This window comes from Maribacter zhoushanensis (assembly GCF_029350975.1).
GTDB classification, from domain to species: Bacteria; Bacteroidota; Bacteroidia; order Flavobacteriales; family Flavobacteriaceae; genus Maribacter; species Maribacter zhoushanensis.
Genome location: NZ_JARKMR010000009.1, coordinates 1 through 89,207, shown reverse-complemented (window position 1 = coordinate 89,207; position 89,207 = coordinate 1). Strand labels below are relative to the sequence as shown.

Sequence of the window (89,207 nt, the reverse complement as noted above, 5' to 3'; positions counted from 1 at the left end):
GGCATCCAAGGAGAAAAAGGAGATCAGGGCGATCAAGGTATCCAGGGCATCCAAGGAGAGAAAGGTGACCAGGGCGACCAGGGTATCCAAGGAGAAAAAGGAGATCAGGGTGACCAAGGTATTCAGGGTATCCAAGGAGAAAAAGGAGATCAGGGTGACCAAGGTATTCAGGGCATCCAAGGAGAAAAAGGAGACCAGGGCGACCAAGGTATCCAGGGCATCCAAGGAGATCAAGGTGACCAAGGTATCCAGGGCATCCAAGGAGAAAAAGGAGATCAGGGCGATCAAGGTATCCAGGGCATCCAAGGAGAGAAAGGTGACCAGGGCGATCAAGGTATCCAAGGTCCTGCAGGTCAAGATGGTCAACCAGGCCAAGATGGTCAAGATGGTCAGAATGGGGCAACCGGTCCACAAGGTCCGGCAGGTGATCCAGCAACAGATGATCAAACATTGGCAACAACAGGTGCTGCTGGTCAAATATCGATTTCAGGTGGTAACGCTATTACATTAAATGTAAATGATGCCGATTCAAACGCAACTAATGAGATTCAAACCTTAACATCATCTGATGGTTCTGTAACATTGACAACGTCTGGTAATGATTATGATCTTGAAGTAAATTTCCCTGCGAGTAGTGATAACCAAAATATAGAGAATCTTGCTATAAATACCAGTTCTAATGTACTTACGGTTGGTATAGAAGATGGTAATAGTCAAACTGTTAATCTATCTCATTTAGATAATTCAGGTACTGATAACCAAAGTATAAGAAATCTAACATTTTCAGGTAATACCTTAACGGTAGGTATTGAAGACGGTAGTTCAGATACGGTAAGTTTAGCTGCATTGGCGGATAATCAAAGTATACAGGGTTCTGGTTTATCAGGTACTACGTTAACTATTGGTATAGAGGATGGTAGTTCTGAGACTGTAAATCTTTCTAGCTTGGCCAATACAGATAACCAGCGAATTAGCCTTTCAGGCAACGTGATTACATTAGATAATGGAACTGGAACAGATTCAACAGTAGATCTATCTAATTTATCAGACCATGATTGGTATGAAGTAGGTGGAACATCTGCTCCAGATGCTATTACGGATAATATTTTTACACAAGGAAATGTTGGGATTGGTAAAACAACCATCACAAATAACAGAGCATTAGATGTTGAGGGTAATGTTGAAATAAATGATTACTTGTACATGAACGGGAAGGAGACTTTGCGTGCGACTGATAATTGGTTGAGAATAAACACTAACGGTAGTGGTTTTACTACCGGAAATTTATTGAATAAATATACCCGAATAGATAATAGGGTAACCATTAACGAAACAGGAGGTAACTATGATTTTAGAGTTGAAGGTGATACGGATACTCATCTATTGTTTACGGATGCTTCTGCTGATGAAGTTGGTATAGGGACCAATACACCAGATGCTAAATTAGATGTAGAAGGTGGTACCGTAAGATTCTCGGATTACGGATCAAATGCAGTGTCAGGCACACCAACAACATTATTAGGTGTTGAAGCTGATGGAGATATAGTAGAAGTAAACACAATGAAATCTTCTAAGATTTTCTACCCACCTTCAATTGAAGTTGACGTAGCTACAACAGGTACGGGAAGAACAATAGATTTACATGATGAATACATTAGTCAGTATGGTACTCCAGCAGTAGCTAGTGCTGGTGCACCAGCAGCAATACCAACATATATAAATACCGAGTTGTACTATTATGTTACTTATTATGATCCTACTGTATTCGCAAACGTAAGTGTTAGCGCAACAGGTGTAATGACCTACGATGTTATAGCTGCACCAACTGATTACAATACATTGATCAACGTAGTTTTTGTTGTTAAATAATTAGCGAATTAAAGCTTAGATCCCAAATCGATTTGAAAAAAACGCATATATATAAAACCATATTTCTTAGTATCGTTACTACGATATTGGGGGTATTGGTATCTAACGCCCAATTCTTACTTCAGGCACCTACGGATAGTGATCAAAATAACTTTCGTTGGTATGAAGCTTCAGACACGGCAACGGTCCTCGGTACCGATTCTTTTTACGAAGTCACCCAACCTGGTATTTACTTTGCTACTTATGACGGTACTTTATGTGGTTCTAATGCCACGGGTTATTTTATTGTAACAGATTGTAATAATCCAGATAATGAAGTAACTATGGACATTACTTCTAACGTGCCAAGCACAGCTTCGGTAAGTTGGAGTCCACCATTACCAGGTGATCAATTAAGTCCCATGGTAATTGCTACAGATGCCGTTGTAAGATATACTGCACTAGTAACAAAAGCAGGGAATACTTTTAGCTTGCCAAATTTCACAGTGGTATGTTTGCCTGAGGCGGCAGATTTAGAAGATGATTTGGTAACTACAGATGAAGAAGTACCGGTAATTATAGATATTTATGGTAATGATGCCGATTTACCGGATGTAGGATCCTTAACAACAACTGACCCGGCAAATGGTTCGGTAACCATTGATGATGGTGGTACACCAAACAATCCTATGGATGATATAGTAACCTATACTCCAGATGTAGATTTCAATGGTACGGACACTTTTGATTATACAATTTGTAATGCTTACGGAGATTGTAGTACGGCAACCGTAACTATAGAAGTATTACCAATATTAGATACTAATGATGATTCTATTGCAATTGATATCAATGCAATCACTGCAATAGATACATGGCAATTGAACGATAATGATTTACCTACAGATGGTACATTTAGTGTAACGCAACCAACTAATGGTTCAGTAACTGTTGACGATAATGGTACACCAAATGACCCATCCGATGATATTTCAACCTATTTCCCGAATAACAATTATTTAGGTACAGATGCTTTTGATTATACCGTTTGTGATGAAGTAGGTAACTGTAGTACATCTACCATTACAATTCTAATCAATCCTTTAGGTGTTGATATGGATAGTGATGATGATGGTATTGTTGATAGTTTTGAAGATTTGAATTTAGATGGTGATAATGATCCGTCTACCGATCCAACAGATTCTGATGGCGACGGTTTCCCAGATTATTTGGATATCGATGCAGATGGCGATGGTATACCGGATAATGTTGAAGCGCAAACAACTGCAGAATACATTCCGCCATCAGGGATCGATGCGAATACCAATGGTTTAGATGATGCTTATGAAGCTAATGGTTTAACTGGAATATTCCCAGTTGATACTGACGGAGATAACTTACCTGATTATTTAGATGAGGATAGTGATAACGATAATGTACTAGATGCTATTGAAGCTCATGATCATGATCACGATGGTATTGCAGATGTTGTTATGATTGGTTCAGATAAAGATAATGATGGTCTAGATGATGGTTATGAAGGTGCAATTTCGGTTGATACGGATGTCAATGATGAAATTGATGACCCGTATACGCAGCTTCCTAATACAGATGGTGATGAAGAATCTGATTATAGGGATACCGATGATGACGATGATGGTATAGAAACCCGTGATGAAGATATCAATCTTAATGGAAATTATGTTGATGATGATTCTGATTCTGATCGTATACCAAACTACTTGGATTCAGATTTAGGACAACTAGAAGAAGAAATTGAAGTTTTCAACGTTATTACACCTAACGGTGACGGTATTCATGATGTTTTAAGAATTAACGGGTTAGAAAATTACCCTAACAATACATTGAAAATCTATAACAGATGGGGTGTAGCCGTATACATGACTAAAGCATATAACACGGAAGGAAATGTTTTTGATGGAACATCAGAAGGTAGAGTAACCGTTGATATGGATAGTAAATTACCAGTAGGTACATATTTCTACATACTGGATTATGAAATGCCTAACGGAGATTCAGAAACACTGTCAGGTTACATTTATATAAATAGATAATTAGAATGTTTAACACATATATAACCATACTTAAAAAGAAAATACTAAGGCAGGTTGTCGCTATCGTGGCAATTTGTTTTGGTGTGTTTTCTTATGGTCAACAAGATGCACAGTATACACAGTATATGTACAATACTATTAGTGTAAACCCTGCGTATGCCGGATCTAGAGGTCATATAAGCATAGGGGCTTTGCATAGGTCCCAGTGGGTAGGGTTAGATGGTGCGCCTACTACCCAGACATTTAATGCTCATTCTCCAATTGGTTATAGAGGAGTTGGTTTAGGACTTTCAATCGTTAATGATGAAATAGGTCCTACTTCAGAAACAAATTTTGATATTGATTTTTCATATACGGTTTGGACTTCAACGGAAGGGCGATTAAGTTTTGGTTTAAAAGCTAGCGCGAATTTGTTGGATGTTAGGTTTTCAGAACTAAATCAATATACCACTGACCCTACATTACAGCAAGATATTGATAATAGACTTTCCCCGAATATAGGTGCTGGAGTGTATTACCATACCAATAAATTCTATGTAGGCTTATCGGTTCCAAGGTTTTTAGAAACAACACACTTTCAAGAGACCAACCTATCTACTGCTAAAGAACAAATGAATCTTTACTTGATAACAGGTTATGTTTGGGATTTAAATGAGTCTGTAAAATTCAAGCCGGCATTACTTACTAAGGTTGTACAAGGGGCACCGTTGCAGGTAGATTTATCAGCTAATTTTATGCTTAATGAAAAATTTATTTTAGGAGCTGCCTACAGGTGGGATGCTGCATTTAGTGGTATGGCAGGTTTCAATGTCTCTAATAAGTTTTTAATTGGAATAGCGTATGACAAAGAAACTACTGATCTAGGTAATACCGCTTTTAATGATGGATCGTTCGAAGTAATTTTTAGATACGATTTCATTATGACCAAGAACAATTTAAAATCGCCACGTTTCTTCTAGAATTTTCTTTTTATATATTCTTGATTACGTAAAATACCTAAAACGCCTTATTTTTACCTTATGAAGGAAGAACAGGTAATTCTCGTAAACGAAAATAATGAGCAAATAGGCACTATGGCTAAAATGGAAGCCCATGAAAAGGCAGTTTTACATAGAGCATTTTCCGTTTTTATTACGAATGACAATGGTGATATTATGTTGCAGCAACGTGCGGCATCTAAATATCATTCTCCATTATTATGGACAAATACATGTTGTAGTCATCAACGTGTTGGCGAATCTAATATTGAAGCAGGTAAGCGTAGACTTCAAGAAGAAATGGGCTTTCAAGCAGAGTTAAAAGAACTGTTCTCTTTCATTTATAAGGCTCCTTTTGATAACGGTTTAACAGAGCATGAATTAGATCATGTAATGATCGGTAGTTTTAATGCTGAACCAAATATAAACCCAGAAGAGGTAGAGGCTTGGAAATGGATGTCTCCTGAATCAATAAAAGAAGATATCTCTAATAACCCTAATGAATATACGGCTTGGTTTAAGATTATTTTTGATAAGTTTTACGAACATTTATTTAACACGCCAGCGTAAAGATGAAAGTAAAAGTAAGTAGAAAGGCACATTTTAATGCCGCTCATAGGTTATATAGAAAAGATTGGGAAGACAGCAAGAACGATGAAATTTTCGGTAAGTGCAATAACCCTAATTTTCACGGTCACAATTATGAAATGGTTGTTAGCGTAACAGGAGAAATAGATCCAGAAACTGGTTTTGTAATGGATATGAAGGTGTTAAAAGATTTGATCAAAGTAGAGATTGAAGATTATTTAGACCATAAAAATTTGAATGTACAAGTTGAAGAATTTAAAACCTTAAATCCTACTGCTGAAAATATAGCTGTTGTAATCTGGAAAAGGTTAAGACCATTTGTTCAAAAAACACATGACTTAGAAGTTGTACTTTATGAAACACCTAGAAATTACGTTACTTTTTCTGGATAGTTTTAAAAGAAAAGTGTAAGATTTTTTTCAATTGAACGTTATAGTAGTTATTAATAGACCAACTTAAAAAAATAGAATGATACATCCTTTGAAATTTAAACCCATTTTAAAAGAAAGACTTTGGGGCGGTACCAAGCTAAAAGAGGTTTTTGGAAAACCTATTGAAAGTGATATTACTGGCGAAAGTTGGGAGCTATCTACTGTAAAAGGTGATATTTCCGTTGTTGCGAACGGTAGTTTGGAAGGTAAGTCTCTTCAAGACTTAATTGATTCTAATGCAGAAGAATTGTTGGGTAAAAGTGTTGTTGAACGTTTTGGAAAAGAATTTCCAATTTTAATTAAATTTATTGATGCCAAACAAGATTTATCTATTCAATTACATCCAAATGATGCATTAGCAAAAGAACGTCATAATTCTTTTGGTAAAACAGAGATGTGGTATATAATGGATGCTGACCCAAAGGCAGAACTTATAGTAGGTTTCAATAAAGATGTAACCAAAGAAGAATATGCTGAAAGTGTTGCTAATGATACCCTACTTGATCTTCTTAATTATGAGGAAGTTAAAGAGGGCGATACTTTCTTTATTAATACCGGAAAAATACATGCTATTGGAGCAGGGGTGATGTTGGCAGAAATACAACAAACATCTGATGTTACATATCGTGTTTTTGACTTCAATAGAAAAGACAAGGAAGGAAATCTTCGTGAATTACATACAGAGTTAGCTTTAGATGCTGTAGATTATGAAAAGAAAGATGATTTCAAAGTCTATTACAGTCATGATAAGAATGAAGTAAATACAATGGTAGACTGTCCTTATTTTAAAACAAACTTCATTGAACTTACAGAAAATTTAGACTTGGATACTGCACAACGAGATTCTTTTACAATTTATATGTGCGTTGGGGGTGAGGCTAAGATTAGTACAGCAGAAGGGGACGTCTCTATAAAAAGTGGAGAAACAGCTTTATTACCAGCTTCAACTCAAAAGATTTCTTTACAATCTACTGGAGCTAAACTGTTAGAAGTTACTATTTAAGTTCTAATTAACTATACGCGAGTTCAAAAATTGTATTTTTGCAAAAAATAATTAGAGATGGCAAGTATTAAAAATTTAAAAAAAGATATTAATAATGTTCTTGGTGACATTATAGAAGGAGTTGATATAGTTGAGGCAACAAAAGGTCATACAACGTACTCTAAGGAGGGAAATGCTATTATAAATGAGGCTTTTGCAACTTTTGACGAATTGGTTGCTAAAATCAATAAAAATGATGTTGAGAACAAGAAAGCACATTTTAAAGAAGTAAGAAAAGACTTGGAAACTAAGGCCACTAAATTGGTTGATGACCTTAATAAATTAGTGTAGTTTACTACTATCTTTCAAATAACTAAAAAAGCATCCTAGTAATAGGATGCTTTTTTAGTTGGTACAAATTTTAGTTGTACTTATTATTTCTTTAAAAGTACAGCCAGCTCTTTACCATATTTAGATTCAGCTACCTCTGGAGATAGTACACTGTAGATTGAATCTAAGTATTTGACGTTGGCATCAGGTATTTCTTTTAAAGCGATGTATGGCGCTATAAATGACGATTTGTTATTTAGCGCAAAGTTAATAGCAAATGCATAACCTCTTTGTGTATTTCTATTGCTGATATTTGCTAATGAATCTACACTTATTTGGCTTAATTCTCCATCAACTTGTGCGGCATTCATCATTATTTCAACATTTCTTTTGTTGATACCGCTCATGGTCTGTTTGTATTCTTTTAATTTTTCTTGAGATTCAGAACCTGTAATTTTTGCAGTAGTATCAAAAGTGTTCCAATCTGTATTGATGGTTATGGTTCCTGGTTCGGCAAAAAATGTAATACGATCATTAATATCGTTATTATCTTTTTTATCCAAGTATAGATAGAATATCTCTGGACTCGTTAATTTAGTCTCAAAAGAAAAATTTCCATCTCCGTTGATAGTAAGGGAATCGACAGTAATTAAAACCGAATCGGGTACGTGTTGTAAATAAAGGGTTCCTTTTTTAAGTCCTTTGATTTTACCGTTTACAATCATTGTCTCTTCTGTGTTATCGCCACATGAGCTTAATGCCAATAGCGCGGCAACAAAAAATAGTATTTTCTTCATTCTTATGATTTAGGGAGCAAATATCTATAAAATTTGATAATAAAGAACGCCAAGCCTTTATTTTGTTAGTAACTATGAATATTATAAACTCGATGCAACTTCCATCAAATAGGCGCAAAGTAAAGCGCCACCAGTACCTACTACATAGCCAAGAACAGCTAATAGCACACCGACCGATGTTAATGAGGGGTGAAATTCTGCAGCAACAACAGGTGCGGAAGCCGCGCCACCAACATTTGCTTGACTACCCACTGCTAGAAAGAAATATGGTGCCTTAATTAGTTTAGCGACCAATATCATCAATCCTGCATGAATGGCAATCCAGATAAAGCCAACAGCAATCAATCCAGGGTTTTCCAGTACTTTGTTCAGGTCCATTTTCATACCAATGGTAGCAACCAGAATATAAATGAACATACCGCCAATTTTACTGGCACCTACACCTTCATAATTCTTTGCTTTAGTGAAGGATAACGCTATGCCCAAACCTGTAGCGATAACTACCATCCAAAAGAAGGCAGAGCCTAAGAAAGATAGAAAACTCTTTTTATCGCTTACAGCGTCAAAATTACCTTCTAAATAAGTACTTATATGGTCGCCAAAAAAATGAGCTATACCAACAGCGGTAAAAGCTAGGGCTAGCATAATCATATAATCGTTCAAGGTGGGTACACGAGTAATTCTCTCGGTAAACTCAGTCACTTTTACTTTTAAAGTTTCAATGGCAGAAGTATCTGCTTTTAACCAAGCGTCAATTTTTTTGGTTCTGCCAACTCCTAAAAGTACTATGGCCATCCATACATTGGCAACTACTATATCGATCAATACCATGCCTCCATATTTTTCAGGATTGTATTGAAAAATTTCTAACATAGCAGCTTGGTTGGCACCGCCACCGATCCAACTACCTGCAATAGTAGAAAGCCCTCTCCATATGGCATCAAAATCATTTCCGCCAACGGTATCAGGAGAGAAAATAGAGACAATAAGAATAGCAATTGGTCCGCCGATAATAATACCTGCACTACCAGTTAAAAACATGATAAGGGCTTTTGATCCTAAGTTTGAAATGGCCTTCATGTCAATACTCAACGTCATAAGTACAAGTGCTGCAGGTAGTAAGTACCTACTTGCCATAAAGTATAAATTGGAAATCTCATCAGAAACAATTCCGGTACTGGTCAAAATAGCCGGTAATAAATAGCACATAAGTACTGCAGGAACAATGGAATAGAATTTCCTCCAAAATCCTGTTTTCAGACTAGAGGTATAAAAGATGAAACCAAGACAAAGAGCTAAAAGTCCGAAGACTACGGTGTCATTTGTAATTAGGGTTTGAGCAAAAAGGTGTGGCATAGAAGATGTGCTAAGTTGGTATTATCAAATATAGTTAATTAACCAAGTTTTTGGCAATGTAATGCGCTACACCATCTGCTGTATTTTCCAATGTAATATGATTTGAAATCGCTTTTACCTCTTCTCTTGCATTGGCAACGGCAACACCATTGCCTACGTTTTCAAGCATTTCAATATCATTGTAGTTATCGCCAAAGGCTACGATATCTGTTAAGGCTTCATCCTCTTCTAACAGTAATTTAATTGCAGAAAGTTTTGATACCGTTTTTGAGGCAATTTCAATAAGTGTGTCATTAGAACGATATAAGTTAAGGACATCGCCTAATTTTTCTTGAAGTACTGGCATCAATGTATCTGCACTGTTTTTGGTACACATAAGCATAATTTTGTGCGCGCCAACATTTCGTTGCTTCCAATCATTCAAGGTGCTTTGGGTATCTTGAAAAGTAGGAGAAGTTTTTGTGTATTTGGTCTCTTTCTCTACCCGTAAAGAGGTTTTTGGTACGTACCATTCATTGTTATAATATAAGCCTAAATCCGCTTCTAAATCTTCACATAGCTTATAAATATCTATTAGAATGTTTATAGGGATAAATACGGATGTAAGAGCCGTGTTGCCTGCCAATACTAAGGCACCATTGTAACAAATAATTGGCTGATCTGATATACCTAAGTTCTCTTGAATGTAGTGCATACCACTTGGCATTCTTGCAGAAACTAAAATGATTTTAGTATCGTTTTTGATCTTGCCAATTTGTTCAATAGCAAATTCAGAAACATCACTTTTAGAAGAAAGCAATGTACCGTCTAAATCTGAACATAGAATTTTATACTTCATTTTAGATATTTAACCAGTAGGTGAGTTTTAGATTTATAGAACGATATTTAGGTTCAAAAGAATTTACAAAGTAGTTGTCGTTATAAACGATAAATAAATCTGACAATGGTGCAAAACGCCATTGTAACCTAGAGTTAAAACCTAAATTATCTCTCTGATTACTGTATTGTACAAGTGTTGACCAAAATATTGATTTGCTAAAGGTAACATCTATTTTAGGGCTAATTAACCAAATGTCAGTGCTAGAATATGGTTTTGGCAAGGTTATTTTGTCATAGTTCATTGCAAGGGATAAAAATACTTTTGGTTGAAATCTTAATGACATTTGTGCCTCTAATGAAAATCTATCACCATTGAAAAAGCTACCAATAGTAGGTTCTAGAGAATAGGCAAAACGTTTTCTTCTATCTGATCTATATTCTAACGAAACAAAATTATAGTGATAACCAACTTCGTTAGGTAGCGGTATGGCATCGTCTAAATCTGTTGGATCAAATTCATCAAATAGATAAGTATATGTATGCGTGTATGCAAAATTTATTTCAGATTGATCATTGAATTTAGATTCCCATGCACCATTCAGGTTATAATCGGTATGAAGAAAATCATTTTCAGGACTCCAAGTCAAAACCGGAAAAAAGCGAAAGCTATGACTCTGTATTGAGCTGTCTTCTGGCCAGAAAACACGCTCTACCATTGTTGCAGATTTAAAAATATCGGTTCTGCGAATAAACCCTAGGTCTGATCTAAAATCTTCACCTACATAGACAATATCTTCAAAAATGTTCCAATTTCTTGAATTGTACTGCATGAATGCGCCTGATGACAAATTTGCTTTGCCGGCATTATGCGCAAAAGATTTATGTAGATAGAATTTACCGTTCCAAATGTTGTTATCAGAAATAAGGTTGTAATCTATACCGGCAACCCTATTGTAACGGTCTTCAGGATCTTGAAATTCATAATCTTCAAATGATTGTCTATTTATAAAAAACATGCCAATATTAGAGCGCCCAAAAACGTTTTGCTGCAGCGCTAACATTGTATTGTTATTAGATGCTATTTGTTCGTCAAGGTCCTCTGCGGTCTGTAAATTTAAAAAACCTAATCTCAACCCTTTATTTAATTTGCCACTTAAACGAACACCGCCAATTATTTTATTTTCAATAGTGTTATCTGCTGTATCCTTAGCAATACCTATTCGTCTAGAAAAGAACGGATTTGCATCTCTTCCGCCACCAAAGCTGCCAAATAAATCACTGTTATCTATAAAAAATTGTCTCTTTTCCGGGAGCGAAACTTCAAAGCGTGTTAAGTTGGTTACTTGATCGTCTACTTCAACCTGAGAAAAATCTGGGTTTACGGTTACATCTAAATTCATACTATTGCCAATAGCTATTTTGGCATCACCACCGAAATTTATCTTTGTTTCTGACTCGTTAAGTTCAAAATCTTTTTGAGAGCCAAAATTTACGTAAGGTATGACTGCGAGTGGAGTACGGTATTTACCCAAGGGTTTTTCAAAGATCATATCGCCCATAAACGTAAGACCGTATATATTTTGATTTTGTGGAATGTTCATCCACGTACTATTTTCGTTAGATTGAGTATCAAAACGATAGCTGTTAAATCGCCATTTAGTTTCACCTTCTTTGAATTTAAAAGCCGTTAAAGGGATAACCATTTCAGAAGTATAGTACCCGTCATAGATTTTAGAATCTCCACGCCATTTCACATCCCATGAAATAGTAAATCCATTGAGGTTTAATCCACCACCAGAAACTAAGCCTTCGCGACGAACTCCGTACGGATTGATACCAAATAAAAAAGCATTGTTACCGTCATTGAACGTATCAAAAAGTAAGGTGATATTATCACTGTTACCAGCCCTAAAATCTCTTTTTAATGATTGAATAGAATAATCTGAACCTGCGGTATATACAGTAATACCAACATAAAGGTTGGTGTCATCGTATAACATCTTAATTTCTGTCTGCTTTTTAGATTGTATAGTATCTAAGGGAAAGAATTGCCAAAATTTATCTGCTTGATCTGCTTCTGACCAAATAGGTTCATCAAGAGCACCGTCAGGAATAATTTCTGAGGTAATCTGCTTTACATTAAAGCTTTTTTTATCTATTTGAGCAGTTAGCGAATAGCAAGAAAGTATAAGTACAAGAGTACTTAAATATTTGGTCATTTGTTTATGGTTTGGTAGTTGACCAAATTTAAGATAATGTTTTGTTAAATAAATGCTAAAGTAGAATAGCTGTCTACTTCAGCACAGATATTTAAAATAATTAACCATCAAATTTTTTATTCTTCTTCTTGTTAGGATTTTTAAAAAGACGCTTAAAGAATCCGTCACGTTTTATGGGGTCACAATTTAATACTTCTAGCACTGTAGCAGATGGTTTTGGAAAATTAGTTTTGGTATAGGTATCAAAATCTTTGTCTTTGTTCAATTCTTTCATCCATAGTGCAAATAGGGGTAGAGCGGCATTTGCACCTTGCCCAATACTAGTATTGCTAAACCCTATTTCATGTTGATCAAGCCCTACCCAAGTTATATGTACAAGTTTTGGGGTCAAGGCAACAAACCAAGCATCTTTATTATTTTGCGTAGTACCGGTTTTACCTGCAATGTCATTTTTTAGTCCGTATGTATTTCTAAGTCTGGCAGCTGTACCAGAATTGATGGTCGATTTCATCATTTCAATCATAATTTGACCGGTTTCTTTAGAAAAAGCCGCTTTTTTGTTCAATTCAGACTTAAATTCAACTAAAACAGAGTCTTTATAATTAGAAATACGTTTAATCAAATTAGGTTTTATATGTTTGCCGTTATTTGCATAGCTGGTATAAGCTTGAGCTAAATCTAAAATCTTTATTTCACCGGTACCTAGTGCAATAGATGCTTCTTTGGGTAATTTATCTTCAATTCCCATATTTTTTGCCATTGCTATAGTATTGTCAATACCTGCTTTTTCTAAAACTTTTACAGCAATGGTATTAATGGAATTACTAAGGCCTTCTTCCATAGAATAGTTGAGGTATGCCTCATTTTTATCTCCAGAATTAGATGGCGACCAACCTTTTAAATTATCGTATTCTATTTCCTCGGCAGAGAAATAAGTACATGGCGATATACCTTGTTCCACTGCAGTAGTATATACAATGGGTTTAAAGGTTGAACCCACTTGACGTTTGCTTTGAGAAATATGGTCATACTTGTACTGTTCAAAATTAATACCACCGATCCAAACCAATATATCACCATTGGTAGGGTCCACAGCTAAAGAACCGGTATTTAAGAATTTGGTATAATGTTGAATGCTGTCCATAGTGCTGGCAGTTAACTCTTCGTCTTTTTGCCAAGATTTGAAAGTTCGCTGTTGTTTGTTCTTAGATAAACTATCTATAATTTTTGCATGTGATAAGCCCGCTTTCTCTAGCTTTTTATAAGTAGGAGTTCGCTTTGCTATTTTTTCCATCAACTTTTTATCCTTTAACCAAGGCGCATTGGTACCATAACTTTTTTCAAAACTATTTTGCAATTTGGTCATATGTTCAACCATAGCTTCTTCCGCCAATTTTTGCATTTTATAGTTTAGGGTAGTGTAAATTTTTAGTCCAGAAGTATATATGTTATAATCGGTCTCGGTTTGGTCTTGTTCGGCAATCCAATTCAGCATCTCTTTACGAACTTCCTCTCTAAAATAAGGTGCAATACCGGCATTGTAGTCAAACTCCCTATAGTCAAGATTAAGTCCTTCTTGTGAAAAAGTAGATACCTGTTCTTCAGAAATGAAATCGTTATTATACATTGCTCGTAATACCAAATTACGTCTGCCAAGACTTTTTTCAGGGAATATTCTGGGGTTGTACCCATATGTAGCTTTTAACATGCCTACTAAAGTAGCTGCTTGGGTAGCGCTGATATCTTTGGTTCTTGTATTAAAAAATTTAAGTGCGGCACTTTCTATACCAAACGTATTATCACCAAAAGAAACCGTGTTTAGATAATTGGTGATGATTTCATCTTTCGTAAAAATCTTCTCCAGTCTTTTGGCAATGATCATTTCTTTGACCTTGTTTACGACAATATTTGTTTTATTTCTTTCTTTTCTAGGATATAAATTTTTTGCCAATTGTTGGGTAAGGGTACTACCGCCACCAGAAGAATTATCACCTAAAAGAACAGTTTTGAAACCTACTCTAATTAAACTTCTAATGTCAACGCCAGAGTGCTCGTAAAAACGCTCATCTTCAATGGCAACCAATGCTTGTACCAAGTGCTCAGGGAAATCCTGAAAGGCAACAGGTTGTCTATCGTATAAATAATACTTACCGATCAATACACTATCTGCTGTATAAACCTCAGAAGCCATTTGATATTGAAAATTTGAAAGTTCTTTTTTAGAAGGAATTTTTCCCCATAAACCAATATTGACACTGGTAATAAATAGAATAAAGAGGGCGAAGAGACCCAAAATACCTAAGCCGATTATTTTACGGATACTAAATTTTCGTTTAGATGGTTTTCTCGTTTTCTTCTTCATGTCCGCAAGTTCAGATATAAATTTAATCTTACCAAGTTTTAACAATGCCTTAAACTTTGTTGTACTATTTTTGGGCAAAATTTTAGTGATGAAGAATTATATTATTTTACTGCTTTTAGTATCTAATTTCACTTTTGCAAATGATATGTATTGGTCAAAAACCGGTCATAGGGTTGTTGGTGAAGTTGCAGAACAGCATTTAAGCAAAAAAGCAAAACGCGCTATTGAAGATTTGTTGGATGGGGAGAGCTTGGCTGCCGTTGCTAATTTTGCTGATGAAATAAAATCTGATAGATCATACCGTAAATTCAGTGCGTGGCATTATGTAAATATTCCTTTTGGTAAGACTTACGCTGAAATAGAGAAGAACGAGTATGGAGATTTGGTACAAGGTGTCAATACCTGTATAGAAGTTATAAAAGACGAAAATAGCAGCAAAGAAGACAAAGCTTTCTACCTAAAATTCTTAGTTCATTTAATTGGTGATCTACACCAACCTATGCACGTAGGTAGGGCAGAAGATAAAGGCGGTAATGATATACAATTGCAATGGTTTGGTAGTGGTACTAATTTACATAGGGTGTGGGATTCAAATCTTATTAACGAAAACGGAATGAGCTTTACAGAGCTTGCAATTGAATACCCTGAAATGTCAAAGCAACAAATAAAATTTCTACAAAGCGGTAGCTTATTAGATTGGGTAGAAGAATCTCATTTATTGGCAGAGAAAGTTTACGCCTCTGTTGATCCAGGTGAAAAACTAAGCTACCGTTATAGTTATGATTGGTGGCATACCGTTGAAGATCAGTTGCAAAAAGGCGGAGTTAGATTAGCAGCCGTTCTAAACGAGACCTTTAAATAAGATTATAAACTATCGTTTAGATATTTTATTTCCGGAAATATTTCTTTGTCGGGAACATCTAAATCTATCAGTATCATCTGAGCGCAATTTGGCATGTTTTGTAGCACGGCCTTGTACACGTTTACGCCACATTCTAAAACTACTTGGTTTCATTTCGCGACGCATGACCTCAATAGTCTCTTGTTCGCAAATGCCAAATTGAAAAGTTATGGCTTCAAATGGCGTACGGTCTTCCCATGCCATTTCAATAATACGGTCTAATTCTCTTTCTGTAAATTCTTTTATCATAGCGATATAAAGGTACTACATGAAAATATATTGTGAAGAATGCGTATCCATTTTTTTATAACTCAATAAGAAATGGATAAAAAAAGCTTCCAGATGGTGTAAAAAATCACCATTCGGAAGCTTTAAAAATATAGTACTATATATAAGGTATAAGAATTACACTAAAACATTCTTTAATTCATTTCTGTACTCCGACGGATTTTGACCTGTAAATGCTTTAAAAGATTTGTTGAAGTGAGAAAAGTTATTGAATCCACATTCAAAACAAACCTCAGTAATACTCATAGGCTTTTCAGCAAGAAGTTTAGAAGCATGCACTAATCTATATTCATTAACGAATTGCACAAAGGTCTTATTTGTAATTTTTTTAAAGTACCTACAGAAAGAGGGTATGGTCATACTTACCATAGAAGATATCTCTTCTAGCGTCAACTCTTCTTTAAAATTATTTTTAACGTGATTGAATACAATATTAATACGGTCATTATCTTTAACATCGGTGGTAAAAGAAAATCCTTCAGCATTCAATAATCGCATATCATCAGAATTGCCCAGTTCATTTAATATATTAAGGATAGATAGTAATCTTTGAAAATCTGTCTGATATTCTAGAACTTCCATCTTATCGCCAATCTTTCTTTTAGTTTTTCCAGAAAAAGCAATTCCGCCACTAGCACTGTTGAACAAGCTTTGAATTTTTTTCATCTCAGGAAGCGCAAAGAAATCTGGTCCTAAAAAATCTAATTTCATTTGTACCACAGTTTCACTGGTATTACCGGTTAGTGCATCCGTAAAACCACAATGAGGTAGATTGCTTCCTATTAATATAAGGTCGCCGTTTGTGTAGTAAGATACATGACTACCAATTTGTCTTTTACCAGACCCGCCGTTTACATATACCAATTCAAGTTCTGGATGGTAGTGCCAAAGGTTATTTTTGTTCAGTTTATGCTCATCAAACTTTTGATAAGTAAAAGAATGACCAAAATCTGGCTTAATAGCTTCAAATGTAGGTTTCTGTTTTACCATGATGCAAGGGGATTATACTATAAAATTAAACCTTCTATTTTGTATGTTCTTTACAAAATTAACCAAAATATGTGGAATCTTAACTAAAGGGTAATAATGACTATGCAAGGTGGTTAAAATAGCACATAAATTGGGAAAATATGATGTAGTGAGAGCTTTATAACGGCTGTATTTTTGTAGTGTAAATTATCATTAACCCTTAAATAATTTATATTATGAAAAACCTAGTAAAATTCACAACAGTTGTTGCCTTTATGTTCGCTACAGTAGCAGGCATGGCAAGAGAGCCGAAATTAAACCTATTATCTGCAGGTAAAGCCAAGAGTGTGGTTTTAACTATGAATGCATCTACTAAGGGTGTTCAGGTTAAGTTAATGGATTCTGATTTAAATGTAATTTATTCAGAAAAGATGACCGAAGGTCAGTTTAGCAAGAAATTAAATCTTAAAGATTTGTCAGATGGAGTATACTTCTTATCTGCCGATGATAATATGACAGCATATTCATATACAATCGTTTTAGATAACGATAATGTGAAAATCGTAGAATCTGATGAAGAGATTAAGCCTTTCTTTAGAAAGACAAATAACATGATCTTCATGAACTATTTAAACTTAGATAGAGCAGACATGTCTATTAAGATATACGATACAGAAAGTAGAACAGTATTTACACAAGAAGTAGCAGATGAATTGATTGTTGAGAAAGCATTCAATTTCACAGATGCTTTCCCTGGAACTTATACGGTAACCGTTAAGTCTGCAGGTAAAACATATACTGAAGAGTTTGTTGTTAATTAAGTTGATTTAAGTTGATTTTAAGAAGGGGACGGGAGCGTCCCCTTTTTTGTTTTCTATACTTTCAAGTAAATGAAAGCCCAGTACATTAATATAAACTGTATTGGCAACCTTAATAACAGTAACCATTTAGGAACACCGGCACTTGCCTTTTTACCGGATAACATATAAAAATGTACCAATAAGAATACGGTAAGCATTGCTATAATTCCATAAATAGATAGGTCTTTTGTTTCTTTAAAGAATAGACCCATACCTAATAAAACCTCTGCCACACCACTTAATAAGACCAGAGTTTTGTGAGCAGGTAGGTAGCGTGGCATAATTCTAAGGTAGACCTTAGGTCTAATAAAATGCATAATGCCCGCAAAAATGTAAATTGCGCCCATTACATATAAGTGCCACGGATAAGTCATACGTATTTTTAAGGTTTAAAATTTAAGCTTTGGTATTTGCTGAAATCCAATTCATTATCTTTTCTTCAAGTATTGCTAAAGGAACACAGCCAACTTCTAACACCTTTTCGTGAAACACTTTAATATCAAAGTCTTTACCAAGATTAGCTTCAGCTTTGGCGCGAAGCTCCATAATTTTAAGCTGACCTATTTTATAAGAAAGTGCCTGACCAGGATTTGCCATGTATCTTTCTATTTCTGCAGTAATGCTAGCCTCAGATTCAGCCTCGTTATCTAAAGAATATTGAATTGCTTTTTCTCTGGACCATCCTTTAGAATGTAAACCTGTGTCTACTACTAAACGAACTGCACGGTGCATTTCTGCCCCAAGCATACCAAAGTACTGATATGGATCAGTATAAAGACCTAATTCTTTACCTAACGATTCTGTGTATAATGCCCAACCTTCTCCGTAAGCACTGTACCATAACGTTTTTCTAAATTGTGGTAGATTTTCATTTTCTTGTGTAAGTGAAATTTGAAAGTGATGACCAGGAATTGCTTCATGTAAGAATAAATCTTCATCAGAATACGTATTGTACGAAGTAACATCTGGAATAGGAACATAAAAAATACCAGGTCTGGTTCCGTCTAAAGATCCTGGATTATATTCTGCGCTGGCAGATGCCTCTCTAAAAGCCTCTGTACGTCTTACCTCAAAAGGAGTTTTAGGCTGCTTGCTAAATAAAGCATTTACCTTGGGCATCATTCTCTTATGAATGTCATTAAAATTGGCAATAACCTCTTGTGGATCTTTAAAAGGCATTAACTCTTTTTTATTACGTACCTCATTGAAAAATGCTTTAAGATCACCTTTGAAACCAACTTGTTTTTTAACAGCTTCCATTTCAGCACTGATTCTAGCCACTTCTTTCAATCCGATTTCATGAATTTCTGAAGCCGTCATGTTAGTTGTTGTATATAGCTTAATTTGATGCGCGTAATATGCATCGCCATTTGGTATACCTTGAATACCACTAGTTTCTCTACCGGCATCTAAATAGTCGGTAGCCATAAAATCATATAATTCTTTATATGCTGGTATTATTTTATTGGTGATTACTGCTGTATAATCTTCAGTCAATTTCTTTTTGTCAGAATCTGAAAAATCAGCAGGAAAGTTATTGATAGGAGAATAGAACAGGTTTTCTTTAAGCTCAGTAGTTGCAACACTAGCTAGTTGTGGCAATACTTTTTTAATTAGAGATTTGGGTAATACATTTTTAGCCTTTATACCTGCTTGCATTTTAGATTTTGCAGAATGCAACCACACTGCGTAATCTTCTAAACGCTTGCTCCAATTTATATAATCTTCTGTGGTGTTAAATGGTTGAGCACTGGTACCACCTGCTAATTGCCCTATCATTAGGTTCATAGACCACATTTGATCAATTGGTGTGTACTGTTCAAAAGCAAGCCCCTCTAAATTAATTTCACATTCCCATTTTAAAATGGATTTGGACATCAATTCACTTTCAGAAAGTTGTGCATTGTCAAATTTTTCAGCTCTCTCTAAATAGGTTTGGTAGTAATTGACCAGTTCTTTCTTATAACTGTCAGAAAGAAAATTAGGTAAGGTGTCGTTGTATTTATTGTTACCTTGAAAAGTGGCGTTTAACGGATTCAGTTTTAATCCGTCATCATAATAATGCGCCAATAGGGTCATGAACCCAATGTTGTGCATAGTTGGGTTAGAAGAAATATCCCCATTCGTTCTTAGTTGCGCTTGAGTATGTAGCCCAAGGATGAGGGCAAATGCTATAATAATATTTTTCATTACTTGTGTATTAAAATTATGATAGGTATTTCTTGAACCTGTCCTTTTTATATTGTGGTACAGCTTCATTGCTCATGAAAAGTTCAAGCAAATTTTTAGATTTTTCTTTTGCAAAAATCAATTCATAAAATTGTTGTGTGGTAAATGTATTTCTAGATTGTTCTACTAGTATAAATTCATCTCCGGCTGATACAAGACCTTCTTCTAGAATTTTTACGTAGGTGCCAGGATGATTATGTGTAATAAATTCTTTTAGTATTTTTTGTGTGCCAAAGCGGATACCTAGTTTATAGCAAGGCTCTCGCGGTTGTGATACTTGTACTAAGGCATTACCTATTTTGTATATATCGCCAACACGAATTTTAGATTCATCAAGACCTTCAACGGTTAGGTTTTCCCCGAACATCCCCCAATCCCATTCTAGTTCAGGGTAAAGTTGTTTCCAATAATCATAGTAATCGGCAGAAAAGAGATAACATGCTTTATGTACGCCGCCGTGATGTACACGGTCTATAACAGTGTCATCTTTGACATCATTTTTAGTGAGAAATAAGGCCTTAGAAGTTGGGTATTTGAAGATACCGGTTTGCTCAGTAGCACCGTTCCATTCAAAAGTAACTGCGTCTCCTATGTTTGTTGAAATCACCTTCATATGGTGAAGATAAAAAAAGCACTAGTAATTATAGTAATGGGTCTTACTAAAGTTGACCAAACTATTATTAAATCGGTTAAAAACGTAGTGTAATTATTAGTAAACTATGATTTATTCGTCTGTTTTTGCTTATTTCTAAATTCAGTAGTTTGCGAATGTGTCTTAGTTGGTTGTCACGGTGTCTTGTAATTCACCGTTATGTTGGTTAATTGATGGGATTCTGTTTTCTGGGAAGTACCAGAAGGGGATGGTAGCTAAATCAAGTATTTCTGTGGTGTCTCTGTGATTTTTTCTTGAAGGACCTATGATTTTTAATAGATGTTTGCCGTCTTCTAAATTCCTGATATTTAAATAAGTTTCAAAGCCAATTCTGTCTTTTGCGTTTTTACTAATTGTGAATGTATAATCTATTTTAGTTGAATCTATTTTTAGGGTATATAATTCTTCCAAGGTAGAAAGATATTGGTCAATTTTAATGTCTAGATTCCCTTCTATATTAATTTGGTCTTTTTTCATTTCATCTATAATAGTATGACTGAATCCTATGATATCGTTTTCGGGTTTTAAATCTTTATTCTTATCGAATACAAATTCCTCTTTAATTTTATTGAAAACTATGAATACTCGTAGATATGGAGTGTTTACAACTTTTGAAGGAATTGATGCGAAATCAATAAACTCATCTGGTTCGTTTAATTCATTTTCGTAATTCGATTTATTGGAATAATGTTCAGAAGATTCTTCTATGAATTGTATATAGTTTGAACTATTATTAGTAAAACCTGATAATAAAATTATAATTAGATAAACAGGTAATAACAACAATCCTAATTTTCGACCTAATTTGTTATCCAAAAAGTTATAAGTTAAAGGACGATATAAAAAAGATAAGGTCAGTTTGCTGAATATCCAATAAATGGGGAAATATAATTTAGATGTCCACTTTCTTTTTTTAAGGAATCCTTGACCTAAAAAGTCAATGAAAACAATTAATGCAGAAGTTAATATTATAATATTAATTGTTTTTTGAAAAAAGGAAATAACCGATTCTGGTAAAAAACTTAATAAACCTATCGTTTCAACTATTAATCCTAGACTTAAAGTTACCGTAAAAAAGCCTATCACATAAAATACCAATAAAAATGAAACCGCAAAAATGACGCTGCAATATGTTTCTAATTTGCAAATGTATTCGTCAAATGAACCAACTTTTTTTTCAAGATAAGTAGTGAATTTTTCAGAGTAATTAAGTTTGTCGTACTCAATATCTCCAGATACATATCTTAATCCTATAGCACCAATCCATAAACCTCTTAATAAAACATGTAAGACCAAATTAAAAATCATTATTTGGCAACAAAAGATAGGCATTCCCCAAAATATTATTTCAAAAATATTTCCGGAAATTATTGCAGTTGAACCATTAATTTCCAAAGGTCCATAGGCAGCAAACAAACCGTAGATTGCAAACCCCGAAATAATCAATTCTAACTGCCAGCTTTCTTGCTGTAATGTATCTAACCACTTTTTAAACTTCGGCGAGTTGTATTCCATGAGTAATTTCTTTGCTGAAAGATAACAACATTTAACAAAAAAGCCACTACAAAAAATGTAGTAGCTTATGGATTTTTTTTGAAAGGAAGATTTTTATTTTATGTAAACTTGAACAGTAGATTGGATTAATTTAATGATGTAGAATCTATTAGGATTTCATTTTTATTTTGATGTGAGCTATTCAGAGGATAATACCAAAAAGGAATAGTTATTAGTGTATCTTTTTCAAAAACACCTTTTTTCTTCTCGTCCGGTCCAAGTATCCTTAAAAAATGTTTTCCTCTTGGTAACTCTTTTAAATCTAATATGGTTTCAAAACCAAACTGTTCTTGTTTATTTTTAGTCAAATTAAAATTATAAACTTGTTTTTTCGAGTCTATTTGAAGTTCGAAAATAGAATCGAATACTTTTAAATATTTAGATTGATTTTCAAGATTGTCTATTGGTGCAACTTGAAAATTAACTAAACCTGAAGCCGACTGCATGTTAGATAAGTGAAACCCAAACCCCCTTTCGTCTTCTTCGGGTAATAGCGTAGAATCATTTTTAAAAACAGCATCTTCCATATAATTAGTGTAGCTTATAAATATTGGTAAATAAGATTTTTCTATGATTTTAGCAGGTATTGAGGCAAAATTTACCATATCAGTATCTTTCAATAATTGGTCTTCATAGTTTTCTTTACCTGTAAATTGTTGCGAAGTACTTTGGTCATGATCAAGATAGTTAGACCGTAACGTACCAAAACCGGAAGAAAAAAATGAAACAATAAAATAAACGGGTACTATTAATATACCGATCCAACGTGCTTTTTTCTGGTCTAAGAAATTATATACTAAGGGTCTGTATAAAAACGAGAGTGTTATGTAGCTAAATACCCTGTAAATTGGATAGTATATTATTGATGTCCATTTGTATTTTTTTAAAATACCAGCACCTATAAAATCTATTAGTAAAATAGTAATACAAGTGATGTATAAAGCATAATAAATAGTTTCAATTGTTGTTTGTAGGGAATGAGAGATTGCTTGTAGACCTTCTAAATAATTTACGCTAATTACAAAAAAACCCAGAACCATAAAAAATGAAATCAAATAGAAAATCATTAGGAAGGCTAAGGCAAATAAGGTGCTACAAATATTCTCAAGTCTAGAAATATAATGGTCAAATGCGCCTACTTTATTTTTTAGGAAGGAGGTGAATTTTTCGGAGTAGTTTAAATTTCTATAATCGATATCTCCAGAAACATATCTTAATCCTATAGCGCCAATCCATAAACCTCTAATTACTACATGAGTTAACAATATTATTATTAAAATTAGCATACTGGTTAAAAGCGTGCTTAACATGAAACTATTAAAACCTTCCTCTTTTTGAACAGCTTTTAATAATTCTATATCTATAGAATCATAACCAGCTATTAAACCGTAAATGGCAAAACCAGAAATAATGAGTTCTAGTTGCCAGCTTTCTTGTTGTAGGTTATTCAGTAGTTCTTTAAATTGATTACTACGGTAGTCGTTTTTCATTTGGTCAGTGGTTTCTCAATTGAAAGATAACAACATTTAACAAAAAAGCCACTACAAAAAATGTAGTGGCTTTTCTTAAAAATTATAGGAAATGGAAATTACTTCACCATCTCGTAGCTACGCTTAATAAACTCAGTTAAAGCTTTACCTTTAAGTAAGCCTTTAGATAACTTCGCCAAGTCTAGTGATTGATTGATCAATCGCTCTTTTTTCTTTGCTGTCTTTGTATTTAAAAACTCACTAACCAATGGGTGATTGGTATTTACAATAAGATTGTACATTTCTGGCATGGCACCCATACCAAACATACCACCGCCACCGCCGGTTTGTTGCATTTCTTTCATACGACGCATAAACTCAGGCTCAGTAATCGTGAAAGGTGAAGAATCACTATCCATAGCTTCTAGCTGAACTGTAAAGCTTTTATCTGTAATTGCTTCTTCCAACTCTTTCTTCAAAGTCTCTTTTTCATCGTCAGATAATTTAGAGATTTGAGTTTCTTCTTTCTGAATCAATTTGTCAATATGATCAGCATCTACACGAGCAAAAGAAATATTCTCTTTAGAACCTTCTAGCTTTTGCATTAAGTGACCGATAATTGGCGAATCTAATAACAATACTTCATAACCTTTAGCCTTCGCAGTTTCAATGTAACTGTGTTGCGCTTCTTTGTCAGATGCATAAAGAATAACGGTTTTTCCGTCTTTGTCTGTTTGTGTGTCTTTTATTTTCTCTTGTAACTCTTCAAACGTAAAGTAAGAACCATCTACTGTTGGGTAAAGGGCAAACTTATCTGCTTTGTCAAAGAACTTATCTTCAGAAAGCATTCCGTATTCAATAACAATTTTAATATCGTTCCACTTCGCTTCAAACTCGGCACGGTCATTTTTGAACAGTGAGTTCATTTTGTCGGCTACCTTTCTAGTGATGTAAGAAGATATTTTCTTCACGGCACCATCAGCCTGTAAATATGAACGAGATACATTTAACGGAATGTCTGGAGAATCAATAACACCACGTAACATAGTCAAGAATTCAGGAACAATACCTTCTACATTATCAGTTACGAATACCTGGTTTTGGTATAGTTGAATTCTGTCTTTCTGTTGATTTAAGTCGTTAGAAAGTTTTGGAAAATATAGAATACCCGTAAGGTTAAAAGGATAGTCTACATTTAAATGAATATGGAACAAAGGCTCTTCAAACTGCATTGGGTAGAGCTCTCTATAAAAACTTTTATAGTCTTCTGGCTTTAAATCTGCAGGTTGCTTTGTCCATGCTGGGCTAGGGTTGTTAATAATATTGTCAACCTCTTGTGTTGGTGCAGGATCTTCTTCTTTTGCCCCTTCAGGTTTTGGTAAGGTTTCAGTCTTCATTCCAAATTTAATCGGAATAGGCATAAACTTGTTGTACTTACTTAATAGCTCGTTTATTTTACCATCTTCTAAAAACTCGGTAGAGTCATCTGCTATATGAAGAATAATTTCTGTACCACGGGTTTCTTTTTCAGCAGGCTCCATGATAAATTCAGGAGAACCGTCACAAGACCAATGAACCGCTGGTTCATCTTTAAAACTCTTGGTAATAATCTCTACTTTATGGGCAACCATAAAGGCAGAATAGAATCCAAGTCCAAAATGACCTATAATTCCTGAATCTTTAGCAGAGTCTTCATATTTATTCAAGAACTCTTCAGCGCCAGAAAAGGCTACTTCGTTAATATATTTCTTAACTTCTTCTTCTGTCATACCAAGACCTTGGTCAATGATATGCAGTTTTTTTCCTTCTTTATCTGCTTTAACCTCTATTATAGGGTTACCATATTCAACCTTTGCCTCGCCAATAGTGGTCAAGTGCTTCATTTTTAAGGTTGCATCTGTTGCGTTTGAAATTAATTCTCTTAGAAAAATTTCATGATCACTGTACAAGAACTTCTTGATCAGTGGAAAAATGTTGTCTACGGACACATTAATTTTACCTGTTGCCATTTCTTATATTTTTTATGCCACAGTCAGTGCGGCCATTGTTAATAATGATTGTTCGTTGCTATTGGTCAAAAAAAATACCACAATAGATTATTGTGACAAACTGACAGTTTTGGTCGTGAGAAAGTTTAACAAATATTTTTGTTTAATTAATGTTTAAAAAAGTTAAACATAATGTATATTTGTAATGTGATTATGAAAAATTGCTATGAAAAAGAATTTTACGCATAATCACATGTTGATTATTTATTGGTTAGGTTGTTTAGGAACGTGCTATCACCTGATAGCACGTTTTTATTAAATATAAGCTAATGTTTCATAAAAACTTCTAACTGTGAAATCTGCATCGTACCTTATAATAAAATAATTAGATATGTCTGCTAAAGCTAAAAAAGTAACAAAAGATTCAATCATTACTATGTTCATGGACTACGTGCTTGAGCACGAGCAATTACCAAAGACGGTCTACAAGTTCTGTAAAGTAAACGCTATTGAAGAATCAGATTTTTACCTATACTATGGTTCAATCAATGCACTAAAAAAAGGAATTTGGAATACTTTCTTTGAAAACACGGTAAATGTTATTCATAAAAATGCCGAGTATCAAGAATTTACGAATAGAGATAAAATGCTCACCTTCTTTTACACCTTTTTTGAAGTACTTACTTTAAATAGAAGTTATGTATTGTTTGTCATGGATAATGCCGCAAGCCCTCTTAAAAGTTTAGAACAATTAAAGGATTTAAGAAAGAATGTAAAAGAATATGCAAAAGGCTTAATTGCTGATGGTAATGCCGATAAGAACTTGAAAATTACGAAGCATAATCCGCAATTATTTTCAGAAGGGGCGTGGTTGCAAACCATGTTTTTAATGAATTTCTGGAAATCTGACGACTCCGCTTCATTTGAAAAAACAGATGTTGCCATTGAAAAATCTGTCAATACCATTTTTGATGTATTTGATAATACACCTTTAGAGAATATTCTGGATTTTGGAAAATTCCTTTATAAAGAAAAGTTTGCCTAATCTAATACATACAGCATGAAAACTTTAGATAAAATACCTACCGGAAAAATAGAGCGGGCAAGTAAACTGGTAAAGACCGGTGCAAAGATCGGCGGTAATTATGCCAAGTATATTGGTAAGAAAATTATTAATCCGGATACTACAAAAGATGAGTTGAATGAAGATAATGCCGCAGACATATATGACGGATTAAAATCATTGAAGGGTAGTGCGCTTAAAGTTGCACAGATGCTGAGCATGGAAAAGAATTTACTGCCAAATGCATATGTAGAAAAGTTTTCGCTGTCACAATTTTCAGTTCCCCCTTTATCTGCTCCATTGGTTAGAAAGACATTTAAAAAGTATTTAGATAAATATCCTGAAGATGTTTTTGATACGTTCGATAAAGATTCTATAAACGCTGCCAGTATAGGTCAGGTGCATAAGGCAACTAAAGACGGTAAGAACTTAGCTGTAAAAATTCAATATCCCGGTGTTGCCCAAAGTATAAGTAGCGATTTGGCAATAGTGAAACCTATTGCAATCCGTATGTTCAATTTACAAGGAAAAGATTCCGATAAATATTTTAAAGAAGTTGAAAATAAATTGGTTGAAGAAACCGATTATATCTTAGAAGTAGCTCAAAGTAAAGAGATTACTGAGGCGTGCAAAGTAATACCAAACATTAATTTTCCTGAATATTATACAGACCTTTCAAGTCAGCGCATTATTACGATGGACTGGATGACAGGAAAGCATTTAAGTGAATTTACAAAAGCTGGTTTTTCTCAAGCTACCGGCAATAAATTGGGTCAGGCATTATGGGATTTCTATATGTTTCAAATTCATGGGTTGCGAAAAGTTCATGCCGATCCGCATCCAGGTAATTTTTTGGTGAATGAAGAAGAAGAACTTATTGCTATTGACTTTGGTTGTATTAAAGAAGTACCAGATTCTTTTTATGTTCCTTATTTTGAACTTGCAAGGGCAGAAGTGATATCAGATGATGAAAAATTTACAGAAAAACTGTACGAGCTTGAAATCTTAATGCAGACCGATACCCCGGAAGATATATTATTTTTTAAATCTATATTTCACCAATTGTTAAGCTTATTTACATCACCGTTTCATAATGAGGATTTTGATTTTGGCGATGAGGTTTTTTGGGGAAAAATAGCAGATTTAGGAGAACAGTTTTCTTCGGATAAGCAAATACGTAAAATGAACGGTAATAGAGGTTCAAAGCACTTTTTGTACATGAACCGTACATTTTTTGGACTTTATAATTTACTACATGATCTAAAGGCATATATTAAGGTAAACGATTACAAGAAATATTTAAACTAACTATTTTACTGTTCTAGCAAGCTAGATGATCGTTATGTTTTCATAAAAATTTCTTAATAGTTGTTTATATTGCAACACTAATTCAACCTGAGGTTTATCAGGATTAAAATATTACTATGTATAATTCAAAAATAATCGGCTTAGGTCATTATGTACCTGAAAACGTAGTGACAAACGATGATTTGTCAAAAGTGATGGATACTAATGATGCTTGGATTCAAGAAAGAACCGGTATTAAAGAAAGAAGACATGTAGTTAAGGGTGATGGAGACACAACCACAACTATGGGTGTAAAAGCCGCTAAAATTGCTATTGAAAGAGCAGGTATAGATAAAGACGATATTGATTTTATCGTTTTTGCCACATTGAGTCCTGATTATTATTTTCCTGGTCCTGGTGTATTAGTGCAACGAGATTTAGGTATTAAAACCGTAGGTGCATTAGATGTGCGTAATCAATGTTCTGGTTTTGTATATGCAATTTCTATTGCAGATCAGTATATAAAAACGGGTATGTACAAAAATGTACTTGTTATAGGTTCAGAATTACATTCTCACGGATTGGATATGACTACCAGAGGTAGGGGAGTATCTGTAATTTTTGGTGATGGTGCCGGCGCGGCAGTATTGACTAGAGAAGAAGATACTACAAAAGGTATTTTGTCTACGCATTTACATTCAGAAGGTCAGCATGCAGAAGAGTTATCTTTAATTGCACCTGGTATGGGTAATAGATGGGTAACGGATATCATGGAGGACAATGATCCAAATGATGAATCTTACTTTCCGCATATGAATGGTCAGTTTGTATTTAAAAATGCTGTAGTTCGCTTTAGCGAAGTCATAGTAGAAGGATTGGAGAAAAATAAATTAAATGCAGCCGATATTGATTTATTGGTACCGCATCAAGCCAATTTGAGAATATCTCAATTTATTCAAAAGAAATTTCAGCTTAGTGATGACCAGGTTTTCAATAATATTATGAAATATGGTAACACAACCGCTGCATCTATTCCTATTGCACTTACAGAAGCTTGGGAAGAAGGTAAGGTAAAAAGTGGTGACCTAGTGGTATTAGCCGCATTTGGTAGTGGTTTTACTTGGGGTAGTGTTATGATTAAGTGGTAAAAATAAAGCACCCATAGCTTAAGCAATGGGTGCTATATAGTTTTACTTAATAAGAAAAAACCAACCAATCTTCTTTATTAAACATCCCTATATAAAGTAATAGACGTAATTATGTTTTAAATGTTACTATAGGATTCGTTTTGCTATCGTAAAGTGGAGTTTTTGTGATACGAAGTTCTTTTTTTAGCAAAGTGTTTAAAATAAAGAAACCCGAACATTCCAAAATAAATTGGAAGCCGGGCTTCAAATGCTGATAGGCTATACTAAACACTAACCATTAACTATAAACATATAGCGTTACCAACAATATTTTTAAACTCGTAAGAGTATCTAACTTTACTAATAGACGAAATATTGTCTGATTAGTTACATATTAGTGAACTTTTAACATTTTTTTATCATGAAAAAGACCCTTGTGTTCGGAGCCTCTTTAAAACCAAATCGATATAGCAACATTGCCATACATCGACTCGTAGATTCGGGTGTAGAAACCTTGGCTTATGGTTTAAGAGAAGGTGAGGTTTCTGGTGTCAATATCAGTAATACTTTAGACAAAATTAGTGATATTCATACAATTACCCTATATATAAATCCAAAAAGACAAGAAGAATATTATCAACACATCATTTCTTTAGCTCCAAAAAGGGTGATTTTTAATCCCGGAACCGAAAACCCTGAGTTTTATAAATTACTAGAAAACAATGGTGTAGAGGTGGATGTAGCGTGTACTTTAGTGCTTTTGGGAACTCGTCAATACTAAGCGATATCCTTGATTTTGGTAGTTGTATTTTTTTTACGAATGAGCCATAATCCTACAAAGGTTAGCAGACCATTCAACGGTAAAAGTTCATAACCGAAGATGTAGCCGCCAAAATAAGAACTGGGTAGCTTAGCTAAAACAAGAATAATTGTCACACAAACTAGGGCTACGATCCAAACATACTTGTCCTTAATTTGGTGCTTGGTAAATATGCCGAAAGAGAATAATCCCAATAATGGACCATAGGTGTATGAAGCAACGGTAAGAAGCCCGTCAATTACATTTTTATCCAATATATACTTAAATGAAATTACCACTAGAATCAATAATACGCTCATGCCAATATGCGTAATTCTACGAATCTTTTTTGCTGCTTGTTCAGGTTTCTTTTCTGTGTCAAGAAAATCTACGCAGAAAGAGGTGGTCAACGAAGTAAGTGCGCTATCGGCACTACTGTAGGCTGCGGCAATTAAGCCTAACATAAAAGTAACGGCTACGGTTATGCCTAATCCACTATTTAGCGCAATTTCAGGAAATAGAAGGTCAGATTTGGGAGACCCGTCCATCAAGGGTAGCGCAATACTGTGTGCATCTGCATAAATGAAAAGTAGTGCGCCTAATAGCATAAATATAAAAGTGACTACGACCAATACAATACTAAAGCTAACCATGTTTTTTTGGGCTTCACCTAGATTTCTACACGTTAAGTTTTTTTGCATCATATCTTGATCAAGTCCTGTCATACAAATGGTAATGAACATTCCGCCCAAGAATGATTTTACCAAATGGTTTTTAGAAGAAAGGTCATCGGTAAAAAATGTTTTGCTGTACTGTCCTAATTCAGGGGAGTTTAAAAACTCAATGAATGTCCAGTTCATTTTATCCAATATAAAATAGATAGAGAGTCCAACGGAAACTAACATAAACAAGGTCTGTAAGGTGTCCGTCCAAACTATAGTCTTTATTCCGCCTTTAAAAGTATAGATCCAAATAAGTAGAATAGAGAGAATTACGGTAATTTCAAAGGGAACATTCCAAGCATCGAATACAAACTGTTGCAAAACAATAGCGACTAGGAACAAACGAAATGCTGCCCCAAGAACACGAGAAATGAAAAAAGAAATTGCACCTACTTTATAACTAACAAAGCCAAACCTATTATCTAAGTACTCATAAATAGAAGTTACGTTTTGTTTGTAGTAAATAGGTAGAAGTACAAAGGCAGTAACCATATAGCCAAGAAAGTACCCAAATACCACTTGCATGTAACTAAATTGCGAAACATCTACCCAGCCCGGTACAGAAATAAATGTTACCCCAGAAAGTGAAGCTCCTACCATACCAAAAGCTACCAAGTACCAAGGTGATTGTTTACCGGCCTTAAAGAAATCTTCGTTAGAGTCATTTTTACCAGTGAAGTATGAAATGACCAAGAGTAAAACGAAGTAACCGGTAATCAATAATAAGATATGAGAAGCGTTCATGCTGTAAAATTTGCGGCAAATTACAAAAAGTTAAATGAGGTACGGTAAAGAGATTTATCGCCATTAAATTAAACACAAAAATAGATTTAGTAGAAGTGTAGAAAATGATAGTGTCAATGATATATGTGTTTTTGTTAAATTTTAAGAAAACTATACGATTAGCTTTTCAAGTTTAATCGTAAATTTATGGCCATATTAGCCTATGGATTTTTCATCAAAATTATTGGAAAACGCAGTGTATGAAGTTTCGCAGTTACCTGGTATTGGTAAGCGAACTGCATTACGTTTGGTATTGCACTTGTTGAAACAACCAGAGCAACGCACAGAAAACCTTTCTACATCTTTGGTAGATTTAAGGGGTAGAATTCAATTTTGTGAGAATTGCCACAATATTTCAGACACTACAATGTGTGAAATATGTGCAAATCCTAAGAGAGATAGTGCATTGGTATGTGTTGTTGAAGATATTAGAGATGTAATGGCAATTGAAAACACTGGTCAGTTTAGAGGAAAATATCATGTACTAGGTGGTAAGATTTCGCCAATGGAAGGTATAGGTCCCCAAAATCTGAAAATAGGAACCTTAATTGATAAAGTAAGAAAGGGCGTAATAAAGGAGTTAATTTTTGCGTTGAGTTCTACTATGGAGGGCGATACTACCAATTTTTACATTTTTAGACAACTAGAGGGCTTAGATGTAAAAACATCTACGATAGCAAGAGGAATAGCCGTTGGCGATGAATTGGAATATGCAGATGAGGTCACTCTTGGAAGAAGTATCTTAAATAGAGTGCCATTTGAAGGGTCGTTAAGACAAGATTAGTATCTATTTTTCGTTAAATATCAATAAAAAGGTATTTATTTTATTATTTTTGCAAAAAACATAAACAAAACAAGCTTTAAATTATCGATATGTCAAAATTTGAATTGAAACTACCACGTATGGGAGAGAGTGTTGCAGAAGCAACATTGACGTCATGGTTGAAAGAGGTAGGCGATACGATTGAGATGGATGAGGCCATTTTTGAAATTGCTACGGATAAGGTTGATAGTGAAGTGCCAAGTGAAGTTGATGGTGTTTTAATTGAAAAATGCTTTAATGTTGATGACGTTGTAGAGGTAGGGCAAACTGTTGCAATAATTCAAGTAGGAGGGGATGTTGATGTTAGTGATGTTGCGGATACTGTTCATGAAGTAGAAGAGCCAGAGCCGGTTCTACAAGAAATGGTGGCTGCTGCAGAATCAGTGGTAATGCATGCAAGGGCAGAGACATCTACCGTTCAGTTAAATGGAACCTCTGATCGTTTTTATTCTCCGCTAGTTAAGAACATAGCAAAAGAAGAAGGTATTTCTTTTGAAGTACTGGAGACAATTCCTGGAACAGGAAAAGACGGTAGGGTTACCAAAGATGATATATTAAACTACGTTAAAACCGGAGATAGTAAACCTGTTGAAAAAGTTGCTGCTCCAGAAAGGGTAGTTGTACAAGATAGGGTAGAGGTACCGGTTAAGGTTGCAGAGCCAACACCTGCACAAGAGAAAGTTGCAGTACCTGAAGTTGCGGCTAAAGCAGCACCAGTAGCACCGGCGCCAACTCCAGCAAGCAAGCCCGCTCCAGAAAAACCTAAAATGCAAGTTTCTCGTGGAGATGAGGTAGTACCCATGACCAGAATGGGCAAATTAATTGCCAAGCATATGACAGATAGTGTAACAACATCTGCACATGTACAAAGTTTTATAGAAGTAGATGTAACCAATATTGTTACATGGCGTAATAAAATTAAAGATGCTTTCTTTAAGAGAGAAGGAGAGAAATTTACGTTCACTCCAATTTTTATGGAGGCCGTAGCTATGGCATTGAAGAAATATCCAATGATGAATATTTCTGTTGATGGTGATACCGTTATAAAAAAGAAGAATATTAATATAGGTATGGCGGCAGCATTACCAGATGGTAATTTAATAGTACCAGTAATTAAAAATGCCGATCAGTTAAATTTACTGGGTATAGCTAAAGTTGTAAATGACTTGGCAAACCGTTCTAGAAATAATGAGCTTAAGCCAGATGAGGTGCAGGGCGGTACGTATACCGTAACCAATGTTGGTACTTTTGGTAGTGTATTTGGAACTCCAATAATCAATCAGCCACAGGTAGGTATTATGGCATTGGGTGCTATAAGAAAGATTCCTTCGGTTATTGAAACATCGGAAGGCGATGTAATTGCTGTACGTAGCAAAATGTATTTATCTCACAGTTATGATCACAGGGTTGTAAACGGTGCTTTAGGTAGTATGTTCGCAAAAGCTGTAGCAGATTACTTAGAAGCTTGGGATGTAAACAGAGAGGTGTAAACCTAGAATCATATTATAATTACAAACACCCCATTATACAAAATGTATAATGGGGTGTTTGTTTTTGTAACAGTTTGGGCTAAATAAAATAGAGTTGATCAGCGTTCTTCTAAACTTTTTTAATCTAGAAATAAAATTAATCGCAAGTAACTTTATGTGCCTAATAAACGAAAGTGTATTTTTGTTAAAAGTAGAACTTGTATGGAATTAAAGCTTACCAGACCCATTTGCTTCTTTGATTTAGAGACAACTGGGATCAATGTAGCAAAAGATCGTATTGTTGAAATAGCGATATTAAAGGTATATCCTAACGGAAATAAGGAAAGTAAAACATGGTTGGTGAATCCGGAGATGGAGATACCAGAAGAGGTAATTGCCGTTCATGGTATTACCAATGAAAAGGTAGCTAACGAGCCAACATTTAAAGAGCTTTCTAAAGAAATCTATAAGATTATAAAGGATAGCGATTTAGGCGGATTTAATTCTGACCGATTTGATATTCCATTATTGGCAGAAGAACTATTACGTGCAGATATTGATTTTGATATGAAAAATACGGTATCTGTAGATGTGCAGACCATTTTTCATAAAATGGAAAAGCGCACACTTGAAGCTGCGTATAAGTTTTATTGTGACAAAAATCTTACAGATGCCCATAGTGCTGCTGCAGATACCAATGCTACTTATGAGGTGCTGCTTTCTCAGTTAGATAGATATCCTGATTTAGAAAACAATATTAAAAAACTATCAGAATTTTCAAGAAGAAAGCAATCTGTAGATTTTGCCGGTTTTATTGCATTAGATGAAGATGGTGAAGAGGTATTTTCATTTGGTAAGCATAAAGGTAAAAAAGTGCATGCTGTTTTAGAAAAAGAACCAGGTTATTTTGGTTGGATGCTTAACGCGGATTTTCCATTGTACACCAAAAAGATTCTTACTCAAATTAAACTGAGCAAACTCAATAATAAATTAGGTTAAAATGAGAATTTGTTTAGTATTGTTTTTATTGATAATGGGTGTTGGTCATGCTCAAGAAGTTTTGGTAGAAGGGCATGTATATGATGATAAAACGAAAACTGCTGTGCCATATGCTAATATTAGTTTTCTAAAAACGCTTAAAGGAACCTCTAGTGACGAAGAAGGATATTTTTATATAGATGTACCTGAATCGTATTTAGAGCGTGAGGTGCATATTTCAGCTTTAGGTTTTAAAGACACGATAATGCCTGCAAGGGTAATTTCAGAAAAGAAGAAAATTTACATGAAAGAAGAAACTTTTGAGCTTGAAGAAGTTGTGGTTTCTCAAAGCTTAGGAGATTCACAAGTGTTGAATCCTGTGAGTTCATATAGTATTAAGAGCGGATTTTCTTCAGCCGAAACCCCTTGGGTATTGGCGTTGTATTTTCCAAATATAGGTGCTGCTAAAAAGTATTTACAGAAAATTACTATTCATGTACAACAGAACAGTAAGTTTAAAAGAGCTTCATCTAAATTTAGGTTACGTGTTTATGATGTAGATAAAAAAACACGTAAACCGGATCATGATTTAATTCGTAAAAGCATTATTTTAGAAAGTTCTACAGAAGAAGATTATGTCTCTATAGATCTTTCTAGTATGGGTATAAGAATGCCAGATGAAGGTGTGTATATTGGTCTAGAATGGATTTTTCTTCCTTATAACTGGTATACGAATACATATAAGCATGCTATTACAAATAAGAAAGTGGTAGAAGATCGTTTTGCACCTACATTCGCTGCGGTATATCAAAAGAACCAAAATTTTAAAACTATGGTTTACGGTATGGGCGAGTGGAATGAATTTGGAATAAAGGCACCAGGTAATAACGAAAATTTAATACCGGCCATTAGTTTAAAATTGTCTAAGAAAAAATAAGTCCCAATGAAAATTATATGTATAGGTAGAAATTACGCGGCACATATTAATGAGCTTAAGAATGAAAGACCAGAGGAACCGGTTGTTTTTATAAAGCCAGATTCATCGGTATTGCCAAAACAGCAAGATTTCTATATTCCAGAATTTTCGGATAATGTGCATTATGAAGTTGAGGTCTTGGTGAAAATTAAAAAAGTTGGTAAGCATATCAGTAAAGAATTTGCGCCTACATATTATGATGAAGTTGGATTGGGAATTGATTTTACGGCAAGAGATTTGCAATCTAAATTAAAAGAAAAAGGGCTGCCTTGGGAAAAAGCGAAAGGATTTGATGGTGCTGCGGTAATAGGAGAATGGTTGCCTAAAACTGATTTCAAGGATATTAATAACCTTAATTTTAAGCTTACAAAAAATGACCAGGTCGTGCAAGAAGGCAATACAAGTCTAATGCTTTGGAAGGTAGATGAAATAATTGCCTATGTTTCAACGTTCTTTATGTTAAAAAAAGGAGATATTATTTTTACCGGAACACCTGCGGGTGTTGGGAAAATAAGTCCAAATGACTATCTTACGGGTAGTTTGGAAGATAAAGAGCTTTTTACCTTAAAAATTAAATAATGATTTATAACCTGGATAAGATTAACGAGATGGCAGAGGGGGATCAGGATTTTATAAATTCTGTTATATCTGTTTTTTTGGAAGAAGTACCTGAAGATTTAGAAGCTTTAGAAAAAGCCCTTGAAGAAAAAGACCATGACCAAGTGTATAAACTTGCGCATAAAATAAAGCCAAATGTAGATTTGTTAGGAATGGAACAAACACGTGCCATAGCCTTAGAATTAGAAACTTTGGGTAAGCAAGAGGCAAATATGGCTGAGATTGAAAAAAGATTTCCAATGCTAAAGACAGATATAAATCAGGTTGTGGCAGAATTAAAAAATGACTTTCAGTTATAATGCTTGCCGAAATAATTACAATTGGCGATGAAATTCTCATTGGTCAAGTTATAGATACCAATTCCGCATTTATTGGTAAAGAACTGAATAAAATAGGCATTTCCGTTTATCAAATTACTTCAATACAAGATGAACGCACGCATTTGTTAAATGCTTTTAAAGATGCATCAGAACGTGTAGATGTCGTCATCATTACCGGTGGGCTAGGACCTACTAAAGATGATATTACCAAACACACTTTATGCGAGTTCTTTAATGATCAACTTGTTGAGAACGCAGAAGTGCTGGCACATGTAGAAGAATTGTTTGCAAAATATATAAGTAACACCCCAATATCCGATATTAATAGAATGCAAGCCTTGGTGCCTAGTAAGGCTGAGGTTTTGCATAATGCCAATGGTACAGCTCCTGGAATGTTGATAAGGGAAAATGAGGTTACATTTATTTCAATGCCCGGTGTGCCTTTTGAAATGAAGCGCCTAATGACTGAATCTGTGATTCCTAAATTGGCATCTTATTATAAAAGACCACATATCATCCATAGAACTGTAGTTACCTATGGTATGGGTGAAAGTGCAATTGCCAAGCGCATAGAAGCTTGGGAAGATGCGTTGCCTTCTCATATTAAATTAGCTTATTTGCCTAATTTGGGCAAGGTGAGGTTACGTTTATCTAGTAAGGGACCTGATTTTGATGAACTGGAATCTGCAATGAGCGCCGAAATTGAAAAATTATATCCGTTGATTAACGATATTATCTTTGGACTTGAAGATGATGAAAGTTTAGAGGAGATCGTTGCTAAAATGTTGACCGGTAAAAATTTGACCTTGTCTACCGCAGAAAGTTTTACGGGAGGTAAAATTGCGGAGAAAATTACTTCAATGCCCGGAGCTTCTAATTATTTTAAAGGTAGCGTTGTCAGTTATGCTACAGAGGCAAAGATTAATGTATTAAATGTGTCTAAGGAAGTTGTAGAACAACATTCTGTTGTTAGTGCGGAAGTTGCTTTGGCAATGGCAAAAGGGGCAAAAGAATTGATGAAAACCGACTTTGCAATAGCTACGACTGGGAATGCAGGACCAACAAAAGGAGATTCTAATGCAGAGGTAGGAACGGTATTTATAGCGATAGATGGTCCTAAGTCTAAATACGTGAAAGAATTTCAAATGGGAAGCACCCGTGAGAGAGTTGTGGAAAAGTCTGTAAATAAGGCATTTGAGCTCCTTCAAAAAGAAATTTTAAAAATGTGATCTTTATTGTTGTTGGAACGATAAAAAAGATATAAATTTGCACCCTGTTTAAAAGAAAAAGTCAGCACGATGTCAAAAGTTTGTGAAATTACGGGTAAGAAGGCGATGTTTGGAAACAATGTTTCGTTTTCCATTAATAAAACTAGAAGAAGATTTGATGTAAATCTATCTAAGAAACGTTTTTACATTCCAGAAGAAGACCGTTGGATAACACTTAAAGTTTCTACAAGAGCTTTAAAAAGTATCAATAAGAAAGGTATATCTGCTGTTTTAAAAGAAGCAAAAGCAAAAGGATTCGTTATTAAGTAATCTGGAAAATAGAGCGATAAGATGGCAAAGAAAGGTAATAGAATACAAGTTATATTAGAATGCACCGAGCATAAAGAATCTGGTCAACCAGGTACTTCAAGATATATCACTACCAAGAATAAGAAGAACACTCCTGAGAGATTGGAAATTAAAAAATTCAATCCTATTCTTAAGAGAATGACCGTTCATAAAGAAATTAAATAGATTTTCACTTTAGAGAATCACAAAAAATATAAGTCATGGCTAAGAAGACCGTAGCAAGTTTACAGACAAGTTCTAAAAGATTGACAAAAGCTATAAAAATGGTTAAGTCACCAAAATCAGGTGCTTACGTTTTTGTAGAACAAGTAATGCCACCAGAATTGGTAGATGCTTGGATTGCCAAGAAATAAGAAATATAACTTTTAGTAGTTATTGAGCCCCTTTCCTACGAAAGGGGCTTTTTAATTTTTATATTTGAATAACCATAGGATAAACAATGAGCTTATTTAAAAAAATATTTTCTTCTCAGAAAAAGGAAACCTTGGATAAAGGTTTGGAAAAAACTAAAACTAGCTTTTTCTCTAAGTTAGGAAAAGCGGTTGCCGGTAAGTCAAAAGTAGATGATGACGTACTTGATAATCTTGAAGAGGTACTGGTTTCTTCAGATGTTGGTGTAGATACTACATTAAAGATAATCGAAAGAATAGAAGCAAGAGTTGCTCGTGACAAGTATGTAGGTACGGATGAGCTAAATTCTATTTTAAGAGCTGAAATTGCTGGTCTTCTTTCTGAAACCAATGACAGCGAAACTGGCGATATTCAAATACCAAAAGATAAAAAACCATATGTAATCATGGTAGTTGGTGTAAATGGTGTTGGTAAAACAACCACTATTGGTAAGCTGGCACATAGATTTAAAAACCAAGGTTTAAAAGTGGTATTAGGTGCTGCAGATACTTTTAGGGCAGCTGCTATTGATCAGTTACAGGTTTGGGCAGATAGGGTAGATGTTCCTATCGTAAAACAGCAAATGGGTAGTGATCCCGCTTCTGTTGCTTTTGATACCTTAAGTTCTGCTGTCACTCAAGATGCAGACGTTGTTATTATAGATACTGCAGGGCGTTTACATAATAAGGTGAACTTAATGAACGAGCTTACCAAGGTTAAACGTGTCATGCAAAAAGTAGTTGAAGATACACCGCATGAAGTATTGTTGGTGCTAGATGGTTCTACAGGTCAAAATGCATTTGAGCAAGCAAAACAATTTACAAAGGCTACAGAAGTAACTGCTTTGGCAATTACCAAATTAGATGGTACGGCAAAAGGTGGTGTGGTTATTGGAATATCTGATCAATTTAAAATACCGGTGAAGTATATTGGTGTAGGGGAAGGTATAGAAGATTTACAGGCATTCAATAAACATGAATTTGTAGATTCATTCTTTAAAATTTAAAATTGAGATACGGCTGGTTCTTACTTCCTCTTTTATTATGTAATCTGAGCAGGGGGCAAATGAACCACCCAAAAGCTAGTCCGTTTGCCAAGATTGAACAAGAAATTGGACTTTCAAAAATTACTATAGAATATTCTAGGCCGTCTGCCAAGGGTCGCACTTTATTTGGTAATCAACCTAACGGAGAACCTGGTCTGGTGCCAAACGGTCGTATTTGGAGGGTAGGAGCCAATGAGTCTACGAAAATTACTTTTAGTACCAATGTATTGGTTAATGGTAAGAAACTTGAAAAAGGTACTTATGCCTTATATGCTTTTCCTGAGGAAGAAGAATGGCAAATAGTTTTTCATAATAATATTACACATTGGGGTGATGGCAGGGCAAAATATAATGCCAAAGAAGATGCATTAAGAATTGGGGTTGTACCTACGCACAAACAAGATTTTCAAGAGACTTTTCTAATTTCGTTCGATGATATTGGTCATAACGGAGCATCTATACATTTAAATTGGGGAACTACTCAAATTGCTTTTCCTGTAAACTTTGATACGAAGTCTATCATGCAAGACCAGATAGTTGAAATGCTATCAAATGCTCCTACGGCACAGACGTATTATGAAATTGCAAGATATTATCAAGAACAAGGTTTAAAGTTGCAAGAAGCGCTAAGTTATGTTGATAAAGCAATTAAACTGCGGGGTGATACCTATTACTTTCATAGAGTACGATCTTTAATATTAGGAGATTTACAAAATTATGAAGCTGCTATTAAGGCATCTAACATTTCTATCAAGTTAGCTGAAAAAGAAGGTAAAGATGAATTTGTTCGCTTGAACAAAAATGATATTGAGCGCTGGAAAGCATTACACCAAACAAATAGATAATCGTATGAAAAAGTATTTTTTGTTATTAGTCATCATTTTATTGAGTGCTTGTAAAAATGAGCAGGAAAATAAAGAAGAAGTAGTTCTTTGGACACCTTATAACGATTCTATTGAAGTTGCTGCTAACGCCGATCATGAAAATGGACGCATGCAATACAAGTTGATACAATCTAAGATTTTAGATAAAAATGAAGTATTTAGTCCGCTATACGAAGAAGTTTCTAAGCTGACGGAAGCGGAGTATCAGAAGTTGCTTCCTATGATTTTGGAGCAAGATATTTTTGTAATTCGAAATCATATCAAAGAAGGTAGGCTTACTTATGAAAATCTGGTTTTGTTTTATTTGCATCGCATCTATAAATATGAACTGGATAATACTACTACCTTAAATACGGTAATTGCTTTAAATAAAGATGTAATAGAACAAGCACGAGAGTTAGATAGGTTAAGTGAAAAGGGGGTGGTAACGAAAATTCAACATCCCATTTATGGTATGCCTATTTTGTTGAAAGACAACATTAATACGTTAGGTATGAAAACTACTGCGGGTTCAATTGCTTTAATGGATAATGAAGTAGATGATTCGTTTATAGTTCAGCAATTAAAAAAGAACGGAGCCTTGATTTTGGGTAAGGTCAACTTAAGTGAATGGGCTTATTTTTTATGCTCAGGTTGCCCTGTGGGGTATAGTGCCTATGGTGGTCAAACTCTAAATCCATATGGACGAAGAGTTTTTGAAACGGGCGGTTCAAGTTCTGGAAGTGGAACTGCTGTAGCAGCTAATTATGCAGTTGCGGCGGTAGGTACTGAGACTTCTGGGTCTATATTGTCGCCAAGTAGCCAAAATTCTGTAGTAGGTCTAAAACCTACAATAGGATTGTTAAGTAGGTCTGGTATTGTTCCTATTTCTAGTACTTTAGATACTTCTGGTCCAATGACAAAAAATGTAAAGGACAATGCAATCTTATTATCGGCAATGTTGGGTTATGATGAATTAGATTCCGCTTCTGTTGAAGATAATTTTCCTGGTGTTTTATCGGCTGGGTTACATCCAATTCCATTTTCTGATATGAGATTAGGTGCAATTAAAGAGTTGATACAAACCGATAGTATTTACAAAAAGACCATAGAGGATTTAAAAGAAGCTGGTGCTACCATAGTTGAATTTACACCGCCAGAAGTTGCTATGAATGGTTTTTTAAGCATTTTAAATATTGATATGCGTAACGATTTGAAGTCGTATCTAAAAGAATATACGGACCCTAAATTGGTGAAAATTTCTTCAGTTACAGATGCGGTTATTTTTAATAATCAAGATTCGTTGGTGAGAATACCCTACGGGCAAGCATTGTTCAATGGTATACTTTCAGATTCTACTACAACTGCTGAATTAGAGGAGATAAAATCTAATCTTGAAAAAAACGGACGCACTTTCTTTGATAATGCGATGGATAAGCACAAGCTAGATGCTGTACTCTCAATTAATAATTATCATGCTGGTTATGCAGCTGTGGCTAAATATCCAGCCTTAACCGTGCCAATGGGTTATAAAAATACGGGAGAGCCAATTAGTTTGACTTTTATAGGAAAACAGTTCTCAGAAGCAAATTTGTTGAGATTAGGGAAATCTTATGAAGAAAAGTTTCCAAATCGAGTGTTGCCAAAAGACTACCAAAACTAAATTTGATGGCTTAAAATGAAAAGAAGGGGTTTTATAAAAAAGACTTTTCGGTGGGTAGCTGGGTTAGGTTTGCTGACGGGATTATATAGTTGGCAGATAGAACCGTTTTGGATGCATTTTGTGTATTTAAAAATGCCTTTAAAAAATTTACCAGATGCGCTAGTTGGTAAAACGGTAATGCAAATCAGTGATATTCATATCGGTAATTCTTTTGATTATCAGTACATAATAGATTCATTTAAAGAAGCTCAAGAATTACATCCAGATTTTGTGGTATATACAGGTGATTATGTTACCTATGAAGATAATGAGCAAATAACACAATTACAAGAGGTACTGCAATATGTGGTTAAAGGGTCATTAGGAACCATTGGTATTTTAGGAAATCATGATTACGGGATTGATTTTGTAGAAGAGCCGGTTGCGCAAAATATTACAGAAAGTTTAGAAGATTCAGGGGTAACTATGTTACGTAATGATGCGGTAGAGATAAACGGACTCAATTTTTTAGGGATGGATGATTTTTGGGGAAGTAATTTTTACCCCGAAAAAACTATGGCAAAATACAATCCTGAATTGGCAAATATTACCCTATGTCACAATCCGGATGTATGTGATCTACCTGTGTGGAATAACTTTAAAGGTTGGATACTTTCAGGTCATACTCATGGCGGACAAGTAAAACCACCTTTTTTGCCACCACTTATTTTACCGGTTAAAAATAAAAATTACGATGCCGGTGTAAAAGATTTAAAAGATGGTAGAACCTTATATATTAATAGTGCTTTAGGTTGTTTACGACAAGTTCGTTTTAATGTAAGACCAGAAATAACGGTATTTGAGCTTTCTAAAGAAGTTTAATAAAAATTGTTTAATCAATAGATTGTATCACGGTATCTGCCGCCAAACGAGATTTACCTATTAAATTAGGTTGTGTGTCATCTTCTAAATGTCTGTAGCCCAAAGCAACTGAAAAGAGTACTTTATGGTCTTCAATATTTAAAATTTCTTTATACTTTTTTGGTTCAATACCTTCCATAGGTGTGGAATCTATTTCCATGCTTGCGCAGGCAGCTAAGAAGAACCCTAAAGTGATATAGACTTGTTGAGATAACCAATTTATGGTTTTCTCTTCGGGTTGAGTTTTTACAAATTGTTTGTAAAATTTTATAGAGTTTTCAAGTAGATTTTCTTCGACCCGCTTTTCAAATTCTTCCAGATTATCCATTACACTAAATACTACCAAATGGCTGGCATCTTTAATCTTGGATGCATTTGAATATGAAGCATTAGCTAATTCATCTTTCACCTGTTTGTTAGAAACGAATGTGAACAACCAAGGTTGGCTGTTAATAGAAGACGGACTTAGTTTTAATATATGTTTTAAATCCGCTATTTGCGAATCGGGAACTCTTCTTGTCGGGTCAAATTTTTTAGTCGTATATCTTGCTTCGGCAATGCTTCTAAAATTCATTTTGCAATTTTGTACAAAAGTAAGGATACTTATTCGCTATGTATTAAATAGGTCATGCCAGATGGTATTTTAAAATGGAAAAATCTATTGCTCCATAATAGCATTTAGTAATCCCCAGATTTCATTATCAAAACTAGAAGGACCTAATAGTTCTTCATTACTGGCTCCGCCCATACGAACAACCACTAAATCTAAACTTGGAACCATATATAATTTTTGGTCGTTGAGCCCTAAGCCGGCATATAAGTCATCAGGTGCATTTGGTATTAAACTGCCTGAATATTCTTCAATAGAACTAGGTAATCTAAAACTACTCTTACCATTTAACCAATACAGGTATCCGTAAGAAAGGTTTAAATTTTGAGAAGTATTGGTCATGGCGTTAAAGTAACTCTGGTCAGAAAGAATAGAGAGTCCGTCCCAATAACCTTCGTTTAAGTTTAAAATACCAAAACGTGCCATGCTTCTAGCGGAACTAAAGAATACATTATTATAGCCTATTTCAATAAATAAGCCTTGCATGCCTATTGGTTCTTTTATTTTTTCTGAGAAATAGGAATTGAAATCGGTTTCCGTAGCATTAGCAATAACATCATCAAGTAATGTGTATGGTGCATTATGGTAATACCAAAAAGTGCTAGGGTCATTTAAATAAGACAGGCATTCTGGCTCTGTACAGAAAATATCATCCATGTTGTAATCTAGACCCGTAGTCATGGTCAATTGATTTTTTATGGTGATGTTCAATTCTTGTTCTAAAGGCATGCTAGACCAACCCTCGCCTAAATAGGTAGAGGTAGTGTCTGTAATATCAAAATACCCTTCTTCTTGAGCAATACCGGTTAACATGGCCGTTAAATTTTTTCCGGCAGAATTCCATGCATGATTATCATCTGACTTAAAATCGCCAAAGTATTTTTCAATAACTATGCGGCCATCTTTTAGTACAATAAAGGCATCGGTGTTATTATTTTCTAAGAAGAAATATAGGTTGCTTACTTCGTCTTCGTTCCAACCTAATGTTTCCATAGATATGGTTTCCCATTCATTAGCTCTTGAAATGGGTGGAAAATATGTTTCTGTAGGTAATGTAGCTGTTACGGGTGGTGTACCACTCTTGCCAGTTTCTGAAGTAGGTTCAGAATCACTTGAGCATGAGGCTACAATTAACGATAGGGCAAATAGCCTGAAATATTGGGAGAATTTCATGGTTAATTTAAGATTTGGGTATACATAAACTGTAATCAAATAAAGATTACAAGTAAATTTGTCCATATCTAACGTTTTTAAATAGCCAAATCGTATTTTTGCACCCCAATTTATATTATGAGGACAAAAACCCTTAAGAAGAACAAAATCAACGTAGTAACTCTAGGTTGTTCAAAGAATGTATATGATTCTGAAGTACTCATGGGCCAATTAAAGGCTAACGACAAAGAAGTTGTGCATGAAGAAGAAGGAAATATAGTTGTAATTAACACCTGTGGCTTTATCGCTAATGCAAAAGAAGAAAGTGTTAATACCATTTTAGAATATGTTCAAAAGAAAGAAGATGGTGCCGTAGATAAAGTTTTTGTTACTGGTTGCTTAAGTGAACGTTACAAGCCAGACTTGCAAAAAGAGATTCCTAATGTAGATGAATACTTTGGTACCAGTGAGTTGCCAGGTTTATTAAAAGCTTTAGGAGCAGATTATAAGCATGAGTTGATAGGTGAACGTTTAACGACCACACCTAAGAACTACGCCTATTTAAAAATTGCAGAAGGTTGTGATAGACCTTGTTCGTTCTGTGCTATACCTTTAATGAGAGGTAAACACAAAAGTACACCTATAGAAGAATTGGTGACGGAAGCAGAAAAACTTGCGGCTAAAGGCGTAAAAGAACTGATTTTGATAGCCCAGGATCTTACATATTATGGGCTAGATTTATACAAGAAGAGAAATCTTGCTGAACTTTTAGAAGCTTTGGTAAAGGTTGAAGGAATAGAATGGATACGTTTGCATTATGCATTTCCTGCAGGTTTCCCAATGGATGTGTTAGATGTGATGAACAGAGAACCAAAGGTTTGTAACTATCTAGATATTCCGTTACAGCATATATCTGACCGTATTCTTAAAAGTATGCGTCGTGGTACTACAGAAGCCAAAACAACGAAATTACTTAAGGAGTTTAGGGCCGCTGTTCCAGAAATGACAATAAGGACTACATTAATTGTTGGGTACCCTGGTGAAACTGAAGAAGATTTTGAGATTCTTAAAAACTGGGTAACCTCTATGCGTTTTGAGCGTTTGGGTTGTTTTACTTATAGTCATGAAGAAAATACCCATGCTTATACTTTGGTAGACGATGTTCCGGAAGAAGTAAAACAAGAGCGTGCTAATATTATCATGGAAATACAATCTCAAATATCTTGGGAATTGAACCAAAAGAAAGTAGGGGAGACGTTTCGTTGTATAATAGATCGTAAAGAAGGAAATCACTTTATAGGAAGAACTGAGTTTGATTCGCCAGATGTAGACAACGAGGTTTTAATTGATGCAACTAAGCATTACGTAAAACAAGGTGAGTTTGTCAATGTAAAGATTACAGAGGCAGCTGATTTTGACCTTTACGGTGAACCGGTTTCATAGTTTAGCTTACTAGGTAGCATAGCTTAAATCCGCACTAATTTTCAGAATTATCTGAAGAGATCAGTAATGTCAGTAGTAATCTAAATTTTATTGCTCTATTTAGTGTTAAAACCTAAATAGAGTTTGCTGTTGCTCGTGGTAATACAAAAAATATTGTTGATATTGAGTTAGCTATGGGCTTATAAGAAAAAGGTTTGTTTTAAATAATCTATAGCTCCTTCTTCATCATACCAATAGTGAAATAGCCAAGCAAGGCGATCACAACACCAATGATTACCCACAACCACCATTTGTTTTCAAAAAGAGGATTGGTTGTTTCAAGTACTGGTTTAGGTATTTTGATTACGTTACCAAAGTCTAGTTTAGTAATATTCTTAGGTAAAGAAACCGTAGTTTTTGAAATATCGTAATTAGGAAAATTAGTATTAGACTTACCATAAACTAAATAGTAAGTAGCTGGTTCTATAAACCTTGTGGTCAATGTATGTATATACCCTTTAAGCTTTGCTCCTGATATTTTTAATGGCTGATTGTCGTTGTTCAACACAATTACTCGCACTTTATTCGCTAACGTACCTGGTAATTGAAAACTATTATCTTCCATAGATGAAAGTGTTCTAGTAGCCAAGGGGCTATAATTATAATAGAACCCTTTTTCGGTCTTTACACTATCTGCTAAGTATTGAATAGAGACAGATCTGTAATAATCAATGTTGTCATCAACGGTTAGTTCCAGTAAGTTTAAAGGAACTCGCTTGTTTAAATCAATATCTATTATAGTTTTCTTTTCCTCTTGGGTGACTTTAAAAGTCTCTATTTTATAATCACGGTATTCCGCAGCCTTTATTGCCTTTTTAAGAATGTTTACTGATGTTAGATTCGGCTTTTCAGCGCTTTTAATCTGTATTCTATAGTATCTATAATTGGCATCGGGAAACTTTAATGTGGTGAACGAATAATTAGTTTGGTCATTATTAATTGACAATATACGATAGTCTTTAAGAATAGTGAACCATTGCTTCTGATATTGGCTTCCTTCAAGAGTTACTTCCCAATTAAAATTTAGGTCTTGTATATTTAATAGTATCTCATTAATGGTTTCTTTTTGCGGCAGTTCATAGGTGTAGAAATAACCTTTAGAGTTATTAACGCTGTTCAGTAGGTTAAAAGATATCTCTGAATTAGAATTTTCTGCTTTAGAAACCTTATGAAGGTAAGGTGCTTCAATAGTATCGTTAGCGGTGACCCCATAAATACGAATGTCACTCATATTGGTATTCACTTCTGAAAATACATCATTTGGTATATCTATGGCATGCCATTGATTCTCTATACCCTTTAATTCTATTTTATTAGAGTACTGTTCCATCTGCCCGAAACAGAAAGAAGTCATCACAAAGGCAAGCATTACCAGTAGTTTATTATTTTGAATCATCTGAAATAATGTGTTTGTATTTGTTGTAAAGAAATGAAATAATCAATAAAAGAACACCTAGAGAAACAAATACGATGGTCTTTGAGATGGTATTTAATGATGATATATCGTAGAAAAACAATTTGATCAATGTGATGGAAAAAAGCGCAATAGCACCAATGCGTAGGTGTTTTTTCTTTTTCCATATGCCTAGAGCAATCAATAAAAGTGCGTAAATACCCCAGAGAATACTGAGCCCTAGTTTATAAGATTGGTTAGAGCCAGATAAATCCATCCAATTCAGTAATTCACTACTTGCTACCCAAATAATTACGGTATGCATCAGAATTTCAAACGGAATTTTATAATTGAATTTAAAGTACTGTTGTTGAGCTAATTTGTAAATAACAAACAATAATAAAGCAAAAAATACAAAGGAGATATACCGAATATAGATGTTGTATATACCTATATTATAATATTCGGCAAGCTCTTGTGTTAGGTAGTTTTCTCGTAATTCGCTTAAGGTATATAGTCCGTCTGTTAAGAATGTCAACGTAATAAATAGTGAGGCAATCAAAGTTGCGATACCCAATATTTTATTTTTAATTTTATGGATATTCGCTAAACTTAAAATACTTATAAAAAAGATTGAATATAATAAGATCCAAATTGATTTCAGGTCTTTTAAATTATAGTTGAATTCAGGGTAGTAACTATCATTATCTGATATTTCTATTTTTGATGCTTGAAATGCATTGTTCCAATACTGTTCAATTTCAAGATAGAACGCAAAGTATAAAGTACTCAGTAACAAGGCGGGTATACCTATGAGCATAATCTTTTGTACCACAGACTTCTTTTCAAGGTCGTTTTTTACTTGAATCCAATTCATGAAGCCAAATGCAGCTGCACAAAGTATAGAAGTTAAAAAGGTAGTGTTTGTAATTAAACTCCAGTTATAAGAAGTAATTCGCCAAGAGTAGGTTTCAGCCCAATCTAATGTAAGACTTAAAAATGCCAAGGCTGCTAAAATATATGATAGGTATTCATAGAAACCTACTTTTTTAGTACGTCCTATCCAAAATAAAAGAGCAGCTTCAAGAGCCCAAATAAGTGTTACCCAGTTACCGTCTAACTGCACAGGTACCGCAATTGTTATAAAAGTGAGTACAAAGCCAGAAGTTAAAAAGAACAGCTTTCTATCTGCTAATTTTCTTTTGAAAATTAGCACGGTTACGGCAAAATGGATTATTGCATTTAATAAGGTAAACAAGCCCAAATAAAATTCGCCGCCTTCGTGATCGTATAGCCAGGCAATGCCAAAACCATAGAAAATGAAAGAATTAAGCATGATGAGAAGAATATCACCAACTTGAAATTTTTCTGATTTTATTAATTTAAAAGCTAGGAATGTAGCGTAGAATAATGAAAAGAATATCGCTAAAAAAGCAAAGCCTAAAGTGAAATCTTCACTATAACTTGAAAATATATACCAAGAACCATAAATAAGCCAAGTGAAAGCAAAGGCTACATAGTAGAGGGCTTTCCAGTATTTTTTAAACGAAATAACTAATAGTCCAATATTGATTAAGGCAATATAGCTGAATAGGGCTGTGACATTACCAGAATCATTACTTAATAGAAATGGAACGGCATAAGCCCCAACAAGACCTATATGTGCAATAATCTGTTTGTTATAATTAATTGCGGCTACTACACCAAAGACGGTGAACAGTAGCATAATGCCAAAGGCTGCCATTTGCGGAAATAAACCATAAAGGTCATAAGCGATAAATGTCAAGAAATACAAAATAGCTAAGGCCCCACTAACAAGTACAGCACTGTAACTTTCGTATTTAGCTTTTAATTTAAATCCAAATCCTAATAACCCTAAGCCTACCAAATAGCCTAATATAATTCTGGTCAGCGGACTAATTAAATTATTTTCTATAGAATATTTTGCACCGATACCAACACCGATTACGGTAATTAGTATTCCAATTTTATTAATAAGATTTTCTCCAATAAATTTCTCTAGGTTAGATTTGCCTTTTGGAAGCTTTATTTTCTTTTCAGGAATCTTTTTAGGTTCTTCTTGTATAGAAGCAATTTCTATTGGAGCTTGAACAGGAGCAGGTGTTTCAATTTCTACTGCTTTATCAGTTATTGAAGCCTCTTTTTCAATACTTCCCACTTCAGGTTTAGTTGTTTGTTCGGTAGGCTCTTCGTTGAATTTTATTGCCTGAGTATTTCTAAGAATTTGAATATCCCTGCGAATTTCATTTACCTCAATATTAAAGTCTTGCTGCTTTTTTAAAAGCAGTTCTAACTTTTGCATTAATGCATTTATTTGATCTTGGTTGTTTGGCATTGGTGGTGGTTTTTGCACTAACAGTTTAGTGTCTTCTATTTTAAACGCAAAAGATGCGAATTTGTTGGGAACGATGCCATGTAGCCATAAAATAAAATATCCCTGAAACGATTTTAGCTGTTTCAGGGATATCTAAACTAGATGTTGTATTTGTGTTTTCTACTTTTCAAAATATAAATAAATATACATTGCCAATCCAAATTCAGTAGTATCGGTGGATACTAAACGCCAGCCATTTTTAGCGTATTCGTTCAATTTTTCTTGAATTTCTTTATTCGATGATTTTGCTAAATGATTTTTGTCAAATGTAAATTTCGAGTAAAAAATAAGGGTTTCAACTTTATATTCTTTCATACAAATTTCTATTTTACCATGAATAAGGCATTGGCGAAAAATAGTTTTCCATTTTCCCAAAAACCTCTAAACAATGGGTTGTCTACCATGTATATCACTTGACCACGACCCATATCTTCTGTTCCGAAGATTAAGGTTTCGGCAATTTTTTTCTTTGCTTCGCTACCTGCGAATCCAGATACAGGTTCGTTGGCACCTTCACTTAAATAAACAGCGCTACCGTTTTCTAAATAATTATAAGATCGTGCACCTAGTTTAAGGGTGAAGTAGGTGTCGTCATATCCATAAGCCAACGGGTTTGTATTATCAACCGTTGCTTTAAAAATAGCTCCTGTAATTGCTGATTTAATCTGTTCTCTTTCAGAAATTTCAAAAGATTCAATAGTATTAGAAGTGTCTTTTGGCATTTCTTTTTCAGAGAGTTCAAAATCTTCGTCCGAGGTTGTAATACCATCAATTGCACCACCCATGGCAATTAATTTACCACCACGTTTTACCCAATCTTTAATTTTCTCTTTATTGTATGTACTTAAGAAACTGTTATAGCCACGTCCGTCAGGTAATATCAAAATGTCATATTTTGCAAGGTCAACGCGACCAAAATAAGTCTCATCCAATACGGAAATTGGGTAGTCTAGTTGTTGTTCAAAAAAGTTCCAGATTTCTCCAAAACGAAGCGTTGAGGTAGGCTTTCCAGATAGTACGGCGATGTTTAAGTTTTGAATCACATCAACATAACCGGAACCAAAATCTTTACCGCTTTCAACAAAACCTGTATTAGTGGAAATCAAATTTTTAGAGTGGTTGGTAGATGCAGTTTTAAGAACCTCGTTAAAGTTTTTTAGGTGCTTGTTATCACCTTTTGTAATGATTAATGTACCACGATCATGAGAAATCCCGTCTAAGGTAAAAGGCTTATGGGCGTAACGCACTCGTACTTTATTACGTAATAATTCAGCCAAGAATCTAGCATCTTTCATACTGTTCCAATCTGCTAAATAAGCGTATTTGTCAGCATCAATACTCTTTAATTCAGTTGTATTTAATACATCAGAAGAACCACTTAGATTACTTTCGCTGGCGATAGCATCTAATCCGTAGGCATATGGTAAGGACCATGCGGTAATATCATAGGTGACAGAATCACTTAATTTTGCCATTGGCTCAAATAATACCTTTACCAAAGTGCTTTTTGGCTGATTTGAAGAAATTACTAAACTTTTGTCAGTACTTTTTAATGAACCAGATTTACCTGTAGCATAGTTGTAGCCTTTGACTGTTGTATTTGATCCTGCTTGGTATTCAATTTCATGCTTGCTTAATAAGTCTGCAAGAGCTTCAATTTTATCAGGGTTACCATTTAATACATAACTTTTGTATTTGAAATTCTTGTTAAGGTAGAATTTCTTGAACTCATCATTCAATTTAGAAACGTTTTTAGATGCCACTTCTACCGTAGATAAACCGGTAGTTAAGTGATGTGCTATTCTATCTTTTAAAGTAAGGGTGTCACCAATACTAGTTGTAATTGCTAAGCCAGCACGACCACTACCACCTTGCTCATAAGTCATACCAATACCACCGTTGTAGGTAGGGTAGGTGTCACCATAACTAGGGTATAATAGATCGAATACCTCTTTGGTAAAATAGAACCAACCATTTTCGTCAAAATATTTAGCATGGTTTTTACCAATAGTTTCTTGAAACTCTCTTTGAAAATCTGTAATTACCTCATGAAAGGGTTCTGCAGCAGGGGCAAAGTAATATGGGTTGTCAACACCTTGCTCATGAAAATCTACGTGAACATGAGGTAACCATTTATTAAACTGCTTTAAACGCTGTTGACTTTCAACTTGCGTAAGCCAAGCCCAATCTCTATTAAGATCGAACATGTAGTGGTTACTACGACCGCTCCACCAATTCTCATGGTGCTCCTTGCTATTTGGATCTACTTGGTTGGGTGAATTTTTAAATTGGTTGTACCAGTTAACATAGCGATCTCTACCGTCTGGGTTAATACATGGGTCAATTAGTACTACTATATTCTCTAGGTAGCTGCTTTTTGTGGTAAAAAGGTCGTAAATGGTTTGCATTGAAGCTTCTGTACTTACGCTTTCATTGCCATGTACATTATAACTTAACCAAACGATTGCTTTATCTGGAGAGCCTTCACCATTGATTCCTTTCATATGCTCTTCCTTAATTTTATCAAGGTTTTGCATGTTTTCTTTAGTAGAAATTGTAGCCAACAACAAAGGTCGGCGTTCATTGGTTTTACCATATTCCATAAGGCTCATACGCTGAGGTTCAGCTTCGGCTAAATATTGGTAATAATCAACAACTTCATGATGTCTTGTAAATTGTGTTCCTAGTTCGTAGCCTAAAAACTCTGAAGGAGATTTTAATTGGGCCAAACCTAAAAGTGGAATAAAAAGTAATACGTAGCGTAGAATTAGTTTCATATAGTTATTTGTGTTGAGAGTGAGCCAAATCTATTAAAATAAATGCAAATTGATCTTCATTTACTGCGTATTTTGACGAGAATTCAAGTATTTAATACTAACGGTAATTAACTTATATTTAGGAAATGTAAAACGAAAGGGTTTTATATTTACCAAGTATTTACTTTTTATATGGATATTGATTGTTTGCCCTTAGCAAAAACGGGTTATTTTTCGAAATTAATTTGCGATTACACTGCAGCAGATATTAAGCTTAAACATTTATATAATCGGTTTCCCGATATGGAAGGCTTTAAAGGGCAGATAGAAGAAAAGGGAAAGCATTTTACCCAAGCTCAAAGAGATGTGTTGTATTCTTCAATGCAAAACCAATATAAAAATACTGATACCTCTAAAGGTACGGCTGCTAATATTGAGTTGTTAAAGGAGAAGAACACCTTTACTATAGTTACCGGTCATCAGTTAAATTTATTTACCGGTCCGTTATATTTTTTATACAAGATTATATCTACTATTAATTTAACAAAGCAATTAAAAAAGGAGTTTCCTGATAGTAATTTTGTACCCATCTATTGGATGGCTACGGAGGATCATGATTTTGACGAAATCAACTATTTTAATTTCAAAGGATTAAAATTTCAGTGGAATAAAGAAGCATCTGGTGCTGTTGGGCATTTGCCAACGGAAGGTTTAGAAGAGGTTTTTTCGTTGTATTCCAGAACTATTGGAGACAGTAAGAATGCCAAGGTGTTAAAAGACCTATTTGAAAATGCGTATTTAAAGCACGATAACCTAACGGATGCAACCCGATTTTTAGCAAATGAAATTTTCAAGGATTACGGATTAGTTATTGTAGATGGAGATGATGTCGACTTAAAAAAGACACTTGTGCCTTACATGAAGAAAGATATTTTTGAACAAACGGCGTTCAAGAAAGTATCTGAAAGCATTACGCAAATAGAAGCTATTTCATCTGATTACCCGGTACAGGTTAATCCGCGTGAAATCAATTATTTCTATTTAAAAGAAGGTATTCGTGAAAGAATCATAGAAAGTAAAGGGCAGTATATTGTAAATGAAACGTCATTTTCTTTTACTAAAGAAGAGTTAGTAGAAGAGATGAATATGCACCCAGAGCGTTTTTCACCTAATGTAATCGCTAGACCTTTATACCAAGAAGTTATTTTACCAAACCTCTGTTATATTGGTGGTGGCGGTGAGATTGCCTATTGGTTTGAATTAAAAGCGGCATTTGAGGCGATGAATGTTCCATTTCCAATTTTATTGGTTAGAAATTCAGCATTGATCATTACGGAAAAACAAGCTGATAAATTAGAGAAAATGAATATCTCTAAGACGGATGTTTTCTTAAAACAAAACAATCTTATCAATAAAAAGATTAGAGAAATTTCAAATATAGATATCGACTTTTCACCACAGAAAAAATTGTTAGAAAAGCAGTTTAAAGATATGTATGAACTTGCTGAAAAGACCGATAAATCTTTTTTAGGTGCCGTAAAAGCACAAGAGGTAAAGCAGAAAAAAGGATTGGATGCTTTGGAGAAACGCCTGTTGCAAGCGCAGAAAAGAAAGTTGAAAGATCATGTAGTGCGTATGACGGAACTACAAAATGAAATGTTTCCTAACCAATCTCTTCAAGAGCGTCAGTCAAATTTTTCGGAATTTTATTTGGCTTATGGCGAAGATTTAGTGCCTATGTTATTTGAGGCTTTAAATCCCTTAGATTTAAGTTTTACCGTAATTACGCAACAATAAATGTTTGGTAAGAAAGTATCTTTAGATAAGATAGCGATACTTGCCATTTTTTCATTTCTAGCCATTACATTAATTACGTTTTTTAAAAGTGCTTTAGAGCTAGAAGATGCGGAGCAAGCATATTATTCACAATGGCTTCGTTGGGGTTATGACGATCAACCACCACTTTACACATGGATACAATATGGTTTTAACAACATATTTGGTGTAGGTAAGTTAGCGTTCTCTTCACTTAGAGGAGTATTGTTTACAGGTACATTATTATTGTTATATAAATTTTCTGGACTGCGAATTAAAGATGCTGACAAATCTAAATTGGCAGTGTTGGCACTTGTTTTGGTACCGGTATATATCGATTTTACCTTTCGTAGGCTTTCGCATACCAGCTTGTTATGTTTCAGTGTTGTAGCTTCTTATTACTGCATACAAGTGTTGATAGCAAGGAAATCTATTATAAATTATCTCTTATTTGGTTTGTTTGTAGGTATGGGTATGATGTCCAAATACAATTATATATTTTTTCTGGTAACCTTTGCACTAGTTGTTCTGTGGGATAAGGAATTAAGAGCAATTGTTTTCAACCCTAAAATACTTATATCGGTTTTTGTTTCTGCTTTAATTGTAGTGCCACATATCTATTGGTTATTAGGTCCTGATGAATTTCAAACTTTTTTAGCATCTAGTGTAGAAGAGAAAATAGGAATAAAAGATGCAAAATTGGGCTTTTCGTTTCTGCCCATTTTAATTTATTTAAAAGGCTTGCTTGTTTTATTGTTTCCTGTTCTAGTGGTTCTCTGCTTAGGCTATTTCTCAAAATATGTTAGTTTCAATAAGCTAAAATTTAATTGGTTTGTTAAAATGTTTTTTGCGCAATTAATGGTCTTAGGTTTATTTTTTCTAATCTTTCAAAGTAAGAAAATAGAAACTAGATGGTTATTGCCACTTTTTATTCCTTTTGTTATTCTGTTGACAGAATCTGTAAGTTTTAAAAACGTTCAAAAATTAGTTGCTTTAGGGTATTGGGTTTTTATTTGCGCAATAGTTATTCAAACTATAAGAACGCCAATAGAAAAAGTATTTAACATACCCTCGTCCGTTCATTTTGGTTTTGAGCCCATTTCCCAAAAATTGCATCAGAGTTATGATGATTATCAATGGGTATTACCCAACGTTACGTATGCGGGTAACATACGTTTACTGCATCCTGATTCAATTATACTTTCCGCAGATGACTATTCGTTAACCGGTTTGGAATTGCAATACGAAAGAACAGTTGAAATAACTATCGGTCCATCTGTAGTGAAACAGGCTTCACCTGTAGATAGTCTCATAGGTTTTGGTAAAGAAAAAGAAAATCTTTATTTCTATATAGATTAAGGAACTAAAAACTCACCGTTCCATTTATTATCGGCTTTCGTAAAAAGTACCCTGATATGATTGGGTCTTTTTAATTTAAGATATTCAATTTTTAATGGAATAATATCAATCATGGTGAAATGGTTTTTATCTTCAATATATTCCACATGATCAGGATTTTTAATTGCACTTCCAGGGCTATGTTCTGTAATGTAGTCTTTTCGGCTGTTGGGTTGAATATTTTGCCAGGTCGTGTTTAATCTATTGGTGTCGGTAACTACTTGTGCAATACCTTCAACTTTAAGCTGTAGCATTTTTTCAGGATGATATAACAGAAAGCTAACCTTATTATTTACGGCAATATGTTTCATCTTTTGAGTACGACCATCTGTGTAAATAGTTAAACGTAAATCGTCATTGAACTCTCTAAGGACTACGGTACGTAGGCGAGCAGTAGTTTCGTTGCCTACCGTTGCCATGGTTATGAATCTGAACGGATGTCCTCTTTCAGTAACCCCATTATGTATTTCATTACTTAATTCCTCAAAAAATGAATCGATCATATTAGTGTCTGTAAATAGTAAAAATACTATGATAATAATTAAGGAGATATCATTACAAGGAAGATATCGTTATATGCCAGTCTATACAACCGGAAAATTGATGTTATCTGGAAAGTTTATTTACAATTGTAAGGTTAGTGTAAATGTTACGACTTAGCGTGTGAATACAGATTGTTATGAAAAAGATTTATTAGGTATTCGGTTTGATAATTGGTTGAATGAAAAGCCCGGGTGATTACCGGGCTTTTATATTTAATATATTCTTTACCAGATCGGTAAATGACATTGATCAAAGTAGAACATTACTTCACTTTGTATTCTAAGCGCATAGTTATAGACGCTGTTTTGTTTTTAGATGAGGTATTGTATGCACCGCCCCAACTGTAGTCTTCACCAGAATTCTGACCTGTAATTTGAAATACGCCCATATTTGCAGAAACCAAATCACCTAAATTACTACCTGCGTTTTCAGCTATTTTTTCGGCGCGTATTCTGGCATCTTCGGTAGCTTTTGAAATCATTTCAATTTTAAGATCCGCTAATTTTGTGTAATAATATCTAGGTGGCGAAGAGTTGAACTGAACACCTTTATTCAATAATTCTGTTATCTCTCTAGATACACCTTCAATTAAAGCAACATCTTCAGATTCTATTTTTAAGGTTTGAATTAATTGGTAGCCCCTGAACATACTACCAACGTAATTACCATTTTCATACTGGTTATCTCGCATTTCGGTAGTCTGCACACTATTAAAAATTATGCTGTTTGCATCAATGCCTTTAGAGGTTAAATATTGGCGTACAATCTCTTTATCTCTATTTAATTGGTCAAAAGCAGTCTTTAATATAGTGCTGTTTGTAGAAAATTGACCTTCCCAAACAATTAAATCAGAGGTGAAATTTTCGTTGCCCAAACCGGTAACAGAAATCATCTGAGGCGGGTTCGCCCTTTGTATATATGCGTTGCCCAAAAAATATGCGGCTATAACAATTGCTGCTCCAAAAATAAATGCACTAATGTGTTTCATGAAATTTTTTTAAATATGGATTAAATATAACGAAAGATACTTTTCAGAAACGGTCAATTTGCTATTTTTGCCCATGCAAAATAAAGTCCTGATACTAGATTTTGGTTCACAATACACCCAATTGATTGGAAGACGCGTACGTGAGCTAAATATTTTCTCTGAAATTAAACCTTATAATAAACTACCCGAAGATCTTTCTGACTACAAAGCGGTGATTCTTTCTGGATCTCCTTTATCGGTAAGAGGTGAAGATGCCGTTCACCCGGATCTATCTGAAATACGTGGTAAAAAACCATTATTGGGCGTATGTTATGGCGCTCAGTATTTGGCACATTTTCACGGTGGTAGTGTAGAAAAATCCAATACAAGAGAATATGGTCGTGCCAACCTTAGTTTTATTAAGGAAGACGAACCATTTTTTGACAAGGTAGATACAGGCAGCCAAGTGTGGATGAGCCATGCGGATACTATTAAACATTTGCCGGAAAACACAACATTATTGGCAAGTACCCATGATGTAGAAAATGCAGCTTTTAAGTTTCAGGGAGAAGAAACCTACGCAATTCAGTTTCACCCAGAAGTGTATCATTCCAAGGATGGAAAACAAGTATTGGAGAATTTTTTGGTGCATATTGCCGGAATGGAACAAACTTGGACTCCAGATGCATTTGTTGATAAAACGGTGGCGGAGTTAAAAGAAAAGATTGGTGATGAAAAGGTGATTTTAGGATTATCTGGTGGTGTAGATTCTTCTGTAGCAGCGGTATTGTTACATAAGGCTATAGGTAAAAACCTTCACTGCATATTTGTAAACAATGGTCTTTTAAGAAAAAATGAGTTTACCGATGTATTGAAACAATACGAGGGTATGGGCTTAAATGTAAAAGGCGTAGATGCTTCGGCACGTTTTTTGGATGATTTGGCTGGTGAGAGTGATCCAGAAACCAAAAGAAAAACAATTGGTCGTGTATTTGTAGAAGTTTTTGATGATGAGTCACATTTAGTTGAGAATGCAAAATGGTTAGCGCAGGGTACTATTTATCCTGATGTTATAGAATCTGTTTCTGCAACAGGTGGTCCGTCACAAACCATAAAGAGTCACCATAATGTTGGTGGTTTACCGGATTATATGAAATTGAAAGTGGTAGAGCCTTTGAAGATGTTGTTTAAAGATGAGGTAAGAAGAGTAGGGGCAAGCTTAGGTATAGACAAGGCATTGTTGGGTAGACATCCTTTTCCAGGTCCTGGTTTGGCAATTCGTATTCTTGGGGATATTACGCCAGAGAAAGTGGCTATTTTACAAGAAGTAGATGCTATTTTTATAGATGGATTAAAAAAATGGGATTTATACGATAAAGTTTGGCAGGCAGGTGCCATGTTATTACCTGTAAACAGTGTTGGTGTAATGGGTGATGAGCGTACGTACGAAAAATGTGTTGCGCTTAGAGCTGTAGAAAGTACGGATGGTATGACTGCCGATTGGGTGAACTTACCGTACGAATTTTTACAAAAAACATCAAATGATATCATTAATAAAGTCCCTGGGGTCAATCGTGTCGTATATGATATAAGTTCAAAGCCGCCAGCAACAATAGAATGGGAATAGTATGAAATACATGTTTAATCAAATTTACTTAATAGGGTCTTTTTGTTTGTTAGTGTCTTGCACGGCAATGGCGCAAAAATTCAATACCCACCAAGTAAGATCAGGAGAAACTTTAGAAAGCATTTCTAAAATGTACGGGGTTTCAACCTCAAGTATATTACAGTATAACAAAGAAATTAAAGAAGGTCAGAAATTAAGATCAAATACTATACTGGTAGTTCCGGGTAAAAAGATAGTTGAGCAGACAAGCGCACCTATTTCTAATACCCCTACTTCAAGTCCGGTGACAACAACGGTAAATACCAGTGTCGTTAAAGATTCTGTAAAATCTAGAGAGCCTATTGGTTATACTGAGCATCGTGTCAAGAAGAAAGAAACCATTTTTGGAATTGCTCAAATGTATAATATTACAGAGGATGAGCTGAAGAAATATAATCCTAAGTTGTACGCTTCGCCACTTCAAAAGAAAATGGATCTTCGTATTCCTAAATACCGAGCTCCTAAAGTTGAAGAGGTTGTTGATAATGCAGGTGATTTAGAAAAGTACATTGTTGCGGCAAAAGAAACAAGATGGAGTATAGCTCATAAATATGGCATTACCGTAGAAAGAATGCTAGAATTAAACCCAGGTTTGTCTGCAGCTAATAATTATTTATCAGAAGGTTACGAGCTTTTAATGCCTAAAATGGCGGGTAGTACCGTAAAAAATCAGGTAACACAATTATATACTTCATATACGGTACCTGCTAAAATGAATTTCTATCGTTTGGAAAAGGAATTCGGAGTTAAATCAGATGAAATAGTTCGTTTAAATCCTGAAATCACTGAAAGAGGTGGTTTAAAGGAAGGAATGATTATTCGTATTCCTGAGCAAAAAGTAGAGACAGGGGAAATTAATACGGATAACTACATTTTTTACGAAGTAAAACCAAAACAGAATGAGTTTAGGTTGACCAGAAAGTTTGGTATGACTTGGGCAGAATTGGTAGCCTTAAATCCTGATTTAAAAGACGGTTTAAAAGCAGGGATGGTTTTAAAATTGCCAAAAAATAAGGTAGGTGATTTTGAAGTTAGAAATGCTTTGGTGTTGGATAAGGTAAATTTATTAGACAGTATAAACACTACTGTAAAACCGAAAGTATTGTTCTTATTGCCGTTTAGATTAGATAAACTAGATTTAAGCAACAAAACGGCAACCGAAAAAATCATTGACAATAGAAATAGCTTAAAATATAGTTTAGGTCTATATTCCGGTGCTTTGGTAGCTATAGATTCTATGAAATCATTAGGGGTTTCCATTGATGTGAAAACTTTTGATAATCAATTAGATTTAGGTAAGACAAAACAAATTTTACAAGGCGAGCAATTAGGTGGTTATAGTGCCGTTTTTGGTCCTTTAGATATGCCTTCGCTGAAAGAAACTGCTGTGCAGGCTTCAAAATTTAATGTTCCTGTAGTTGCTCCCGTACCTGCTAAAAGCGATTTAAGTTTAGATAATGTATTCTTTTCTTATACAGATGAAGAAGTCTTGTGGAAACATATGTTAGATTATGTGGAGACCAACCATAAAGAAGAAACACTTTTAATCATTGCAGATGAGGATAATAAAAAGGAGAAAGATGCTATCCTTGAAAGATTTCCTTCTGCTAAAGTGGTGGTAGTTAAAGAAGAGGAGAAAAATATTGGTATTAATAGAGATAAATTGCAGACTCTATTATCTGACCAAGTACCTAATTGGGTTTTTGTGGAATCTGATAACTATAAATTAATTGCAAGTGTAGTATCCATTTTAAATTCATTCAATAATACAGCGTTTGATCCTTTGTTAGGTAAAGATAAAGTGAGTGTAAGAATGTTTACTACAGATATGAACTCGGCTTTCGAAAAAGATGTGATTTCAAACACACATTTGTCCAACTTAAAATTTACCTATCCTTCGGTAAATCGTCAAGTAAAAAATAATTCATTTGTTGAGCGTTATAGAAAACGTTTTGGCGATGATCCGGATAAGTATGCGGTTAGAGGATTTGATCTTACGTATGATCTATTGCTAAAACTTGCTTACAATAATAGCTTAATGGATGTTTCAAGGTTTATTGGTGAAACGGAGTACAGCGGTAATAAATTCAATTATCAGAGAAAAGGTGTTGCTGGGTATTATAACCAGTCGTCTTATATTATGATGATAGATGATTTAAGAATAAAAACTATAGAGTAGAATGACGTCAAAAGTAACGTACAACGGTGAGTTAAGAACAGAGTGTGTTCATTTAAAATCTAACGATTCTTTTGTTACCGATGCGCCAGTAGATAACAACGGATTGGGTCAGGCATTTTCACCTACCGATACCGTTGCAACAGGTTTGGCAAGTTGTATGTTGACAATGATGGGTATTAAGGCAAACGGGTTAGAAGTAGATCTTAAAGGTACTACGGCATCTGTAACCAAGCACATGGCAGCTTCACCTAGAAGAATAGCTAAGATTGAAGTAGAGGTGCATTTACCTAAAGAAATTTCAGATAAAAACAGAAAAATTTTAGTGCACACGGCAAATACATGCCCTGTGCACTATAGTTTACATCCAGATATAGAGAAGGTAATCACATATAATTGGGACTTATAAAAAAGGTACGTTCCATATTATTTTTATTAGCGCTTCTGAACATTTTTAATGTTCAGAGCCAAGAAGTAATGTCGTGGAAACCTGATTTTAGATTTACTTGGAATGATTTTAAAGGTGATGCTCCAATAACCTCAAGGGCTGCAGCAACCACGGCAAGTGGTATAACCTATCGCTTTTCCACATTTTACGAGAATAATGAATTACAGGTAGATTATAAAGTGTTTGCCTATTTCTATCCAACAAAGTCATGGTATAAACCTAAGTTGTGCAATGATGTTACCTTGTTGCACGAACAATTACATTTTGATATTACCGAGCTTTACGCACGTAAATTGCGTAAGCAATTGTCAGAGACAAAATTCACTAAGAATGTAAAAGAAGAAATTCGTAAAATCTATAAAGCTACCATTCGCCAGCTGAACGATTTTCAAAATAAATACGATTCAGAAACTAATTATTCAAGAAATTTAGTGGTCCAAAAGCGTTGGGTAGAAGAGATAGCCGAGGCTTTAAAAGAACATTAGATTAAAAGGGGAATAGTGGTTTAGTGAAGTAATTATTTACTTTTAGGTTCCAGTTCTAAAAATTCATTATTTAAATTGTTGATTTCATTAAAAATGAAATCAACAATTTTTCTTAAAAACAACTTGTAATTTTTGAACTAAATCACAAAACCACTAGTTGATTAAATTATACATCACAAATAGTTACACCTTGTTTTAAAGCGTCTATTTTGTTTTCCCAACTAGGTATGAATTCTTGAGCTACATGACCTTTGTATCCGGTTTTTAAAATAGCTTTCATTACTGCTGGGTAGAAAATTTCTTGTGTTTCATCTATTTCATGTCTGCCAGGGTTTCCGCCGGTATGGTAATGTCCGTAGTAATGGTGGTAGTCTTCAATATTTCTGATAATATCACCTTCCATAATTTGCATATGGTAAATATCGTATAGCAATTTAAAATGTTCAGAGCCAATAGCTTCGCAAAGAGATACGCCCCATTCAGAAGTGTCGCACATATAATCCTTATGGTCCACTTTACTGTTTAAAAGTTCCATCTGTAATACAACACCGTGTTTTTCAGCCAAAGGCATTAATTTTTTTAATCCAATGGCACAGTTACGTAAACCAACTAGGTCGTTCATTCCATTTCTGTTACCACTAAAACATATTAGGTTGGTATAACCAGCCTCGGCTACCAAAGGAATAACACGTTCGTAATCTGCAATAAGTTCATCATGTAAAGAGAGGTCGTTAAAACCTTTCTCGATTCCCATGCCAGCGCCCCAACACATAGCAGCGTGGATATTGTATTTCTTTAAAAGCGGAAATTCATCTGGTCCTACTAGATCAACAGAACGTATATCTAGTTCAACTAAATTTTTAAGAAAATCTTCAAAAGGGATGCTTCCATAGCACCAATAACAAACACTATGGTTAATATTGTACTTTAATTTGGCGGTAGCGTTAGTATTTTTATTGTTTGCCACTGCTGCTGAAGTAGTTAAGAATCCGACAGAGGCAGCCGCTGAGGTTCCAATAAAATTTCTTCGTTTCATGTTGTTGTGAGTTGTTGATTTTTTTAAAGATAATTTTTTAGATTTAATAATGGAAATAAATCCTGATAAGGAAAAATTAATAGAATTGGCACATTACCGAATGCCATTTGGTAAGTATAAGGGAAGGTATTTAATAGATTTACCAGAGCCTTATTTGGTATGGTTTAATCAAAAAGGATTTCCTGATGGTAAATTGGGAGATTTATTGCAATCTATGCTAGAAATCAAAACAAATGGCTTAGAATCAATAATTCGAAAAATACAAAAACATTTTCCTAAGGAAACCCGTTAAGTTCTCACCTCAATTTGTAACTTTGTGTCCCGTAACATAGAATTCGATACATGGCACAAACCAAATACATCTTCGTTACGGGAGGCGTTACTTCTTCGTTAGGAAAAGGCATCATTGCTGCATCTTTGGCGAAATTACTGCAATCTCGCGGCTACAAAACTACCATTCAAAAACTTGATCCCTACATTAATGTAGATCCAGGAACTTTAAACCCTTATGAGCATGGCGAATGTTATGTAACCGATGACGGTGCAGAAACAGATCTAGATTTAGGTCATTATGAGCGCTTTTTAAATGTTCGTACTTCTCAGGCAAACAATGTTACCACAGGTAGAATTTACCAAAGCGTTATAGAAAAAGAACGCAGAGGAGAATTTTTAGGTAAAACGGTACAGGTAGTTCCACACATTACAAATGAAATAAAGGAACGTGTTCAAGTGCTGGGTAAAAGCGGTGAATATGATATCGTAATTACTGAAATTGGTGGTACGGTAGGTGATATTGAATCATTACCTTATATAGAAGCGGTACGTCAACTTCTTTGGGAATTGGGTGATAACAATGCTATTGTTATTCATCTGACCTTGGTACCGTATTTATCTGCAGCAGGTGAATTAAAGACAAAACCTACGCAACACTCTGTAAAAACGTTAATGGAAAGCGGTATAAAAGCCGATATTCTTGTATGTAGAACAGAGCATGAGATTTCTAATGATATAAAAGACAAACTGGCGCTTTTCTGTAATGTAAAGCGTGAAGCGGTTATACAGAGTATTGATGCATCTACAATTTATGATGTACCATTGTTAATGCAAGAAGAAGGTTTAGATACTGTAACCTTGCAGAAATTGGCGTTACCTAATGACGTAGAGCCAGACTTAGGTCGTTGGAACGAGTTTTTGGCTAGACATAAGAACCCTAAAGATGAGGTTACTATTGGTTTGGTAGGTAAATACGTAGAGTTACAAGATTCTTATAAATCTATATTAGAAGCTTTTATACATGCAGGAGCTGCTAATGAGGTAAAAGTAAAGGTGAAATCTGTCCATTCAGAATATATTACGGCGGCCAACTACGAAAACAAACTAAAAGGATTAGATGCTATTTTGGTAGCGCCAGGTTTTGGTGAACGTGGTATAGAAGGTAAAGTAAAAGCTGTTGAATATGCACGTGTAATGAAAATTCCGTTTTTAGGTATTTGTTTAGGTATGCAAATGGCAGTTATTGAATATGCACGTAATGTATTAAGTCTTTCAAATGCAAATTCTACAGAGATGGATGAGAATACATCTGATCCTGTAATTAGCATTATGGAAGAGCAAAAGACCGTAACCGATAAAGGTGGTACAATGCGTTTAGGTGCGTGGGACTGTGAATTGAAAGAAGGCAGTCTTGTTAAAGAAATGTATCATGGAGAGTCTCAAATTTCTGAGCGTCACCGTCATAGATATGAGTTTAACAATGCCTATTTAGAGCAATTAGAGAATGCAGGACTAAAAGCAACAGGTTTTAACAAAGAAACCAATTTGGTTGAAATTGTAGAGCTAGAAGACCACCCATGGTTTATTGGCGTACAGTATCACCCAGAGTATAAGAGTACTGTTGCTAATCCACATCCTTTATTTGTTGGTTTGGTTAAGGCTGCTTTAGAGCACAAAAAGGCATAAACTAATGCCACATTGGCATAAACACCATATTTGGACATATATTTGCTTTCTTAAAAATTCAAAATATATCCAATTAATTAGAAACACCACATGGAAGAAAAGAAATTTGATGTACAATCCATTATAGGCTTTGTGCTTATTTTTGGAATACTCATCTTCATGTTTTACCAAAATCAACCAACTCCAGAAGAGTTAGAGGCAGAAAAGGCAAAGCAAGAACAAGTAGAGGCTGCAAAGGCATCAGAAAATTCAGAAACAGAAACTGTTATTAATGATGTACCGCAATTAGATTTACAAGATTCTACTGCAGTTGCCAATTACCAAGGAAAAATTGGTGCTTTTGGTTTTACAAAACCTTCTAACGACATTACTACTTTTGAGAATGAAGTTCTTTTATTAAAGATTAGTAATAAAGGTGGACAGATCGTAGAAGCGAAAATGAAACAATTTGTTACATATGATTCTGTGCCGGTATATTTGGTAAAAGATGGTAATGCTTCATTTGGTTTAGATTTTGCGACATCTGATAATAGAATGTTGAATACTCAAGATCTATACTTTGAGCCTACAATGTCAAATGACAATGGTAACAAGGTGTTGTCGTTGAAAGCAAAGACATCTAGCAATCAATATTTAGAATATAGATATATTATTAAACCGAACGACTATTTGGTAGATTTTACCATTAAGTCAAAGGGTTTGGATAATGTGATCAGTACCAGTAAACCGGTAACTTTAAATTGGAAGTTAAAAGGTATACGCCACTCAAAAAGTATTCAATACGAGAACAGATATACGCGTTTAACTTATAATCATGAAGATGGTAAAATAAGTAAGCTTTCTGAAGGTAGTGATGATGAAGAAACAGAAGAAGATATAAAGTGGATTTCTTACAGACAGCACTTTTTTAGCAGTATACTGGCAGCAGATGAGCCTTTTAAAGGAGGGGATCTTACCTCTGTTAATTTAGTAGAAGAGGAGAGTAGAACTTTTGGTTTTACTAAAAAATATGCATCGGCTTTAACTGTAGATTTGGAAGGCGGAGAAATATCTAAAGATTTACACTGGTATTTTGGTCCTACAGATGTTGATACTTTATCTCAATACGAAGACTTAGGTCTGGTAGATTCTATTCCTTTTGGATGGGGTATTTTTGGATGGATCAACCGTTACGTGTTTACACCTTTCTATGGTCTGATCAGTACGTATTTCCCTTACGGTATTGCTATTGTAATTATGACAATATTAGTTCGTTTGGCAATGTCACCTGTAACTTACAAGTCATATTTATCTCAAGCGAAGATGAAGGTATTAAAACCTGAAATTACAGAGCTAGGGGAGAAGTACAAGGACAATGCTATGAAGAAGCAACAAGAAACCATGAAGTTGTATGGTAAGGCAGGGGTGAGCCCCATGAGCGGTTGTATACCCGCCGTTATACAAATGCCTATTTTCTATGCGCTTTTCATGTTTTTCCCAACATCGTTCGCATTACGTCAAAAATCATTTTTATGGGCAGATGACCTTTCTTCTTTTGATACTATCTATCAATTCCCAGAAGGATTCTCTATTCCATTTTATGGTGATCACGTAAGTTTATTTCCAATTTTGGCATCTATAGCTATATTCTTTTATATGAATATGACAACAGGTCAAAATATGCCAACACAGCCGGGTATGCCTAACATGAAATTTATCATGTACCTAATGCCGTTTATGATGTTGTTTTTCTTTAACAACTATGCAAGTGGTTTAAGTTTGTATTACTTCGTATCTAACCTTATTACAATTGGTATTATGTTGGTGATCAAGAATGTTATTATAGATAATGATAAGATTCATGCCCAGATACAAGAAAATAAGAAGAAACCTAAGAAGGAGAATAAGTTCCAAAAGAAAATGCGTGAAATGATGGAGCAAGCAGAAGCGCAGAAAAAGAATTAAATAGTTCTTATATTTTGAAAATAAAAAAGCCCTTTCAATTTTGAAAGGGCTTTTGCCATTTGTTAAGGCTTGGTTTGGTAAGATTTGGGATGTCAAAGATGTAATTTATTTAAGGTTCTATAAAAAGTTAGTTGTAAAGGGTGGGTTATTGTATGTTAAAAGGTTGTATAATGATGTTAGCTGTTTAAAGGCATAAAAAAACCTCTCTATTTGTAGAGAGGTTTTCTTTTGTATGAAATTGAATGTTGTTAATTATAGTGCATCAAGTGCTGCCTGTGGCAAAAGAACCTTGTTAATAACATGAACAACTCCGTTACTAGCTTCTACATCTGCAATAACTACTGTTGCATTCTCTTCGGTTGCATCTTCTACATGTACCGATCCATCTTCTTTAATATTAATACCTACGTTTTCACCTTGAAAAGATTCAATAGATTGTCCATTGCTTAAATCTGTAGAAAAAGCGGCAGTTCCTGCTACCACGTGATAGGTAAGAATGGTTACTAATAAACTCTTTTCAGCTTCTGTATCAAAATCGGCTAGGCTAGTATAATCTTCGCCTAAAGCATCTAAAAGAGCAACAAAAGCATCATTTGTAGGTGCAAATACTGTAAAAGGACCATCGCCATTAAGTGTCTCAACCAAACCTTCATCAGCTTGTACCAAAGCATCTACCAATAAACTTAAATCATCTGTAGCAACTGCTGTGTCTACAATAGTTTTTAATTGTAAGCTAACAACAAAGTCAATTGCCGCTTGTGGTAATAAAACTTTATCGATGGTATGGGCAACCCCGTTAGAAGCCATAATGTCAACACCTGTAATATTTGCATCGGTATCAGAAGCATCACCTATTACAAATGAGTCGCCAGAAGAAATTACTTCAACGCTGTTGTTCTCAAATGCTGTAGCAACTTCGCCAGCAGCTAAATCTGTAGATTTAACTTCTGCAGCAATTACATGATATAATAGTATGTTAGTTAAAAGAGCAATTTCCTCGTCGGTATCAAAATCATCTAGACTATTATAGTCGTCACCTAATACATCTAATAGTGCTACAAAGGCATCATCGGTAGGGGCAAAAACAGTAAATGGTCCTTCTGAACTTAAGGTTGCAACTAAATCAGCTTTAATAACAGCAGCTTCCAATAAAGATAATGGCTCAGTAGCTACAACAATATCTACAAGTGTTCCATTTTCCTCAGGCATTTCTTCTCCGTTCAGAGCATCAATTATAGCTTGTGGTAACAATACTTTGTCAATAACATGAACAATACCATTGCTAGCTTCCACATCTGCGATGACTACTTGAGCATCAACTTCGGTAGCATCATCAATAAATACATCGCCATCAATATTAATAGTTAAATCTTCACCTTGTACGGTGGTAACCGTCATGCCATTTGTTAAATCTGAAGAGTTTGCAGCAACTCCAGAAACTACATGATACGTTAAGATAGAGGTCAAAATTGCTCTTTCTTCATCTGTATCAAAGTCAGCAAGTGAGTCAAAATCATCTAATTGATTTAATAATGCATCGAAAGCATCGTTTGTTGGGGCAAAAACGGTAAAAGGTCCGTCAGAACTCAAAGTCCCTACTAAATCGGTTCCTTCAGAATTATCGGCAGTTGTAAGAGCGGCAACCAAAGAAGAAAGTGCATCTTCCGCTTGGGCGGTTTCAACGATAGTCAATTCGTTGGCTATCATAGGTTCCACATCATCATCGTCACTACATGACCATGTAACCATGGTAATAGTAAGTAGCAGTAAAAAATTTCGTAATCTCAGCATTTTTTTCATAACGGTGTTTTTAAAGATTGTTTAATTAAGTTTTAATTATGTTTAACATTGAATGATTTAAAATACATTTATCGCAATAAATAATGTACAATTCTAAAAATACGACAGTTATTTATTGTTTAACTAATTTTTAAAAAAGATTAACAAAATATTTTTAACTCAAAAAAAATATGTGTGAAGACTATATGAGCTTAGCATTGGTTTTTATTAAGCTTATCGTTAAAGGATTATGGGTAAAGCAGTGTTTGAAAAAAATAGACTTTGAAATGAAATTTCGTAATTTTGTATCGACCAAGTAGAAGAGATGAAAAAAGTAGTAATAGGACTTTCTGGAGGAGTAGATTCAAGCGTGGCAGCATACCTTTTAAAGGAGCATGGCTATGATGTCATTGGTTTGTTTATGAAGAACTGGCATGATGATTCGGTAACGATATCAGAAGAATGTCCGTGGTTAGAAGATAGTAATGATGCTTTGATTGTAGCTGAGAAATTGGGTATTCCGTTTCAAACAGTAGATTTAAGTGCTGAGTATAAAGAGCGTATAGTTGACTATATGTTTAAGGAATATGAAATGGGGCGCACACCAAACCCTGATGTGCTTTGTAATAGAGAGATTAAATTTGATGTCTTTATGAAAATTGCTATGCAGTTGGGTGCCGACTTTGTAGCCACTGGGCATTATTGTAGAAAAGGAACTTTGCACAATGCGGATGGTACGGAAACATATCAATTATTGGCAGGAAAAGATGGTAATAAAGACCAGTCATATTTTTTATGTCAACTTTCGCAGGAACAATTATCAAAAACATTATTTCCGATAGGGGAGTTGACCAAGCCGCAGGTAAGGGAAATTGCTGCAAAGATGAATTTGATTACTGCAGATAAAAAAGATTCACAAGGTTTGTGTTTTATAGGTAAAGTAAGATTGCCAGAATTTTTACAGCAACAGTTAAAACCTAAAACTGGAAAGATTGTAGAAGTGCCTGCTGGGTTTGATGCTTATGAGCGAACTACGCCTAATTTTGATGATAAAAATGCTGAATTAGAATTTTACGCAAAGAAACCTGTATATCATCTTACAGATGGTAAAGTTGTGGGTGAGCACCAAGGTGCCCATTATTTTACCAAAGGGCAACGTAAAGGTTTGCATGTAGGCGGAACAAAAGAGCCTTTATTCGTAATAGATACCGATGTAAATGAGAATATTATTTATACCGGGCAAGGTAAGGCGCACCCGGGTTTGTATAGAAGAACTTTATTTGTAAAAGATGAAGAATTACATTGGGTACGAACTGATCTAGCATTGAATATTGATGAAAAACTAGAAGTAAAAGCGCGTATTAGATACCGACAAGAACTACAAGAAGCAACAATATACAAGGTAGAAGGCGGTATGTATGTAGATTTTAAAGAAATGCAGTCGGCAATTACCGAAGGTCAATTTGTAGCTTGGTATTTAGAAGATGACCTAATTGGTTCTGGAGTAATTTCTTAAATAATAGGTTACATTTTAGGGGCATAATAGTATCTTTAAAATGTTACTTCTTACTCTTTAATTGATATTTAAGTCATTTACATAGCACATGCAAAACAGAATTACCCAACTTTTTAATATAGAATATCCAATAATTCAAGGAGGAATGATTTGGACCAGCGGATGGAGACTAGCCAGTGCTGTATCAAATGCAGGAGGTTTAGGAGTCATTGGGTCCGGTAGCATGTACCCTGATGTTTTGCGTGAGCATATTCAAAAGTGCAAAAATGCGACTACGAAACCTTTTGCAGTTAATGTTCCTATGCTCTATCCTGACATTGATAAATTGATGGATATTATCATAGAAGAGGAGGTAAAGATTGTATTTACATCTGCTGGAAACCCTAAAACTTGGACATCTTTTTTAAAAGAAAAAGGAGTAACCGTTGTGCATGTGGTCAGTAGCTTAAAATTCGCTTTGAAAGCACAAGAAGCGGGAGTAGATGCTGTTGTGGCAGAAGGTTTTGAAGCTGGCGGACATAATGGTAGGGATGAAACAACAACTTTAGTTTTGATTCCTGCAGTGAAAGAAAAAATAACAATTCCCTTAATTGCCGCAGGAGGTATCGCCACGGGTAAATCAATGCTGGCAGCTATGGTTTTAGGTGCCGATGGGGTGCAGGTTGGTAGTAGGTTTGTAGCAAGTAAAGAAGCCTCTAATCATGATAGTTTTAAAAAGGTGGTGGTAGCGGCAAAGGAAGGAGATACTCATTTGACATTAAAAGAACTGGCACCCGTTCGTTTAGTGAAAAACAAATTCTACAACAACGTACAACAAGCATATTCTGACGGAGCGACTACCGAAGTATTAAAAACGCTTTTAGGCAGAGGGCGTGCCAAGAAAGGTATGTTCTTAGGCGACTTAGAAGATGGTGAGTTAGAAATAGGTCAAGTATCTGCGTTGATACACGACATTAAACCTGCTGGTGAAATTGTAAAGGAGATGATGAATGAGTTTAATAAGAGGAAAGCAGAAATTTCTAATTTCTGACATTATTTAAGCAAGTTTCGATAAGCAAATCTATAGCATAGGTTTTATCAAATTCCATGTATGATGTATCATTTGCTCTTGAAACTGACCATAATTGATGCATTACATATTCTTCTCTTAATAGTTTTTCTTGTCTTATTTCTTCAAGATAAATCTCATCTAAATATTTTAAGTCTTCTAGTATAGAGTTTTCTTGTTTTGAAGTTTCAAACTGAGCTAATGTCTTTTTAATTTCCCTTTCAGGATATTCTTGAAGATCAAATTTTAATAGACCGTCAGTATTTGTTTGAAAATTAATTACATCTAAAAAGGTTTGATTATTTTTATATGCGAGAAGTATACCAATTGCTTTCTCATCTTTAGGCATTATCATTTCTCTTTGGGTTTGGTTGCCAACATAAAACGTTTTGGAGTCATTTGTTTTTAAACGATAAAGGCTTTTTATTGAGGTATACATAACATAACCATATGCCCTGTCAAAGGTATTTTCATTTGTAACTAAAAAATCTAAAGGCGAATATTCCCAATTTTTGGGTATTGTACCTTTGTCAATATTAATCCAGCCAATATCAGTCAGTTCAAAACCATATCCAGTCATTCTATAAGCTTCTCTTTTATTAAGTAGTTTTTTATAATTATCAACTAATTCGATAGCTTCTTTTGTCTTTTCATTGTTTGCCTTAACGGCTTTGTTACGTTGCTCTGTCAATTCATTTTTAACTAATTGCAATCTATTTTCATAATAACTTTTTAAGAGTAGTAAGTTTTTATTAGGAACTTTTATTTTAGTCCATTTTTGAGATGCAAATTTTTCAAAATCTTCTTGATAAACATTCTCGTCTAATAAGCTAGCAGCAATACTGTCTATTTCCCATAAATTCTTGTCAAGATTTTGTGCATAAATATCGATGATATCACTTCGGCAAATTTTAAACATGACTTTAAGCCTTTCTTCAAATTGTTTTGTGGCAATTAATGTATTTTGAAACTGATTATTTTTTATTGCTTTAATTGCAGCTGGATCAACTCCATAGTTAACTGAATTGTCAAACTCTGAGTAGTGAGTTGAATCTAATTTTTTTTCATTTACTTTATCATAATAGGATTCGCTAACATTTGTATCTGGTACAGTTTCTTCTATAATTTCATTTCCAGTTTTAAAGTATAGGCTATAATATAAACTATCAACGAACTTTTCATTCACTTTCTGGTTATTAAGAAAAGGCATTTCTTTTTCTAATGTTTCAACAAATCCGTCAGGTAAAAAGTCTAACGTAAACAAATCTAAAGGAATAAGATAATTTTCTATCGGAATCGGATTTACCCAATTCATATTCCCATTCTTATCTCGCAAACCTTTGTAAACAGACATTCCTGATTTTCGATTGGCAGTAGGAATTTCTACATATACAGGCTTTTCAGGATTTACAAATAGTTGTCTGCCTTTAGCGGTTGCATTAAAGTAAATCATTCCATCAGTCTCTAAAAGCTTTCCATCTGATATAGTAGTGAGGTTACTTAAAATCATCTCATCTATAGTAAGCGCTTCGGTTAATTCTATTTCAACATCATCAGTGACTATATTATTATCAGAATCTAAAAAACTTCCTTTTTGAAATACTATTGTGGTTCCATTCTCGCCAGAAATTACGGTATCATTTTTAGTGTCAATTTTAAAATATTGACTCGAAGTAATAGTATTTTTAAATGGGTCTTCTTGATGATTTTTAACTATTAAATCTGGTTTGGGCTTGCATTGAAGAAAAGAAAATAACAAAACCGAAAAGCCTAAAACTAATAAAATACCTTTTTTCATAAGAGTGGTTTTAAAGCAGGTTATAAGAGTTAAAAGTTTATTTAGAGTAATGTAGTATTCTCAATTAACATGCCATAAAAAAATGAATATTGACTTTGCGACTTAGAAGATGGCGAACTAGAAATAGGTCAAGTATCTGCGTTGATACACGACATTAAACCTGCTGGTGAAATTGTAAAGGAAATGATTAAAGAGTTTAATAAGAGGAAAGCAGAACTTTCCTCCTTATGACTATACTTCTTTATCTTCACCTTCAATAATCCGTACTTTATTTCTTAAAGAGCCCAGGTATTGTATAAGATCTCGAAGTTCTCTTCTAGAAATCATACGACCCATAGCAGGCATGGCTGACATTGAATTTTCTCTTTGAGCGATTCTCATTAAAGGAATTCTTAGAGGTTCAGCTTCAGATGTTCTTAGCAAAATCTCTTTATTATTTTCTTCTATTAACACGCCTTGAACTTTTTGCCCGTCTTTTAAAGTGATTGTTATGCTCCCATAACCAGGAGCCAATCTTTTGCTCGGTTCAATAAGCGCTTCTAATAATTGCTGTCTGTCCAAGACATTACCAATATTATCTAATTTAGGACCTACTTCACCACCTGAACCGTTTACAGAGTGGCAACGTACACATTGCGCTGTAGGGTTGTTGTTGAAAACAGATCTACCTGCCCACCAGTTTCCTCCATATAGAGTTTCTTGAAAAGTATCTGCAGAAAATCCTGCTTTTTTCAAATTATCTAACTGTGCAATAAGTTTTGGATTCTCAGTAGCTTTTACCGATTCCATTAAATCTAATAATATACCTTGCTTTAGCTGATTTCTACTAGCTTTATTGATTAAGCTGGTAAGTATGGCATTACTATTATCAACTGGTAAATCACCTAGAACATTCAACATTCTTTGTTGTTCGGAAACAGAACCATTTTTAAATATAGGATCTACAATTTTGGGAAGTTTCTCTTTTGAAATATTTAATTGGCTCAATAAACCTACGGCTGCAGTTCTTACCTGTTCGTTTTTATCTTGCATACCAATAGACATGGCACTTTCCATTTTATTGAATTTTAATTGCCCTAAGGCATTTAATACTGCGGTTTTAACTTCAGGTGATTTGTTCGATTTAAGAATAGAGTAGAAGTCATCATTGTAAGCGGTGATACCTATAGCACTGATAGTTTTTGAAATTCCGATTAATATTTCAGGTTGACTTTCTTTAAGGAATGCCGGTATATCTTTATTGATTTTTTCTTCTAACTGACCGTTTTCTCTTTTAATTTCTCCTCTATATCTACCATCTACACGATCTAAAAGTGATGGATTGTTCCAAGTGCCTAATGCAGCAAGCGCTTCACCACGTAAATTGCTAGAAACGCTTTTTCGTTTTGCAAAATTGATAAGGAAATCTAATTGCTCATCACCACCTACACGTAAAGCGGCATTGATTGCCCTACGTAACAAAGGTTCAGATTTAAATTTTTCGTTGTTCAACGTTGCTGCTAATGCAGGTAACGCAGCCTCAATAGACAGATCATCGTTTATAGCTCGCGCAGTTTCGGTAACAATATATTCGTGTTTATCAGAAAGAAATATAGATATTTTAGGATCTTTTAATTTTCTAAGGACCATAACCGCTGCAATTCTAAGACTTCTATTGTCACTATTGGCAAGGGCTAAAAGCGGTTCAGAATTTCCTATTCTAGCTAAGGCTAGAACAGCGGCATGTCTTAAGTAGAGATCTTGATCATTATTGGCTTCTATCATGGTCAACAAGGGGGCAATGGCTTTTTCATATTTTAACCTTCCCAATGCTTGCGCCGCATAGAATTTTACACGGTCATTTTCATGGGTGGTTAGAGTTATTAAACTATCCGCAGCTTTTTTATATAGTACATCGCCCAAGACCTTTGCGCTTTGTGCTATAATTTCAGGGTCTTTGTCATGTAGTAAATTTAGTAATGGTTCAGCTTCATCTACATCATTGGCAGCTATTTGACCAATACCCCAAATAGCATGTATACGTGCCAATTGGTTTTCTTCCTCAGTTATGGCTTTTTCTAAAGCACGATAACCCCAAAAAGTTCTTTTGGCAAGTTCAAACTGTGCTTTTTGGCGAATTCTCATATCGCCATAGGATAATAAACCAACCAAACTATCGGTCTTTTCATCTTTATAGTTGTGTGTCATCAACTGCTGGGTTTGTAGTCTTTCTTCAGCAAGGTCATTATCTTGTTCTGTAACGTCAAGTTTCCATACTCTACCGTAATTCTTGGTTCCCCATCCATTGACCCAATCTGCCAGATATAAGGCGCCATCTGGTCCAAAATCAATCCCTGTTGGCAATACTCCGGATAAAATGGATTCGTCACTCTTTAATTCAAACGAAGCACCTTTTGGTTGTAGGTCAAATGACCAAATATGAGATCTGCTTGGGTCACCTACAAATTCTACTAAGAAGAATTTATCCATCCATTTTTTACCTAAAGCAGTACCAGGGTTATATATCATTCCAGTAGGGCCGTTATGAAAATTTTGAACAGGCGGCATAATATATGCAGCTTGACCTTCCCAGCGTGGAGTGAACAATTTTTCATCCATCCATACATTGTAGCCGTTGTTTTTTGGATCTGTATATTTTCCATATTGCCAATTTGCCCTCCAACCGGCATCGGAACCTTCTACAATATGAACCAAGCGCTCACTTTCGCCTTTGTGGTCACCGTCGTTATCAGATGAAATAATATTACCGTAGGCATCAAAAACAAACTCGTGGGTATTACGTAGTCCGTGTGCAAAAACTTCAAAGTCTGTTCCATCAGGATTACTTCTTACAATAACCCCTTCGTTAGGGTATTTATGGTTTTCACCATCTACGGTGGTTATATTTGCACCAATATCACCAATGCCCCAATATATTTTACCGTCAGGACCTTCAATAGCACCAGACATACCGTGACCACTAAAACCAATGTGTACGGCAAAACCCTCTGCAATACTCGTTTTTTCATCTAAAATTTTATCATCGTTAGTATCTGTTAGGCGATACATGCCAGGACCAATACCAACAAAGACATCTTCGTCACGGACTAAAAGTGCACCAGCAACATCATTAATTTCATTACTAAAGTCATTCATGATTTGGGTAGAAATATCTGCAATACCATCATCATCGGTATCTTGTAACATCCATATTTCATCTTGTTCTACGGCAAGGTCATGCCAGTCATGAATACTGTCATTGTTTAAATCAGGAAACCAATCATTTTCGTCACTGAGTTCAGGAGCAAAAGTTTTATGTAAAAAGGCTCTTCTATCTTCAACAGATTCTAATGCTATTGATGCCGTCATCCAATCTCTATGTCCGCGAATATCAAACTCCGAGTTTTTATTTCTGTTGGAGCGTGTAATGTACACGTTGCCTTCATTGTCAATATCCAGCGCAATTGGGTCTGGAGCTAAGGAGTCAGAAGCCCAAAGACTTAGTTTTAGTCCTTCAGCTATATCTGCCGTAATGGTTTCTCTGGCAAGCTTGGCCATCTCAATAAGATCGGTACTGTCTTGTTGTATGGTCAACGGTATTTCAACAGGTTTTTTATTTATGCAAGAAGCGCAAAGAAACAATAGGGATATAGTCCCTAAAAGCAATTTTTTAAAAAATGTCATTGTTGTTTGGTTGAATTGATACTTAAATGTAGCGAATAATGTAGATAACTAAGCTAAAAAATGAATTGTAGGTAAATTATTAACCATATATGGTATAGATTTATCAATTTGAATTTAAAACATAATTTATTTCAACGTTAAGAAAGTGTGTTCAAAAGTTCCTTTATATTTGATTACTTATCAAACCAATATTTATATGAATACTATAAAAACAGCTGCCTTCATTTTTTTGATGGCTATTAATTTAACCCTGTTACAAGCTCAAGAAGGTCATCCATTAGAAGGGAAATGGAATTTAACAATAGATCAAGAAGGGAAGAAATTACCATCATGGTTAGAAATAAGACATTCTGGTACCAATACCTTAATCGGAAGGTTTACGTATGCTTTCGGTAGTGCAAGACCAGTTGCAGAAATTGAAAAGCATGGCGAATTATTTTCATTTGAAATTCCGCCACAATGGGAACCGGGAGCGGCCAATATGGAATTTGAAGGAAAAATAGTAGGAGAAGGTTTAGAAGGTACTATGATATATGTAGATGGAAAGACGTATAATTGGACGGCTACCAAATCACCAAAACTTCCATATTATGATAATGCGAAAGAAGGGAAGACGGTAAAGTTATTTAATGGTAAAAATTTAAAAGGCTGGACAATTAAGCCGGGAAATCAATGGGCGGTATTAGATGGCATATTAACCAGCTCTAAACCCGGGGTTAATTTAGTTTCAGAAGAAAAATTTAAAGATTTTAAACTACATGCAGAATTTAGATACCCAGAAGGTAGTAATAGTGGTATGTATTTAAGAGGGCGTTATGAGGTGCAGATAGCCGATAATATTGGTCTAGAACCATCTTCCATATATTTTGGTGGAATTTATGGATTGTTAACTCCCAATGAAAATGTAGCAAAGAAAGCTGGAGAATGGCAGACTTATGATATTACTTTGATAGGAAGAAGAGTTACTATTGTAGCGAACGGAAAAACAATTATCTCTAATCAAAATATTGAAGCAATGACTGGTGGAGCTTTAGATAATAATGAAGCAGAAGCCGGACCAATAATGATACAAGGTGATCATGGTCCTGTAGAATTTAGAAAATTAGAAATAACATCTTTAACTAAGGGGTGATTTTAGAATAAAGTATTAGAAAAAAAGCCTCCCTAAATGGAGGCTTTTTTATGTTTTTAACTGTTAAGTTCAGTAATGATAGCTAAAGCTTTTTCTTCTTCATCTTTATTTACATAAATCTCTATAAATTCTGACAGCGGCGTTCCAAAACCAGCTAGGCGAGCAGATTCTTTTTCATCTTTAAGTATAGGAGCAATATTATTCTCTTTCAACGCTATTTCAATGCGTTTTGCTTCTATACTATTACCGCCGTATATTTTTATATAATTTGTATTCATGATAATTTAATTTAAGTTAACCTCTTTTTTAGTTTAGACTAATAGAATGTCCCTGTACTTTGTTCATTTCTAATGAATTGGTGTTAATCGTAAAATAAAAGGTACTACCAACATTTTCTTCTGATTCTACCCATATTTTACCTAAGTGATGATCAACTATTTTTTTACTGCCATAAAGCCCAATACCAGAGCCTTCAAATTTCGATTGATTATGAAGTTTATGAAATGCATTAAAAATGTTTGCTTGATGTTCTTTGGGAATACCAATGCCATTATCTTTGACGCTAAAAAGATATTCTTGCTCTTTTTTTTCAGATGCAATAGTAATTATGGGGTCTTTGGAGCTGTTTTTAAATTTTAGTGCGTTGTGTATTAAATTTTGAAACAGCATTCCAATATCATTTGGTCTTGCAGTAATTGTAGGCAAGTCACCAATAGTAATCGTGGCATTTGTCTCTTTTATTCTTTCTGAAAAGTCATCTAATACTAACCGTACCACTTTTGCAATATCTATGGTTTCCATTTCGCTAGAATTACCAATTTCGGCATATTTTAAAAGTCCTTCTACTAGGTTTGTCAGTCTTGTAGAACTGCCTTGTAAATGTTTTAAATAGCTGCTGAAATTTGCATAATTTGATGTAGCATGTTGTTTTTCTAATTCTGTAGCAATTACATTGATATTGTTTAAGGGTCCTCTTAAGTCATGTGTAACTATGAAGGTAAATTCCTCTATATGTGTGTTTTTTAATTTAAGTTCATTGTTTAAAACGGCTAATTTGCTGTTTTGCATTTTTAAATCATTTTGAGCCTTTTTTAAGTTCAGCTCACTTTCTTTTAAAGCTTCAATATGATTTTCTAAATCTGTAGTGTACGTTCTAGTTTTATTTTGGTCATACATTCTAAAGGTTAGGGAAAGCCAGCCTAAACAGGCTAAGAACGCAAAAATCTCATCAAAAGGTACATCAATGGTACCTAAAATGGGTCCGTAAATAGAGATGTAAATTGTGGGGACTATAAATGCTAGAATATCAAAAGCAATAATTAGATTTCTTAATTTAGGGTTTCTTCTAAAACCTATGAACGCTAAAAAACCCATAGTCGCAAATGCAACTGCTTGACCGAAAAAGCCTCCTATCAAAAATATTAAGGTCATGAACATTACCGGAGGAAACAGTGTCATATAAATTCTGGTAGCACGGTGAAGTTTTAGTCGGTTTAACAAAAAACCGATACCGAAACCAATAGCTACAATACCTGCTAAAATCTGTTCAGGATAAGAATGAAATAATAGTGTATATATAAATACGGCAAAAGTAAAAATACTGGACACAATGGTTATTAGTCCAAATTCATCTAAAAAGTTTCTGCTTTTTAGACTGTTATCATTTGAAGTCGAATTAAGTTTAGACAAGCTGTTTATTTTAGTAAAAGTGACTTTTTTAGTACGTAAAAAGTGAGTTCTATGTATTTATAGAAACACCATTAGAAATCAAATAGACTATGATTTTATGTTAATCTGATTAGAATAATATGATTAATTGGGGGAGCTATAAATATTATCATATTTTACTTAAATATAATAAAGTAGTAGCGTTTTTAATAAAAAAAGACACTTTTATTTAGTGTCTTATATTGTTTTTTGTAGTTTAAAATGAAAAATCAGCACTTCATTTTAAAAAACCATAGGAACTTCCATAAAAAGTATTTTAGATGCCTGGTTCGTTTTAAAATTAAAAGTGTCAGTTTCCCATATTCCTAATCCGTCACGTTTACCTAATTGCTTATTCGCAATTTCTATTTCGCCGTCCAAAACAAAAATATATACACCGTTACCCTTATCCTTTAAATCATAAGAATCTGTAATTCCAGATTCGTATTCGCCAAGATGAAACCAAGCATTTTGGTGGATCCATACACCGGCATCATCTGTGTTGGGAGAAAGTATTTGGTATAAACTGTTCTTTGTGGCTATATCTTCAATTGAGATTTGGTCATAACGCGGGGTAACCTCTTCTTTGTTCGGAATAATCCAGATCTGCAAAAATTTTACCTCTTTATCTTTGTTTTTGTTAAACTCACTATGAGAAACTCCCGTACCTGCGCTCATCATTTGTACATCTCCAGATTTAATAACGGTAGAATTCCCCATGTTGTCCATATGTTGAAGGTCACCTTCTAATGGAATGGATATAATCTCCATGTTTCTATGCGGGTGAGTTCCGAAACCGCGACCAGCGGCAACCGTGTCGTCATTTAAAACACGTAATGCTCCAAAATTCATTCGTTCTGGATTATGATAATTACCAAAACTAAAGCTGTGGTATGAATTTAACCAACCGTGGTCTGCATGCCCTCTTGTGTTAGATTTATGTATTATAGTTTTCATTTTGTATCCTTATCTAGATAGATTTTTAGTCGAGATTTAAGTTTAAACTTTACTAAAATTTACTGCTTTAAAAGTACATTTAATTACTTGGAATTTTACTATTGCCAAATGTTGCTACATATACTTTTCTTTAAATAAAAACGTTATTCAAAAAAAATCCCTCAGTATTATGAAATGTTTCGTTGGTATATTTCTGTTATTGTCTTTAGCCAACATGTATGCGCAGGATAGCGCAGATGCTGCTAAGCATCTAGGTGCAGGTATAGTAATTGGAGGAGCTGGTGGTTACGCTGCACATAAACTATCTGATGGAGACAGAGCATGGACATGGGCTGGAGCTGTTGGTAGTGCCTTTGTAGCAGGTATGGCAAAAGAAGCCATATATGATTCTTCAAGAGGAGCAGATTGGGAAACAAGAGATGTTGTATTTACTACTTTAGGCGGAGTGATATCTGCTCTGGCTTTGGAAGTTTTTACCGGAAATGGTGGTAAAGGTAGAGGTGGTAATAGAAGAGGCAAAAGCTGTGGCTGTTTAGTTGCTCAGCTAGATAATACCAATGAAATTCAATTGCCGGTATTTGTAGAAAATGGCACTGGTGATATCACTTCAGAACTACAAGCTGCTTATCTAATTCGGTAATCTATAAAAGACCTTTCGCTTTAATTTCAAGATATTTGTTAATAGTATTAATGGTCAGGTCTTCAGGTTTGGTCAAAATAGTCTGTATACCATACTTTCTAAGCTCGTTCACTACCAATTGTTTTTCGTATATGAATTTCTCTGCAATGGTCTGCTCATAAATTTCTAGCGTGTTATTTGGCTTTTCTTGTGCATAAGAGAAAAGCTCTGTGTTTTCAAAGAAAATAACAACTAATAAGTGTTGTTTTGCTATAGCTTGTAAATAGGGTAATTGACGATGTAGTGCATCTAAAGTTTCAAAGTTTGTGTACAACAATAATAGGCTTCGTTGTGGTAAATGCCTTTTAACATCAATATACAATCTACTAAAATCACTTTCTACAAAATTGGTTCTAAGATTATATAATGTTTCAAGAATAAGGTTCATTTGAGAACTTCTACGTTCAGCAACCACTCTGTTTTCTATCTTGTTACTAAAAGAAAACATACCTGCCTTATCATTCTTTTTTAAGGCTATATTGCTAATGACCAATGTTGCATTGATAGCGTAATCTAATAAGCTAAGAGATTTAAAAGGCATTTTCATTACCCTACCTTTATCTATAATAGAATATATGGGTTGCGATTTTTCATCTTGAAACTGATTGACCATCAACTGACCCCTTTTGGCGGTCGCCTTCCAATTTATATTTCTAATATCATCACCTTGTATATAATCCTTGATTTGTTCAAACTCCGTCGTGTGTCCAATACGCCTAATCTTCTTGATTCCGAATTCAAGCAGACGGTTACTAAAAGCTAAAAGGTCATATTTACGAAGCTGTAAAAACGACGGATAAACAGGTACTTCTTTGCCCTGATCAAACGTATATTTTTTAGCTAAAAATCCAATAGGTGAAGTGGAGAAAACATTTAAATTGCCAAAGCTATAAACCCCGCGTTCAACAGGTCTAACATTATAGGTGTAAAATTTTTGTTCGCCTGATTTTAATAGGCTGTGAAAATTAAAATCCCTTTTCTGAAATTGAAAAGGCAGTTCGTCTATAATATTGACTCGGCTAGAAAATAAGTATTGATTGGTGACTTTTATTTTAATACTGTTTTCATCGCCGTTAGAAAGTTTGTCAGGTACTATTCTGTCTGCTACTATTTTACCTTTTGATAAAAATAGAAGTATGATGTCAACGATTATTACTGCTAAAAACAAATAGAAAAGTAGCTTGGCAATAAATGTGATATTCTCAAAAATATAGGATACCAAAAAGCATAGGATGATTCCCGTTAAAACTAGGAAAAATCTTTTTTGAAGAAATATATTTTTGAATACGTTTTTCACAATTGTTTATCTAGGAATTTCAATGGTCTGAATAAGGTCATTGATCATTTTTTCTGCAGTATAGCCTTCCATTTCTCTTTCAGGAGTTAAAATGATTCTATGTCCTAAAATAGGTCCAACTACTTTCTTGATATCATCTGGAGTAATAAAATCTCTTCCATTGATAGCTGCAACCGCTTTAGAAGCATCTAAAATGGCAATAGAAGCCCTTGGCGATGCACCTAAATATAAGTTGGCATTAGTTCTTGTGTTGTTGACTATAGCCGCTATATACTTCAGTAAATTATCTTCAACAATAATATCTTTTATCACCAGTTGATAAGCGGCTATTTGTTCTGCAGAAAGAACAGAATCTATTAATGCTTCAACATTGGTGTTTTTTTGTTGATGTTTGTTTTCTAGTATCTGTATTTCTTCTTCTAAGGTAGGGTAGTGGACATTTATTTTAAACAAGAAACGATCTAATTGCGCTTCCGGTAATCTATATGTACCTTCTTGTTCAACAGGATTTTGAGTAGCAAATACCAGAAATGGAGGTTGCATTTCAAATTCATTTCCGTCAATGGTAATCTGTCTTTCTGCCATGGCTTCAAAAAGAGCTGCTTGGGTTTTGGCAGGTGCACGGTTTATCTCATCAATCAATATAATATTTGAGAAAATAGGCCCCTTTTTAAATTCAAATTCAGAGGTCTTCACGTTAAATATAGAAGTTCCTAAAATATCACTTGGCATTAAATCTGGCGTAAATTGAATTCTACTAAAATCTACGTTCATGGTCTTGGCTAAAAGTTTTGCCGTTACTGTTTTGGCTACACCCGGCACACCTTCAATAAGTGAATGACCGTTCGCTAAAATAGAAACTATCAACAACTCGATCATATCTTGTTGGCCTATGATGACTTTTCCTAACTCTGACTTTACCTTAGCTACAGATTCTTGAAGTTTGGTGAGGTCTATACGCGAATTAAATTCTACGTTGTTTTCATCTTGTGTATTATCTTCCATAAGATTGTTTAAATGTATTTATTTTCTGAACCAGTACTAAAGAGTCTTGTTCAGTATGTACAGGTTTATTTTTTAGACGAAGTATGAGTTCTATTAATGTTTTTGTATCATCTTTAGATTTTCCAGCTTTTGCACTTAGTTGGGTGATGAAATTTTCATCAAGAACTGTTGTGTTAACATAATATCTATTTCTAACGTAGGTTAAAAAGTAGGTAATTTTTTTATGGTTTAAATTGGTGTAGTCTTTATTCTGGTAATAGAGAGATCCTACAGTTTTTGCAAAAGCTACAGATGAGTTTTCTAAAGGTTTTATTACAGGTATAATTCGTTGTTCTCTTTTTGCTTTAAAAATTACAAATAATAGTAAACCAATTACCAATAGATAATAACTCCATTTTAATGCGGGCTGATTCAATACAAAACGCATGGGTGAAGTAATCACTTTTCTTCCAGATTTCTTATAGTCGTCCCAATACAATAGGTTATCGTTTAAATAAGAAAAACTCTGTGTACTGTATTTGGTATTATCACCTAACATATAAAAATTAGTGTAGGCAACAGGTAGCGTGTTTATTATGAAATTACCTTTTCCAAAAGATGTTTTAATGAAGTTAGGTTGTACTTTAATTTCATCATTATTATCCTCTAAAAAGTTAGAAGTTTTGAACTGTAAGTGTCCTAATATTTCTGTGTTTACGGTATCAACACTTGCAAAATAACTTGGGTTGACCCCTCTTGTAAAAAAGAAATTTTTCTGTTTAAAATTTTTATTGGTGAAAGAAGCTTTGACCGAATCTTCTTGAATACCATACTGTTGTGTGACTTCTATATTTAATGTGTCGGCCAACTGCCCAGTTAGATTATTGGTAGCGATAAAAACTTGATTACCGTTTGCTACATATTTTAAAACCTGATTGGTTTCCTGTTCATCTAAGTAGATATAATCGTTGATGATAATATAATTAGAAGGTATAGTGCTGTCTCGGTGTATAAGCGCATCATACATGCTGCTTTCTACAGATTCAATTTCACTGTTAGAAAAAATATTGGGTAATTCATTAAAAAGCACAAAACAGCCAAACGGAATTTTAGATACAGATGTGTATGAAGGTCTCCAGTTTATGGGTCTTGGGCGTACTATTTCTGTTACGATGATACCAATTAGCACCGCAATCAAAAGCCCGAGTATTATTTTAGAACGCTTGCCCAATTTATAGTTGAATTTGTTTGTTTATCGATTCAAAATCTAAAACCGACTTCGTGTATTTAATATCATCAATTGCCTGCTCGCCATACCATATATAATCATATAGGTAGGCTATTTTTTTAAAACCTTTTTTTATTTCCGGTTGCTCAATTTCAGCGAAATAGTCTGAATTTGTTTTATCAAAATGCCATTCTATAATATCTTTTTTAGACAGCTTTTGTAGCGTAAGCAGAAACTGATAGCGTATGGCAAGACGGTAGTCTTTTTGTTCAATGGCAGTATTCAATAATTCATTTATATCAATACCTTCAATATGCTCTTCAGTTAAATTGATATCGCTAACAGCTTTGGCTTTTTTCTGAAAAAGGGAATTGAAATTTTCATTTATCAGCAATTTTACAACAAGATATACAACTAGAATTATTAGCAAGAAATAGATAAAGTATTCAATGAGTTCTAGCAGCTGTGGTGAAATATTGATACCAAATACATTATGTAAACCTTGTCCCACCCAATTAATAAAGCGGGCAAGTAGGTTTTGAGATTCACCAGTTTTAAAGGTGTAATTGAACTCATCTCCTATATATTTTTTACTAAGATCTTCGTCATTACTTCGTACGGTCAATACAGACGACGAATCAACCTTTATGATACTGTCATTTGTACCCTGTGCAATTGCAGAAAGGGTAGTTAACTGAAAGAATATGATAAGAATAGTGTATTTCAACCTAATCGTTTTGACCTATTTGTTCAATTGTTGCCCTTGTGTTTTCATTATAAGTTTTTTCATGTAATGCGTAATAGAGAATACCGTTTACAAATTGCGATAGACATTGGCCATACACAGCAATTATTAACACAATACAAGTACCTAAAGTGTAAACTATGGTAGAAACGATAGAGTGGGAGTAGTCTACATTATTTTCAACAACATGAAAGGTGTAAATGCCTACGATAATACCTGGAACAAATAGCGCAATCATGAGCAAAATACCTAGTAAAAAACCTAATATAAAATTGACGCCTACAGATTTCCAAAAGTTAGTGGTTACTAATTTCCAACCTTCGCCTAGAGCTTCTGTAACACCTTTCTTCTTCTGAAGCATATCAAAAAATGAAACTCCTACCCAAGCAGTTAAAAAGAATTGGACTATATATTGACCTATAAAACCTAATAAGGGAATGATAGCTAATATTACCGCTGCAATAAGAAATACAATGTAAATAGGTATTAGTAGCAATACGAATAAGAAGATGTTGCCAAATTGACTTTTAGCTAGTTGCCAAACCTCTTTTTTATCTACGTTTTCATCTCTGGTCTCAACATATTTGATCATGTAGCTGGTAGATAGCGAATAGTTTAAGAAAGCTACGCCTAAAAAAATGATGACGAACAAAAAGCCGCCTAGACCAAGATAAATAAAATAGTCTTGCTCAAATTCATTTCCGGCAGCAAAAGAATTACTGCTAGATTCTTGAGCGATCATTCCTAAAAACCCCGATACTAATAAATAGCTTGTAATTAAAAGTCCTATTAAGAAAACACCATTATAGCTTATAAAAACATTGGTAAAGTTTTTAATATTCTGTTTAAAAAAGTCGAAGTAAACGGTTACTATTCCGCCAAAATCACGGTTTACTCGTAACGGTATGTAATTGTCTTTCATGTTGGTTATTAAGTATGATCGGGTATGCTATGTAATAAAATATAATTAAGAATAGAGAAGCGCCAATTATTAGAAATGCCAACCAATTTGGCATACCTGTATATCGGGTAATAAAACCTTCAATAAAACCAGCTATAATAAAGAACGGAATGGTGCTAACTACAACTTTTAAACCGTCTTTAGCGCCTTTCATAAAAGACACGCGTCTAGAATACGTTTTTGGGAAAAGAATACTGTTTCCCATTATTATACCGGCACAACCAGCAATTATAATTACTGAAATTTCAATTGTACCATGCAGCCAAATTTGCTTGTTAGCTTCAAAAAAAACACCTTTGGTATAAAAGAATGTTATGAAAGCACCAAGCATTACTCCGTTACTAAATAAAATATAACCGGTACCTATGCTGGTAATTACACCAAAGGCAAATGCCAGAAAAGCAACGCGTATATTATTAATGGTAATGCCTAAAAATGATCCAATTTCACTACCTCCTTTATAAATGGCGGCAGGGTCGCCATTAGCAATATTATTTAGCGTTTCGTTTACATATGCATCCCCTAAAATTAAACGAACAAAGGTAGCGTCGTTCAAAGCAGATAATGAACCAATGGCAGAAGCAATTATAAATATTAAAAAAGCAACGCCTAGTGAACTATGATATTGTTTAAAAAAAAGTGGGAATTCGGTAAGCCAAAAACTTTTAATTCGGTTTTTACTTTCCTTTTTATTCTTGTAAATTTTTTGGTGTGCCTGTGAAGCTAATTCGTTTAAATACAATAAAGTCTTACTTTCTGCGTAATACGTTTGCGCGTAGGCTAAATCATTGGTCAGTTGAATGTAGCCATTGGCAAGTTCATCTGGGTTTGAAGTAGCATCAAGGTTGACAGCTTTTTCAAATGCTATCCATTTTTCCTTATTTTGCTTTACAAAAGCCGCTTCGCGCATAAACTATTTTTACCTTGTTAAATTTAAGACTTAATGAATAATCTCCAAATCAATACAACGCAAAATGTGAACCTTAATTATACTATTGTTAGTATTGGTGAGCGAATAGTGGCATTTTTTATAGATGCTTTTATATTATATCTCTATTATTTTTTGGTGGAATTAATTGGCGATGCCATAGGTTATATCTATGACGATGGGTGGACGCAAAGAGGTATAGTTGGTTTAATTGCTTTGCCTGCAATGTTTTATAGTTTATTAATGCATATTATTTTTAATGGTAGAACTGTCGGCAAAATGATTATGAAGATGAGAGTGGTATCTGTTGATGGTTCACCTGTAAATTGGAGTAATTATTTAATTCGTTGGATGCTTCGTTTGGTAGATATTTGGCTTTTTGTTGGATCAATAGGTATTCTTACCATCTTATTTTCAGAAAAAAGACAAAGATTGGGTGATGCAGCGGCAGGTACTGTGGTAATAAGTACTAAAAATAAAACTAAAGTTTCGCACACTATTTTAGAAGAAGTTGAAGATACTTACGTACCTAAATTTGTGAACGTTACCATGCTGACAGATAAAGATGTAAGACTGATCAAAGAAACTTTTAGTATAGCTAAGAAAAGTAATGATTTTAAAACGATGAAAGCGCTTAGAGATAAAGTTGATAGTATATTGCAGACCAATTCAGATTTATATGATAAGCAATATTTAGATACTGTATTGAAAGATTATAACTACTTTACTCAAAAGCTATAATTAATGTTTTATTTCATCATAGATATTTTAGGAACTATTGCATTTGCCATATCAGGAGTTTTGGTTGCAATGGATAAAAGACTTGATGCCTTTGGTGTGTTTATTATAGCCTTTGTAACGGCAGTTGGTGGTGGTACTTTGCGGGATCTGTTAATTGGTATTAGACCAGTAGGGTGGTTGAATGCACCTATGCACTTGCTCATTATAGTAATGACCGTTTTGTTGGCGATTATCTTTGTAAAGCAATTGAAATATGTTAGAAAATCACTTTTCCTTTTTGATACAATTGGTATAGGGTTATATACAATGGTAGGTATAGAAAAAGGATTGGCGGCAGATCTCTCACCGGTTATGTGCATTGCCTTGGGTACAATTACAGCATCTTTTGGCGGTGTAATCAGAGATATATTATGCAATGAAATACCTGTAATATTTAGAAAAGAAATTTATGCAACGGTCTGTATTTTAGGCGGACTGGTGTATTTTCTTTTAATTCAGTTTCCCATACAGAATACCATTGCGTATTCCATGGCAATTGTGACAATCATTATCATGAGAGTGTTGGCGGTGCGTTTTAAAATTTCGCTGCCAAATATTTATCGAGTAGAAAAGTGAAGATTTATATATTTAGCGAAGCTAAATATTAACAGCCAACAGCCAACAGCCAACAGCCAACAGCCAACAGCCAACAGCCAACAGCCAACAGCCAACAGCCAACAGCC

At 34.5% G+C, this 89,207-nt stretch carries 78 protein-coding genes and 1 pseudogene; 44 read left to right on the top strand and 35 right to left on the bottom strand.

Annotated elements, in window-relative coordinates; all coding sequences use genetic code 11:
* The 7 genes from PXD56_RS18000 to PXD56_RS17970 all read left to right on the top strand — a co-directional run.
* Nucleotides 1-1,869: autotransporter outer membrane beta-barrel domain-containing protein (locus PXD56_RS18000; RefSeq protein WP_476703483.1), on the top strand; the 1,869-nt coding region annotated here is incomplete at its 5' end.
* A gap of 32 nt (nucleotides 1,870-1,901) precedes the next feature.
* The gene (locus tag PXD56_RS17995; protein ID WP_276494715.1) at nucleotides 1,902-3,923 is read left to right on the top strand and encodes a T9SS type B sorting domain-containing protein; all 2,022 of its coding nucleotides are present in this window, start codon (nucleotides 1,902-1,904) and stop codon (nucleotides 3,921-3,923) included.
* Nucleotides 3,924-3,928: 5 nt separating this feature from the next.
* Nucleotides 3,929-4,882 carry a PorP/SprF family type IX secretion system membrane protein gene (locus PXD56_RS17990; RefSeq protein ID WP_276494714.1) on the top strand — a complete coding sequence of 318 codons (954 nt, stop codon included), beginning with the start codon at nucleotides 3,929-3,931 and terminating at the stop codon, nucleotides 4,880-4,882.
* Nucleotides 4,883-4,942: 60 nt separating this feature from the next.
* Nucleotides 4,943-5,470: an isopentenyl-diphosphate Delta-isomerase gene (gene idi / locus PXD56_RS17985; protein WP_276494713.1), complete on the top strand. Its 528-nt coding sequence runs from the start codon at nucleotides 4,943-4,945 to the stop codon at nucleotides 5,468-5,470.
* Nucleotides 5,471-5,472: 2 nt separating this feature from the next.
* Nucleotides 5,473-5,880 carry a 6-pyruvoyl trahydropterin synthase family protein gene (locus PXD56_RS17980; protein WP_276494712.1) on the top strand — a complete coding sequence of 136 codons (408 nt, stop codon included), beginning with the start codon at nucleotides 5,473-5,475 and terminating at the stop codon, nucleotides 5,878-5,880.
* Nucleotides 5,881-5,959: 79 nt separating this feature from the next.
* Nucleotides 5,960-6,922 carry a type I phosphomannose isomerase catalytic subunit gene (locus tag PXD56_RS17975; protein ID WP_276494716.1) on the top strand — a complete coding sequence of 321 codons (963 nt, stop codon included), beginning with the start codon at nucleotides 5,960-5,962 and terminating at the stop codon, nucleotides 6,920-6,922.
* 57 nt (nucleotides 6,923-6,979) lie between these two features.
* Nucleotides 6,980-7,252 carry a hypothetical protein gene (locus PXD56_RS17970; RefSeq protein ID WP_276494711.1) on the top strand — a complete coding sequence of 91 codons (273 nt, stop codon included), beginning with the start codon at nucleotides 6,980-6,982 and terminating at the stop codon, nucleotides 7,250-7,252.
* 83 nt (nucleotides 7,253-7,335) lie between these two features.
* Here the strand turns inward: PXD56_RS17970 and PXD56_RS17965 are convergent, their stop codons facing one another.
* From PXD56_RS17965 to PXD56_RS17945, 5 genes are all read right to left on the bottom strand, one after another.
* Nucleotides 7,336-8,028 carry a DUF4369 domain-containing protein gene (locus PXD56_RS17965; protein WP_276494710.1) on the bottom strand — a complete coding sequence of 231 codons (693 nt, stop codon included), beginning with the start codon at nucleotides 8,026-8,028 and terminating at the stop codon, nucleotides 7,336-7,338.
* 81 nt (nucleotides 8,029-8,109) lie between these two features.
* Complete coding sequence (locus tag PXD56_RS17960) at nucleotides 8,110-9,384, bottom strand: DUF819 family protein (RefSeq protein WP_276494709.1); 1,275 nt, start codon at nucleotides 9,382-9,384, stop codon at nucleotides 8,110-8,112.
* A gap of 34 nt (nucleotides 9,385-9,418) precedes the next feature.
* Nucleotides 9,419-10,222 carry a Cof-type HAD-IIB family hydrolase gene (locus tag PXD56_RS17955; protein WP_276494708.1) on the bottom strand — a complete coding sequence of 268 codons (804 nt, stop codon included), beginning with the start codon at nucleotides 10,220-10,222 and terminating at the stop codon, nucleotides 9,419-9,421.
* Between the two features lies 1 nt (nucleotide 10,223).
* The gene (locus PXD56_RS17950) at nucleotides 10,224-12,422 is read right to left on the bottom strand and encodes a DUF5916 domain-containing protein (RefSeq protein WP_276494707.1); all 2,199 of its coding nucleotides are present in this window, start codon (nucleotides 12,420-12,422) and stop codon (nucleotides 10,224-10,226) included.
* Between the two features lie 100 nt (nucleotides 12,423-12,522).
* A complete protein-coding gene (locus PXD56_RS17945; protein ID WP_276494706.1) occupies nucleotides 12,523-14,784 on the bottom strand; it encodes a transglycosylase domain-containing protein in 2,262 nt (753 codons plus the stop codon).
* An 88-nt stretch (nucleotides 14,785-14,872) separates the two neighbouring features.
* Between PXD56_RS17945 and PXD56_RS17940 the strand changes: the two genes are divergently transcribed.
* The gene (locus PXD56_RS17940; RefSeq protein ID WP_276494705.1) at nucleotides 14,873-15,646 is read left to right on the top strand and encodes a S1/P1 nuclease; all 774 of its coding nucleotides are present in this window, start codon (nucleotides 14,873-14,875) and stop codon (nucleotides 15,644-15,646) included.
* Between the two features lie 9 nt (nucleotides 15,647-15,655).
* Here PXD56_RS17940 and PXD56_RS17935 read toward each other — a convergent pair whose 3' ends face one another.
* Together PXD56_RS17935 and PXD56_RS17930 are read right to left on the bottom strand one after the other, a co-directional pair.
* Nucleotides 15,656-15,934 (bottom strand): TIGR03643 family protein, encoded by a 279-nt coding sequence (locus PXD56_RS17935; protein WP_276494704.1) that lies wholly within the window; start codon nucleotides 15,932-15,934, stop codon nucleotides 15,656-15,658.
* 156 nt (nucleotides 15,935-16,090) lie between these two features.
* Nucleotides 16,091-16,963 carry an AraC family transcriptional regulator gene (locus PXD56_RS17930; RefSeq protein ID WP_276494703.1) on the bottom strand — a complete coding sequence of 291 codons (873 nt, stop codon included), beginning with the start codon at nucleotides 16,961-16,963 and terminating at the stop codon, nucleotides 16,091-16,093.
* 215 nt (nucleotides 16,964-17,178) lie between these two features.
* On the opposite strand from PXD56_RS17930, the gene PXD56_RS17925 reads away from it, so the two are divergent.
* Complete coding sequence (locus tag PXD56_RS17925) at nucleotides 17,179-17,763, top strand: hypothetical protein (RefSeq protein ID WP_276494702.1); 585 nt, start codon at nucleotides 17,179-17,181, stop codon at nucleotides 17,761-17,763.
* A 53-nt stretch (nucleotides 17,764-17,816) separates the two neighbouring features.
* On the opposite strand, the gene PXD56_RS17920 is transcribed toward PXD56_RS17925, so the two are convergent.
* The 6 genes from PXD56_RS17920 to htpG form a co-directional block, all read right to left on the bottom strand.
* Nucleotides 17,817-18,176, bottom strand: coding sequence for a DoxX family protein (locus PXD56_RS17920; protein ID WP_276494701.1), 360 nt, complete (start codon nucleotides 18,174-18,176; stop codon nucleotides 17,817-17,819).
* 22 nt (nucleotides 18,177-18,198) lie between these two features.
* On the bottom strand, nucleotides 18,199-19,992 hold the full coding sequence (locus tag PXD56_RS17915) for a DUF885 domain-containing protein (protein WP_276494700.1): 1,794 nt from the start codon (nucleotides 19,990-19,992) through the stop codon (nucleotides 18,199-18,201).
* A 16-nt stretch (nucleotides 19,993-20,008) separates the two neighbouring features.
* Nucleotides 20,009-20,644 carry an MOSC domain-containing protein gene (locus tag PXD56_RS17910; protein ID WP_276494699.1) on the bottom strand — a complete coding sequence of 212 codons (636 nt, stop codon included), beginning with the start codon at nucleotides 20,642-20,644 and terminating at the stop codon, nucleotides 20,009-20,011.
* Between the two features lie 162 nt (nucleotides 20,645-20,806).
* Nucleotides 20,807-22,198 carry a hypothetical protein gene (locus tag PXD56_RS17905; protein ID WP_276494698.1) on the bottom strand — a complete coding sequence of 464 codons (1,392 nt, stop codon included), beginning with the start codon at nucleotides 22,196-22,198 and terminating at the stop codon, nucleotides 20,807-20,809.
* A gap of 125 nt (nucleotides 22,199-22,323) precedes the next feature.
* Complete coding sequence (locus PXD56_RS17900) at nucleotides 22,324-23,727, bottom strand: hypothetical protein (protein ID WP_276494697.1); 1,404 nt, start codon at nucleotides 23,725-23,727, stop codon at nucleotides 22,324-22,326.
* Nucleotides 23,728-23,825: 98 nt separating this feature from the next.
* Nucleotides 23,826-25,715, bottom strand: coding sequence for a molecular chaperone HtpG (gene htpG, locus PXD56_RS17895; protein ID WP_276494696.1), 1,890 nt, complete (start codon nucleotides 25,713-25,715; stop codon nucleotides 23,826-23,828).
* Nucleotides 25,716-26,085: 370 nt separating this feature from the next.
* On the opposite strand from htpG, the gene PXD56_RS17890 reads away from it, so the two are divergent.
* From PXD56_RS17890 to PXD56_RS17875, 4 genes are all read left to right on the top strand, one after another.
* Nucleotides 26,086-26,739, top strand: coding sequence for a TetR family transcriptional regulator C-terminal domain-containing protein (locus PXD56_RS17890; protein ID WP_276494695.1), 654 nt, complete (start codon nucleotides 26,086-26,088; stop codon nucleotides 26,737-26,739).
* A gap of 15 nt (nucleotides 26,740-26,754) precedes the next feature.
* Nucleotides 26,755-28,065: an ABC1 kinase family protein gene (locus PXD56_RS17885; protein ID WP_276494694.1), complete on the top strand. Its 1,311-nt coding sequence runs from the start codon at nucleotides 26,755-26,757 to the stop codon at nucleotides 28,063-28,065.
* Between the two features lie 116 nt (nucleotides 28,066-28,181).
* Nucleotides 28,182-29,192 (top strand): 3-oxoacyl-ACP synthase III family protein, encoded by a 1,011-nt coding sequence (locus tag PXD56_RS17880; protein ID WP_276494693.1) that lies wholly within the window; start codon nucleotides 28,182-28,184, stop codon nucleotides 29,190-29,192.
* Nucleotides 29,193-29,592: 400 nt separating this feature from the next.
* Nucleotides 29,593-29,952 carry a CoA-binding protein gene (locus PXD56_RS17875; RefSeq protein ID WP_276494692.1) on the top strand — a complete coding sequence of 120 codons (360 nt, stop codon included), beginning with the start codon at nucleotides 29,593-29,595 and terminating at the stop codon, nucleotides 29,950-29,952.
* On the opposite strand, the gene PXD56_RS17870 is transcribed toward PXD56_RS17875, so the two are convergent.
* Nucleotides 29,949-31,436 carry a sodium:solute symporter gene (locus tag PXD56_RS17870; RefSeq protein ID WP_276494691.1) on the bottom strand — a complete coding sequence of 496 codons (1,488 nt, stop codon included), beginning with the start codon at nucleotides 31,434-31,436 and terminating at the stop codon, nucleotides 29,949-29,951. The genes PXD56_RS17875 and PXD56_RS17870 overlap by 4 nt on opposite strands.
* Before the next feature lie 202 nt (nucleotides 31,437-31,638).
* Between PXD56_RS17870 and recR the strand changes: the two genes are divergently transcribed.
* From recR to PXD56_RS17800, 14 genes are all read left to right on the top strand, one after another.
* A complete protein-coding gene (gene recR / locus PXD56_RS17865) occupies nucleotides 31,639-32,259 on the top strand; it encodes a recombination mediator RecR (protein ID WP_276494690.1) in 621 nt (206 codons plus the stop codon).
* Between the two features lie 89 nt (nucleotides 32,260-32,348).
* Complete coding sequence (locus PXD56_RS17860; RefSeq protein ID WP_276494689.1) at nucleotides 32,349-33,788, top strand: dihydrolipoamide acetyltransferase family protein; 1,440 nt, start codon at nucleotides 32,349-32,351, stop codon at nucleotides 33,786-33,788.
* A 201-nt stretch (nucleotides 33,789-33,989) separates the two neighbouring features.
* The gene (locus PXD56_RS17855; RefSeq protein ID WP_276494688.1) at nucleotides 33,990-34,766 is read left to right on the top strand and encodes a 3'-5' exonuclease; all 777 of its coding nucleotides are present in this window, start codon (nucleotides 33,990-33,992) and stop codon (nucleotides 34,764-34,766) included.
* 1 nt (nucleotide 34,767) lies between these two features.
* Nucleotides 34,768-35,682 (top strand): carboxypeptidase-like regulatory domain-containing protein, encoded by a 915-nt coding sequence (locus tag PXD56_RS17850; RefSeq protein WP_276494687.1) that lies wholly within the window; start codon nucleotides 34,768-34,770, stop codon nucleotides 35,680-35,682.
* Nucleotides 35,683-35,688: 6 nt separating this feature from the next.
* The gene (locus tag PXD56_RS17845; RefSeq protein ID WP_276494686.1) at nucleotides 35,689-36,300 is read left to right on the top strand and encodes a fumarylacetoacetate hydrolase family protein; all 612 of its coding nucleotides are present in this window, start codon (nucleotides 35,689-35,691) and stop codon (nucleotides 36,298-36,300) included.
* Entirely contained in the window at nucleotides 36,300-36,638 is a 339-nt protein-coding gene (locus PXD56_RS17840; protein ID WP_276494685.1) for an Hpt domain-containing protein, read from the top strand. Before PXD56_RS17845 ends, PXD56_RS17840 begins: the two co-directional genes overlap by 1 nt.
* On the top strand, nucleotides 36,638-37,888 hold the full coding sequence (locus PXD56_RS17835) for a competence/damage-inducible protein A (protein WP_276494684.1): 1,251 nt from the start codon (nucleotides 36,638-36,640) through the stop codon (nucleotides 37,886-37,888). The genes PXD56_RS17840 and PXD56_RS17835 overlap by 1 nt, the downstream gene beginning before the upstream one ends.
* 69 nt (nucleotides 37,889-37,957) lie before the next feature.
* Entirely contained in the window at nucleotides 37,958-38,197 is a 240-nt protein-coding gene (gene rpmB, locus PXD56_RS17830) for a 50S ribosomal protein L28 (protein WP_036155860.1), read from the top strand.
* A gap of 21 nt (nucleotides 38,198-38,218) precedes the next feature.
* Nucleotides 38,219-38,401 (top strand): 50S ribosomal protein L33, encoded by a 183-nt coding sequence (rpmG, locus tag PXD56_RS17825; protein ID WP_058105695.1) that lies wholly within the window; start codon nucleotides 38,219-38,221, stop codon nucleotides 38,399-38,401.
* 35 nt (nucleotides 38,402-38,436) lie between these two features.
* Nucleotides 38,437-38,589 (top strand): DUF4295 domain-containing protein, encoded by a 153-nt coding sequence (locus tag PXD56_RS17820; protein WP_071340023.1) that lies wholly within the window; start codon nucleotides 38,437-38,439, stop codon nucleotides 38,587-38,589.
* An 86-nt stretch (nucleotides 38,590-38,675) separates the two neighbouring features.
* Nucleotides 38,676-39,632 (top strand): signal recognition particle-docking protein FtsY, encoded by a 957-nt coding sequence (gene ftsY / locus PXD56_RS17815; protein WP_036155858.1) that lies wholly within the window; start codon nucleotides 38,676-38,678, stop codon nucleotides 39,630-39,632.
* 59 nt (nucleotides 39,633-39,691) lie between these two features.
* The gene (locus PXD56_RS17810; RefSeq protein ID WP_276494683.1) at nucleotides 39,692-40,516 is read left to right on the top strand and encodes a DUF2911 domain-containing protein; all 825 of its coding nucleotides are present in this window, start codon (nucleotides 39,692-39,694) and stop codon (nucleotides 40,514-40,516) included.
* A 4-nt stretch (nucleotides 40,517-40,520) separates the two neighbouring features.
* Nucleotides 40,521-42,197 (top strand): amidase family protein, encoded by a 1,677-nt coding sequence (locus PXD56_RS17805; protein ID WP_276494682.1) that lies wholly within the window; start codon nucleotides 40,521-40,523, stop codon nucleotides 42,195-42,197.
* Nucleotides 42,198-42,212: 15 nt separating this feature from the next.
* On the top strand, nucleotides 42,213-43,058 hold the full coding sequence (locus PXD56_RS17800; RefSeq protein WP_276494681.1) for a metallophosphoesterase: 846 nt from the start codon (nucleotides 42,213-42,215) through the stop codon (nucleotides 43,056-43,058).
* Nucleotides 43,059-43,068: 10 nt separating this feature from the next.
* Here PXD56_RS17800 and PXD56_RS17795 read toward each other — a convergent pair whose 3' ends face one another.
* Together PXD56_RS17795 and PXD56_RS17790 are read right to left on the bottom strand one after the other, a co-directional pair.
* Entirely contained in the window at nucleotides 43,069-43,671 is a 603-nt protein-coding gene (locus tag PXD56_RS17795; protein WP_276494680.1) for a nitroreductase family protein, read from the bottom strand.
* A gap of 84 nt (nucleotides 43,672-43,755) precedes the next feature.
* Nucleotides 43,756-44,946: a serine hydrolase domain-containing protein gene (locus PXD56_RS17790; protein ID WP_276494679.1), complete on the bottom strand. Its 1,191-nt coding sequence runs from the start codon at nucleotides 44,944-44,946 to the stop codon at nucleotides 43,756-43,758.
* Nucleotides 44,947-44,997: 51 nt separating this feature from the next.
* Here PXD56_RS17790 and rimO point away from each other — a divergent pair, with 51 nt between their 5' ends.
* Complete coding sequence (rimO, locus tag PXD56_RS17785; RefSeq protein ID WP_276494678.1) at nucleotides 44,998-46,302, top strand: 30S ribosomal protein S12 methylthiotransferase RimO; 1,305 nt, start codon at nucleotides 44,998-45,000, stop codon at nucleotides 46,300-46,302.
* A 208-nt stretch (nucleotides 46,303-46,510) separates the two neighbouring features.
* Here rimO and PXD56_RS17780 read toward each other — a convergent pair whose 3' ends face one another.
* The 4 genes from PXD56_RS17780 to PXD56_RS17765 form a co-directional block, all read right to left on the bottom strand.
* On the bottom strand, nucleotides 46,511-47,737 hold the full coding sequence (locus tag PXD56_RS17780; RefSeq protein WP_276494677.1) for a DUF3999 family protein: 1,227 nt from the start codon (nucleotides 47,735-47,737) through the stop codon (nucleotides 46,511-46,513).
* Nucleotides 47,724-50,090: a DUF2339 domain-containing protein gene (locus PXD56_RS17775; protein WP_276494676.1), complete on the bottom strand. Its 2,367-nt coding sequence runs from the start codon at nucleotides 50,088-50,090 to the stop codon at nucleotides 47,724-47,726. The genes PXD56_RS17780 and PXD56_RS17775 overlap by 14 nt, the downstream gene beginning before the upstream one ends.
* A 159-nt stretch (nucleotides 50,091-50,249) precedes the next feature.
* The gene (locus tag PXD56_RS17770) at nucleotides 50,250-50,444 is read right to left on the bottom strand and encodes a DUF4177 domain-containing protein (RefSeq protein WP_276494675.1); all 195 of its coding nucleotides are present in this window, start codon (nucleotides 50,442-50,444) and stop codon (nucleotides 50,250-50,252) included.
* Nucleotides 50,445-50,452: 8 nt separating this feature from the next.
* A complete protein-coding gene (locus tag PXD56_RS17765) occupies nucleotides 50,453-52,906 on the bottom strand; it encodes a M14 metallopeptidase family protein (RefSeq protein WP_276494674.1) in 2,454 nt (817 codons plus the stop codon).
* A gap of 171 nt (nucleotides 52,907-53,077) precedes the next feature.
* Between PXD56_RS17765 and bshC the strand changes: the two genes are divergently transcribed.
* Together bshC and PXD56_RS17755 are read left to right on the top strand one after the other, a co-directional pair.
* Nucleotides 53,078-54,682 carry a bacillithiol biosynthesis cysteine-adding enzyme BshC gene (bshC, locus tag PXD56_RS17760; RefSeq protein ID WP_276494673.1) on the top strand — a complete coding sequence of 535 codons (1,605 nt, stop codon included), beginning with the start codon at nucleotides 53,078-53,080 and terminating at the stop codon, nucleotides 54,680-54,682.
* Nucleotides 54,683-56,059: an ArnT family glycosyltransferase gene (locus PXD56_RS17755; protein WP_276494672.1), complete on the top strand. Its 1,377-nt coding sequence runs from the start codon at nucleotides 54,683-54,685 to the stop codon at nucleotides 56,057-56,059.
* On the opposite strand, the gene PXD56_RS17750 is transcribed toward PXD56_RS17755, so the two are convergent.
* Together PXD56_RS17750 and PXD56_RS17745 are read right to left on the bottom strand one after the other, a co-directional pair.
* Entirely contained in the window at nucleotides 56,056-56,601 is a 546-nt protein-coding gene (locus PXD56_RS17750) for a pyridoxamine 5'-phosphate oxidase family protein (protein ID WP_276494671.1), read from the bottom strand. The genes PXD56_RS17755 and PXD56_RS17750 overlap by 4 nt on opposite strands.
* Before the next feature lie 302 nt (nucleotides 56,602-56,903).
* On the bottom strand, nucleotides 56,904-57,629 hold the full coding sequence (locus PXD56_RS17745; RefSeq protein ID WP_276494670.1) for an SIMPL domain-containing protein: 726 nt from the start codon (nucleotides 57,627-57,629) through the stop codon (nucleotides 56,904-56,906).
* A 73-nt stretch (nucleotides 57,630-57,702) separates the two neighbouring features.
* On the opposite strand from PXD56_RS17745, the gene guaA reads away from it, so the two are divergent.
* The 4 genes from guaA (at nucleotide 57,703) to PXD56_RS17725 (ending at nucleotide 62,383) form a co-directional block, all read left to right on the top strand.
* Complete coding sequence (gene guaA, locus PXD56_RS17740; protein WP_276494669.1) at nucleotides 57,703-59,235, top strand: glutamine-hydrolyzing GMP synthase; 1,533 nt, start codon at nucleotides 57,703-57,705, stop codon at nucleotides 59,233-59,235.
* A gap of 1 nt (nucleotide 59,236) precedes the next feature.
* Nucleotides 59,237-61,453: a LysM peptidoglycan-binding domain-containing protein gene (locus tag PXD56_RS17735; RefSeq protein WP_276494668.1), complete on the top strand. Its 2,217-nt coding sequence runs from the start codon at nucleotides 59,237-59,239 to the stop codon at nucleotides 61,451-61,453.
* Between the two features lies 1 nt (nucleotide 61,454).
* A complete protein-coding gene (locus PXD56_RS17730; protein ID WP_276494667.1) occupies nucleotides 61,455-61,859 on the top strand; it encodes an OsmC family protein in 405 nt (134 codons plus the stop codon).
* Nucleotides 61,860-61,927: 68 nt separating this feature from the next.
* Nucleotides 61,928-62,383 carry a DUF922 domain-containing protein gene (locus tag PXD56_RS17725; RefSeq protein ID WP_276494666.1) on the top strand — a complete coding sequence of 152 codons (456 nt, stop codon included), beginning with the start codon at nucleotides 61,928-61,930 and terminating at the stop codon, nucleotides 62,381-62,383.
* Between the two features lie 166 nt (nucleotides 62,384-62,549).
* Here PXD56_RS17725 and PXD56_RS17720 read toward each other — a convergent pair whose 3' ends face one another.
* Nucleotides 62,550-63,419, bottom strand: coding sequence for a hydroxypyruvate isomerase family protein (locus tag PXD56_RS17720; RefSeq protein WP_276494665.1), 870 nt, complete (start codon nucleotides 63,417-63,419; stop codon nucleotides 62,550-62,552).
* Nucleotides 63,420-63,468: 49 nt separating this feature from the next.
* On the opposite strand from PXD56_RS17720, the gene PXD56_RS17715 reads away from it, so the two are divergent.
* The 3 genes from PXD56_RS17715 to yidC all read left to right on the top strand — a co-directional run bounded on the left by PXD56_RS17715 (nucleotide 63,469) and on the right by yidC (nucleotide 67,322).
* A complete protein-coding gene (locus tag PXD56_RS17715; RefSeq protein ID WP_276494664.1) occupies nucleotides 63,469-63,711 on the top strand; it encodes a DUF3820 family protein in 243 nt (80 codons plus the stop codon).
* A 50-nt stretch (nucleotides 63,712-63,761) separates the two neighbouring features.
* Nucleotides 63,762-65,378 carry a CTP synthase gene (locus PXD56_RS17710; RefSeq protein WP_276494663.1) on the top strand — a complete coding sequence of 539 codons (1,617 nt, stop codon included), beginning with the start codon at nucleotides 63,762-63,764 and terminating at the stop codon, nucleotides 65,376-65,378.
* Between the two features lie 90 nt (nucleotides 65,379-65,468).
* Nucleotides 65,469-67,322, top strand: coding sequence for a membrane protein insertase YidC (gene yidC / locus PXD56_RS17705; protein WP_276494662.1), 1,854 nt, complete (start codon nucleotides 65,469-65,471; stop codon nucleotides 67,320-67,322).
* A 252-nt stretch (nucleotides 67,323-67,574) separates the two neighbouring features.
* Here yidC and PXD56_RS17700 read toward each other — a convergent pair whose 3' ends face one another.
* Nucleotides 67,575-69,122, bottom strand: coding sequence for a fasciclin domain-containing protein (locus PXD56_RS17700; RefSeq protein WP_276494661.1), 1,548 nt, complete (start codon nucleotides 69,120-69,122; stop codon nucleotides 67,575-67,577).
* Nucleotides 69,123-69,426: 304 nt separating this feature from the next.
* Here PXD56_RS17700 and mnmA point away from each other — a divergent pair, with 304 nt between their 5' ends.
* Nucleotides 69,427-70,617, top strand: coding sequence for a tRNA 2-thiouridine(34) synthase MnmA (gene mnmA, locus PXD56_RS17695; protein ID WP_276494660.1), 1,191 nt, complete (start codon nucleotides 69,427-69,429; stop codon nucleotides 70,615-70,617).
* Between the two features lie 88 nt (nucleotides 70,618-70,705).
* Nucleotides 70,706-71,647 carry an NAD(P)H-dependent flavin oxidoreductase gene (locus PXD56_RS17690; RefSeq protein WP_276494659.1) on the top strand — a complete coding sequence of 314 codons (942 nt, stop codon included), beginning with the start codon at nucleotides 70,706-70,708 and terminating at the stop codon, nucleotides 71,645-71,647.
* Here PXD56_RS17690 and PXD56_RS17685 read toward each other — a convergent pair.
* A complete protein-coding gene (locus PXD56_RS17685) occupies nucleotides 71,637-73,463 on the bottom strand; it encodes a hypothetical protein (protein WP_276494658.1) in 1,827 nt (608 codons plus the stop codon). The genes PXD56_RS17690 and PXD56_RS17685 overlap by 11 nt on opposite strands.
* A 99-nt stretch (nucleotides 73,464-73,562) precedes the next feature.
* Here PXD56_RS17685 and PXD56_RS17680 point away from each other — a divergent pair.
* A pseudogene (locus tag PXD56_RS17680) lies at nucleotides 73,563-73,694 on the top strand (nitronate monooxygenase); the annotation flags it as partial.
* Here the strand turns inward: PXD56_RS17680 and PXD56_RS17675 are convergent.
* Nucleotides 73,695-77,126 carry a HEAT repeat domain-containing protein gene (locus PXD56_RS17675; RefSeq protein ID WP_276494657.1) on the bottom strand — a complete coding sequence of 1,144 codons (3,432 nt, stop codon included), beginning with the start codon at nucleotides 77,124-77,126 and terminating at the stop codon, nucleotides 73,695-73,697. It lies immediately after the preceding pseudogene.
* A 196-nt stretch (nucleotides 77,127-77,322) separates the two neighbouring features.
* Here PXD56_RS17675 and PXD56_RS17670 point away from each other — a divergent pair, with 196 nt between their 5' ends.
* A complete protein-coding gene (locus PXD56_RS17670) occupies nucleotides 77,323-78,258 on the top strand; it encodes a 3-keto-disaccharide hydrolase (RefSeq protein WP_276494656.1) in 936 nt (311 codons plus the stop codon).
* 56 nt (nucleotides 78,259-78,314) lie between these two features.
* Here PXD56_RS17670 and PXD56_RS17665 read toward each other — a convergent pair whose 3' ends face one another.
* The 3 genes from PXD56_RS17665 to PXD56_RS17655 all read right to left on the bottom strand — a co-directional run bounded on the left by PXD56_RS17665 (nucleotide 78,315) and on the right by PXD56_RS17655 (nucleotide 80,922).
* Nucleotides 78,315-78,536, bottom strand: a complete 222-nt coding sequence (locus PXD56_RS17665) for a putative signal transducing protein (RefSeq protein WP_276494655.1) — start codon at nucleotides 78,534-78,536, stop codon at nucleotides 78,315-78,317.
* Between the two features lie 28 nt (nucleotides 78,537-78,564).
* Entirely contained in the window at nucleotides 78,565-79,947 is a 1,383-nt protein-coding gene (locus PXD56_RS17660; protein ID WP_276494654.1) for a sensor histidine kinase, read from the bottom strand.
* 261 nt (nucleotides 79,948-80,208) lie between these two features.
* A complete protein-coding gene (locus PXD56_RS17655) occupies nucleotides 80,209-80,922 on the bottom strand; it encodes a pirin family protein (protein ID WP_276494653.1) in 714 nt (237 codons plus the stop codon).
* 169 nt (nucleotides 80,923-81,091) lie between these two features.
* On the opposite strand from PXD56_RS17655, the gene PXD56_RS17650 reads away from it, so the two are divergent.
* Nucleotides 81,092-81,562, top strand: coding sequence for a hypothetical protein (locus tag PXD56_RS17650; protein ID WP_276494652.1), 471 nt, complete (start codon nucleotides 81,092-81,094; stop codon nucleotides 81,560-81,562).
* 1 nt (nucleotide 81,563) lies between these two features.
* Here PXD56_RS17650 and PXD56_RS17645 read toward each other — a convergent pair whose 3' ends face one another.
* The 6 genes from PXD56_RS17645 to PXD56_RS17620 are packed head-to-tail and all read right to left on the bottom strand — an operon-like array spanning nucleotide 81,564 to nucleotide 87,726.
* On the bottom strand, nucleotides 81,564-82,898 hold the full coding sequence (locus PXD56_RS17645) for a DUF58 domain-containing protein (protein WP_276494651.1): 1,335 nt from the start codon (nucleotides 82,896-82,898) through the stop codon (nucleotides 81,564-81,566).
* A 6-nt stretch (nucleotides 82,899-82,904) separates the two neighbouring features.
* A complete protein-coding gene (locus PXD56_RS17640) occupies nucleotides 82,905-83,903 on the bottom strand; it encodes an AAA family ATPase (protein WP_276494650.1) in 999 nt (332 codons plus the stop codon).
* On the bottom strand, nucleotides 83,893-85,080 hold the full coding sequence (locus tag PXD56_RS17635) for a DUF4350 domain-containing protein (RefSeq protein ID WP_276494649.1): 1,188 nt from the start codon (nucleotides 85,078-85,080) through the stop codon (nucleotides 83,893-83,895). Before PXD56_RS17635 ends, PXD56_RS17640 begins: the two co-directional genes overlap by 11 nt.
* 34 nt (nucleotides 85,081-85,114) lie before the next feature.
* Nucleotides 85,115-85,837 (bottom strand): hypothetical protein, encoded by a 723-nt coding sequence (locus PXD56_RS17630; RefSeq protein WP_276494648.1) that lies wholly within the window; start codon nucleotides 85,835-85,837, stop codon nucleotides 85,115-85,117.
* A 1-nt stretch (nucleotide 85,838) separates the two neighbouring features.
* Nucleotides 85,839-86,777, bottom strand: coding sequence for a hypothetical protein (locus PXD56_RS17625; RefSeq protein ID WP_276494647.1), 939 nt, complete (start codon nucleotides 86,775-86,777; stop codon nucleotides 85,839-85,841).
* On the bottom strand, nucleotides 86,740-87,726 hold the full coding sequence (locus PXD56_RS17620) for a stage II sporulation protein M (protein WP_276494646.1): 987 nt from the start codon (nucleotides 87,724-87,726) through the stop codon (nucleotides 86,740-86,742). The genes PXD56_RS17625 and PXD56_RS17620 overlap by 38 nt, the downstream gene beginning before the upstream one ends.
* A gap of 33 nt (nucleotides 87,727-87,759) precedes the next feature.
* Between PXD56_RS17620 and PXD56_RS17615 the strand changes: the two genes are divergently transcribed.
* Nucleotides 87,760-88,485: an RDD family protein gene (locus PXD56_RS17615; protein ID WP_276494645.1), complete on the top strand. Its 726-nt coding sequence runs from the start codon at nucleotides 87,760-87,762 to the stop codon at nucleotides 88,483-88,485.
* Nucleotides 88,486-88,488: 3 nt separating this feature from the next.
* Nucleotides 88,489-89,100, top strand: coding sequence for a trimeric intracellular cation channel family protein (locus PXD56_RS17610; RefSeq protein WP_276494644.1), 612 nt, complete (start codon nucleotides 88,489-88,491; stop codon nucleotides 89,098-89,100).
* The last annotated feature ends 107 nt before the right edge of the window (nucleotides 89,101-89,207 follow it).

Excerpts from the sequence above, each read along its gene's own strand:
- PXD56_RS17730 (WP_276494667.1), top strand. The coding sequence starts at position 61,455 with ATGACGTCAAAAGTAACGTACAACGGTGAGTTAAGAACAGAGTGTGTT.
- PXD56_RS17850 (WP_276494687.1), top strand. The coding sequence starts at position 34,768 with ATGAGAATTTGTTTAGTATTGTTTTTATTGATAATGGGTGTTGGTCAT.
- PXD56_RS17720 (WP_276494665.1), bottom strand. The coding sequence starts at position 63,419 with ATGAAACGAAGAAATTTTATTGGAACCTCAGCGGCTGCCTCTGTCGGA.
- PXD56_RS17890 (WP_276494695.1), top strand. The coding sequence starts at position 26,086 with ATGTCTGCTAAAGCTAAAAAAGTAACAAAAGATTCAATCATTACTATG.
- PXD56_RS17930 (WP_276494703.1), bottom strand. The coding sequence starts at position 16,963 with ATGGTAAAACAGAAACCTACATTTGAAGCTATTAAGCCAGATTTTGGT.
- PXD56_RS17775 (WP_276494676.1), bottom strand. The coding sequence starts at position 50,090 with ATGCCAAACAACCAAGATCAAATAAATGCATTAATGCAAAAGTTAGAA.
- PXD56_RS17715 (WP_276494664.1), top strand. The coding sequence starts at position 63,469 with ATGGAAATAAATCCTGATAAGGAAAAATTAATAGAATTGGCACATTAC.
- PXD56_RS17675 (WP_276494657.1), bottom strand. The coding sequence starts at position 77,126 with ATGACATTTTTTAAAAAATTGCTTTTAGGGACTATATCCCTATTGTTT.
- yidC (WP_276494662.1), top strand. The coding sequence starts at position 65,469 with ATGGAAGAAAAGAAATTTGATGTACAATCCATTATAGGCTTTGTGCTT.
- ftsY (WP_036155858.1), top strand. The coding sequence starts at position 38,676 with ATGAGCTTATTTAAAAAAATATTTTCTTCTCAGAAAAAGGAAACCTTG.
- PXD56_RS17755 (WP_276494672.1), top strand. The coding sequence starts at position 54,683 with ATGTTTGGTAAGAAAGTATCTTTAGATAAGATAGCGATACTTGCCATT.
- recR (WP_276494690.1), top strand. The coding sequence starts at position 31,639 with ATGGATTTTTCATCAAAATTATTGGAAAACGCAGTGTATGAAGTTTCG.
- PXD56_RS17650 (WP_276494652.1), top strand. The coding sequence starts at position 81,092 with ATGAAATGTTTCGTTGGTATATTTCTGTTATTGTCTTTAGCCAACATG.
- PXD56_RS17685 (WP_276494658.1), bottom strand. The coding sequence starts at position 73,463 with ATGAAAAAAGGTATTTTATTAGTTTTAGGCTTTTCGGTTTTGTTATTT.
- PXD56_RS17700 (WP_276494661.1), bottom strand. The coding sequence starts at position 69,122 with ATGAAAAAAATGCTGAGATTACGAAATTTTTTACTGCTACTTACTATT.
- PXD56_RS17935 (WP_276494704.1), bottom strand. The coding sequence starts at position 15,934 with ATGATAAAAGAATTTACAGAAAGAGAATTAGACCGTATTATTGAAATG.
- PXD56_RS17885 (WP_276494694.1), top strand. The coding sequence starts at position 26,755 with ATGAAAACTTTAGATAAAATACCTACCGGAAAAATAGAGCGGGCAAGT.
- PXD56_RS17900 (WP_276494697.1), bottom strand. The coding sequence starts at position 23,727 with ATGAAAAACGACTACCGTAGTAATCAATTTAAAGAACTACTGAATAAC.
- idi (WP_276494713.1), top strand. The coding sequence starts at position 4,943 with ATGAAGGAAGAACAGGTAATTCTCGTAAACGAAAATAATGAGCAAATA.
- mnmA (WP_276494660.1), top strand. The coding sequence starts at position 69,427 with ATGAAAAAAGTAGTAATAGGACTTTCTGGAGGAGTAGATTCAAGCGTG.
- PXD56_RS17955 (WP_276494708.1), bottom strand. The coding sequence starts at position 10,222 with ATGAAGTATAAAATTCTATGTTCAGATTTAGACGGTACATTGCTTTCT.
- PXD56_RS17615 (WP_276494645.1), top strand. The coding sequence starts at position 87,760 with ATGAATAATCTCCAAATCAATACAACGCAAAATGTGAACCTTAATTAT.
- PXD56_RS17920 (WP_276494701.1), bottom strand. The coding sequence starts at position 18,176 with ATGACTTATCCGTGGCACTTATATGTAATGGGCGCAATTTACATTTTT.
- PXD56_RS17945 (WP_276494706.1), bottom strand. The coding sequence starts at position 14,784 with ATGAAGAAGAAAACGAGAAAACCATCTAAACGAAAATTTAGTATCCGT.
- PXD56_RS17940 (WP_276494705.1), top strand. The coding sequence starts at position 14,873 with ATGAAGAATTATATTATTTTACTGCTTTTAGTATCTAATTTCACTTTT.
- PXD56_RS17970 (WP_276494711.1), top strand. The coding sequence starts at position 6,980 with ATGGCAAGTATTAAAAATTTAAAAAAAGATATTAATAATGTTCTTGGT.
- PXD56_RS17880 (WP_276494693.1), top strand. The coding sequence starts at position 28,182 with ATGTATAATTCAAAAATAATCGGCTTAGGTCATTATGTACCTGAAAAC.
- PXD56_RS17805 (WP_276494682.1), top strand. The coding sequence starts at position 40,521 with ATGAAAAAGTATTTTTTGTTATTAGTCATCATTTTATTGAGTGCTTGT.
- htpG (WP_276494696.1), bottom strand. The coding sequence starts at position 25,715 with ATGGCAACAGGTAAAATTAATGTGTCCGTAGACAACATTTTTCCACTG.
- PXD56_RS17795 (WP_276494680.1), bottom strand. The coding sequence starts at position 43,671 with ATGAATTTTAGAAGCATTGCCGAAGCAAGATATACGACTAAAAAATTT.
- PXD56_RS17965 (WP_276494710.1), bottom strand. The coding sequence starts at position 8,028 with ATGAAGAAAATACTATTTTTTGTTGCCGCGCTATTGGCATTAAGCTCA.
- PXD56_RS17750 (WP_276494671.1), bottom strand. The coding sequence starts at position 56,601 with ATGATCGATTCATTTTTTGAGGAATTAAGTAATGAAATACATAATGGG.
- PXD56_RS17915 (WP_276494700.1), bottom strand. The coding sequence starts at position 19,992 with ATGAAAAATATTATTATAGCATTTGCCCTCATCCTTGGGCTACATACT.
- bshC (WP_276494673.1), top strand. The coding sequence starts at position 53,078 with ATGGATATTGATTGTTTGCCCTTAGCAAAAACGGGTTATTTTTCGAAA.
- PXD56_RS17855 (WP_276494688.1), top strand. The coding sequence starts at position 33,990 with ATGGAATTAAAGCTTACCAGACCCATTTGCTTCTTTGATTTAGAGACA.
- PXD56_RS17790 (WP_276494679.1), bottom strand. The coding sequence starts at position 44,946 with ATGGACAAATTTACTTGTAATCTTTATTTGATTACAGTTTATGTATAC.
- PXD56_RS17820 (WP_071340023.1), top strand. The coding sequence starts at position 38,437 with ATGGCTAAGAAGACCGTAGCAAGTTTACAGACAAGTTCTAAAAGATTG.
- PXD56_RS17610 (WP_276494644.1), top strand. The coding sequence starts at position 88,489 with ATGTTTTATTTCATCATAGATATTTTAGGAACTATTGCATTTGCCATA.
- PXD56_RS17810 (WP_276494683.1), top strand. The coding sequence starts at position 39,692 with ATGAACCACCCAAAAGCTAGTCCGTTTGCCAAGATTGAACAAGAAATT.
- PXD56_RS17640 (WP_276494650.1), bottom strand. The coding sequence starts at position 83,903 with ATGGAAGATAATACACAAGATGAAAACAACGTAGAATTTAATTCGCGT.
- PXD56_RS17925 (WP_276494702.1), top strand. The coding sequence starts at position 17,179 with ATGAAAAACCTAGTAAAATTCACAACAGTTGTTGCCTTTATGTTCGCT.
- PXD56_RS17745 (WP_276494670.1), bottom strand. The coding sequence starts at position 57,629 with ATGAAACACATTAGTGCATTTATTTTTGGAGCAGCAATTGTTATAGCC.
- PXD56_RS17725 (WP_276494666.1), top strand. The coding sequence starts at position 61,928 with ATGTCGTGGAAACCTGATTTTAGATTTACTTGGAATGATTTTAAAGGT.
- PXD56_RS17690 (WP_276494659.1), top strand. The coding sequence starts at position 70,706 with ATGCAAAACAGAATTACCCAACTTTTTAATATAGAATATCCAATAATT.
- PXD56_RS17950 (WP_276494707.1), bottom strand. The coding sequence starts at position 12,422 with ATGACCAAATATTTAAGTACTCTTGTACTTATACTTTCTTGCTATTCG.
- PXD56_RS17620 (WP_276494646.1), bottom strand. The coding sequence starts at position 87,726 with ATGCGCGAAGCGGCTTTTGTAAAGCAAAATAAGGAAAAATGGATAGCA.
- PXD56_RS17960 (WP_276494709.1), bottom strand. The coding sequence starts at position 9,384 with ATGCCACACCTTTTTGCTCAAACCCTAATTACAAATGACACCGTAGTC.
- PXD56_RS17860 (WP_276494689.1), top strand. The coding sequence starts at position 32,349 with ATGTCAAAATTTGAATTGAAACTACCACGTATGGGAGAGAGTGTTGCA.
- PXD56_RS17780 (WP_276494677.1), bottom strand. The coding sequence starts at position 47,737 with ATGATTCAAAATAATAAACTACTGGTAATGCTTGCCTTTGTGATGACT.
- PXD56_RS17910 (WP_276494699.1), bottom strand. The coding sequence starts at position 20,644 with ATGAAGGTGATTTCAACAAACATAGGAGACGCAGTTACTTTTGAATGG.
- guaA (WP_276494669.1), top strand. The coding sequence starts at position 57,703 with ATGCAAAATAAAGTCCTGATACTAGATTTTGGTTCACAATACACCCAA.
- PXD56_RS17735 (WP_276494668.1), top strand. The coding sequence starts at position 59,237 with ATGAAATACATGTTTAATCAAATTTACTTAATAGGGTCTTTTTGTTTG.
- PXD56_RS17905 (WP_276494698.1), bottom strand. The coding sequence starts at position 22,198 with ATGGAATACAACTCGCCGAAGTTTAAAAAGTGGTTAGATACATTACAG.
- rpmB (WP_036155860.1), top strand. The coding sequence starts at position 37,958 with ATGTCAAAAGTTTGTGAAATTACGGGTAAGAAGGCGATGTTTGGAAAC.
- PXD56_RS17840 (WP_276494685.1), top strand. The coding sequence starts at position 36,300 with ATGATTTATAACCTGGATAAGATTAACGAGATGGCAGAGGGGGATCAG.
- PXD56_RS17800 (WP_276494681.1), top strand. The coding sequence starts at position 42,213 with ATGAAAAGAAGGGGTTTTATAAAAAAGACTTTTCGGTGGGTAGCTGGG.
- rimO (WP_276494678.1), top strand. The coding sequence starts at position 44,998 with ATGAGGACAAAAACCCTTAAGAAGAACAAAATCAACGTAGTAACTCTA.
- PXD56_RS17625 (WP_276494647.1), bottom strand. The coding sequence starts at position 86,777 with ATGAAAGACAATTACATACCGTTACGAGTAAACCGTGATTTTGGCGGA.
- PXD56_RS17670 (WP_276494656.1), top strand. The coding sequence starts at position 77,323 with ATGAATACTATAAAAACAGCTGCCTTCATTTTTTTGATGGCTATTAAT.
- rpmG (WP_058105695.1), top strand. The coding sequence starts at position 38,219 with ATGGCAAAGAAAGGTAATAGAATACAAGTTATATTAGAATGCACCGAG.
- PXD56_RS17870 (WP_276494691.1), bottom strand. The coding sequence starts at position 31,436 with ATGAACGCTTCTCATATCTTATTATTGATTACCGGTTACTTCGTTTTA.
- PXD56_RS17845 (WP_276494686.1), top strand. The coding sequence starts at position 35,689 with ATGAAAATTATATGTATAGGTAGAAATTACGCGGCACATATTAATGAG.
- PXD56_RS17875 (WP_276494692.1), top strand. The coding sequence starts at position 29,593 with ATGAAAAAGACCCTTGTGTTCGGAGCCTCTTTAAAACCAAATCGATAT.
- PXD56_RS17710 (WP_276494663.1), top strand. The coding sequence starts at position 63,762 with ATGGCACAAACCAAATACATCTTCGTTACGGGAGGCGTTACTTCTTCG.
- PXD56_RS17765 (WP_276494674.1), bottom strand. The coding sequence starts at position 52,906 with ATGAAACTAATTCTACGCTACGTATTACTTTTTATTCCACTTTTAGGT.
- PXD56_RS17655 (WP_276494653.1), bottom strand. The coding sequence starts at position 80,922 with ATGAAAACTATAATACATAAATCTAACACAAGAGGGCATGCAGACCAC.
- PXD56_RS17980 (WP_276494712.1), top strand. The coding sequence starts at position 5,473 with ATGAAAGTAAAAGTAAGTAGAAAGGCACATTTTAATGCCGCTCATAGG.
- PXD56_RS17665 (WP_276494655.1), bottom strand. The coding sequence starts at position 78,536 with ATGAATACAAATTATATAAAAATATACGGCGGTAATAGTATAGAAGCA.
- PXD56_RS17835 (WP_276494684.1), top strand. The coding sequence starts at position 36,638 with ATGCTTGCCGAAATAATTACAATTGGCGATGAAATTCTCATTGGTCAA.
- PXD56_RS17990 (WP_276494714.1), top strand. The coding sequence starts at position 3,929 with ATGTTTAACACATATATAACCATACTTAAAAAGAAAATACTAAGGCAG.
- PXD56_RS17770 (WP_276494675.1), bottom strand. The coding sequence starts at position 50,444 with ATGAAAGAATATAAAGTTGAAACCCTTATTTTTTACTCGAAATTTACA.